The organism is Pedobacter sp. ISL-64, assembly GCF_018613605.1.
GTDB lineage: Bacteria > Bacteroidota > Bacteroidia > Sphingobacteriales > Sphingobacteriaceae > Pedobacter.
Genome location: NZ_JAGGPU010000006.1, coordinates 519,042 through 634,384 on the forward strand (window position 1 = coordinate 519,042; position 115,343 = coordinate 634,384).

Below are 115,343 nucleotides of genomic sequence, written 5' to 3' on the forward strand. Positions count from 1 at the left end.
GTGTTTTTACAGATATCGGTTCGGTGTGCGATCGTTTAATTGCCCATTTCAAAAATTGTCATGCCGCTTTCTTAGAAGCCAATTACGATACAGAGATGCTGGAAAATGGCCGATATCCTTATTTTTTGAAGCGGAGGATTACAAGTGGTCACGGTCACTTAAGCAATGCGCAGGCATTGGAGCTTTTCATCAACCATAAAGCCCCGTACATGAGTCATTTATTACTGAGCCACTTATCAAAAGATAATAACGACCCAGAGCTGGTTGAAAATCTTTTTAAAAATGCTGCCGGCAATACTTTTGTTAAAGTAGCTTCAAGATATGAGGAAACAGCGCTGTATTACGTAAGCAATACTCAAAACACACCCGAAGTTTACAATTTCGACCCTAACCTATATCAGCCAGAACAACTCAACCTATTTTAACACCCTAAAGTCAAAAACAGCTTACCGTTTTCTATCAATTTAGTTACAGTATGGTTTATTTTGAGCAAAAAATGTCAATTGAATATACAAAAGTATAATTACCCGCAAAAATTGTAAATAATTTTAATTTTCATCAAAACATTTTATTCTAATATGGGTTTTACATAAACTTCATAAATAGTTTGTTTGGTTTAAATGGGGCTTATGGATTTAAGCTCCTTTCTCTTGTCTAAAATTCCGTAATTCAATCAGGCTAAATCACCAGCATTTTATTCCATTTTATATTCTAATTTTTTAGTTATATTCGATTGACAATCATCCGGATATAATATTAAACCTTTAAATAATAAATTATATGGAGACAAGTAAACTTTCTAAATTCAGTGCCGAATTTCTAGGCACGCTCGTATTGGTTCTAATGGGTTGTGGTAGCGCGGTTATAGCTGGCGCAAATGGCACAACCGGCGTAGGCTTATTAGGCATATCTTTTGCCTTTGGCCTATCAGTCACCGCAATGGCTTATGCTATTGGGCACATTTCTGGCTGTCACATTAATCCGGCAATTTCAATCGGAATGGTAATCGCTGGCCGGATGAAAATTACTGAAGCCGTTTATTACATTGTGGCTCAGGTATTAGGTGGCGTTGCAGGCGCATTTATCTTACTGCAAATTGCATCGGGGAAAGCGGAATATTCTTTAACAGCAAATGGATTAGGGCAAAATGGTTTTGCTGCACTTTCTCCACAACATTACAGTTTAGCAGCTGGTTTTATTGCCGAAATTGTACTCACCTTTATTTTCTTATTGGTGATTTTCGGCTCAACCTCTACTAAAAATATCAATGGCGGCTTTGCAGGACTTGCAATTGGCTTAAGTTTAACACTCATTCATATTGTGGGCATTCCGGTAACGGGTGTATCAGTAAATCCTGCAAGAAGTATTGGCCCCGCACTTTTGGTTGGCGGAGAAGCCTTAAGCCAGGTTTGGCTGTTTATTGTAGCGCCGATTATTGGTGCGGCGCTCAGTGCCTTGGTTTGGAAAACAGTTTTGGAGAAAAACTGATTTAAATGAAATTGTTTAAGGGTTAGGGTTTAGAGGTTAGTATTTAAACGCTAACCCCTAAACGCTAAACTTTTATAGGTTTTTAACAATTGCTTCGTCAGTAGGTTTTGTTTTAGAACGGAAACGGTGTACCAATTCTCCTTTTTCATTAATTAAGAATTTCTCAAAGTTCCATTTAATATCGCCTTGCTCTTCTGTATTGGTTTGAGAAGTTAAATACTTAAACAATGGACTAATATCATCACCTTTAACACTGCTTTTCTCGGCAAGCAAAAACGACACATTGTATTTTCCAGTACAAAATTCTTTAATCTCTGCATTGGTAGAAAACTCCTGTCCGCCAAAGTTACCCGCAGGGAAACCAATTAAGACTACCTTTTTGCCATATTGCTTTTGAAGTTTTTCCAAATCTTCATACTGTGGGGTAAAACCACATTTAGAAGCGGTGTTAACAATTAAGATTTTTTTGCCTTTAAATTTCGATAGTTTAATTTCTTTACCATCAATGGTTTTAAAGCTGAAATCGTAAACATTTTTTGGTGGAGATACCAATAAGTTTAATAGGATTAAAATTGTGCTGATCATCGTTGTTTTATTTTTATATACGAATATAGGCACAAATAGCTTGTGCCAACGTAACGTTGTTGTAAATTAAATGTAGCAAAGTAGGTAAGAGAATTGGCTAATAGAACAAACTGTGAGTATGATTTGAAAAGGAAAGCATGTATCCATTACTCAAATAAGCGTCTTTTTTGATTAGAAAATCGAGGGCAGTGGTTCTTTGCGGTTTACGGCCCCGCTATCGCTTATAGTCCTCGCTACGCTGTGGGCTATTCCGCTCTATCTGGTTTAATTAACACAGCCCGATGCCATTTTGTATCTTCAGCTTGGCACAACGCCGTTAAAATCTAAATAGCAGTAAACACAAGCCACCTAAACCCGACCGAAGCGAAAAACCCGCAGACCGAGGAACGAGGTTGAGGATTTGTAGCAAAAGGCGGGACAAAGCCTCACCTACAGATTACTAATATTGCTTTCCAAAAAAAGATCAAAACCACATTAAAATCAACCTATAAACCAACATATTTCCGCTGCATTTAATAAAAAAATTGTATTTAATTCTATTCATGTTTTGATTTATGCTTTAATTATAGCTTTATTTGCACAAAAACGTATTTCATGGCCAAAAATTTATTAATCGTCGAGTCACCCGCAAAAGCTAAAACTATAGAAGGCTACCTAGGCAAAGATTTTCTTGTAAAATCTAGCTATGGCCACATCCGCGATTTAGTTAAAGGTGATATGGCTATTGATATCAAAAATAATTTTGCGCAGACATACGAGGTACCCGCCGATAAGAAAAACATTGTCGCCGAGTTAAAAAAACTAGCTAAGGAAGCCGAAATGGTATGGCTAGCATCCGATGAGGACCGTGAAGGGGAAGCTATTTCCTGGCACTTATTCGAAACTTTAGGCCTAAAAGTGGAGAAAACAAAACGGATCGTTTTTCATGAAATTACCAAGCCAGCAATTTTAAAAGCAATCGATAGTCCGCGCGGAATTGATTATAATCTGGTAAATGCCCAACAGGCACGTCGTGTATTAGATCGTCTGGTGGGTTTCGAACTTTCTCCTGTTTTATGGAAAAAGGTAAAACCATCATTATCTGCGGGCCGTGTACAATCAGTTGCTGTACGTTTAATTGTTGATAGAGAAAGAGAAGTTCTAAACTTTAATGCTGCTGCTGCCTATAAAATTACTGCCCAGTTTGCTACCGGCAAAGGAAAAGAAATTGTAAAAGCAGAATTGCCACAACGCTTCGAAAATGAGGCTGATGCTGAAAAATTTCTTCAGGACTGTGCAAATGCCAGGTTCGATATTACCAGTCTAGAAACAAGGCCGGCAAAACGTAATCCTGCAGCCCCATTTACCACTTCAACCTTACAACAAGAAGCCTCCAGAAAATTAGGATTTTCGGTAGCCAGAACCATGCAGGTTGCACAAAGACTGTACGAAGCAGGTAAGATTACCTACATGAGAACAGACTCTGTAAACTTATCAGAAACTGCATTAAATGCAGCTGCCGCCGAGATTAAATCTGCTTACGGCGATAAATACCACCAACACCGTGTTTATAAAACAAAATCTGCTGGTGCCCAGGAGGCTCACGAAGCCATTCGCCCTACTTATTTCGACAGACATAGTGTAGACGGCGATATTTCCGAAAAACGCTTGTACGATTTAATCTGGAAACGCTCTATTGCTTCACAAATGAGTGAGGCTTTGTTTGAAAAAACAACCGCTCAGATTACTGCCTCAACCAGAAAAGAACACTTGGTTGCCGAAGGTGAAGTGTTAAAATTCGATGGTTTCTTAAAAGTTTATCTGGAATCTACCGATGATGAAGAAAACGAAGAAAAAGAAGGTGGTGCAATTTTACCTCCATTAAGCAAGGGGCAGGAACTATTTTTAAAAGAAATGCAGGCAACCGAGCGTTATTCGCGTCCGCCAGCAAGATATACTGAGGCCAGTTTAGTTAAGAAATTAGAAGAACTGGGCATTGGCCGACCATCTACTTATGCACCAACCATTTCTACAGTACAAAATCGTGGTTATGTGGTTAAAGAAGATAGAGATGGTAAAGCACGTAAATTTACAGCCATTGTTTTGGTTGATGGCAAAGTAAGTAAAGACGTAAAATCTGAAATTACCGGCGCAGAGAAACAAAAACTTTTCCCTACAGATATTGGTGAGGTGGTAAACGATTTCTTGGTAGAACATTTCAAAGGCATTGTCGATTTTAACTTCACGGCGAAGGTGGAGAAAGAATTTGATGAAATTGCCCAGGGTTTACAAGAGTGGACTAAAATGTTGCACTCGTTCTATAATCCATTTCATAGCGAAGTAGAAACTACGCTTCAAACTGCAGAACGTGCCACTGGCGAGCGCTTATTGGGCTTAGATCCGGCAACAGGTAAAAATGTATACACCAAAGTAGGTAAATTTGGACCATTGGTTCAAATTGGAGAGCTTGATGAAGAGGAAAAACCTCGGTACGCCAGCTTAATGCGCACACAATCTGTTGCAACCATTACTTTAGATGATGCGCTGGAGCTGTTTAAACTTCCTTTCCAGCTTCCGGATTTTGAAGGTAAAGAAGTGATGATTGGTGTTGGCCGTTTTGGTCCTTATGTAAAATGGGGCGAAAGTTTTATTTCCCTTCCTAAAAACGAGGAGCCTTTATCGGTTACTTACGAAAGAGCAGTTGAAATTATCCGCCAGAAAATGGATGATGACGCACCTATTGCCTATTACGAAGGTTTAGGCGTAACAAAGGGCAAAGGCCGCTTTGGTCCGTTTATCAAATGGAACGATCTTTTCATCAATATTCCTGCAAAGGGATACGATTTCGACAATTTGACACAAGAAGATATTAATACCTTAATCGGTAAAAAAGTAGAAAAAGAGGCTAACAGATACATTAAAACCTGGGATGCTGAAAAAATATCTATCGAAAACGGCCGTTGGGGACCATTTATCCGTTTTGGCAAGTTGATGCTTAAATTGAGGAATAACGAGGCTACGAAGCAAAAATATACACCAGAAGAATTGGTTGATATTGATTTAGAAGTGGTTAAGAAAATGATTGTAGAGCAGGTGCCTAATGCTTTCGAAACGAAGAAAAAAGCACCGGCAAAGAAAAAAGCTCCTGCTAAAAAGGCTGTAGCTAAGAAAAAATAAAAATAAAGTCGTCATGCTGAACTTGTTTCAGCATCTTTTAATACAAGACTCTGAAATAAATTCAGAGTGACGTCAAATAGTGGTTATGAAAGCAGATTTACCAGAAAATACAGTTGAAGATATCGCAATGGCCGTTGTATTGATGGGCGAAACACCTGAAGTAAAAAGCTGGACGGTTTATCTCGTTAATTTAAAAAACGAACCGATAACCAATGTATTGATCAGCTCTAAAGGCTATGGAGAAAAAGACGGAAAGCAGGTAAAAACTTCTGTTTTAAGGCATTTTGTAGGCGACATGGAGGCCAATTCTTTTGCCGGTGTTGAAGCCATTGATCCTGAAGTTTTCGGCTTAACTAACGAATACTGGCTAAGCTATTACATTGGTAGCACTATTTATGATAAGAAATTCATTTTCTTGCCTGAAAGCATCATCGATTTCAATATGATCAAGATTCCGCTGGTAAACAGACCTGGGGTGATGATTAAATAAGTATGGAGTTTGGAGTGGTGAGTTTGGAGTTTTTACTATCGCCTCAAATACTTTGCGTTGTGATCTCCGAACTATTTCTTCTGCATCATGCACGCTCAACTCCAAACTGAACTAAGGTACCTTAACGGCCTGTCTTCCAATTAATTTCCAGCCCGATTTTTCTTTACTCCAGATTAAAAGAATATACAATTTCACATTTCCTGGAATATTTTTATCATTTGTTTTGGCATTTAGTGTATGACGAACCAAAGCTGTTTTATTCTGAACAACGACAGTTTGATCAGTTAAATTAATATCTACAAAATCAGATTCTCCAGAAAGTAACGAATGCATAAATTCCTGCTTGGTTTGAATCTTTCCGCTCGAATGCCCGTAACTTAGGTTATTCAAAATTATTTTATCAAGCGCCAAACTATCTGGTGTAACCATCAGTTTGGTTAATTTGCTTACGGCGTCTTCTACTTCAGTTTTTTGGGCAAAACAAAAACTGGTCGAAATTAACAGGCTCGAAAAAATCAAGAATTTCTTTATCATATCTGGTTGTATTGGGGTTAATGTTGTAAACTTATCCAAAACCATGCAAAGGAACAAACCCTAAGCGTTAATTTTCAACATAATTTATTTTAACGTGAATTTTAGTTTATTTTCGGATGGAATATAGGGTTTCGGATGCAAAGGATAAATTGCGACACATCTATTGCTTTTACCGTAACATTATATCCCCATTTATCTTAACGAATTTCAAACATGGAACAACCATCTACCTACCAATCTTCCTCTAAAAAGAAATTTATCTTCATCGGATTGCTTGCTGTTTCTATAGCGGCAATTGTATTTATCTATTTCAATAGAAAGAAAAAAAATCATGAAGAAAATCAGGCTTATGCAAAATATATCGAAGCCTATACTTCCGGAACCATTTCCAAAAAGAGTTTTATCAGAGTTCATTTAGCCAATGCGGCAACAGGCATGCAGGATCTGGGCAAAGCAGATTCACGCGAACTGTTCGACTTCTCCCCTTCTATCTCGGGCAAAACCTATTGGATAGATCCACAGACGGTTGAATTTAGACCTGATGAAAACCTCAAACCTGGCAAAAACTACGAAGCTACATTCAAACTTTCGGAAGTTTCTGCTACAGAAAAAGGCCTTGAAGATTTCGACTTTGAGTTTAAAGTAATTACCCCAGGGATTATGCTCTCTCAAAACGGATTGGTTTCGCAAAACAATACTGCAATGGATTATATGAAATTAACCGGCGAAGTGGCTACTGCTGACGTAGAAGAAACCAATAAAATAGAGAAAACGATTTCATTGGATTTTGACCAAAAGTTAAAAATCAAATGGCAGCACGATCCGGCAAAAAATACCTCAAAATTTACCATCGACAGCATAAAAAAAACCGGCAACGATCAAAACTTAAAGATAGATTGGGATGGCGATGCCATTGATGCAGAACAAAAAGGAGAAGTAGAAATCCGTGTTCCGGCGATAAATAAATTCGAAATCCTGGACATGAAAGCCATTCAGGGCGAAGAAGATTATGCATTGGTACAATTTTCTGAACCCATTGGCGTAGGACAGGATTTAACGGGTATGATCACGCTTGGCAATCTGAGCGATTTAAGGTACACCATCGATGCCAGTCAGGTTAAAGTTTATGCTGCCGAGGAACTTAAAGGCAATTATACTTTAAGTGTGAATGCAGGAGTAGAAAACATCAATGCGAAAACACTTCCAAACGGTAAAGTGGCTAATCTTGTTTTCGAGAATAAATTACCGGCGGTTACCATTGCTGGTGCAGGTACGATTTTACCTAACTCCGGAAAGCTGGTTTTACCTTTCGAAGCGATTAATTTAAAGGCCGTTGATGTTACGGTGATCAAAATTTACGAAAATAATATACCGCAGTTTTTTCAAACTAATAGCTATAAAGATGGTAACGAACTGCGTAGGGTGGCGAAACCCATTCTCCAAAAAACGGTGCGATTAGATGAAGATAAGGCACTTAACCTCCATAAAAAGAATCGTTTCACCCTCGATCTGGATAAGATGATCCGTACAGAACCAGGTGCCATGTACAGGGTTACCATTGCTTTCAGACAGGGATATAACGCCTACAATTGCAAAGCAGGGGAAGAAAAAGCAGAGGGCAGTAATAGTGATGAAGAAAGTGAATACGGAGATTACGAGGGTTATGGCGAAAAGATTGACGAAGACGATGATTTTTGGCAACGTTACAACAATTATTACCCGCCAAATTACAGGTGGAATGATAAAGACAACCCATGTACGCCATCATTTTACACCAATCAGCGCTGGGCCAGCAGAAACTTAATTGCTTCAAACATTGGTTTGGTAGCCAAACGCGGTAACGATAACAGTATGCTTATTGTTGCAACAGACTTATTGACAGCAAAGCCATTAAGTGGTGTAAACCTGGAGTTGATGGATTACCAAAAACAGATCATATTCACTACTAAAACTGATGGTGATGGTTTTGCAAGTTTTGACCTGAAACGTCAGCCTTTCCTATTGATCGCTAAAAATGGATCAGAACGAGGCTACCTTAAATTAGACGATGGAAGCTCACTTCCATTAAGTCGCTTCGATGTTGGCGGTGATGTAGTTCAAAGTGGCTTAAAAGGCTTTATTTATGGCGAGCGTGGCGTTTGGAGGCCAGGCGACAGTTTATTTGTTTCTTTCGTGCTGGAAGACAAACTAAAAAAACTGCCGGCCAATTATCCGGTAACCATGGAATTCTATAACCCAAAAGGTCAGCTTTACAAAAGATTAATCAATGGCAAACCTTTAAATGGATTCTACACCTTTAAAACCGCTACTGAAAGTACAGCGCCAACCGGCAACTGGATGGCGAAAGTTAAAGCAGGTGGAGCTACATTTACCAAAACCCTAAAAATCGAAACCGTAATGCCAAACCGTTTGAAAATTGATTTCAACGTTGGCAATAGAACATATTTAAGCTCAGGAACATCAGCTGCTACCCTATCGGCCAAATGGCTATTCGGTGCCGTTGCACAAAACTTAAAAGCTAAGGTTGATGTAAACTTGAACACTACGGAAACCAAATTTAAAGGTTTTGAGGGTTTTAGTTTCGATAACCCAACGGTTAACTTCGAATCGCAGGTTAAAACCATTTTTGAAGGCACTTTAAACCAGAACGGTACAGCTCAGATTAACACCAACCTCAATGAGAACAATACCGCTCCTGGCGTGTTAAGGGCAAACTTTACCACCAAAGTTTTCGAACCAGGAGGTAATTTCAGCATTGATAATTTTAGCATACCCTATCATGTATATAGCAGTTATTTGGGTATCCGACCAGAAAAAGGCGACCGTTTGAGTGGTATGCTGGTTACTGGCAAAGCGCATAAAATCGAAATTGTAAATGTAAATACCGATGGAAAACTGTTGAGCGGAACCAAAACCGTTCAGGTAGAATTATATAAAACACAATGGCGTTGGTGGTGGGAACAGGACGATCAGTATACCTACGCTAACTTTACCCAAAACCAGTATAACAAATTGGTAGAAAGCCATCAAGTGAATCTGACTAACGGAAAAGGGAGCTGGGATTTACGTGTTGATGAACCAGAATGGGGCCGTTATTTAATTTTGGTGCGTGATGCCAATGGTGGACATGTTACCGGAAAATCTGTTTATGTAGATTGGCCGGGCTGGGCACAGCGCGAACAGGGCAGCAACCCAACTGAGGCGTCTATGTTATCTTTCACTGCTAATAAAGAAAAATTTACTGTTGGAGAGGATATTACCTTAACCATCCCAACTGGTAAAAACGGAAGAGCGTTAATCTCCATTGAAAATGGAAGCCGGGTATTAAAAACCTTCTGGGTAGATACCAAAGCCGGACAAACGCAATTTAAGTTTAAAGCCGAGAAAGAGATGGCACCTAATGTTTTTGCCAACATTACTTTATTGCAACCTCATGCACAAACGCTTAACGATTTACCAATTAGAATGTATGGTGCTATTCCGCTTTCGGTTGAAGATCCGCAGACCATCCTGAAACCAACCATAAAAATGTTGGATAAAATCAAGCCTGAAACCGAAAACACCATCACTGTAGCTGAGCAGAACGGCAAAGCAATGACCTATACCATTGCCCTCGTAGATGAAGGTTTATTAGATTTAACACGTTTTAAAACACCTGATCCACATGGTGCATTTTATGCCCGCGAAGGTTTAGGCGTAAAAACCTGGGATTTATTCGACTATGTGTTAGGCGCATGGGGAGGGAATTTGGAACGCATTTTAAGCATTGGTGGTGATGGTAGCATCAACAAGAACTTAAATCCAGCAAAAGCCAACCGTTTTAAAGCAGTGGTTAAATTTATGGGGCCATTTACTATTGGCAAAGGCGAAAGTAAAACACACAAATTTAAATTGCCACAATATATTGGTGCGGTAAGAGCTATGGTAGTTGCCGGACAGGATGCTGCATATGGTTTTACCGAAAAATCAGTTCAGGTTAAGAAGCCGTTAATGGTTTTGGCTACTTTGCCAAGGGTTATCGGTCCGGGAGAAAGTTTCACCTTACCAGTAACCGTTTTTGCTACAGAGAACAATCTTAAAAATGTATCCGTACAACTCCAGGCAAATAATTTAATTATTCAAGGTAGTAACAAACAGCAGCTTTACTACAAACAAACAGGTGAGCAAATGACCTATTTCGAGGTGAAAGCACCCAACACAGTAGGCATTGCCAAAGTAAAAGTGATTGCACAAAGTGGAGCTGAAAAAACAGTTTACGATGTGGAAATGGATATCAGAAATCCAAACCCCTATGTAACCAATGTGGTGTCTGCAACGGTTCAGCCGCATACCAAATGGGCGGTAAACTATTTGCCAATCGGTATGACGGGTACAAATTCAGGTTCACTTGAGGTCTCTTCTATTCCGGCGATCAATCTTGGTAAAAGATTGAGTTACCTTATCCAATATCCGCATGGCTGTATTGAGCAGACTACTTCGGGTATATTTCCTCAACTCTTTTTAGATAGATTAAGTCCGTTGAATGAGCAGCAAAAAGCCACAACAGAGAAAAACATTAAAGCTGGAATAAACCGAATTAAAGGCTTCCAGGCTACAGATGGTGGTTTGTCTTACTGGCCCGGAGAAGGTACTTCTGATGAATGGGGAAGCAATTATGCCGGTCATTTCCTGGTTGAAGCACAAAATGCTGGTTATACCCTTCCCGTTGGTCTTTTGGATGAACTGTTGCGCTTTCAAAAATCAAAAGCCGCCAACTGGGCACCAAATAGCAATAATTTTTATGGAGGAGATTTATCTCAGGCCTATCGTTTATACATGCTTGCATTGGCTAAAAAACCTGAAATGGCAGCAATGAACCGTTTAAAAGCGTTTGAATATTTATCAATCGCTGCAAAATGGCGATTGGCAGCTGCTTATAAACTGGCCGGACAAAATGATGTTGCTCAAAATATGATCAGAGGTTTAGATACATCCATTCAGGCTTACAAACAATTGGGTGGAACTTATGGCTCCGATGTACGCGATGAAGCCATGATTTTAGAAACCCTAACCCTACTCGGTCAGAAAGCAAAAGCTGCGAGTTTACTACAACCTTTAGCTGCTAAACTTGGCGAAAACACCTGGTACAGCACCCAAACAACCGCTTATAGTTTATTGGCTATTGCAAAATTCTGTGGTTCAAACCAATCGGCAAATAAACTGCAATATCAGTATGTACTAGACGGAAAATCGGCACCTGTAAGTTCAAATCAATACATCAACAGTACACCTGTAACTTTTAAAGGAAATACGGCTTCTATTACCAATAATGGCAATAATGTATTGTTTGTCCGTTTGGTTTTAGAAGGACAGCCAATTGCTGGTCAGAACAATTTCTTGCCAAACCGACCAGAGGTATTGGATATGAACGTGACCTATAAACGTTTAAACGGTAAAGTACTGGATCCGACTACCTTAAAACAGGGAACAGATTTTTATGCGGAGGTAACCGTAAAAAATCCTGGCCGAATGGGTTATTACGAACAAATGGCGCTAACACAGATTTTCCCTTCAGGTTGGGAAATTATCAATACCCGCGTTAATGATAATCAGAGCATTTTAGCCTCATCTCCTTTTACTTATCAGGATATCAGAGATGACCGCGTTTTCACCTATTTTAATGTAAGAGAAGGCGAAAGTTTAGTTTACAAGGTATTACTTAATGCCTCTTATTTAGGTAAATATTACTTATCAGCTGTTCAATGCGAAGCAATGTACAATAATGATATTTCGGCTACTGAAGCAGGCAAGTGGGTGCAGGTGGTAAAGTAAGGGATTGATGTAAATCGCAGATACTGGTCGTAGCGAGACGCTACGACCTATAAATACATTAACGTTGAATTGATTAACACTGACCGAGAATCTTAGCGAGACGCTAAGACTAGATATCTATTGCAAAATAAAAATGGGAAGAAAGTACAAATTTCATGATAATACTAAACTCCATTTTGTGACTTTCACCGTTGTAGATTGGATTGACGTATTTACAAGGCAAGAATACGTTGACATTATTTATGATAGTTTAAGGTTTTGTCAAAAACAAAAAGGATTAGAATTATATGCCTATTGCATTATGACAAATCACATTCATTTAATTATTGGAACCGAAGATGGAATTTTATCTGACATTGTACGAGATTTTAAAAGTTTTACTTCGAGACATTTAAGAAAAGCGATTGAGAATAGCTATACTGAAAGCAGAAAATCATGGATGTTAGACATTATGAAAAAATTAGGAAATCAAAATGAAAGAAATAAAGATTTTCAATTTTGGCAACAGCACAGTCACCCCATAGAGCTCGATACTAATGAAATTTTAGACCAGCGTTTAAATTATATCCACCAAAATCCTGTGAAGGCAGGCTTTGTAGAAAAAGAAGAAGATTGGATTAACAGTAGTGCCGGCGATTATTATCAAATTAGAAAGGGGCAAATCGATCTTATTATTATTTAATAACTTTTTAATATTTTGAAATAATAAATGTCCAGTATCTAGTGGTAGCGTCGCGCTACGACTTTTGGAAAAAATATATAATAAATGTCTTAGCGAGACGCTAAGACTAGAGTTAATAATTAAATGAACAAAATCCCAAAAGTTTTCCTCATTTCGGATGTTATCTGCTTGGCCCTGCTTTTGGCTTTTCTTTTTTCGTTACCCTCAAAACTGTTTAAAACACCTACTTCGTTTGTAATTGAGGCAAGCAATGGCAATTTATTAAGTGCAGCAATTGCCAGCGATGGACAATGGCGGTTCCCTGTGGCAGACAGCGTTCCTGTAAAATTTAAAGATTGCATCATTGCTTTCGAGGATAAGCGGTTCTATAGCCACTTTGGCATTGATTTTCTGGCCATGAGCAGGGCCATGCGCCAGAATTGGAAAGCTAAAAGCGTAGTTAGTGGTGGTAGTACATTAAGTATGCAGGTAATCCGTTTATCGCGAAAACAGGACCGAACAGTTTGGCAGAAATTATTGGAGGTAATTTTAGCTTTACGCTTAGAAACAAAATATTCAAAAGAGGAAATTATAGGCCTATATGCGGCAAATGCGCCATTCGGCAGCAATGTTGTGGGCTTAGAAGCGGCAAGTTGGCGATATTATGGTCGCAATGCCAAAACCCTTTCATGGGGTGAAATGGCAACATTGGCTGTATTGCCCAACAGTCCTTCTTTGGTTCATCCGGGTAAAAACTCGACGAGATTAATTAAAAAAAGAAACGATTTATTAGATAAGCTGGCTAAACTAAAATACATCGATCAGGCAACGGCCGATTTAGCTAAGCTAGAACCCGTTCCAGGTAAGCCTATGCCTCTACCCCAAAATGCGCCGCATCTGTTGAACCGTTTTAAAATAGAACGAGCGAGTCTTAAAATCTCTTCTACCAGAATTACTTCTACGCTGGATGAAAATATCCAACTAAAAGTTAATGCCATATTAAAACGGTACAATAACCGTTACCGGGCAAACGACATTAATAATATTTCGGCGCTGGTACTCGATGCCAAAACCGGTCAAGTAGTAAGTTATATAGGTAATATTTATCAGCCAGAAAATGCTGACCTGCAAAGCCACGTGGATATGATTAAAGCGCCACGAAGTCCTGGCAGTACCTTAAAACCCTTGCTTTATGCCAGTATGATGAATGATGGCTTTATATTACCGCACACATTAGTCGCCGATATCCCAACTCAAATAGCGGGCTATTCACCACAAAATTATGACCTGGGCTACGATGGTGCCATTGCTGCTGATAAAGCGCTGAGCCGCTCCTTAAATATCCCTGCGGTGAAAATGCTGCAGCAATACAAATACGAACGTTTTTACGATAAACTAAAAAAACTTGGAATAGGAACACTTAACCAACCAGCAGATCATTATGGATTGTCGTTAATTTTAGGCGGTAGCGAAGTTACGATGTGGGATTTGGCCAATACCTACATGGGCATGGTGCGCACGTTAAACCATTTCAATACCTATAAAGGTTTGTATAACCCTGAAGATTATAAACCTGCAAGCTATTTCAATAGCGAAAATAAAGATGAAAAAGATTATCAGCGCACCTCTTTTTTAGACCATGGTTCAATTTGGGCTACTTTTAATGCAATGGAAGAGGTAATGCGCCCAGGCGATGAAGGTTTATGGGAGCAGTTTTCTTCATCGCAAAGAGTTGCCTGGAAAACTGGAACAAGTTTTGGCTTTCGCGATGCCTGGGCTGTTGGCCTAACGCCAAATTATGTGGTTTGTGTTTGGGTGGGCAATGCCGACGGAGAAGGAAGACCTGGCCTGGTAGGGATTGAAGCAGCCGCCCCGGTTCTATTTGATATTTTCAGGTTATTGCCCAATGGAAAATGGTTCGAAACACCAGCCACCAAACTTAAAAAGATAAAAATATGCAGGCAGAGCGGTTATAAAGCCGGAGAATACTGTACAAATGTGACAGAAGAATTAGTGCCTGTTGCAGGAGAGAAAACTGCCGTTTGTCCTTTCCATAAATTAGTTCATTTGGACAAAACAGGTACTTTTAGGGTTACCGACCAATGTGAAAGTATAACCCATATGCAGCACAAAAGCTGGTTTATTTTACCACCAGCAATGGAATATTATTACAAAATAAAAAATAGCGATTATAAATCCCTACCTCCTTTTAAAGATGGCTGTGACCTTTCAGGTGGAAATAGTGTAATGGAGGTAATTTACCCGAAAAACAATGCAATAGTTTACATTCCCTTAGAACTAGATGGAACAAGAGGTAAAATTGTGATTAATGCAGCGCACAGAAATTCCAGTTCGAAAATATATTGGCACATTGATCATGAATATGTAGCCACTACAACCAATTTTCATCAATTAGCAATCAGTCCTCCTCCTGGCAAACATACTTTAACCCTGGTTGACGAAAATGGCGAAAGGTTGATACAGGTTTTTACAGTTTTGGATAAAGAAAAAAACAACAGATAAAGGCAATTTATAAGAAAAAAATAAAACACAACAAACTGATAATAAAAAGATTATAAAAATTTAAACTACTTTCAGTATATTTAGTAGAACATTTAGAATTTCAAAAATTTTCCTCCTTGTGACAGTTAAGTTTTACCTTAAACCAATCTTGTTATGACTAGTAAATTCGGTTTTACCAAAATGGATATTAATGAATTTGAAACGTGGATTTCAAATTTAAGAGTTGCCCGAACCATCATACACATTCAGGAGCACCACACCTGGAGTCCGAGCTACATCAATTTTAAGGGTAATAATCACTTTGATTTACAGCAAGGAATGAAAAGTTACCATGTTAGCCATAATGGCTGGATGGATATTGGTCAACATTTTACTACTTTTCCCGATGGTACAATTTTGACGGGTAGAAGCCTTGAAAGTACCCCTGCTTGTATTTTGGGCTTCAATATGAATGCCATTTGTATTGAAAATCTCGGGGATTTCGACACAGGAAAGGATTTAATGACCGTTGAGCACAAAAATACGATTGTAAGAATAACGGCAGCACTATGTAAAAAATTCGGTGTCGCAGTTAACAGCGACAATGTAGTTTATCACCATTGGTTTAATTTAACCACCGGGGTAAGAAACAATGGAACAGGCAATAATAAAACCTGCCCGGGTACTAATTTTTTTGGCGGTAACAAGGTTGAAAATTGCAATCAAAATTTTTGCCACTGGTAAGTGCAGCTTTAAATGGTGCCGTTCCACAACCTGCACAAAATATTATAAAATATATTGCAGTTACCGCCGATAGCTTAAACATTAGGGAAGACGCGAATGCCCAAAGTAAAAAAGTTACAGGAGTTGAGCCAGCAACCTTAGGGGCTATTCTTCGTGTGTATGGAGAAAAAAACGGCTGGTATAAAATATCAGCATCACAACAGCATTGGGTAAATGGAAACTTCACCAAAAATGTAATCAGGGCAACTGTAAATGCCACTACCTTAAATGTAAGAAGTGGGCCAGGCACCAACTTCCCCAAAGTTTCTGCACTTACAAAAAATCAGGAGGTTTTTATTGTTGAAGAAAGTAATGGCTGGTGTAAAATAAGTAGCGATAATAAATGGGTAAAGAAGGAATTTTTGAATTGATTTATTTGATACAGCATTTTAAATTACAACGCTAATATTATTCCGTTTTGCTGCTTTAAATAATATTTCTGGTTTTTTTATGCTGTTTTTACTTAGAATCAGTTCTGTTAAATTAGGCATATTACCCGAATTCAATAACAGAATGGCCGCTTCGTCACTGATGTAATTCTCACTTAAATCTAAGTGCTTTAGTTGTGGGATTGTACCCGCTTCGACTATAAAATGAGCGCCCTCATCACTAATCGTATTCATCGATAGGTTAATATTTTCTACTTGTTTAAAAAGCTTAGATTCCGTAATAATTTGACTTCTTTTTCCACTTATCCCGCAGTTTCTTAACGTTAACGATTTAAGCGCCATCAATGTTTCCGGGTTAAATAAAATTTTCAATTTTTCGTCAGAAAGTGTAAGCCCGTTCATATTAAGTGTATTTAACGCATCCAAAAATTTTGAATGGGTTAGCTCAAGCATAGCCTCTACATTAACGTTGCTTCTATCAATATTGATTTCTGCCAAATTTATGGCATAAACAGATGAAGCAATAATTGCTAACTCATTACCTCCCATACCTTCATTTCTATTTATTGCCATGCTACGGGCGAGCAATGTTATATCGGTAAGTTTTTGGTTATTGATTACCCTACCCCATGCGCTATTTACCCGCCTTTGTGATATAGGCCAATCTACCATAAGATTATTGGCCAGTTTGATTGCATCAAGTCTGGCTTGACCGATTGGCCAGGCAAAAAAAAGCTCGATCAATGCATTCCATGCTTCATCAGATGGTCCGGAGGTTACAATAGCTTTGATTAAAGTTAATCTATCTTCATCAGAGAGATGATCAATTTTATCGGCCGCTATATAATGCAAAAGGTAATGGTACAAGATCTTTGTTTCAGTCATTTTATTTTTTATTCATACCGGGCCAATATCTGGTTAAAAGTGTTCATCTCTTCTTCTGAAAGCTCTGGTTTTAGCCGCCACCCCGCTTCTTCATCTACCAGTAATCCTGCTGCCCTCAACTCGTTTACCATTGCTGTGTAACGTTCGGGTTCGAGTTGTCTGCGCAAAGCATACACCCTATTGATGCCATCATTGGTTCTATCTTGGCCAGGGGTTGCCGATGCTGCAATTACAACATCAAACTGTTCGCTGGCATCGTAACCTGGTATTGGCGTCATTTCGCGATGTGCATCATTACAAAATGTAATTAAAGGTGTTATATCCGTGCGGTGTCCTATCGCAAAAATACGGTTATGTTTTGGTGTAATGTGTTTCACATCTACAGCATACCGCTCTAACGGTGGTGCCACAATGTTGGCATCTACATCAAAATTGCGGGGATTAAACCTGACAAATTGTTTAGGTACACCTTTGTAACCAGTCGCCAAACTACCAACATAATCTATATCGTTTATCGGGCCGCTAAAGTCTACATTGGGATTTGCTGCCCTCTGGCCTGCAACCCAGCTTATAATCTGGTTTTTTGCAGGAGGCCATAACCGTGATAATACGCGATTAACAGCCAGTATTGCCGCTCTCCAATCGTCTCGCCATAATTCGGTTCCCTCTGCATGAATTCTTTCAGTCAATTCTTCCAGACTTTCATCAGAGCCAGTTTTTTGTTTGTACCAAACTGCAATATCATGAATTCTTTGACTTATCCTACCCTCCATTTCATGCAGTACATCTCTTTCAAAATTATCCACCAGCTCCTGAGTATCTTGTCTTTGTAGATCTCTAAATTGTGCTTTAAACTCTTCAGTCCTTAATTTTAGCTCATCCATCCAGGCTTTTCTATCTCTTTTTACCTGGAAATTTGTATCAAATTCATTGTACCATTCGTTATGCTTGCGCTGTATAAAATAGTCCCAACTATCCAAACGATTAAAAAGTCGCCTAAATTCTGGCGATGTAGGCGTATCATCAACTCTTCTGCGGTCTTCGTCTATATCATTATCAGGATTAAAATCTAAATCTCTTTCTCTACCTCCAAAACGATCTATTACCCTATTGCGTAATTGTTCACAATAATCTGGTGGAAGTTCATGTCTATCACAACTGGCTAAATCCTGTTCTTCATTTCCAGTTGGCGTTCCATAGGTACCAGCCGATCTGCAGTTAGGTGTGAATATACTTAATGATGTTGTTGAATAATTGCCTGATGGTATTTCGGTATGATTAGTATAGTGATTATAAGGGTACCGAATGCCGTAAATTTTAGAAGTTGCATACCTTGTATTATACTGTTCACGATCGATGTACGAATCGGCAACTGAAGAAGATAAGGTAGAAATATAATTAAAATTATCAGGTACACCTGTTGCCGCCTGTGCTTCTGCACGGCAATTGGTTCTGTAATCTGTCCATCTTTCTACTCCCGCTGAAAAATTACCCGAAGGCGTTCTCGCGCTGTAATGATAAAAGTCGGGTCCTACCTCACCTATAGGGTCATCACTGGTTATTACAGGTGGTACAGGGCCAACTGGAGCTACAGGAGGTACTGGCTTCGCGGAAGCGGCAAAATACATTTTTCCATCATAAGGCGGTAAACCAAATGCCCAAGCCGGACAATTTCCGGCTAAATTATTACAGCCACATTCTATGTTCGCGGCCATATGCCAAGGTAAAATCATCGCCCAGGCACCTGTTTCTCCTTTAACATCAGCTGCCCAATCAAATCCGGCATCGTGCTGCCTACAACCATCATGTGTATTACAATCTTGAAAATCGTCGTATATCCAAGTAATTCCAGTAACTGGATCAAGAATTCTTTTCGTTCCTAAATGCTCACAGGTATCGCAGTTTACCCCACAGGCTCCCCTACATTCGGCCAAGCTTGTAATGCCAGGATTTTTCTGATATACTTCCATAGGGCCTGCAAGTCTAGGTCCAGGACCAAATTTACGCCCATGCCCCGTACCTGTTGGATCCCAACTACCACCATTTTGTGATGGCAGGTAATTCAGGGCTCTTAAAATACCACATAAGCCGGTCAAAAGTGGACAATCATCTGTAAAACCCTGGCTCCGATCGATGGCCAATCCAACATTATCAAAAGGAATACCGGTTAAAGTTGGCGTAGCTACGCTAACACCTGTAACCCCAACACCAGGTACACCGCTAATGCTACCCGATAAACCAAGTGAGGCTGCTGCATCACCATGCCATTCGTATGGTTGCCAATAAATCCGGCAAAGGTTAAAGCCAAGCACGCTCAGCTGCGCATAAGCACCAGCAAATAAATCAGCAGCGACGCCAAAATCCAGATCTACATCAGGGCTAGCCGTAATTGTACCTCCGCCATATGATAATGAGCCACCAATATGTGTGGTTTGCATACCAATAGCCCTAACAAATACAGCCGGGCCACCTTCGGCACTTAAGAGCGGAATACTTACCGGTACGGGCACTGGCCCAACTGGTATAATTCCGCTTAAACTAAGTTCACCTTTTATTCCTCCCCGCAATTCTGCACCTAATGATAAAGCACTGGTAATACTAATACCTCCGCTGATGCTGTAGTTGCTGGTTAAAGGATTGATTAAAATATGTGTCGGGTCGAAACAAATTGGTCCTATCTGTACCTGAACTTCTGGTGTAATACTACCTGTAATACCAACTTCGCCCGAAATGAATACGTCAGGAGCGATTGGCATAGCAAAAATCGGGATCATTAAATCCTCCTCTATAGCATCCAGGGTAAACTGCTGACTATGTCCATCCAACGGGCAACCACCAGGAATATCAATTTCCAAACCACTGGTGGTTATTCTTACATCTACACCAAATGCATCGGCCAATGCCTGTGCGGCCTGGCCCGCCTGGGTTGCAAGCCAATCTACCGCATCTACACCCGCATCGTAAACTGCACCTGCGGCATCAGATACGGCTCCACCAACAGCACTTGCGGCGTCTCCAACGGCACCAGCCGCATCGCTCAATCCTTCACCTACTGCATCAACACCACCCGCTACATCTCCTGTAAATTCATCCCAGCTATATCTCTGTATTTCTGGCGATGCCCCTTGCTGCATGGTATGCGTTAACTCATGTGCTAGCAAAAACTTTCCGTTTTGCGAATTTGGGTTATACTCGCCTTTATTAAAGTAAATATTATTGCCTACGGTAAATGCCCTGGCATTAATGCTATCGTTCATTTTAGCGGCGTGGGAAGTATCATGAATCCTTACTCCCGAAAAATCGCCGCCCATCTTACTGCCCAAATCGCGACTAACATGTCCAGGTAAAGTGGTTCCTCCGCCCCTTGTTGCGGCAATACCAGATTGTACACTCGATGGTGCATTGCCTCCAGCAGCAGAAGCTGATTCTGATTTGGCTTGCAATGCTTCTGGTTGATCTATTTCTTTAAGTTCTTCCGCTTTGCGTGATAATTTTTCTTTTTTCTCGCAGCTTGCACATTTACGCTGTAATTTAGGTTCATCTATCTCTTGTTCTTTGCGCGATGCTTGCTCCTCATGTTCACAACTGGCACATTTACGTTGCAACTTAGGTGGTTCATTTATTTTAGATTTTTCTTTTCTTGATGCTTTCTCCTCGTTTTCGCAACTGGTACACTTACGTTGTATCGAAGGCCTGACAGGGGTTCTCATTACTGCTCTTTCTTTACGCGATACTTTTTTCTCCGGTTTACAGCTAGAACATTTACGCTGCACACTCATTCCTGATGCGGGTGTACCAGAACCCGACATCGCAAAACCTGTATTAGACGGCATTCGCATTACCCGTTCGGCTACCTGATCGGCCTCTTTCTCTTGCGGATCGTTTATGGCACCTACTTTTAGTTTAGCCTGAACACAACCAGCCCCAGGCCTGCTATGTGTAACAGACTTAGCTTGAGAATTTCCATATGCCAATACAGTACTCATTGCTACAGTGTTCGTCCTGATTTCTTTAATTCACGCTTAATACCTTCTATAATATCTTTTTGTCTTATTTCTTTGCCCCCATCTTTAAGCATCTGCATGGTTGCATACTGCACCACATTGATGATTACGCCTCCTGTAAGTTCGAATTTTTGGGCAATCTCATTTAAATTTACCTTTTCCTCCAGCTTGGTAAACGGAGAAAACCCTTGCTCCCAAAGTATAACACGCTGATTTACCTGAGGCATTGGAAATTCGATAACCGATTGAAATCTGCGCAAAAATGCCTGATCGATATTCTGTTTAAAATTACTGGCCAGTATTACCAAACCATTATGATCTTCAATCCGCTGCAACAAATAACTTGTTTCTTGGTTGGCATACTTATCCCTGGCATCACTTACATTTGTACGTTTTCCAAAAAGGGCATCCGCTTCATCAAAAAAGAGTATCCATCCCTGGTTTTCTGCAGCATCAAAAACCTTTGCCAGGTTTTTGCCTGTCTCGCCAATGTATTTACTTACCACTCTACTTAAATCAATCCGATAAACGGGCAAATTATGTTTTTTACCCAAAACTGCTGCAGCTAATGATTTTCCTGTTCCGGCCTGTCCATAAAAAAGCGTTCTAAAACCCGGCTTTAATTTATGCCTTAAACCCAAATCATTCATCATGGTAACGTTGTGTGTTAACCAGGAATTTAATAATTCTAAATGTTCTATTGTGTGCTCAGGTAAAACCAAGTCACTATATTCCATATTGGTTTCGATTAAATGAGCCGGAAAATCGGCCGAAAACCGGGGCTTACTCCTTTCTCCTGTGGTAAACTCTTCGAACCAATTTTTATTAATATGTAATGGGATGCTCGAAATGGGTTCGCCTGGCGGAAGTGGTTCGTACTCTAAAACATTTAAGGCAAAAAGTGGATTTCTGGCATCAAAAAGCTTTAATAAATCAAAGCGTAACATCAAGTTATCAGATGCCAGTAAAAACAAAAATGTTTCTGCCGTAGGTAAAAAACCACTGAATACATTCCCCTTTTTTCCTCCAAACTCTGTAAAAATTTGTCCTGTTTGCGGATTAGTAACTAAAAATATATCTAAACATTGGGGTTTTATCTGACTCACCATTGCTAAAAAAAGCAAAAATCGATCAGCAAATTTAAGTTGGTGCTGGGTTAAAAATCTGGCGTAAGTAGAATCAAAACCACTTAAATCTGGTGGTTGTATATTAAAAATGCTAGCCCCTATAGCAACGCTACCTGCATTTATGGCACTACGCAATTGCAACACTTTTTCGAACCAGTTTAACTCGGCCAAAAGTGCATCTGCGTTTCCCCGCAAAAGCGTGGTGTTTACCAGTTCAGATTTATCAAATAATTGTTCCATGGTAAGCGTATTATGGATAATGACCAGGGTAAAGTGTCTAACAAAACATCCAATCCTTTTCTTTCTACATGTAAATTATAATTGCCATCCTTAAAAATTAAACTTCCATTCCGTATTAAAAATGTTTGTGTCAAACCTTCTATCGAAGTGGAACCTAATTTTGTCCAATGTTTAATCGCCGTTGCTTTTAATTCTGCACTCTGCTTTAATTCTTCTTCCGTAAATGTGATCTCGTTGAGTTTTATTACTACTTCCGGATCTGCCCCGCACAATATTTTGTTAAAAATCAAACTGCTTTCATCTTTAGGCATTTCGTTATAAACTAAATAATGCAAATACACTATTGCTTTATGCCTGTACAGTTCATCAATAAACTGATTGGCATTAAGCAATTGCAAAACATTAAATAAATTTTTAAAATATGGATACAAAATAATCAGACCTGCATTTTCGATCAGAATAGATGCATTATCCAGTACTTTATTTTGCTTTATCATACTCCTTTTACTTACTTCCTCTTCTATAATTAATTCAGGTTTGGGCAATGCTTTGCTCTTTGTAATTGCTGCTAGTAATTTATTAAAACGTTGAAGCACAAGTTTTTCTTTTTTGAGCTTAACGGCAACAATACTGAACTCAATGCAATCAACTAAAGCCGCTTTTAACGATGGTTTATACTGCACGAGCGAGAAAAGCCAAAGTCCAAAATCATCCATATTTTGTATCTGCTCATCCTGTTTTAAACCTTCAAGCCAATACTCAAGTATAACATTAAATAAATCATGTTTAATATTTGGTTCTAAATATTTTAAGAGGATAATATCTGTTTTAAAATGATGGTAATGGTAAAAAAACAGCTGCTTGTTAATGAGCTGGATTAACCGGTTATAACTAGTAGAGTTGTGCTTTAACGCTACAATAAACTGATAAAAAAGATTTCGATCAATATTGAAAAGCCTCAATAAAATTTCAGCAGGTTTAAAAGCAATTTCAGAAGGTATCCACCAGGGCTTTAAGCCTGTTTGGCAATAAAATGCCAGCGATTCATAATCATTAGCAACAGTTCCACTATTACCGGATAAACCTGAGTTGTGTTTTAAAAGTGCTTCAGGGTGAAACTTCAAATTTTCGAGGAACAAATCAAGCTCCTTATCTAAAACAGTAGCAGTATTTATTTTATTGAAATTGTGACTTTTAAAATAATCATATATCTGAATAACAATTTGTTCTTCAACACTTTGAATCAACTTATTTAAAGATAAATTACCCAAATCAATATCTAATTTATCGATGCGAATGGTATTATTTAAGGCAAATTCATCGAAAATGGTATTGAAGATTTCCGGTAACCTGGTTTTACAAAAATGACCGATTTCTGCCTGCACCTTTTCCCAATCCTGTTGATTATCAACAGTGAGCAACATTTTTTGCGATTGGATAAGGTGTTTGTTCATGATATTAGTTCTTTCCAAATTCGAAATTTTCCTCAACGTCTATATTTTTGATTTCAATTGACCGATCTTGTTTAATGCCTAAATGAAATGCGTCAATTACTGTCATATTATAATTACCGGGACTCAAATCAATACTATAGGTTTTTATGGAAACTTCATATTGTTTAATTACCTCGGCACCTGTTTTTGCATCATTTACTGAAATTAAATAACGTTGGGCACCATTTAAAGTTCCATATACCTTATAAGTTTGTGGGGTTATTCTACCCATGCCAATAAAGAAAGTTATTTTTGCTGCTCCTACCTCTTCGCCGGTTTCACTTTCAACAATTGCGTATTCAAGTTCATCTACGGCAATAATAGATTTCATTGCCCGGCTATTTTCTGCCACCTTTTTCGGATCAAGGCTGTAAACCAAAATCTGTTTTTTCAGATTTGATTTAGGCTCGTAAATTTCTTCTTCAAAGCTTACTGAACCTAAACCCGGGTCACTTTTAACAATAACCTTATATTCTCCTGGGTGATATAGATTATTGAGCACCTGTATCTTGGCTGTGTTTATCCTACTTTGATTATATACCACAAAACGCGAAATTGGAACCACCAATGGTGTGAGTTCTTTATTGACGTAATCTTTCACATCACACTCGCAGCAACTGTCGTCTTCGTAAAGGGTAAAATCGGCAATTACATTCGAAGCGATATTCTCTAAACCCTGTTTGCCTATTTCTTCAACCAGTTTATCATAATGTTCATTAAACTTTGCTTCAAATCCACTTAAGTATTTACCTCTGTTTTTCTTTGTGCCTATTACTACGATCTCTTCTAACTCCTTCTCTTTTGCTCCTTTTTCTACCGCCTTACGCTTTTCATTAAGTGCAGCTAAATGGGTTTCGTACTCTTTTTGTGCATCGGTTTCTTCTCTCCTGGCTTTTTCTATTTCTTCAGCACCTATTTTCTGCTTTTCTGCCCATTCAGATTTTATTTTTTTGGACAGTTCGCTGATCTCCTTTGTTTTGGATTCTGTATTTTTTCGCAGTAAAACTACTCTTTCTTTGTATTCCTTTTCAATCGCTTCGGTTTTAGTGGCATCACCTTCTGTCGATTTGAGTTCTTTTCTTTTCGTTTCCAGCTCAGTTTTTAAGAGAGATTCTTCGTTTTTGATTGCATCGCCTGTTAATACCTTACGTTTATTTATTTCGGCTGTCCTACTTTCTAAAGTCTTTTTTAATTGAAGTTCAGTTTGGGCCAGTTCATTTTCACGTTCTTGTATACGTGCTTTTATTTCTGAAGACTTTATTTCGTAATTGGCTTTAATGGCCTTTTCGGCAGTTACGAGCTCGGCCACCTCTGCTTCTTTATGGGTTACTGGCACAGCTTCAGGCGCTTTTCCAATGGTTTGGTATTCGATTTCTTTGCCTGTATGGTACAATAGCAATAGGGTATTGCCTTTATTTACACCCGCCAGGTGTTCTACAGCGCCTGCTTTGCGGATATAATCATAAAATGAAATATTGGTAGCCAGGCTTTTATTCCTTTGCGACCTAATATCGGTTAAGGTACCAATATTGATATAAGGCCTGATCATTAATACATTTAAGCCTCTATGTAATAAAGTGGCGGCCATGAGATAAGCCATTAGTTCTGCATTGCCTTCATTATTGATAATTTTGACCATGAGCTTCATCCCACTTACATAGGTTACAATTAAATCTGTATAAGCCGATTTAAAGCGGTTTTCATCAAAATCAGAAAACTCTAAAGTAAGTGTAGCAATTAATTCCTCTATGTTATCGTTAAACCGGGCCACCAAGTGCAATGCTTCACGCTGCAGGTCGTCGGGTGTTTGCTCCAGTCTGCCTTTGCTATTGTTTATTTTGCTATAATTGGCCTGGTTGATGCGTTCGTTAACCATGCCAGCCTTAATAAAAACAGTATTGATATTGCTGAATGTAGATTTTTTCTCTGCATTAACGTCTGAATCACTGAAAGTTTCCATTCCTGCTGCATTTGTATGCGTTGTAGCTTCCTTTTTAACATTTGCACCACTAACGGCATCTCTAGCTGCATCTTTTACGTCATCAAACCTTGCTACCATTTTTTCAGCCAGGGTGCTGTATTTGATTAAATTATTGAGATAATATAACATTACATTGCGCCATACCAGATATTGTGAATCGAGATCAGGATAACGGCAAACTGTTTTCACTGTTCCACCTTCACCCATAAAAATAGAACGGACCTTAAAAGGCAGATTAAAGCGGCGCTGTAGTTTTTTATACTGCAAAACGGCTGCATCTTCAGGCATGGCTAAATGGCCTTCCGTTCTAAAAAAACTGGTATCGGTTAAATTAAACAGTAGTGGTGCTTCTAATTTGCTCATACCGTACTGTTGCAGGTTTGCTGGCATTTGATAGTGATAACTGAGCGGTTTGCCATTATCGCAGCCATGACATAAAGATTCGTTCCAGTACTTTTCAAATTCATCGATATTGGGATCGAAATAAATCGGGAATGCCCGCTTGCCAATGTTTTGCCACTTTTCTTTACTTGGTGTAGCCAAAATGCCCCTTTCACCTTTTTCGGTTAAGGAATCGTAATAACCGTTTAACATGGTCAAGGTTCTTCCAAAAACCGAAACCAGTTTTTTGCTCCAGTCTTTATACTCATTAAATAAAGGTGAATACTCAAATTCCTGACGGTAAATAGAAGGAGGACAAGCCTTTGTACCCAACATCAAATGCATTGGAAAGGCATCTTCATTGGGTAAACAAACGCTGTGCAGATGCATGGCTATACAGCGTAATTCTTCGTAAGATTTTATGATATCCTCAAAAGCATCGTACACATATTGAAAACCGTAAGCCTTTCCGCTTAAATACTGAGCGGAGAGATCTGTCAATTTTCCTTCCCACATTGATCGGATGTTATCAAAATCGACTCCAGGAAAATGACGTACCAATGCAGGTAATTCTTTATAGATTATGCCTAACTGTTTGCTGAGTTTTTCTAATATAGCCGCAACCGGACTCAAATAGGCATTAATTAAAGCAGGGTAATTGGTCGCTACAATAGATGTAATTAATGCCCGTGGATATTCGATTGTTTCTAAATTATATAGCGCGGGGTACATCGCTCCACCTTTATTTTTATTAAAACTATTAATATCGATAAGGTCTGTTAGCTTGATCAATAATTTACGCACGGTGAAGGTATTTTCTTTACCTAAGTCATCGCAACTTTTGCCTAAACAACTTTTAAGATCCCTTGCTGCCGATTCCAGAAACAGCACAACCACATAATCGCTTAAAATCAACGAGGCATTAATTGGTGTGGCCGCCACCGCAGCGGCATTGTCTACAGTAACCAGTTCTAAAAGCGGAGCTTTATTAAAATATTTATAATCTAATGCATCAGGCGAAGTATATGGCTTAAAATGTGTTAAATCGCATTCGCCCAGCGAAATTAGAAAGCCCCATGAGGTAACCCCCACCCCTTTTGAGATATGAACGGTATTTACACCAAAAGTTGCATGCAAGCCACAAACAATCCCTATTCCAATCAATCTAGTCCTGGTTAATCTGCTTTCCTGAAACAAGAACTGTTGCATGGTATTAAGCTGACCTGCCGTAAGTACCTGGTTTTCTTCAAAAACCGTTGTTTTATTAATGAGTTCCATAGCTAGATTAATTAAAAAATGCCAATGTTAGTTTGATTTAGAATGAGCGGGTTTTTCTGCACTTCGTTTTCGTTGCAGCTATGCAGCTTTCCTGATGGATAAACACTCCTTAAATCCTGTATTATTTCTATAAAATTTTTAAGTGCCTTAACTCTTTCGGCATCGCCAGCACTTGTGGTATTGATTTGAATGAGCCAATTTTTATATGCTTTTTCGAACTGACCCATTTGCAAAGGATTTATCCAACACACATTGAGTACAACATGCGCAGGACATTCTTCCCTCAATGTTTTCTCAATAAAAGTTCTAAAATTTCGATCACGGAAACGATCGGGCCAATAAGGCAAAACGGCTGTCATTACAAAACTATAGGTATCGGCAATTTTGCATTGTACACAATCTACATCCGTATGAATGTTTAATAGTTTATCAAAATCACGTTTTTTTGGCCTTAACAGGATATGTTCAATCAAGTGGATGCCTTCTCTATCAATAAATGTCTTATTAAAAAAAGCAACCATATCCGAAATGGCCAGTTTTTCCATCCCAGCCCTGATTACGATTGTTTTTGGTGTAACGTTTTTAATTGCAAATAACGTGGTATAGGTAACTTTGGGTGCTACCATAAAATCGAGTTCAATATCAGAAATAATGGTTGTTTTATTATCAGAAAAACTGATGTTTAGTATCTGAAAATCGATTAAAATGGCTAAAGGCTTAATTAAGCTCATGGTATCGCCGATACGCAATCTATCAGTCAGATCGGTCCCGGTTATGGTTAGCTTACGGCCATTTTCGTATAGGTAAGCGTTAAATGTTTCTGTAAAACTTAATTTTCCATCAGGATAATTATCAGGGAGTGTTTCATTAATTTCCACCTTGATATTTGGTCCCAATGCTACCGTATTATTTACGGTATAGGTGCCATTATTGGCTAGCGAATCAACAATTTTAACTACTGGCGAAGCCGTGCTGTCTTCTATAATTTCGGCCAAGTGATAATTGTAATTTTTCCCTTTATCCTTACCAATAATGTTATCATAAATATCGAATACTTCGAAATGGTAATTAGGAGTGGAAACGGTTACATTTTGCGGTTCGCAACGGTAATAATCCTCATCGGCAGCAAATCTGATTAGTTTCCAAAGTAAGCTAATCTCGGTATCCGCCGTCGTTTCAGCCGCGTCGATTCCTTTAACTTCTGGCCCTTCAATTTCGCCGGTTAGTATTACTTTTCTACTTGCATCTTCTGTAGGTTTATCAAATAATTGGTATGTTATTTTATGGAGATGTGGTGTTGTTGTATTGTTAACCGTATGCGAAAGCACTTCGAAGTAATTTAAAACCGGTGGTGTTAAATTTTTACGGCTCGACAAAACCTGATCACATAACTCTTTGGTACATAAATTAATATGACTTTTAATTAATGTATTGGCTGTAGTTAAGGTTAGGGTAGTATTTTTACTTTTGGCAATAATTTTTTCGTTGATTAAATCGGCCAAAAGCAAAACCTGGAATTTACCAGCAACACTACCCGATACAATTTTATAGTTATTGATATGTACTGCAGCACTGATCAATTCCTCCATAGCAGATTGAGCAGCCAATACATCTGTAAAACTGTCAACACCCTCAAAAAGAACTTTGGTTAATACCTTGGTTTCGATATTCCAGCTTGTGGATACGGGCAGGATTCGAAACGCTTTCGAAAAATGTAAATCTTCTACCCCTTTAGCATCTATGCCCAACAGTAGGCTTACTCTTTTTTCGTAACCCGAAACATTTTTATAAAACCAGGTAAGTTCATTGCGGTAATTAAATGCCTTTCCTCTATTGCTGCTAATTTCTGGGTAGGCATTTAAAAACGATAATTTATCTTTTATCAGTTCTGCCCCGGCCTTTTGACCGTCAATGGTGTAGGCAATTAAAGCATAATCGCTAAACTGCTCGCAAAAGCGGGCCAACAGATGATCGAGAAAGCGGTTTTTGCGTTTTTCAAAATCGGTTTTACTTTCGGTAATTCCCTGCAAATGTTCCGTATAACCATCAATAAATATTTTTTGTTCAGTGGCATTGGGCACAATATCTACATTACCTGCGGTTGCCTTTAAGGGTTCGCTGAAGTACGTTTTATTTAATAAGGGCTGACCAAATTCATCCAAATCCTGATTTAAGCTAAAAAGTGCTTTTAAACCATTTACCTGTTGCAGATAACCATATAACAACTGATCAAAAAATGACAAGAAACCCTTAAATTGTTTGGACTGGGTTATCCGAAGATTTCTTTCATCATCGGTTGTAGGTAAATTCGGGATCCCTTCGGAACCTACGCCATAAACCATTGGAAAATCTTGTTGTATTGAGGTATAATCTGTAATTTCTCTCCAGTCGCCCACTGGCAACGCGTGATCTAAAATTGGGTTTACAGGGTAACGTTTCCTCGATTGGGCAAAAAGTCCTTTATATTTTGCTTCCATTTCATCTTTATCAAACGAAAAAGGAAGGTTGTGTTTGTAGAATGATAAATTAGAAAGATTAGTGGATAACCGGGGCACATAAAATTGATCTATCGCTAGCGAAAGACACCACTTAACACTTTTCTTTGATATATTCAGTACATTATCCTCTGGAAAATTAGCCAATTGTAACCCGCTAACCGATTGAACAACCTGTTTGCCATCAATTTTAACATCCATGATAATCCTGATCAGATCGCTGACATGGATGGTACATTTTTGTTCGGATGCATTAAGTTCATCGTCGTCTATAAAACCATGTTCCAAAGCTGGGCCATCAAAAATATCTTCGGTCGCTTTTCCCTTGTTTTTCATATCGGGCAAGCTATAGAAATATACATCAGGTGATAGAAACTGTGCAATCTGAAAATAAATTTCGGCGGCAACGGTTGCAGCATCAGCAAAAGGATCTATTTCTATATCGCCGCAAATGGCAATTTCTTCTACTTTGAGTGCCCTGGTATTTAAATAATCTTCGCAAAGTGGCCGGTTGTCATTCAACCTATCTTCAGCCTTTTTTATAATGCTCTTTATTACACCTATTTTGCGTTTGTAGGTTTGTAATAATCCATTAGGAGCATTAAAAATGAAGTGGTTTAAATCGACATCAATTGCATCAAGACCTACAAGGGTAACAGGAACTTCGGCAACCGTCTTAGTACCAGCAAGGGTAACCGTGTGGTCAGTGTCGTTGCTATCAATTAATTTATAATCATCAGGCAATTCATCGACAGCTATTTTCAGCGTTTTAATTTTAGCAATTATTGAAGCATCGTCATTAAAATCGATACTTAAATCGTCCCAGCGGGGGAAATGAATTTCTACCTTTATTTCAACCCCTTCCAACAATGGATCGGGCGCAAAATTATTAATGATGTATATGGCAGAAATAGAATTGGAATTTAAATCGCCGTAGGTTACCGATTGATCAAATTCGATCAGAAAATTATAAAGCCCTTTTACAAAAAATCCTGTCCCATCCGTAGCAGTCGGGAAATAGTCTAATTTTTGTTGTAACTGATTTACATAAAGTTTCATTTCAGCCTCATCAGCAGGAATTACCCAGGCATTTTTAATACCTAAAGTTTCTGCTCCTGCCTGTACCGCCACATCCATTAAGAGTTTTCTAAAATCTTTAATGGTAACGGGAGCGTTGTGTAATATCTGCCTTGCGGTGAAAAAATTACGGAAGTCGATATCAGCATCGGCAGAATTCGGATTACTGGCAAGCAAATCCTGCATATTGAAGGTCAAGCGGTAACCTAAATCTGTTATGGCATAACAAAGTGTTTCGAGCGTTGTTACCCCCGGATCGTGAAGGTTATAATCGCTCCAATTGCTTTTACTTAAAGCCTGAATGCGGTTTATGCCAATTTCACGTAGTTTATCAAACTGCATGCTATCCTGTTGCGGATTATTTTTCGATATGGTTTTTAAATCGCTCATTTAATTACAACCGCATTCGTTAATTGGAATAAATTTACTGTCTGTTATTGCGTTGTCATTGCAATCGGCACACTCGCAATCCGGATTATTGATTCCCGGGATATCATTAATATTGATGATGCTATGCTCGGGATAGGCCGTTAAAATACTTGCCGCTGTAGCAGTTTCTGCTGTTTCTAAATCTTTTGTCGATATGTCTTCTAAACCCGCTGACCTAAACAGATACATTTTAACGCAGGTAATGTAATCTACATAGTCTAACTTTTCGAGCTGATAGATAATGGTCGATTTTTCTATTTTACCCCCAAATTCCATCTGTGTAGCAGCGTTGCTTGTCCAAGGGGCCAAAAGTGATTTAAGCTGCGTTTTAAGTTTAGGCAGATAAATATTTTCTTCGTATCCATCACGGAGTTTGAGATGAAAATGAAGTTTGATTTCTTCAAATATTGGATTTTGAACATTCAATTTTGCAAATACCGAATTGGTTTTGGCCAGATAGGTTTTAATCTGCTCTAATGTATTCTTAGAAACTTTCGGCTTTAATGGATTTGGTGCATTGCTGATCGAAATATCGGGTACGGCAATAATAGTTACCTGGCCAGGCGATAAAGAATTATAACTGCTCACATTTCCATTATAAAAAGTATGGTTAATGCATTTTGCAGTGTAAACATTCGGGAATTGGGCTAAAATAAGGCGTTCGTAATCCCACAGGGTAATGGATCTCCTTTTGTGCCGTAAAATTTCACTAACCCTTAAATAGTATTCATTACCGCTCTCTATTGCCTTCCCATCAAATGAGCCATAAGGTTGAATTACCTTTTTAACCGCGCTATCGGGTTCTTTTAGCTTGGTAATCACCCCTGCTTCGATAGCTATTTTTTCGGGCACAACCTCATCATAAACAGCAAATTGAGCTTCACTGGCTTGTGCAGTAATGGAAATAATATCGCACACTGCAGCTGTATTGCTTATTACTGAAGCCCTTAGCCACAACAAGCCGGTTGGCAATACAGTATTATCGGTATTTACGGTTTTAGGAATATTTAAGGTAACAATGCCTGTGGTTAACAATCCGTTTGTCTGTTCTCTTAAAATCTCTATGTTTTTAAATTCTTTCCAGATGTTATGTTGAAGATAGGCCCATGTTACTATTGCTTTATCAAAATCGGGATCGGCACTGCCCTCACTCACCTGTAACAACAAACTTAAATTTTGCGGGACAATTGCATCGCTTAAGCCAATGTATAACTCGCCTTCGTTGGATTTATCAGGAAGTAACGACACAGAACCGTGTGTAAAAGGATGTGCTTCGGCAAGGCCGAAAGCCTCCATAAAATAGAACCTGTGTATGCGGTTATCATAAGTTGACTTAACATCGCCAGCTACCGAAAGATTTAAGGTGGCTGTGCAGCTATAATCGATCGTTAAATTCTGGATGATCGGTAAATATGGTGGATTGGGCAATTTAGGCACCGTGGTTTTACCAATTACCGCTGTACTAAATACCAGTTGATAATCGGCCTGGCCAAATGTACCTTTGGTAAATTTAAGTTTTAGGTAGCCCCGTTCGGTCTCAAGGTTATAAGCATCATTTACTTCAGTGTCATAATCTGCATCGAAAGTATCGGGTATATTTAAATCTGCAGAGAACTTTGCATTGGGTGCGACTGTATCTGCTGCAGTAAAGAGTGCAACCTCTGCTGAGGTAGCATTTATCCAATTGCGGTGTAAGAGAAAGGAAACTTCGGCTTTAAAATCACTATTGTTAACATATTTGGTTGCATCACGGCCATTGCTAGTATTAGCCAAATTGGTGTAAAGTTCGTAATAAGTAACAAAAGGAACGGTAGGTAGGCCTAAATATTCAAAATTTAGCTTTAAACTGCTAAGATCATGCTGAAAAACCTCGTTGCTGCCTATATAAAAATTAGCACCAATACTGGGAATCGGACCAAAAATCTCCATAGGCTTAGCAGCATCGAGTTTACCTAAACTGTTCTGTACAAATAGATTTTTTACCCCCTGTACATCCGTTTTAATGGCCACACTATCTATTGCGGCAAAGGTTAAGCTATTATAAATGTTTGGGCTTGATAGTATTTCTATCTTCAATACCGGAAAAGCTGTTCTGAAATCTTCTAAGTGAAGTTTTTGGCTATAATCGACCAATTTAGGTTTGCTTTCATCGACCAGGATCACCATTTCGAGCACACTGGTACTAATGAAAGATACTGAAGTAATGTCTACTGTTGTCCACCCTTTTTCTGCGGTAATACTGGCCTTAAAATTTTCGGGCTTAATTACCGGCGCTGCCAGGTAAGGCGCACGATAGGAAAAGGTAAGTGTTATTTTACGTTTGCCTTCGGCCATTCTAAACAAAGGAGAACTTATGGCAAAACCAATATTGGCTTTAATTCTGTCAGTATTGCCAAAAGTATCCCAGCTTCCATCCTGGTTGGCCAGCTCTCCCCCATTGCCATCACCAGAATTAGCGATTGGTGAAGTATAAATTTTAGTTTTTTCAGCTTTATCTACCAAAATGGATTTAATGCTCGCTACCTGTGTATGACTAAAGCTGAATGAAGATAACAGCTTATAAAACTGTTCTTGTTTTTTACTGTTTTTGCCTGCTTTAAATTCAGTTTTATCGTTTAATATGTATTGCGAAATGTGTTTCGCCAATTCTACAATCAAATATACTTTATCGGGCTTAGCAGCTTTTTTTTCGAAGCCTAAAACCGTTTCAAAAAAATAATCTAAATGTTTACCTGTAAACTGGTTGAGGTCTTTTTGGGCAATGGCATATAAATCCAAAAAAGAATCGAAAAGCGCTAAATGCGGTTCTGATGTACCATCTTCTTTAATTTCATCGATATTAAAAACACTTTGCCAATCTGTTTTTTTCTCTGTTCCATCAAAATAGTAATGGTTAATGTAAGCAGCCAAACTATCGCAAAATTGATAAAGGCTTGCTTTACTTCTTTCATCAATGGCAACAAAAGATGCATCCAAAGCTTTTGGCAAGCGGTTTAAACGGTTTGTTCCGTTTCTTGGTGCAGTATTTTTATTGCAATTGGTACTCATTTTATTAAATATTTGTTCCTTCGGTTAAATAATATGGGTAAACAATATTGTTCCGGGTATTGGTGCTTCTAATGGTGTACTCTACCACCAGGTTGATTATCCCAAACTCTACATTTTTAAAAACATCGAGTTTATCGAGTTTAATGCGTGGCTCGTAATAAATAATTGCCCTTCTGATCCTTTCCGTTATCCGCGTTACCAGTGTAACATTAATGGGTTCAAAAATCATATCTTCTACATTGCAACCATATTCAGCCTGCATCACCCTTTCGCCAACCGCTGTTCCAAACAGGATCTCGAGGCTTTGGTTAATATCAACCACATCGCTTACCATGCTGGTAGCAAAGCGTTTTATACCTTCGTATTTGACTATCTCTGGTGGAAAGGCCCATCCCTTACCTAAAAAATTGCTTTCTGTATCCATATTTAACCTATTGAAACTGTCGGACATCCAACTACAGCACTTGCCCCGCATATACAGGTATCGCCTGTTCTAACTGCCGGCAAACCACCTATCAACACGGTTGCACTTCCTGCCGAAAAAGGGCTTACCGTTGGCTGGTGGCTATTAGGCGGCAATACACATACATGATTGTCGCCAACTACACAGGCAGGCATACCTCCAATTAATACCGTAGGTACACCAGGGCCTATAATTGTTCCACCATGGTTTGTGGTATCGGTAACTCTTGCTGCGTTTGCCATATTTTTAATTTATCTGCACCATGCTTCCTTTAACTTTTGTAATGGCCGATGAACTTACTTCGGTACCCGCGCTTCCGCTTAACTTTAACTGTGCGTTGGCATTGGTCGTAATATTTGTTCCATCTATTTTAAAATCGCCTGATGCTTTTAGTATGATATCTTTAATACTTTCTATCTTAATCCCATCTTCGCTCATCTCTATTTTATTCCCATTAATATCCTGAATAGCAATCTGTTTCTGATCTTCATCCAGTGTAATAAAATTACCTCCGGGTGTTTCTATCTTTATGATCTTCTTTTCATCATCAAACAATACCTGAAGTTTTGATTTGGTAGATAATCCCTTTAAATAGTTATCGTCTTTTGCTTCTAGATGAGGTGGAAATGAACTGCTATACAATCGACCTAAAATTACCGCATCACGGGGATCATCATTTATAAAACCAATAATCACCTCATCGTTTATTTCAGGATTCCAAACCCATCCATGCTCTTTTCCTGCATCTACACTGGCCAATCTTGCCCAAATACCATCGCCTTCATTTTCGACAGTAGGCAAACGTACCCTTATTCTATTTTCACCGTCGGGATCGCTTTCCAATTGGGTAACAATACCGATCTGCAGACCATTTACCGGTGGGATGATTCCAGTGGCTGGCTTTTCTACAATATCATCGAAATTGTAGCTGTGCAATTTTTTATCAAGGCCAAACTGCACATGGCTGTACCAGGCAGCTTCGCCCGAATAGCTGTGGATTACACCTGTAACCCAGCATTTCCCACTAAACCTTTCGCCTATACCCAATAATTCAACTATAATTCCGGGTTTTAATTTGTTATCGCCCTGCACCCTGAAATTCCCGATAACCCTGTTTAACCTGCTTCTAAACAATTGTGCCGTTGCCCATTCGGTCGATTCCTGTTCGGCTACATTACCCGAATGATATAAGCTATTATCTTCCCAGCCCAACACTTCAGCCAAATCATCGCCAGAAATATTACCTTGCTGGGGCAAAGTTTTTGCGGCCGATGCACCTTCTTTTACTTCCTGATTGGTATAATTCCAGTTTTTGGTAAGCACCTGTGGATATTGAGTTCTAGCATCCATCTGGGCTTCAAAATCATAAATCTCCGATCCGTAGGTATAAGTTGCCGTACTTTCCTGACTGGCATTAGGCATACCAATAATTAATTTTCCTGCTTCGGTTACAACCAAAGCACTGTTTAGTTCGGCCCGGGTAACAATAAAATCCCAGTTGCTGCAATTAAATTGCACCAGTTGTTTATGCTGTAAATCCAATCCGTCAATATCAGCGGTAATCCCATTCTGGCCTACCAGATCGGTTATTGCATCGCTATCACTTGTGTCTTCCCATATCTTGTTTTTTCGCCCTGCGGTAAGTTTAACGGCTTTATCCCTACATTCTATTTCCATCTGGCTCCCATCTTCGTTAGCCCTAATGGTCTGGCTGATAATTAAACCAGAGAATATCACCTCATTTTCGCCATTGTAACCAGCGGCAATGCTTATTTCGGCCCCTGGAATAAAATTGGTTCCATTGCTTAAATCGAAATTTTGCGCAGCAGCGCTACCATCCATTACCACCACTTTAGCTTTGGGTATGGCATTAACCAAATTGGTTACCACAATTTCTAAAATACCAACAGCATCGGGCAAAACTTGTCCGTTTACGGTAATGCTAAAGCTTTGTACTCCTGAGTTGGCTGGCATGGTATATTATTTTTCAATCGGTGGAAACGAAATGTTTTGTCCTTGTTTTAATTTCCTAAAATTGTTCAGTTTATTGGCTTTGGCCACTTCTAAATAATATCTATCGGTTTTATAAATATTGTAAGTCATTAATGGAAGCGAATTATCGCCTTCAACCTTTCTGTAATGTGTTAAATCGGGCGAACTCCGCCGTTGTTCGTTAGATTGCTCGGTAAGGGAGGTATAACTGGTAAAAGTGCAATCTGTTTTAGCCCTTAACGGTTTTCCGGTATTATCGAACAAGGTGTAGGTAACTTTAACAGCGGTTAACATTCCCTGAAAAGTGAGCTCGCCCCAGTGTATTTTTAAAAAATTTGGCTGATGGGTATCTTCTTTAATTTTAAAACAGGTATCGATAAATTTTTCGATTACTTTATGTACTGTTTTATCATGCTGAACATCGGTTTGAAAAGTAGAATTGCCCGAGTAAGAAGCTGATGTTGCATCCCACAAAAGGTCGAGGTTTAACTCCTTGCCCCTTGTTGATTTAAATTCGCCAACACCGTCAGCTGCATTTACAGGGGCATCCTGATCGAGTTCATTTTTATAATCAATAAAATAAGTATTGGGATTGTACAATACCTTAAAGGTTTCGATTGGCGAACCCGAAAAATTATTGTCAGAATAAACATCTATTACGAGTTTTTCTAAATTACCCAATTCATCATGAAGCTGACTTAAAGCCATAGTTACCTCTCATTCTTATTTTTGATTTGTAATCTCAATTCCTCCAATGCCTTTTTCATTTTCTTATCTGTAGCCGTTTGGCCGGTTCTACCTGGCAGTGTCGATCCGGCTACGTTATTGGTTACTGTTGCGGTAATATTTAATTCTCTAATTTCTACTGGCATATTTAATCCTTTAAATTTCTACCCGCCTGAAATATTGATGGGCAAACTCGATACTTTCGATCACCAATCCATTTTGTTGTGCGTTAAAGCCTTCTATCGACCACCGAATTGGATATGCATTTACAAAATTCCAGGCCTGTAAGGGTTGATGTTCATCGTTAAGCAAAATCAAAGTGATATCTTTCGGGCTAAACGTAAAACTTTCTACACATTCCTTAAACCACTGCATGGCCTTAGAGTTAAATAGCAAACCACGCTTTAGTGTAAGGTTACTGTAGGTTATTGCCGTTGGGAGTTTATGCGCAAAGCGATTTTCTCCTCCTTCCTTATATTCTTCGGTAGCGATGCTCGATTCTAAACCAGTGGCATCGGTAAACCCTATATCGTCTACGCCATCATAAGACAAGCCCTCTATCTGCAATAGAAAATGAAATCCAACAGGAGGATTTGGCGATGGTGAATTGGATATAGAGAACATATGGCCTATGTAAATTCGATGCTTAAACCTTCATGTGCTAACTCAACGGTTTCTATGGCCACCTCGTTACCGGTAGAATTTAGCGTTGGTCCATCTACTTTTGATGGCCAGGCCTGCCTAACTTTCCAAACCACCACAGGCTCGTGACTTTCGTTCAGCAAACTGATGGTAAGATCTCTCCGCTCTATTTTATTTAAACTCACGGTATTAAACCATTGAAAAAGTTCATTATCACCCTTGGTTATGCCCCTTTTCATCGAAATTGCAGTATACTGCTGCATTCCCGGCATTTTGGTAACATGATATTCTGGTGAGTTTCCCTCGCGATAATCTATCGATTGTGTTTCTACCGTTAAACCACTAACTTCTGTAAAACCAATTCGCGAGCCGCCCCATTCCACCTGAAAGTGAAATACCGGTAATGGATAAGTATTAGCCATAATTTTATAATTTATGATGAATTATTCTTGTAGTTTGTGTGAGAATTTCAGGATGATAAATTCTGCAGGCCTTACAGCTGCCATACCTATCTCCACATTCATTCTACCCTCTAAAATATCGAGGGAAGTCATGGTGATTCCTAAGCCAATCCGAACGAAATAGGCATCATCGGGTTTTGCACCCTGCAATGCACCCTGGCGCCATAGCTGGTTTAAAAAATTCTCACACATGGCTTTTACGCGCAGCCAGGTATTGGCATCATTTGGTTCGAAAACAACAAATTCGGTGGCTTTTTTAACGCTTTCTTCTACAAAATTGTAAAAACGCCTTACTGAAATGTACCTCCATTCGTTATCGTTTCCGGCCAATGTTCGGGCACCCCAAACCAATGTACCTTTACCAGTAAAAAAGCGGATTACATTGATGGATTTACCTGTAGTTGGATCTATATTTAGTGTTTCCTGCTGTTGTGCGGTCACTTTTAAAGATGGGCCGGTAACCATTTTTATACTCTCGTTAGCTGGCGCCTTCCATACGCCACGATTGTTATCAACCCGGGCCATTATCCCTGCAACAGCACTCGATGGTGGTAAATCAATTACATTTTTATCCATCTCGTTTGTTAAAGCACGATAAGTATTTAAATCCATTGCTTTTATATCTGATAAGGTTGCGTCGTTGTACGGTCCGTTAACGCCATTTACCAAATGTTTTACCACAATAGAATCATTGTAACCGTAGCTTAAAGTACTTTGTAGCCAAGGGTAATACACTGCACCATATTTTAAATATTCGGCACTGATATCATCTCTAATCACTCCGGCATCGGTAAAGGGAGAATCAGATAATACCCAGGCATCAAAAATTGCAATCCGATCCTGCAGTTTAGCACATTGTGCCAGAGCATAATCATAAACATCTTTATAGCCCGAAGTTGCACCAAATGAAGTATGTTTATCGGTAAGCACAAGCATGGTGGGTTCATCTACTTTCGCAACAGCATCTAAGCAGGCTTTAGCCGCCACATTGGTTATGGTTGAGGCGTAATTACCGCTAGAAACAATGTAACAGGGGCCTCCGCCATTTGCGTAAAACATCTGTATAGCATAATACATATATCTACCGCTTGCTGCACTTTTTTTGGCATCGCAGGTAATGATGCGTTTAACAACTTTACCAGCAACTTCTGTGTCGGTTATCGTTGGGATTCCGCTGGTTTCAAAAACCGAAGTTTCTGAATTGGCGCCACCAAAATATTTTTGATAATCGAGAAATGAGGTAATGCGGATAGGCGTTGGTAATTTCGTTACTGTTGGCAGAATATCGTTTCCATTTTCATCTTTAGCAAATTCGGTTCTACCCATAAAAGCTGGAATGGCCGTTTCTACGGCCGCTATTGATGCAGGCAGTTTACTTATTTCCTCTATATAAACGCCAGGGGTTTTATAATTGGTTGCCATAATTTTAAGATTTTGCTAATAAGTGAGAAAATTTAAGAACTATAAATTCTGCTGGTCTAACAGCTGCCATTCCAATCTCGATAATCAATCGCCCTTCCAAAATGTCAAGGGCTGTCATGGTGATGCCCAGACCTACATTTACAAAAAATGCATCCTCAGGTTTTGCACCAGCTAAAGCCCCTTGTCGCCACAGTTGATTTAAAAAATTCTGGCACATGGTTTTTACCCGCATCCATGTTTTGGCATCATTAGGTTCAAACACCACGAATTCTGTGGCTTTTTTTATCGATTCTTCAACCATAATAAAAAGTCGCCTTACGGGCACGTAGCGCCACTCATTATCATTTCCCGCCAATGTTCTGGCTCCCCAAACCAAAGTTCCCCTACCTGCAAATTTTCTGATTACATTGATGCTTTTTCCTGATGTTGCATCTACATTGAGGTAATCCTGTTCTTCATCACTTATTGTGATCAATGGTTTATCAACGGTTAAAAGACTTACATTGGCCGGTGCCTTCCATACGCCGCGGTCGTTATCTACCCGGGCCATAATGCCTGCAATGATACCCGATGGATAAAGTGGAACAGTATATGCATCCAGCGCTGCTTTTATTTGATTGAACAGGGCAAAATCATTACTATCGAAACCACCTTTTAAAAATGAAGAACTTAAAGCAATCTTGGGGATATTTCCCTTAGGATCGTAAGCAATTGGAATAGTATTTCCGGCATTGCCTGCTGTTTTAGCAGTAATGGTTACTACAGCTAAATTTGCAGCAACACCTACCAAAGTCATTAAATCGGCATTACCAGCAATTGCGGCTGTTAAAGCGGCGGCTGTAGCGGTTTCGTCGGCACCGATTACAATGCCACCGGTACCGCCAAAAGTAAAGCTAAACCCAGCTATGGCAATTGAGTGTCCGGTTAAAGTTATTCCATTTATGGTTATTGTGGCTGTGGCTTTTACAGGGGCTACGACAGCCGCAGTATCAATAATTTTAGTGATTGCTTTTTTGGTGTTTACAACTTTCTTATAAATACCGAGGTTACTCCCGCCACGGTTATCAGCCGCAATTTTTATATTTTCGTCAGCTACCCGGTTATAAGTGGCTCCAGTTTGTATTTGTGGATAATAGGTGGCACCGTATTTAAGGTTATCTGCACTAACAAAATCATTTCTAAATTTATCGGCCGCTAAATAAGCTGTTGTTAAGCCCGCTTGCGGTGTATCCATTATGGTAAAGCGGTCTTGCAGTTTGGCACATTGTGCCAGCATGGCATCATTTAATTCTTTGATATCCGTACCGGAAGTTAAAGCTGTAATTTCGGGGATAAGCAGGAGTGTGATTTCATCTTCTCGCTCGCAAGCCTGTAAACCAAGTTTTAGTTCAGACTTCGTTATTTCCGGGGTATCATCAAAGGTACCAACAGAAACAACCCAGCAGGGACCGCCCCCATTTTCATAAAACATTTTTACATGATAGTATAAGATATAGCCGGAAACTGTTGTGGCAGGACTAATATCAATCTTTGGTATTAATTTACCTGGCTCGGGTTCATTAATGGTTACTTCCAGTACTTCGGGAAAGGCACCACCAAAGAAAACTTCAAACTCCAGCAGTGAGGTAATACGCACCGGGTTATTGATAGCGAAAGCTACGCCATTTTTCTCCCGCTTTGCGGTATATCCAACAAAACCTGGTATTGCGGTTTCTACTTGTGCAATTGATGGGGGTATTGTCGAAATCTCTTCAATATATACTCCTGGATGTTTATATGTTAGCGCCATATCATCATGAATTATTTTTAAACATATACATATATTTTACTCTCCTCTCCCGCTTGTTTTTCGGGCATCGGGTTTGGCAAATTCTTGGCTAAAATAACTTCCGTTCCACCATCCTTTTTACTCAGCTCTAAGCCTACTTTTACCTTTTGATAAAAAGGGATCTTAACATTGCTTTTAAATAGTAATATATCCGCATCGGCTATTTTATTAATCGGATCGGGATCATTGGCAGGCACAGGGTTCCCTGCAAAAGTATATTTGGCATAAGCCGGAATGCCGCTGGGCGTACCATCCAAACTTTTATCCTTTACCAACAAATCAAAATCATCTAAATCAATCCCACTCTGGTTAATTACATAATATTTCCAGATGGTAGATTTCCTTAAAAAATTGATTAAAAACTTTGTTTCTGTAACTACGGCATTGCTTGCTGGCAACTTTAACTCGAGTACACCAAAAATTGATTGGGCACTTAATCCGTTGCTCTTAAAAATCTTATAACTCAGTAAATCGTTTCCTGTATCAGCTGCATTTTTGATCGATATGTGATATAGCCCATCGGGTAATTTGCTCATATCGAGCATTTTTTCGAAAACTTTACTGCTATTAATTTTAATTTTATAAGGACCATTAATTGGCAAGCCATCTATATCAAAAGCAATAACCAGATTATTTTCTGTTGATGAATTTAGCCTCAAGGTAACTTCGGTATTTGCCGGAGGAAGTGTAAAATCTAAATTCATTAAATCGCCTACTATTCCATCAATAATCTGGTATTCGAGATTGCTGCTTAAACCGTTGTTCGAAAAATAAATCTTTTTATTGCTTAAAAAATCCTTGTTCGGGGCTGTTTCATTTAGCTGTGTAATGGCCAAAAATTTTGCTGCATTATTGAGGTTGATACCAAATAGCAATGTGGTATCTAGAAATTCTATTTTGGGTTTCAAATCTGCTCCGATTTCAGTGATAATATTAAAACCGGTATCAAATATTTTAAATAGCCAACGTTGGTTAATGATTGTTTTTCTCGAGGCCGTTGTAGCTACAAAACTCAAATCATTGCACAAATTATCTTCATAGAAATTGTGATGCACATTAACTGAAAATAATTTGCGGTAGGCTGTCATAATTTAGTTCTTGTGTTTAATAAAATATTTTCTACTAATCCATCTGGCACCAATTGAACATTTTCCTGTACGGTAATCATCCTGATTTTATATAAAACAGAGGGCAGATAGCTATGACCGATAATACTCCAGAAATGGTTCATCTGTTCAAAATTGAAGCTAAAAAGTTCCGCACTTAAGCGTTCAATATTACTGTCAATAGCGCTTAACAAAGGAGAATTGGCCTGCGTAAACACGTTTTTGCCCTGAAAGAATGAAATTACCTGCGATAGTTTTTTTAAGCCCTCCAGGTAATCTAAAGTTGGCGATTCGGTACCGACATGGTTAAAATTTGCAGAAATAAGCACGTACAGATTCAGGTAAATATCAGGATTGCGCGTTTCTATTTCGCCAAGCATATTCCTTACCGTAACCCTTTGATCTTTTATTGCTCTATCCTCTTCGATGTTCATTAAAGTAATGCCCATCGTTTTTTCAGGTATGGCCAGTTTCCCTTCAGAAACGACACTGCTTACCACAATAAAATCATCGTTTGATGTATTGGCAATATTGTTTAGATATCCATTAATTTCTTTCGAAATAAAATCAAGTGCCGTGTTAATCATAGATAAATATTTGGAGCAGGAGTTGTTTGATAATCAAACGGTTAACATAAACTTAAATATGAAAAGTGCTATAGTTATTAACAATTTTAAAAAAAGTTATTAACAAATCAATTGTGACTAAAATTGATTTAGATTGAAATGGAACAAGTTTCTTGACATAAATCAATTTTCAAAAACACAAGTTATTAACATCTTAAAAATCAATGCATTAAAATAGCTAATAGGAATAAATCCTATTTCTATTACAAATAGATTTTTATTTTTGAAAAAAAAGAAGCAAAATTGGTGTAAATTCGACAAAAAAGCGTCGAAATAGATTAAAAACACGTATTATAAATACTACTCAAATGAATATTTTGATTTTTACTAAATATAATTCAGGAGAAAGTGATCCATTATAATCAAAAAGGTCTTCACTTTTTAACGAGAAGAAACCACGCTGAGAAGTTCAGTTTGACAGACCTTTTTTAGCTTAACCTTGCTTTTGCCAGGATCCTTTTTCGTCCAGAATTTTTAAATAGCTGTTATATGGTTCCTTAACGTGATAAAGTTGATACAGTTGATCAGTTAGCGGAAGCGATAGCTATTCATAAATGACAACTTTGTAAGCATTGAGCTTGTTTTAGATGGCTACATTCTAATATTAGTAAAATTTAAATCTCTGTCCGGGTGACTACCAGTTTACGTTCGATCGTACCATAAACCATTAGATATTGCGCTATCATATAAGTAGCCATAATTAAAGCACCAGCCTGCGGAATGGGTTGAGCAAATTTATTTACAGCGAGCGCACTATCAGACAATAAGAAAAATAAAGCACCATACAGAATAAGTTTGAAGCTAAAAATATTTACTCTCCCATATCGGTTAACGGCCATAATAGCCATAATTGTGAGAATAATGGCATACATTAAAACGGGAAACTGCATTGCCCCTAGTTTTGGCTGCAGGTAGAAAAACAGGCCCGAGCAAAAAATGGCGAAACCACCAACTGCCCATAAAAAATATGGATTTTTATAATTTGGATTTGATTTATGATCGAGTGTAAAAGCGCGGATATAAAAGATGTGACAAAGGAGAAAAGCAATTAGTCCATAAATAAAAAAACTTGGCCGGTTAGTTTGTAACATCAGAAAAACATCTCCAGCCAATGCAAAAATCAATCCTGTAAAAACCCTTTTATGGAAACGGCCTTTTAAATTGGTACTGAGGTAAAGCCAGGCTAAAAGCACCACCACAATTAGTGGTTTAGAAAAATTACGCAATTGAATATTATTTGCATATTCTGCATACAGTTGAATTACAAATACAAGAAAAAATATAAGTGAAAATAGTTTAGTCTTCATCAGGATTAGGATTTGCTTTTTGTAAATTGAAGAACCAAATTACAGATATTAACTGCATAGCCACAAAAATTACTTGATATCCGATAGGGAACTTTAAAAACAAAACAATTAAAACGCCTAAAGTTAAACGGAAATATTCGAACCTTAACTGCCATTGTTTCTGTTCTAACAAGGCACCACAGGTGATTAAAGTAAGAATAGTGAATGTTGCACCCGATATTAGCAATATTACATCCATTTTAGTGTAGGAAAACAATATTGCAGAACCTGCCACCAATGCAATTAAAAACTGAACCAAAACATAAGCTGTTAATTTGGGCTGATATGCCGGATTATACTTTTTATAAGTTGCTGCATTTATTTCTGACGCAGATTGAAATCCACCCAGGTGTGATGGAAACCAACCTGGTGGTTTAAAAAAAACTTTAATTTTATCACTGAATTTAGGTGATTGCTTTGCCGTTTTAACCAGATCATCCCAGTAATGAAGGTTTGCCCAAACAGGGTTCCAGCTGGCTAAAGGTTTGGTGATACCATAATAAACCTCTTCTTCTTCTTGCTGAAAAGTTCCAAAAAAGCGGTCCCAGATAATCAATGTACCTGCGTGGTTTTTATCGATATATTTTGGATTAGAGCCATGGTGTACCCGATGATGTGAAGGTGTATTTAAAATATACTCTAAAAAGCCCATGCTTTTAATCGCCCTGGTATGAATCCAGAACTGATACAAAGTATTGAAAGAACTTAATGTTAAAAACATAATCGGATCAAAACCAACAAATGCCAATGGAAGATAAAATACCCAGCTAAACCAGCCCTGAAACCAGCTTTGGCGTAATGCTACTGTTAAATTATATTCTTCTGATTGATGATGTACAATATGTGCGGCCCATAAAGCATTTACTTCATGACTCATCCGATGAAACCAATAATAGAAAAAATCGACACCAATAAATAGCAGCATCCAAACCCATATTGTTTTAGGTAATTCAAATAAACGCCAGTGCTCAAAAATATACTTGTAACCAAAAAATAATGCGGTTTTCATAAATATCCCGGTGAGCTGCTGCCCTATACCCTGACTTAAATTGGCAATACTATCATTAAGCCGATAATAATTTAGTTTTTTATAAAAATTATAAGCCAATTCTATTCCGATCAGAATAAAAAATACAGGTACAGATAACGCAATGTAATCTACTTTCATATAAACACGAAGAAATATTTGGCCAGCAATATTTACTTTACAATTTAGAAAATTTTTAGCTCAACATAAAATCTAATTCATGTAATATTTGTGCTTGTTTGATCTTACTTATTGATTTTTATGAAATTCAGCTTACCTTTGAAAGGCTAAACTAATGCTTTTGGCGTTATTAACTTTTCATTTAAATCATCCCATCTATGAAAAAATTATCTCTCCTGTTGTTGCTAATTGCTTCGGCATTTTATACAAAGAGCCAAACGCTAGTATTAGCCAAAGATGCCGCTCAACATATCGGTAAAAATGTAACCATTTGCGATTCGGTGTATAGTGCAAAAGCTTTAGACAAATTAATTTTAATTAATTTAGGTGGTGCCTATCCAAGAGAGCTGATCACCGTAGTCATCAATAAAGAAGATGAGCGTAAATTCCCTTCAGAACCTTCGAGCATGTTTATGGGAAATAAAATCTGTGTTACTGGAATTATATCTGATTATAAGGGCAAAAAACAGATTTTAGTTACAGATCCGAAGCAGATTACTGTAAAATAAACAGTCTAATCATCAAACTGTGGTATTATTGCCGCTTTAGCCGCTTCGATATAAAGTAAAACCTGATTAACACAAGCTGTTAAACTTTCTTGTACTTCGTGTTCCCAAAACCGCATTACGGTATAACCCTGAGCATGCAGCTGTTGGTTAATATGTTTATCGCGTTGCATATTTCGTTCAATCTTCGGAATCCAAAAACCAGAATTTGTTTTTAAAGCTGATTTCTTTTCATCCCATTTGTAACCATGCCAAAAATCGCCATCTACAAATATGGCGAGCCTGTACTTATTGATAACCAGATCGGGTTTGCCAGGAAAATTTTTAGGATGGATTCTGAACCTAACATGTTTGCCCCAAAGCGCCTTGCGCAGTTTCAACTCAGCCAGGCTATTTTTCGCACTAATTTTAGACATGTTTTTACTCCGCTGTGCGGTGGTGTAAAAACCGGCATTTTCTTCAAAGCGGGGGACTTTAATATCCTCATCTTTATATGGCTTAGGCTCCATACCAAAGAAAACCATTAATAGGTATAAATTGTTTAAAAATGGCGACAGAAAGGAGCGACATTGATCAACCTAAGCACCTCCTGATTTAAAGGAGGGGGCTTCGGCTGGAGCGTTAATACAAAACGTATAATTTATGAGTAAATTGTCGAACGGTGTGCTCCTTCAGTCGGCAGGAAATTAATCCTGCCAACCTCGTAAGCATAGATATCCTTATTATCTGATTCGAAGATTGAAAATCATTTCAACATATCATAGCGGATTATACAGATAGGCATATTTCCTTGATGAATCGTTTTATTTCCTTGATGAATATTTTTGATCTTGTAGCTTTTCTTATACTTAAATTTAGAGTTTCACCGATTTCGATCCTCAAACCGTATCCATTTCTAAAAAGCTGAAAATTTTGCATCTATTGGTATAAAATCCATAGTTTTGATTTTTGATCAACCTATACCTATGCTTTTAAAACGAAATACGCTAATTTTTATACTCATTTTACTGATTGCTGCATTTACTTGTTTAAGTTTTTTCATTGCGCAGCATCCCATACTTGATTTTGACATTAAAACTTCGTTGTTTATTCAGCAATATCATGCAGATTAGTTAGATAAATTGATGTTGGCCATCAGTTTTTTCGGAGAACTCCCTTATTCATTACTTTCGGTAGTAGTGGTAGCAATCATATTTTACCAGCAAAAGTATAAACGCGAAAGCTTATTCGTTTCAACGGTACTCTTGTCTGGATTAATTATTCTGGGTATAAAAAATGTGATTAACCGCCCACGCCCTACCGCATTTTATGTACGACTGGTGGAAATAAACCGCTTTCAGAGCTATCCCAGTGGACATGTACTTTCATATACCCTCTTTTTTGGCTTCTTGATTATTCTGATGAATACTTTGAAAGATGTGCCAAAGTTAACTAGGAATATAGTGACTTATTTATCAGCATTTTTGATGATCACCATTGCCCCATCCAGAATTTACCTGGGTGCACATTGGTTTACCGATACAGTTGGTGGTTTTCTGTTAGGCTTAATCTGCCTTTTTCCGCTTTGCTATTTTTACTTCAAAAAGAAAGCAAATTAACCCTTTTCTTCTTTCTTTTCTTTCTTTCTGATCCTGCTTAAAGTTTCGATTCGCATCCCCAGGTAGCTGGCCAAAAATTTTAGAGGAACCCTAGACTTTATAGTAGGATACCCGATTTTAAACTGTTTGTACCTTATTTCTGCTGAGGGGATTCGCGATAAAATAGATCGCTCTTGCGACATATGATAATGTATGGCCAATAATTTTCTAGCCAAAATATTGGTTTCAGGAAACTGTGCGTATATGTCGTCAATTAAACGATATGGGAGTATAAGCAGTTCTGAATCTTCCAGTGCCTGATATTGTTCCTGATATGTTGGAATAAGCGTTCCCGGATTTCGAATACTACCAATAAAGTGATTTTCGTCTGTTAACCAGGCGGTAATATCTTTTCCTTCATCCATTACAAAAGCCCGCACTAATCCTTTAACAATAAAAAACAAACAATCGCCACTGATCTCACCAAGATTAGGCAAAACCTCATTCTTACGCACAAAGATTTTGAATGTTTCGGTTTTTATCCGCTCAATTATTTCTTTTCTTAATGGCTGCAGCTCATTTAAATATTTAATAAGAGAATCACTTTCATGATGGGCAGCAGTCATAATATTTCTTCGGGGTTTTAAAACGATGCAAGCTATTGCTTGAATACCGGATTTCCAAATATGGAAACGAGTTCAACAGCCAAAAAATTACAGTTGTGGAAAATTTATTTTTCAGGCTATCCGTTTTCAATACCACTTTTAGAAATAAATTATTTGTTAAATTTTCGCTTTGGTAACTATATTTTACTTAATCATAAAAAAATCTGATAATTTTGCCGCCATGACGAATAATAAACCAAAAGCTTTTCTTTTCGATCTTAATGGAACCATGATTAACGATATGGCTTTCCACAATCATGCCTGGCATAACATACTTACAAAAGATTTAGGCGCAAGTATTAGCTTCGATGCGGTTAAAAAACAGATGTATGGTAAAAACCAAGATCTGTTAGAACGTGTTTTTGGTATTGGTCATTTTTCTCAGGAACAGATTGATCAGATTTCAATCGAAAAAGAGCATAGATATCAAGCTGCTTATAAAAAACATTTAACGTTAATAGCAGGTTTAGGCGATTTTTTAGAAAAAGCAAAACAATCAGCCATTCAAATGGCGATTGGCTCTGCTGCTATTCCCTTCAATATTAATTTTGTACTCGATAATTTAAATATCCGTTCCTATTTCGAAGCCATAGTAAGTGCCGAAGATGTGGTGAATAGTAAACCTGATCCGGAAACTTTTACCAAAGGGGCAGAAATTTTAGGCGTTGCAGCCAGCCAATGCATAGTTTTTGAAGATGCACCAAAAGGTGTTGAAGCAGCACAGAATGCCGGGATGAGATGTGTTGTACTTACAACCATGCATACTAAAGAAGAATTTGCAGCTTACAACAACATTATAGCTTTTATAGAAGATTATACAGATCCAGTTTTACAAGAACTTTTCTAAATTAAAACGACCTGCATTCCTACAGGCCGTTTTAATTTTATCATTGTTGGAAAATCACCAAAACAATTATTTGGTAAATTTATATACCGAGCTTGTTTTATACACCTGCCCAGGCTTTAAAACCGTTGATGGAAAAGCGGGTTGATTTGGTGAATCTGGAAAATGCTGTGTTTCTAATGCAATTGCTGTTCTAAAATCATCTTTAGCACCAGTTTTAAAAGTATTTTTACTTTGCATAAAGTTGCCGCTATAAAATTGTAAGCCTGGCTCCTGCGTATAAATATCCATCACTATACCCGACTTATCTCCTTTAACCGTAGCCGCATGGAACATGCCCATAGCTTTTGTTTTATTTAGTACATAGTTATGATCATAACCCTTCCCAAAGGTTAACTGTTCGTTTTTATCGTTTATACGCGCACCAATGGTAGTTGCTTTGGTAAAATCGAACGGTGTTCCCTTAACCTTTTCAATCTTTCCTGTCGGGATCAGGCTAGAATCAACAGGCGTGTACTCATCTGCATAAATCTGTACCTCGTGGTTCAAAATCTCACCACTTCCATCACCATTTAAATTAAAAAATGCGTGGTTTGTTAAATTTACAATTGTAGTTTTATCGGTTTTAGCCTCGTAGTCCATTTTCAGTTCATTATCATCCGTTAAGGTATAAGTTACTTTAACATCTAAATTGCCTGGAAAATTTTCATCGCCATCTTTTGATAAGTAATGAAGCACTAAGGTATTGGCATTTGGCTGAGAAGCATCCCAAACAACATATTGGTAGCCTTTTTTTCCGCCATGAAGGGTATTCTGTCCATTATTGGTAAACAGCGAATAGGTTTTACCTTCAAGCGTAAATTTACCCTTTGCTATGCGGTTGCCATATCGGCCGATAGTTGCACCAAAATAGGGCTCGGTTGATTTTTCGTAATCATTAATACTTTTAAAACCCACTACCACATCAACTAACTTACCATCTTTATTTGGCACCAGTAAGCTAACCAGGCGACCACCGTAATTGGTAAAAATAGCCTCCGCATCATTCTTATTCTTTAGGGTGTATAACATTGTTTGTTTACCATCGATTTCCTTTTTAAAAGAATCGGCGACAAGTTTTACAACGGCTATTGAATCGTTTTTTAAACGATCAGCTGATGAAGATTTTTTGGTTCCGGACTGGCAAGATGCAAAGCCGATTACAGCTAGGATACCGAGGCTCGTTAATGATTGTAATTTCATAAAGTAGAATACTTGGTTTAGATTTTTAATTAAGTTTTTAAATATAAGTATATGACTTAACTTTACAAATAAAACGATTTAGAATAATCAAAAATGCATATATTAAATAATAATTGAATTAAACATCAGCAATGATACGATTTGTAGAAATGGTGATAACAAAATATTGAACGATTGAAAATTTTTGATTTATTTTTATCGTCTTCCTGATCCGATAACCATCAGATTTATTTCAGGTTTTTTTTTGAAAGATGAGCTAATCACAAGATTCAATGAATTCAGCATGACGATTATTATACAGTTAAATTGAACTTTTAGCGTTTTTACTGATTTGAAGATAATATTCACCTAATATCAATTAAAATCCAGTAAAACTGATTATTATTGCGGCAATCAAATCCCAAATATGAATCAAATCATTTCAACAGACCGTTACGACAAAATGCTATATCGCCGTTGTGGAAACAGTGGCATAAAACTGCCTGCAATATCGTTGGGTTTATGGCATAATTTCGGGCATGTAAACGTTTTTGAAAACAGCAAAAACCTAATCTACACTGCTTTTAACAATGGAATTACCCATTTCGATTTAGCAAATAATTATGGTCCGCCTCCAGGCTCCGCTGAAGAAGTTTTCGGAAAAATCCTTCATGAGGATTTTAGGGGCTATCGTGATGAAATGATTATTTCAAGCAAAGCCGGATATACCATGTGGGATGGTCCTTATGGCGACTGGGGTTCGAAAAAATACCTGGTTTCTAGTTTAGACCAGAGCTTAAAACGCATGAAACTGGATTATGTTGATATTTTTTACCATCACCGTCCAGATCCTGAAACTCCGCTTGAAGAAACCATGGGAGCCTTAAGTCTCTTGGTTCAACAGGGAAAAGCTTTGTATGTTGGTATTTCGAATTATAAGGCAGAAGAAGCCGCAAAAGCCATCAAAATTTTAAAAGACAACGGTACGCCATGTTTAATCCATCAGCCTAAATATTCGATGTTCGAACGTTGGGTAGAAGATGGCTTACTCGATGTTTTGGGACAAAATGGTGTGGGTTGTATTCCATTTTCGCCATTGGCACAAGGTTTACTTACCGATAAATATTTACACGGTATTCCTTCCGATTCGAGAGTAGCCACCAGTGGTATTTTCCTGAAAGAAAGCAATATTACGCCCGAGAAATTAGCCGTGATTGCCAAACTAAATGATGTTGCCAAATCGCGTGGACAAAAACTAGCACATATGGCTTTATCGTGGATACTGAAAGACGAGAGAATTACCACGGTATTAATAGGTGCCAGTAAACCAGAGCAGATTACGGATTCAATTAAAGCTTTAGATAATATAAAATTTAGTGATACTGAAGTAAAACTGATTGATGAAATTTTAAGTTAAAAAAAATCGATCGTCATTTCGACCGCAGTGTTCCAAAGAAACTCCTTCGGAGAAGAAATCTTTGAACAATCCAATAAAGATAATCCAAAGATTTCTCTCCCGAATTAACTTCTGGACTTTGCTCCAGTCGAAATGAAGACTTATTTTAACCTGTAATACAGCCTTTTACTTTTTCTTAACTAATCCGAAACTTTAACTTCGGTTTAGTCATGTAAGATTAGGGTTTTGATTTGAATTAGCGCTTTACAGGGAGCGAAAAGTGAAATGTAGAACCGGCGCCATAATTACTTTCTGCCCAAATTTTACCCTGATGTAAGTTTATAATCTCTGCACTTAGGTATAAACCAATCCCAAAACCTGAAATGGTTTTAGTTTGCTGGTTTTCTACGCGATAAAACCGATCAAAAAGTTTCTCCAGATCATGAGCCTCGATACCAATGCCGTTATCTGTTACAGAAACATGTACTTCATTTGCCAGGGCTTCGGATTGAACATAAACAGTACTGCCCTGATCTGAATATTTTACAGCGTTGCTAATCAAATTTGAAATTACAGAGCCAATTTTATCTTTGTCTGCGTATATTAATTTAGGTTCCCCCTCTGCAAAATTAATCTGATTAGTGGGATGGATTAACCTTAGATCTTCTACAAGATCACAAATCAGTTTATCAAGATCAAAATGAGATAGGCTCAAGTGAATTTCTCCTGATTCTAAACGTGATACATTTAAAAAAGAAGTGATCATAGAGCTCATTTTCCGGATCTGTTTTTGAACTTTATCTAAAGTATTTACGACAAAAAGATCTGTTGAACTTCTACTCTGCATCAATTGAACATAAGCACTAATAGAGGTTAAAGGTGTTTTTAGCTCATGGCTTACCATACTGATGAAATCATTCTTTTGCCGCTCTTCCTTTATACTGATTAGAATCTGTTCCTGATCTAGTGCTTCACGCTGCAGTTCAGTCTCTTTAATGGCTTTTTTCGCATTAACCATATCAGTCACATCGCTTGCGGTATGAAGAATACAATAAGGCATCCCAGCTTCATCCTTAATGGCGCGGTATTCGTAAGCATAATAAGCTGTTTGTAACCTGCCATCCCTTAGGGTTTCGGCCGGAATAGCATCTCCTTTATCTGTAATGCCTGTTAGCAATACATTTTTCAGCATATTGATAAAAGGCTGGCCCTTTAACTCTGGCACAGCATCTTCTAAAGGTTTACCAATAATAGAGCGGTCTTTTCCCCAAAAAGCAATCATGGCATCATTGGCCATTTCGATTACTATATGCTCGGATGTGTATATGGCTGTTGCATCTTTTGATAAGGAAAGAACCTCTAAAAGTTGATTATTATTTAAAACCCTTGAATAATTTTCCATTTATAATTAAAAATTAAAACCCGACGATGCTGATATGTATGGTAAAATCAAATCATACTAAGTATGATACAAGTTGGCCTTTATAAATGTTTGGTTATTATTAACCTTTTATCATCTGGCATTTAATTTATCGCTTATTTTTTGTTTAAGTATTCCCGCGGCCTGAGTATATCCCCCATCTGCTCCATCAACAAAATGAATGTGATCATCCTCCAGATCCCTAACATAACAAGACATGATCGATTCGTCGCTAACATAGAGGCCGTATAAAATTTCATTATTTTTTTCGAGCTGATCAAGCGCTTTCTCCAATATTAATCGCTGCTGTGCAGTTCCGGTAATTACCGTATTTATTCTACCATCTATCACCAGCGTATCCGACATTTCTACAAGCTGTTTCAGGTATTTTCTACCACGCTCCGTTCGGAAATAGATATAGCCATAAATATTGATGAGCCATGATTTGATCAGTTCAAAAAGTTTAATTTTTCCAATTCGGTGTTTCATTTCTTTCCCCAGACTGTTGAAGCTTGTTTTGAAAATCAACTTAGAAACTGAAATCGGCTGACGCTTTTCGGGTGTTCCGTAAATTTGATCAAGATGATGGATCACTTTGCTAAATACGGCTGCCTGCTGCGTTATTTCTGGAGCTATAACGATTAATGTAACCACCTCATCATTACTTTCGGGTGGTTCTATCTTATCCCAGCGGCATTGCATACCACTTAAATCGATTTCATTACTAGCAGTATCATGGCCCGTTAACAGGTAATTCTCTCCCTTGATAATTTGTTCGGCATAAGCCAGACCATCGCCCAAAACAATGGGGATAGAAAATGTTTCAGCACTGCTAAATCTGCAAATGTTAAGCGTATGGCCTTGTTTGTAAATTTCTTCAACAGGCACAATCCCAGTCCTTAAATCGAGGTTAAAATTCCGTAAGGTGTTATCTTTGTATTTCAACAGCGATTTCATCACGTCATCTACAATGCTGGGCGGAACAATAAAAGAAGCCCCATCGCCACCGAAGAAAAATGGAACCGAAATGTTTGCTTTAAATGCAATATTGAGTACGGCAACAATACTTCCGGTAGCAATAAGGTTAACATTTTCATGCAGGCCCGAATTTACAGCAGCGGTTGAACGCTTAATATCAGTGATGATTACACACCAGCTAGCAACCACTTTTTCAAATAATTGATTTTGAATCAACAATTGATATAATGGTATTTTATGAATGGGCAAATTGGAATAGAAATGGTCTTCGCTATTTTGCATGATTGGATTTAGTATATCCTAATATACGCATTCAAAAAAGCTATGTATTTCAAAAAACAAACCAAAAACTAATCTTATTTAGAACAAATAAAAATAATTTTGTAATTCCGCTTCAAAAATGCTTCCTTTGCGCCAACTAAGAATTAATCTAAATAAAGATGAATAAAAAATTTACTTTTCTTTTAAATTTTATAGCTTTTTTTCTGTTTTTGGCAGGTAATACCATAGCACAAAGCAAAAACGGATCTGTTTCGGGTTCGATTAAAACGAGCGATGGCAATCCTGCCAGTTATGTAAGTGTTGGTTTAAAAAATACTGGTAAAACTACACAAACTGATGAGAAAGGTAATTTCACGATTAAAAATGTAACACCCGGCATCTATACGATCAAAACATCAGCTATTGGTGTTTCTGCTCAGGAAAAATCAATTACTGTAGCGGCTGGTCAAACTGTAAATGCTGATTTCACCATTGCAGAATCTTCATCTCAATTGGATGAAGTAGCCATTAACGGTTACAAAACGCCAAACAGAAAGTCAGCTAACTTAGGTAAAATTGCTATTGCCCCTATGGATCTTCCACAGGCTGTGCAGGTTATTGGAAGACAAATAATCGCTGACCAACAGGTAAATAGCTTGGGTGATGTAATGAAAAACATTAATGGTGTAGCCTTAGGTGCTAATCGTGGCGCTGTTGGTGAAAATTTCTTTGCAAGGGGTTATAGCCTGGGCAGTAATAACATTTTCAAAAATGGCGCAAGAACAACTATTGGTGGCAGTCCTGAGGCGAGTACATTAGAATCGGTAGAGGTTTTAAAAGGAAGTGCTGCTTTACTTTATGGTGGTGTAACCGGAGGAGCTGTTGTGAATATGGTTACGAAAAAACCTAAATTTGAAAATGGTGGTGAGGTAAGCATGAGAACTGGTAGTTATGATCAATACAAACCAATGGTTGATCTTTATGGTCCCATTTCAAAAAAACTTGCATTTAGAGCAATTAGTACTTACGAAAATGCCGGAAGTTTTAGAGATTATGTAAAATCAAAACGTTTTTACATTAACCCATCATTATTATATAAAATAAGTCAACAAACTGAGGTTTTGGTTCAAGGAGATTATTTGAAAAGTGATTTCACTCCAGATTTTGGTGTAGGATCGGTGAATAATCAAATTGTAGATTTTGGTCGCGATAAATTCATCAATACACCTTGGGCTTACAATAAAACGAATACCACTACCGCTCAAGCCAATTTAACGCATAAATTTAACGAGAACTGGAAATTAAATGCAATAGGATCTTTCCAGGCTTATAATCGTAACTATTATGGATCAGACCGTATCCAAGCTAATACATCAGGTATTGCTGCAAGAAATCTTTCGAGAGCACTAAGTAAAGAATATACTTACAACCAACAAATAAACATCAACGGAAGTTTTAGTACAGGAAGCATTAAACATACCGTTTTGTTTGGGGTAGATGCAGATCAATCTAGGGTAACCAGCAATGCATTCGCTTATGGAAAGGATGCTAAGGGCTACATTACTACTTTAAATTACGGAAATGTTAACGTTTTCGATGAATCTACTTATTACGGTTCTGGATTAATGCCTGAAGCATTTGCGATAACAAGAACACTTGCCCCAATTTATAGGTATGGTGCTTTCGTTCAGGATTTAATCGAAGTAACTGGCCAATTTAAAGTATTGGCTGGCTTACGTTATACAGATCAGAAAAACGCCAGTTCAAGAGCCTTAACCATAGAAAGTGGCATAACAGCGCCGGGTGCAACAAAGTTTGATGATGCTTTTTCTCCTAAATTGGGCTTAATATATCAACCCCTTAAAACCATGTCTATGTATGTAAGTTATGCAAATAACTTTATTCCTAATACTGGTGTCGATATTAACAGTAATGCGCTTCGGCCATCAACCGTAAACCAATATGAAGCGGGGGTTAAAAACGATTTCTTCAGAGGTAAGTTATCAGCGAATTTAACTTATTATAAAATCATCAACGACAATATTTCGCAGGCAGCTATACTTCCAGACGGAACCACTAGCACTGTGTTTAAACAATTAAACGGTCAAACCACTAGTGATGGGTTAGAACTTGATATTAATGGAAATCTTGCTAAAGGGCTTAACTTTTTAATGGGATATAGCTATAATTTTATGCGCTATACCAATACAGCTGATGTTACTGGAATGATTGAGGATGTTCGTTTAGTAGGTACTACCAAAAATACGGCGAACGCCACTTTATTTTACACTTTCCAGGATGGAGCCGTAAAAGGTTTAAAATTGGGCGCCTCTGCATTTTATACAGGCAAACGTAATGGAGGCTGGAACGATGCTAAAAATGCACCAGCTTTGAGGCTGATTCCGCTAAGCGCATTCACTACCGTAGATTTTTCTGCAGGATACAACTGGAAAAAATTCTCGCTTCTTGCTAAAGTTTCTAACCTTACCAATGAGCTTAATTATTTCGTTCATGAAAACTATAGTGTAAACCCTATTGCTCCACGCCAATTTGTAACTACTTTGTCTTACAAATTCTAATCACATGAATAGGTTAACCAAAAAACTCCTGGTCTACCGACCTGGAGTTTTTTGGTTTATAAAGTCGGCGATCCGTATATCACCAACGCTGGTGTTCGTCTTAATTGTCTTTCTGAAATTTATGACGAAGTATACGCTAAAACCGCTTAACCCGGAGCAAAATAAAGCTCGAGGTTTCAAGGCATCTCCTTACACCAATAATATTACCTACCGGTTTATTTAACCATGAAAGGAATTAAAGAATAATTAGGATGGTACCCGATTTAAATAATTTAAAGTAATAATGAAATTCACCATGGCGGTTTACTTTTTCGATTTCATACACTTTACCCGATTTACCATATTCATCAGATAATAAATCACCAATTTTAATGCTATCTAACTGATTTACGTTGAGGGATGCTCTTTTAATTAATGTAGCTGTTTTTTCCATAAGATTGCAGTTTGAAGTATTTACGTAACCAAAAACGCTTTGGTTTTGTAGTATCGCGAATTACTTATAAACAAGAAACAAACATACAAAATTGTAGTGTTAATTAGTAATACACAATCTCATAAACCCGTTTCATGTACAACGCTTCATCTATTTTAGTGAAAAATTCGTACCATTCTTCTCTTGTAAAAACTAAACTGATATCAGGAAATGGGGTTGATAAAATAACAACCTGCCTCCCATCGGGTCTATTCTCTAAATAATCGTCGAAATCTAGTTTTTTGGTAGCCGCATAAAAAGTATCAAACTGATCAAAAGAAAAGTTCATTAAAACCCCCGAGCGCCATATATTTAAAACTTTGCAATTATTGCATTGGGCGATGGTGATGTTTTCGTTTTGAGCAAGAATAGTTGTTTTACACATGGGCTTACATTTAAAATTGGTTGATAGATTTAACAAATATCATATTATTTAGAATAATTCCAAATAACAAAGCCGATTTATTAAAAAAAAGCCCTAAAAAAATACCCCCGATTTTTGTCGGAGGTATTGCTTTTATTCTGCGTCGTAGATTACAACCTTTTCGAAGTAAACCCTGAATTCATCCAGAAAAGCTTTATGCATTGGGTGAACCTGATAAACATCATGCGCAGCTAAATCTTCAAATAACAGCAGGAGGCTAAATGTATAAGTGGTATCTACCACAGCACGCTCAATTGGTGCTGGTAAACCAATGTGAAAAGTTTTAACAACTTCAATATTTTCTAATGTTTGTAAGCCATTGCGGAAAGCAACTTTCTGCTCATCGGTGGTATCGGCTTTTAGCCAGAATAAAACGTGGTGTGCGATCATTTTTTAATTTTTTCCAAATATAATGAAAGCAGGAAAAGATCGTGAGCTTTATCCAAAAACACTTTTAGCTTTCTCAATAGCCTTAACTAAATCGATTCCTTTTCCCAATACCCCTTTAAACAGATCTCCTTCAACTTTCAAACGATCGATGGTATTAAAAATATTAAAATCTTTCATTTTTAAACCCGGTTTAACTTCATCCCAATGCAATGGCATTGATACCGTGGCTCCAATTTTTGGTCGTAAAGAATAAGGCCCGGCTATGGTTGCCCCTGGTCTATTCTGTAAAAAATCGAGGTACATTTTTCCCTTTCGGGCTGCTACCATACGCTCAAGCGAAGTATATTCTGGTATTTGATTATGCACCAGGTTAACCACTATTTTGGCAAACATCTGGCTTTGCTCATAACTATATTTGGCATTTAAAGGAATGTAAATATGCATGCCGGTTGAACCTGATGTTTTACAATAACTGGGTACATTTATGGCATCCAATACTTTTTTTGTTTCCAGTGCAGCCTCAACCACCTGATCAAAAGTATGTTTATCGGGATCTAAATCAATTACACAGTAATCAGGATTATCGGGACTTTGTACCCGGCTAAACCACGGATTCATTTCTATACAGCCTAAACTCGCCATCCAGAGTAATGAAGCTTCATCTGTTCCAACAAGGTATTCTTTTTTTTCGCCTTCACCATTTTCATAGGGAAAAGTTTCAGCCCAATCTGGAGCTTTCCCTTTAACATCTTTCTGGTAAAAACTACTGCCATGAATTCCGCCCGGAAAGCGGTTGAGCGACTGTGGGCGGTCTTTCAGGTAAGGCAAAATGTAATCAGCAACCTGATAATAGTAGTTAAACATATCTCTTTTGGTTACTTTATATTCGGGCCAATAAATTTTACTCAGATTGGTAAATTTAAGCTCGTGGCCTTTAATTTTCCTTACCTGTGTTTCATCTTTCGGGTTCAACAAAGTTTTAGGCATTTTACCTTTTGGCGCCTTTATTGCCTGTGCATGTGGGTTTTCTTCATTGGTGTCGTCAACAATTTTCTCTGTTGGCACTTCTATTTCTCTTACCACCTCTTTAGCTTTTTTATCATCACGCATGCCCTGAAAAGACGGGTGACGAAAAACACCATCATCAGTTACTTCTGTAAAAGCGACCTCACATACCAGCTCTGGCTTTAACCAGGTTGCTTTTGCTTTTGGCGGGTTTGGCCTGAAGCGTGAGGGCTTATTTACATCAGGTATACTTTCGAAAGGGCTTTTATCGACAATAATTGGCTTAAACTGCTCCATCATTGTTCTCTGCAATTTATCCGAAAACCCTGTTCCAACCTTACCTACATATTGCAATTTTCCTTTTTCATAAACGCCCAACAGTAAAGAACTAAAAGATTTAGAAGTATCGGCATTTTTGGTAAAACCCGCAATAACGACTTCTTGCCGTTTCTGCACCTTAATCTTCAGCCACTCTTTTGATCTTCGCTCTGTTGCATAAGTGCTATCTGTTTTTTTTGCAATAATGCCTTCTAAGCCCATTCTCCTTGCTGCATCGAAAAAATCGACACCACTGGCTTTAAAAACCTTACCAAGGCGCACGCGGTCGTCATCTGTTGGTAGTATATCGTTCAATATGGCTTGTCGCTGGTAAAGCGGCAGTTCCATCAGGTTCTTACCCTCATACCAGAGGATATCGAACACATAAAAAACAAGTTCTCCATCTGCTTCACTTCTCCAATTCTGCAGGGAGCCGAAATCGGATACACCTTTATTATTTAGCACCAAAATCTCACCATCAAATACCGCATTCAATTTCCAGGTTAAAAGCAGATCGTAAATGGGGTAAAATTTTTCGTTAAAGGATTTATTATTTCGGGAAAACAAATCAACCTTTCCTTTATTAATAAAAGCCAGGGCACGGTAACCATCCCATTTCACCTCATATTGCCAGTTAGGATCGTCGAAAGGTTCGTCAACCAGGGTAGCCAACATAGGTTTCACCCCTTTTGGGATAGCTGTTTTGGGTACTTTCTTTAATATGCTTTTTACATCTGCCGCCAGGTCATTACCCACTGGTGCGGTTTCTTTCTTTGCTTTTTGCTTTGAGCTTTTTTTTTCAGTGGTTAAATCCTGCTCCTTTCCTTCTTTCCAGACCTTATCGGATGTTTTTTCCATCTTTTCGATTGTTTTTCCGGAAAGTACAGATTTATCTTCCTTGGTAATGTCTTTTGTAGAAGCATAATCGTCTTTGTGTTTGATTAACAGCCAACCGTTTTCGCCCATGCCATGCGTTTTAACAAGTGCAAACTCTCCATGAAGCTTTTCTCCGTTTAGTTTAATTTTTAAAGAACCATCTTTTAACTGGCCTAACAGATGTTTTTCCTGCGCTTTTTTGCCTTTAATCGTTTCTATCGGCTCATAAGTTCCTTCATCCCATACAATAACGGTTCCGCCACCATATTCGCCCTGTGGAATAATGCCTTCAAAATCTTTGTAATCGTATGGATGATCTTCTACCATCATGGCCAAGCGTTTGGTTTTAGGATCGGTTGAAGGCCCTTTCGGTACCGCCCAGCTTTTTAGAACGCCTTCCATTTCGAGCCTGAAATCGTAGTGCAAACGCGAAGCATCATGTTTTTGGATTACAAAATGTAATTTGTTCCGATCGCTGCTTTTACCCGACTTTGGTTCGGTGGTTTTTGAGAAATCGCGCTTGGCAACATACTTTTTCAGACTCATAATAAATATTTTACTTTTTTAAATAATCTTCAACTGCGCGGGCAGAGGTACCAACTGTTTGTACTACGGCTTTCAGCTTATCTTTGCTTACTCCGAATTTGTTAGACCAATAATCTAGTTCATAACCTTCGTTAATGTTGATCCTAGCCCGATCAGCACTACCGTTTTTTTGTTTATCATCCATAACTATTTTTTGATTAGACAGTTATAAAACAGCCGAATAATAAAAAAGGTTTTAATAGCCATTTTTACAAACGGACATTAAAACCTTAAAAAAAATAAAATTTAAAAGTTAATCTACTAGTACTGTAACCATCTCTGGTTCTGTTTCTTCTTCATAGACAGGTTTATCGTTTATAGCGATATTGATAACCCTCAACCATACCAAAAAATAAGGAAAACTAATGATGGATAATGATAAATGATGCGCTTTTGCAAAAGTTGGGAAAAGCAGCAAAGGAAAATTGCAGGTGATGAAAAGTAAAATTGGCAACAATACATTTTTTAGCACTTTATTATTTTCGTTTACATACCAAATGCCAACACCAGTTATCGAAATGATAAACGTACAATCTTCTGCTCCAGTACTAAACAGCACAGGAAACAACAATACGGAAGATAGGATCATGAGCTGGAATTTACTTTTCGAAAAATAAGTAATGTACAGAAAAGGCAACATAAACAATAGGGTGCCAAGTGTAAGAAAAAAAAGATTTGATACTTTAGGAATATCAAATAGTCGCCTAAAGAAACCCATAATCGAAATATCTCCTCCACCTGAAACATTAATCATATTTTTCCCGATCAGTGAGTTTTTCCAATCGATATAACTATGCACAACAAAATCAGGAGAGGCGAACAGCATTGGCAATAAGAATACCACGATAGACCACATGATTAACCACAACACAAAAACTGGTTTTTTCTTAGCAAAAAAGAAAAATACCAATCCCACAATACCATAAAGCTTAATAAATGTACCCAGCACAATACACAGCGCAGACCATATCCCTCTACCTTTATTTATTTGCGTATAACTCAATATCATTAAGGCGCCGGCACCGGCATTAAACTGCTGGTTAAGCATCGACTCGATTAAACAGGGAATGGCAATATAACCGATAATCACCTTTTTATCCTCACTTAAAGGTAAAGTTTGAATAGCTTTAAAAAGCAGGAAACAGTTAAACAGATTCCAAAACAATAAGCCAATCCAATTATGCATTAAGGCAAACGGAGCAATTAAAACACTAAAAATAGGACCATAATGATTGGCATCTTCGTGATAAGCCGGATACCACGCATAAAGAGATTTTTGTTGAAGAAGATTCCTGAAAGTATTCTCAAAAATGAGGTAGTTATTATACCTGTGTGTTGCCCAAGAATCGATTACAAAAATGAGTGTAATCAATACCCAAAGAAATAATACAAAACGATTGTTCTGATAATATTTTGGGCAATGGGAGAAACCTGTAGCGTTGGTTAGAAAATGATTTGGCATTGTAAAAATTACATTACAATACAATAATAAAAATACTAACTGAGAATTCCTAATGTTTTGTAATGAAAATGTTACTCTTTTTTGAGCTAAGATAACATTCATAAAAGAATAGACCTAAATCGATTTTTAAGACCAGTTTTGTAATCGGTTTAAGGCAATTAAAGGCTTTCACCTCGTGATCATTAACGAAAAAGGCTTTGCGCAGCTATATTTGATTATCTATTGGGAAAACTCCAAAACCAAATCAGAATTATCGGTGTTTATATCACATATTAACTAACCAAAAACCAGTAAAAAGATGGAATATCAAATTAATTCGATGAATGCCCGGAAAGAGTTTATTGAGATTGCAGATGAGCAAGATCGCAATTATTGGGCAGCCAGATTAGGTGTTACAGGTGAAAAACTAAAATCGGTGGTTAAAACCATCCAGAGCATGGAATTTTCTATTGTGAAAGAATATTTGACCATGGAAAAAATTAAATCAGGTAATGCTTATAAACGCTTTCTTAATCCTTCATAGGTTTAAAGATTAATTTAGGTTTGGTTTAATAAATGCCTGGTACAAGCTGTTGATAGCTGCCCTACTGAAATCAGGGAAGCCATCGGTATGGGTAGCGTTTATACCATTCGTAATGATAACGAAGCCAAATTTGTCTTTCGGATTAAAAAACATGGTACTGAATAAACCATAAGCTGAACCAGTATGTCCTTTCAGTTTTACACCCGGGATAAGCTGATCTGCAGTCCTGATGGCCAAGCCATACCCTTCATCATCGGTCAAGGCAGTCTGCATCCTTTTCGCACTCTTTTTAGTGATTATCTTAACACCGTTTGATGTGCCATAATTCATGTGCATAATCATATATTTAGCTAAATCACTAGCCGAAATTTTCATCCCACCTGTTGGCGAAAAAACAGGCGTATTATAACCCATTATGTAATTTGCAATTTCTGTTCTTCGTGGCGCGTATGCTGTTGGCGACGGTGTATAGGTTTTAGTATCGGCATGATATTCGTATAAATTAACAAAACGCGTGCTATCTAAAGAGTCGACGCAATAACCTGCATAAAGCCCTAAGGGTTTCAGCACATGATTTTTTACATAATTATCGAAACGCTCACCCGATTTTTTCTCGATGATGGTACCGATCAGATTAAAATTAAGATTGCAATAATCGAATTTGCTTCCTGGGGCGTATTCATTATAACATTTGGCCCAGTTTGGATTTTTATCCGGATTGATTACATCCAGATTAAGATATCCCTGAGAATCGTTTAAACTTGAAGTATGTGATAAAGCCATTTTTAAGGTAATTCTCTGATCAGGAAATTTCGGATTCCTGATTTTAAAACCCACTAGATCGCCAAAATCATCATCTAAGGAAATTTTACCGGCCTCTACCAGTTGCATAATGGACGTTGCCGAAAAAGACTTCGAAATAGATGCAATTCTGAAAATATCCTGATCAGTTAAAGGCTTTTTATTTTCTAAATCTTTTAGTCCAAAAGAGTGGGTATAAATAATCTTACCTTCTTTTACCACGGCCACAGCAGCACCAACCGCATTATATTTATCCATTACAGTTTTAAATTCTGCTTCAGCGTTAGCATTTTGAGCTTTTAATCGCTCAATTACACCGATTATTAAAAAGGTAATACAAAGATATTTCAGGAATTTTAGTTTCATAAGCTTAGCGGATAAAACCTAAATATAAGGGATGGTGCAAAACAAAATCTACGCGTAGTGAAAAATTTACTTAGCATCGTTTACCTCTAACCAATGCCCGTCGGGATCTTTGAAATAAATTTGTTTTACACCATCTACACGCACGGTAATTCCGCCTTTCTTTCCTGGCCAATCCTCGAAACTGATATTTTTAGCATTCAGCTTCTTTACAAATTCATCAACTGACGGAACACTGAAACACAAATGCCCGTTTTTATCAAAAACCTCATTTCCTTTTGCCCCCTGGATTAAATGCAACTGTCCGGCTGGCCCTAACGTAAACCAGGTATGGCGGTTATCTTTAAAAGGTTCGGGAATGATTTTAAGGTTAAACACACTTTCGTAAAAAGTTGTTGCTATGCTTAGATCAGCTACATAAACAGCGATATGATTTAAAACAGCAGGTACATTTTCGGGTTTATTTTGCGCCATGGCTTTTTGAAAAATGATAGAAAATAAAATAGTGGTAAACAGGAAGATTTTTTTCATGTTTAAATATCAAACTTATAAAGGAATAATTTTAATAAAAATTAAACATTCTTTAGCATTGGGAACCACAGATAAAAAGGATTTTTACGGATGTATGTGTTTCTGTATTAAACCGAAGTTAGAAAGATCCTGAAACAAGTTCAGGAAGACGATGCGAGAAGAAAAGCCCAAAGCGTTCTAGTTTACACTCCTTTCCAAATGAGGGTTAGCAGGCAAAAATTTTCCGTGTTTCTGTGCTTCCGTGGCTGAAAGACTGGGCAAGCGCGGTAAAAACATGCAATGCATTTAAAACAAAAGGCTGCTCCGATAACCCGAAGCAGCCTGAGTAGAAAATATAGGGATAAATGACTATTCTATTATACTATGCCTAATTCCATCCACCACCTAAAGCGTGATAGATATCTACCACCGCATTCAACTGTTGTTTTTTGGTTTCGATCAATTCTAATTTTGATTGCAAAGCATCACGTTGGGTCATCAATACCTCAAAATAATCAGCCCTTGCCGATTTAAACAAATCGTTAGAAATATCGATTGACTGGGTAAGTGCTGCTACCTGTTTCGATTTCAAATCGTAGCTTTTTTGCAGGTTGCTGATTTTCGACATCTGGTTGGCTACTTCAATATAACCATTCAGAATGGCTTTTTCGTACTCAAACACGGCCTGCAACTGTTTAGCATTTGCGGTTAAATATTCGGCCTTAATGGCATTGCGATTAATGAGCGGTCCGGCTAGATCTCCTGCTAACGAGTAGATCAATGATTCTGGCGTTCTCAACAAATAAGAAGGATTAAAAGCCTGGTAACCGATGGCCGCAGAAATACCCAAAGACGGATAAAACTGTGCCTTAGCCACTTTAACATCCAACTTAGCAGCAGCGAGTTCTAACTCAGCCTGTTTAATATCAGGGCGGTTGGCCAGCAATTGTGAAGGTAAACCTGTCTGTACCGTTGGTGGTACCAGATCGGTAAAACTCGATTTATCCCTTATAATTGGCTGAGGAAAACGGCCTAGCAAGAAATTGATTTTATTCTCCGTTTCGGTAATATTTTGCTGAATATCAAATTCCAGACTCTTAGAGCTTAACACCTCAGCTTCAAATTTACGCACTGCAAGTTCGTTAACCCTACTGGCCTGTTTCTGGATTTTCATCAGTTCTAAGGCATTTTTCTGCAGCTCAATGTTTTTTTTCACTGTCTCTAACTGATTATCGGCAGCTAGCAATTCGTAATATGAATTTGCAACCTCAGCTATCAAATTGGTTACTACGAAATTTTTGCCTTCAACCGTTGCTAAATAATGACTTATGGCTCCTTTCTTCGCATTGCGCAATTTGTGCCAGATATCGGCTTCCCAATTGGCCTGTAAACCGAAACGATAATCGGGCAATACCTCGGGCACTTCTTTACCTGGAGTAATTTCTGTAGAAGCATCGCCAGCACCCGAACTGGTGTAGCGGCCCACTTTATCGAAGCCAGCACCAACGCCATAGGTTACACTTGGTAAAAGCTCTCCTTTTTTAGCTTTGATTTCGTTTTTCGCAATCTCGATATCCTGCAGGGTAATATTCAGCTCCTGGTTATTTTTTAATGCAGTATCGATCAGGTTTACCAGATTTGGATCGGTAAAAAACTTACGCCATTGTATACTGGCTGTACTTATGGTATCCTGTGCACCACTAAAGGCTGCAGGAACACTTTTATTTTCGGCGCGTTGGGCCACTTCTGGCAATTTACATGCGGTATATGCAGCGCATATCAGCACTAAACCCAGGCCTTTATAAATATTATTCTTAAACATTATCTTCTACTTCTTCAGTTAATGGATGTTCTTCTTCAATTTTAATCAGCTTGTGTCTGGCAGCTATTGTTCCGAATATATAATACAATCCCGGGATAATAACCACTCCGAAAATGGTACCGAAAAGCATGCCTCCGGCAGCAGCCGATCCAATAGTTCTATTGCCGATTTTTCCAGGTCCTGATGCAATCATCAATGGAATTAAACCTGCAATAAAGGCAAAAGAGGTCATTAAAATCGGACGAAAACGTACACTTGCTCCTTCCATTGCCGCTTTTAATACCGTTGCACCCTGAGCATGCCGCTGTGCAGCGAATTCAACAATCAATACTGCGTTCTTACCAAGTAAACCAATCAGCATCACCATCGCAACCTGTGCATAAATGTTGTTTTCCAATCCTAATAATTTTAAGAACAGGAAAGCACCAAAAATACCCGCTGGCAAAGAAAGGATAACTGAAAGTGGCAAAATAAAACTTTCATATTGTGCTGCCAGGACCAGATAAACGAAGCCCAAACAGATCAGGAAGATATAAATGGCTTCATTACCCCTCGATACTTCATCTTTAGATATACCAGCCCAATCGATACCAAATCCCCTTGGAAGTGATTTCTTGGCCACTTCGGTAATGGCCTTGATGGCTTCACCAGAACTATAACCCGGAGCAGATTGTCCGCTGATCTCCGAAGCATTATACATATTGTGTCTGGTAATTTCGGATAAGCCATACACTTTACGCATTTTGATAAAAGCCGAGAAAGGCACCATTTCATCGCGATCGTTTTTAACCGACAGTTTTAAAATATCTTCTGGCAAAGCCCTGTATTGCGGCAATGCCTGTACAATTACTTTATATTGGTGATCGTATTTAATAAAACTGGTTTCGTAATTACTACCTACAAAAGTGGATAGCGTGTTCATGGCGTTATCGATACTCACTCCTTTTTGTTGCGCAATATCATTGTCAACATCTAACATGTACTGAGGGAAACTCGCGCTGTAAAAAGTAAATACTGAGGATAGCTCTTTACGTTTGTTCAACTCTTTTACAAAATCGTTGGCCACGGTTTCCATTTTTTTGTAATCGCCACTACCTGCTTTATCCAGTAAACGAAGCTCGAAACCTCCCGCAGCACCATAACCCGGAACGGCTGGTGGCTGGAAAAATTCGATAGTTGCACCTGGAATAGATTTCGATTTCTCTTCAAGCTCTTCAATAATCTCTACTGCCGAATGTTTACGTTCGCTCCAGTCTTTGAGGTTGATTAAACATGTACCGGAGTTCGATCCCGTACCTTCGGTAAGAATCTCATATCCTGCTAAAGATGAAACCGACTTTACGCCATCAATATCTTCGCACATTTTCTGCAGTTTCTCTGAAATCTGGTCGGTACGTTCTAAAGTGGATCCTGGAGGCGTTTGGATAATGGCATAAACCATTCCCTGATCTTCATTCGGAATAAAACCTGATGGTACACTTCCGCTTAATCCCCAAACACCTAAACAAAAGGCTGCCAGAATACCAAAAGTTAATATCCTGCGGCTTACTACCTTGGTTAGCACGAGTTCATATTTACCCGAAAGTTTGGCAAAACCATTATTGAAACCATCTAAAAAGCGATCAATAATGGTCTTCTTTTTCTTCGATCCATGGTTATTCTTCAACATAATGGCACACAAAGCTGGCGTAAGTGTTAAGGCTACAATACCTGAAAGGATAATTGCCGTTGCCATGGTGATGGAGAACTGACGGTAGAAAATACCTACTGGCCCCGACATAAAAGCTACCGGAATAAATACCGATGCCATTAAAAAGGTAATGGCGATAATTGCGCCGCCAATTTCTTTCATGGCCTGCTGGGTAGCCTTCAGTACCGAAAGTTTCCGATCGTGTTCCATCTTGGCGTGTACCGCTTCAATTACCACAATGGCATCATCTACCACCACACCAATCGCTAATACTAAGGCGAACAAAGTGATCAGATTGAGCGTAATACCGAAGAACTGCATAAAAACAAAGGTCCCGATTAAGGATACAGGAACAGCAATGGCTGGAATGAGGGTTGAGCGCCAATCGCCAAGGAACAGAAATACCACTAAACCTACCAGGATAAAGGCTTCGACAAGGGTGTGGATTACTTTTTCAATTGAGGCATCCAGGAATTTAGAAACATCGTAACTTACTTCATAATCTAAACCTTTAGGAAATGAGCTCGATTTGATCTCGGCCATTTTCGCTTTTACATCTTTAATTACCTGACTGGCATTACTACCGTAAGATTGTTTCAATACGATAGCTGCAGAAGCCTTTCCGTTTAACGTAGAGTATAAATTGTAAGCTGAAGCACTAAAATCTACATCGGCAACATCTTTTAAACGAAGTAATTCGCCGTTAGCACTTGCTCTTAGCACTACATTTTCGTATCCTTCTTTCGTACTAAAGCGTCCGGAATATTTTAACACATACTCAAAAGCCTGAGAGCGTTTACCAGAACTCTCACCGGTTTTACCTGGAGAGGCTTCTAAACTTTGCTCATCAAGTGCTTTCATCACCTCATCTACTGAGATTTTATAAGCCTGCATACGGTCGGGTTTAAGCCAGATCCGCATGGCATAATCCCTATCGCCCAAAATATCGGCAAAACCTACACCATCAACCCTTTTCAACTCTGAAAGCAAGTTGATATCGGCATAATTGTACAGAAAATTCTGGTTCATTTTAGGGTCTTTACTGTACAAGTTAATGTACATCAGCATATTAGACTCTTCACGGGTGATTTTAACCCCCTCACGAACCACCAAAGGAGGAAGTTTATTGGTAACAGCGGCTACACGGTTCTGTACGTTAAGCGAAGCCTGGTTGGGATCGGTACCTAAATTAAATACGACCTGAATGGAAGCTTCACCATCATTACCGGCATCAGAGGCAATATATTTCATGCCCGGTACACCGTTAAGGGCACGTTCGAGCGGAATAACTACCGATTTGATCAATAACTCATTATTTGCCCCTGGATACTCGGCCGTAATATTAACTTTAGGCGGTGAAATAGAGGGGAATTGTGTAACGGGCAGGTAGCTGATGGCCAATACCCCAAGAAACACAATGATAAGCGATATTACTATAGAAAGGACTGGCCTTTGTATGAATTTACTAAACATAAAATAAGTATGGAGGGTGGTAGATTATTCAGTTTTCAATCTTAATTGCTTCATCACTTCCTGAGGCTGTTGGAATTTGAAGGTAATTTTATCATCGTCTTTTACTTTCTGCACTCCTTCAAGCAATATTTTATCACCCGTAGTGATGCCATCGCCAATGATGTACAAATCTGGCACCTCACCTGCAATGGTGATGGCTCTGGAATGTACTTTATTATTTTTATCAATTACAAAAACATAGGTTTTGTCCTGAATATCGTAAGTAGCTTTTTGTGGAATTACTAAGGCATTTTTTAAAGGCACCACCATCAGGATTTTACCCGTTTCGCCGTTTCTTAGCAGGTTATCAGAATTGTTAAACCTGGCCCTGAAAGCGATGTTTCCTGTTTCATTATTAAATTCACTTTCGATCAGTTCAACTTTACCTTTCGATTTCAGCAGTTCGTTGTTGGCTAATAACAAGCTCACTTCTTGCTGTCCTTTTGCTTTTGCAGCACTTTGGTAGTTCAGGTATTCTGGCTCCGAAACGTTAAAGTAAGCAAAAACCTGACTGTTATCCGAAAGACTGGTTAATAAAGCGCCTTCATCAACCAAACTACCCAGTTTTAATGGAATACGATCGATGGTACCATCAAATGGTGCCCTGATTTCGGTATTTGATAAATGGAATTTGGCTAAAGAGGTTTCGGCATTTGCTGATTGCAGTTTGGCTTTAGCCATGGCCAGCTCATTTTTAGAAACGATGTTTTTATCAGAAAGTAATTTGGTGTTTTCAAGTTCAATTTCGGCTGATTTTGTTTCAGCCTGTGCTTTTGCCAGTTCAGATTGGGCTGCTTTAGGCATAATCTTAAACAACAGCTGGCCTGCTTTTACATGCTGGCCTTCATCTACATAAATATTTTGGAGATAGCCTTTTTCCTGGGCCCTAACTTCGATGTTCCGAACAGATTTAATCTGCGAAACATATTCTTTGGTAAACGAAGTATCCATTCTTAACGGCGTGGTTACCGCATAAGTAGTTACTTCTTCTTTTTCTTCTTTTTTCGAGGTACAACCCGTTACGTAAAGCAAAGTACACAAGCCTAAGCACATGACAACTCTTTTCATTTTTTTTTGTTAAATGGTTTTAATCTGATTTATTTTTTTCTCTAATTAGTCTCCCTTGGCAACCAATTTATGATAAGAAGCAGTCTACAACTGATGTGCAGATACTTAATTGACTTCAATAAATTATGGTTACGCAATGATTTAATTCGAAAGCGAAATAAATACAGATTTATGAAGTTATAATGAAGTTGAACTTCAGGTTTGGATTGAGAAATTGTGTTTTAGTGAAGCAAAAGATCATTTTTCACAACAAACAGATCATTTAGCTCCGCTTTTTGAATGAATTATCAGTTAACAGCTAGAATTAGATGAAGAAATGACGCTTTCTGACACAAAAACTCCATTTTAGGCATTTGCCAGTTATTTTCAGAATGATGTATAAATAGGATTTATTGACGACAAATTAACATAAAGTTAACTATTGGGTTGTCATTCGTATTTAGCCAAAACAAAGGTGTTGGAAGACAGTTTATAACGAATCGTCATCTCCTTTGGTTAATCAAAGGAGATGACGCCGATTTTCAGGATCTGTCAATTGTAGTAGAGAGGAAGGATTTTTTAAGCCTGTAAACACTTAGGCTATTTAAAATAGTCTTTGCCCTGACATCTTAATGACCTTAATTTCTTAATGATCTGCAAGATGCTAACGAAAATCACTTATTAAAATAGCCCTTAATTACCGAGAAAATATAAATCAAAATTACCCAGCCTACCATCACAAATTTTGGCCATGCAATAAAATCTGTTCGCCAAAATTCAGCCATATTTCCTGGGTGATGGAAACTGTGTAATAGCCTGATGTTTTCAATTACATCAAGTGAGCCGATTAAAAATGCCAGAAATAAATTAAGCCGTAGCAATTCGTTTAGCCAACTTGTTTTTTCTCTTTGCATTTGCGAATTAGATAGCGTCATGATGAGTACTACATATACCAAAATAAACAGAAAATCGAGGTGTGTATTCTTTTGGGCAATGTTTAAAAGTGTCTGATCGCCATACAGGGTATCGCTCCAAAGTGCAATAATTTCTACTCCTGAATCTTTATTGGCGAGTTCTAAATTGACGATTCCTTTTCCGCTAAAGTGCTGAAGTACTTTTCCCTGAAAGGACATTACACCACAAACGATGATAAATACTAGAATCAATATCTTTTTCATTTCTGCCCCCCATCCTGTTGTTTTACAACTTCTATAACTGCACTTCCATTTTTATTTGGGTTGTTAATACAGTGAATAAAGGCTGCCGCTGTTTTTTTGAAATGTTGAGGCAAAGGATGTAATTCATCCGTCCAACCATTTTTACCAACTGATCCTCTTGAATCGATATGGAATACCCTATTCTCACCTAACATTTCACTAAAAATGCGACCGATATCAATCATCATTTCGTTAAAGAGGTAAATCATGGCATAAACAATTTTGCGCTGATCTTCGGGATCATATATACCCCTAAGTTGCAAGGGTGTTTTTAACCATCCTCCGTGGCCGAGAAAAGTTCGCGCAAACAGCCGGTACCATTTGAGTGGATTATATCCTGCTATCTTCTTATCGCTTGGTATGGCATAATCGTAACCTTGCGTAATAATCTGTATCCCCGGAAACTTACCATTTTGTCCCTCACCACCAGTGAGAATCCCATTTATAATAAAATAATATTGGAGCTGAAAAAAGGCCAGTAAAGCATAAAAATCTTTGGATATGAACTGGGTACCCCGTTTAAAATCTTCTGGTTTATCGGGTGGATTAGCAGCGCTTTGATAAAGGTATTTCGCAAATGCACTATTTTCAAATTCGTTAGAGTCTCCTTTATGTGTAACCATGGCTGCTATTCTCCGGTTTCCAACCAGGTCGTTTCCTCCCCCGCTAATGATGAAAACATCCGGTTGAAGTGTAGAAAGCTGTTCGACATATTTTTTGGCACTAAGCATGTTCATCAGCCAATCGCCTCCAGAGGCCAGGCTGTAAACGGCCATATTCTCTTCCATTGCAACCCAGTCGATCACATCGCTTAAAAGTATAGGATAATTGAACCACGAATCGCCCTCTACTACCACTACCCTGTTTTTAAGACCGTTGTGTTTAGCCGTATGTTTCCGAAAATTATTTTTTACCTTTTTTATAAAACGGGTATTGCGCTGGCTGTTTTTTAATGCATCTACTTTAGCCATAACAGGCGCTAATGCTGCTATTTTTCGTACCTGCTCCAGGTTAAGGTCGTAGATATGCTGAATAATTTCAGAAAGATCGAATTCATTAATTTCAGGCCTCAGTTCAATAAGTTCGCTAACCGAGATATTGTTATTGAGCAGTTTGTCGATAAGACATTTCTTTATAGCAGGATCCATGGCTTTTCGATCGTTGTATATCATTTTCTTTTTATTAAAATATATGTTTAGCAAGGGGCATATTGATATAATAGTAAATCAATCAGAAAACACTGCATTCTATTGAAAATTAAATAGATAACTGTTGTTAAATATGTAAATATAACACAACGCGATAGAGATTCCAATACTGATTATTGGGTATACTTATTATGTACCTCAAATAAATATTGCACCGAATCGGTTAAGGTTTAAAACATCTTCCTTAACATTTAGGCAACAGTAAACTTACATTAAAGAATTACCTTCGCTAACACAAAACCAGCCTTTCTATGTTTCAATAAATAGATTAAAGCGGTACAATATGGAGAACGAAATACAATCTGACAGGGATATCCAATGCGAGTTCCTAAATATTTTTAAATTTATATGGGCAGCTTGCGGAATAACGCCCTTAGGCGAAACGCCGAGCACTCCTGAGTCAGACAATGTAAATCCTTAATCAATCATAGCGTATCGGCATTGAGCTATAATTGCCCCTAGCTTTAGTGCGTGCCATTATTCTGTTACATCATTTTTGCCAGATTACCTAACTGTTTCAGTTTAAATTTAAGTTCATCAGACCATGGAAGGCCGATACAGAGGCGGATACAGTTCTGATATTGGTCTTGCAAGGTAAACATCGGCCCTGGGGCAATGCTGATTTTTTGTTTCATGGCCAGTTCATAGAGTTTTATGGCATCAACTTCTTTGTTAAATTCTATCCATATGGCCAGTCCACCTTGTGGCCGGGTTGTTTTTGTACCCTCTGGAAAATATTCGGTAACCGCATCGATAAAATGCTGATAATTCTGCTGTAAGGTACGACGGAGTTGATGCAAATGGCGATCATACCGACCCGTTTTTAGAAAATTGCCAACGGCCTCATGAATAACAGAAGTTGAAGCAAGGGCATGTACCAATTTTAGTTTAAGTAATTTTTCTTTATACTTTCCGGGAGCTACCCAACCTACACGGTATCCTGGCGCCAAGGTTTTCGAAACTGCGCTACACCACAGCACATTGCCTTCTGTATCAAATGATTTGCAGCATCTTGGTCGTTGGGTACCGAAATAAAGATCACCGTAAATATCATCTTCAATAAGCGGAATATCATTTGCAGCCAAAAGCTGAACAACTTCTTTTTTATGTGCATCGGGCATGCAACTACCCAAGGGTGTATTAAAATTGGGAATCAACAGGCAAATATCAATTTTCGACACCACTTTCCTAAGTGCATCTATCTCAATGCCCGTAACCGGATGCGTGGGCAATTCGAGTACTTTTAAACCTAAACTGATTACCAGCTGGAGAATTCCGGGATAACATGGACTTTCTATGGCCACCGTATCGCCTGGTCTACCTAAGGCCATCAGGCAAAAAGATAATGCATTCACTCCACCGGCAGTAGTAATCAGGTCATCTTCATGAAGGTTTCCTCCCCAGCCTAATGATCGTACCGCAACCATTCTGCGCAGTTTAACATTGCCCTGAAGTGGCTCATATTCTGTTCCCCCTTCTTTAAGCGTCCGTGTAGCATAAAGTATCTCCTTTTTGAGTTTTGCCAATGGTAACAGGCTGCCTGATGGGACACCAATTGAAAAAAGGGTTAAATCATCACGACCAATGCTAGAATACACCTGGGTACTCAGTTCGCTCGGTTCATGGTGATTTGCAATTAGTGAAGGTTTACTAACTGCGGGTAGCGGAAGTCGTTCTACCCTACGGTTGCTTACAAAGAAACCTGATTGTGGTTTGGCTTCGACCAACGATTGTGCTTCAAGTTCCAAAAACACACGTTTTGCCGTATTCATGCCTACTGCATATTCCTTACAGAGCATCCGAACAGAAGGAAGTTTATCTCCCGATCGCAGAATACCTTCTCTAATCTGTGCGGCAATTCCGCTTGCTATTTCATTGTACCTGTAAACCTTTTCCATAATTAACAAACTGTATCCATACAAATATACAAAACTGATACTGTATTTATCGCTTTTAGCTTTGCACCTTTGATTTAAGAAATGAAAAGACATGAAAGAAACAGGAACTGAGCTAAATAAAGCGCATATTTCGAATGGTTGGTTTAACGGATTTATCGCCGTGCTTATCTTTAGCGGCTCTATGCCGGCTACAAGGTTAGCGGTAATGGATATGAGCCCTATTTTTGTAACCGTTGCCCGTGCCACAATAGCTGCATTGCTTGCGCTTGGGGTATTAATTACATTTAGAGAGAAACGACCATCAAGCAAACATTTAATCTCGCTGGTAATTGTAGCGCTGGGTGTAGTGATCGGCTTTCCTTTGCTAAGTGCGCTTGCTTTGCAACACATTACCTCGGCACATTCATTAGTATTTTTAGGTCTTTTACCCATGGTTACGGCCGCTTTCGCAGTTTTACGGGGAGGTGAACGCCCTAAACCCATATTCTGGTTTTTCTCAACTGTAGGTAGCTTTCTGGTAATTGGCTACGCCATTTATCAGGGAATTAACGCCGCACCAACCGGCGACATTTTAATGTTACTGGCAATTGTTCTATGCGGGCTTGGCTACGCAGAAGGGGCAAAACTATCTAAAACATTGGGTGGTTGGCAGGTAATCTCCTGGGCACTTGTGCTCTCGCTCCCACTCATGTTACCCTTAATGTTCATTTACCAACCAGCTTCATTTGCTGAAGTGAGTACCGCTGCCTGGCTGAGTTTGGCCTATATCTCGCTCTTTAGCATGTTCATCGGGTTTATCTTCTGGTACAGAGGGCTTGCACAAGGTGGAACCGCAACGGTTGGACAGCTCCAGCTTCTACAGCCCTTTTTTGGATTGGCCCTTGCTACTACCCTGCTACATGAAAAAGTAAGTATGGGTATGCTAGCCATTACGATGGGCGTAATCCTTTGTGTTGCAGGCTCAAAAAAATTTGCTAAATAACCATAATCTACCCTTCAAAACCCAATAAAAATGTTGATATCCAATAGCTTTAAGTTTGATGACCAAAGCGAGCAAATTGCCTTTATGAAGAGATATAGCTTTGCTACGATTATTACCAGCCATAATAATTTACCCATAGCCACTCAGTTACCATTTGTTGTAAACGAGGTAAATGGAAAGGTCTTAATTAGCGGCCATTTTGCGCAAGCCAATGAACAGGTGAAATATATTGAGCAGTATACATCGCTTATTATATTCACTGAGCCACACGCTTATATTTCTCCCAGCCATTACGAAAAACACGAAAGTGTACCCACATGGGATTATATTAGCGTGTATGCTTATGGGAAAGCCAATATTATTAGTAATGAAGAAGCTAAAGAACAAGCACTAAAAGAAATGATTCTCTATTATGAAAAAGAATATCTCTTACAATGGGATAGTCTTTCAGAAAAGTTTAAACAAGGTATGATGCGGGGAATTGTAGCTTTCGAAATAGAAGTAAGCGATCTTCAGGGAAAGAAAAAATTAAGCCAGAACAAATCGGAACAGGAACGAAAAAACATTGTATCACACCTCGAAAACAGCAACAGCGCTGTAGAAAGAGAACTCGCTCCATTCATTAAAAACCTAAAGCCATAGCCATGCAGATAGAAAATAGTACGATACATGATATAGCTGAAATCTTCCGCTTATATGATATCGCAACCGACTTCCAGAAAACTAAATATAGCGTTCATTGGCCCAAGTTTGAACTTTCGTTGATTGAAACAGAGGTCAAGGAAAACAGGCAATGGAAAATAATTATTAATAGGCAGATAGCCTGTATTTGGGCAACTACTTTTAGCGATCCGCAGATATGGGAAGAAAAGAACCTCGACCCGGCTATTTACATTCACCGCATTGCTACAAATCCTGATTTCAGGGGGCAAAACCTGGTGGGTACAATTATAAACTGGGCAAAAGAATATGCAAAAGCAAATGGTAAACGTTTTGTTAGATTAGATACCGTTGGTGAAAACAGGGGACTGATTCAACATTATCAAAAATTTGGATTTGATTTTTTGGGACTATACGAGCTAAACAACACCGATCAGCTTCCGGCACATTATCATCATAAGCCAGTTAGTTTATTCGAGATGCAAATTTAATACTGAGTATAGCGTTAAGAGGTTGTATCACAAATATAGATTTGTCATCCTGAGGGGTAATTTATCTTATAAAAATCAATATGAGTAACGTATAATTGTTTCTTTTCCATACACCAGGGGCTTGCCTCGGCTCGCCGCCGCCGAAGGGCTCTTTCTTTTTGGCATCAAAAAGAAACAAAAAATGCCGGCTGAAAATTTATTCATTCGTATTATAGTTTTCAGCTGCATTCATGAGGGCTTCGCCGTTTTCTTTTGAAGCCAGCTGTGCGGCAAGAACAGTGCAGCCCGAAAAATTTGTTAGGCCGGATTTAAGTAGAAAGAGGATATAGTGCTATGGCCCAGCTGGATGGAAATTCGAAAGTCGTTAAAATATGTTGATTAATAATGATTTGCAAGATAACGTCAATGATAGCTGGTCGAAGGGCCTGTTAAATATTCTTTAAGGTGTTTCGACAAACTCAACATGACATCATCTGAGGTGAAATTTGCCTTTATGATACAACCTCTTGTATGTGGCAATCTTTTAAAGGATATTTCAGCAATTGTCTTAACTCAATTTGGCTTTAACTATAACGGAAATTATGTGTCCAATGATGTTATCCATGATTAAGCGTCTTTTTTAATTTTTATTGCAAATAGCGACCATGTTGCCAATAACATTATCACCGCCGAAACCTGGTAAACAATAGATAAATCTACTTTGGCATCTTTTAATGCGCCGCCAACATAAACCATTAAACCACCTATAATTGTACTCAGGAAATTAAGGAAACCATATCCGGTTGCAATGTACCTGCTATCGGCTATCTGCCTGAGTACGGGCATTAAATTGGCATCGTTTATCCCTCTGGCTATACCAAAAAAGAACATAGCGATAATGGCTATTGCGAATACCGTGGTTGACGACATGAGGAATAAAAATGGTGCGCCAACAGTAAAGCCGATAATGATCATAAAAACCCTGCTTCTCTTGTTCTTAAGAAACCATTTATCGGCAAAATACCCCCCCAAAATTACCCCAACAAAAGATCCGATCTGGATATAGCCTGTTGCCGAAATTCCGGCTTCGCCCAGCTTGAGGTGAAAATGTTCTTTTAAAAAGGTAGGCAGCCAACCATAAACCAGCCAGTTTGCCGTACCCAGAACACTAAAATAAAACAATAACACCAGAAAAGACCGCTCTTTAAATAGGATCTTAACTGAACCTAATAAACTTATGGTTTCTTTTTCTACCTCTTTAACCTCATTTTCGGTTGTTTCGTGTTTAACATCTTTTAAATAATATAACAGTACGATCGAATAAAGAATTCCAAAGATTCCGAATACATGGAAACCATATCTCCAGCCCCATATTTCGGCAATATAACCACCTAAGCCACCCAATGCTAAACCTGCATAAAGTCCGCTCATGTGCAAACCCGTAGCAAGCGATCTTGTTTTTCCTTTATGATAATCCGTAATCAGCGCCAATGCCGCGGGGATATAACAAGCTTCGCTTAGGCCCATAAACAAACGCGAAACAAGCATTTCTTCAAATGAGGAGGTAAAGCCTGTCCACAAGGTTACTGCAGACCATACTGAAACACTGAATATAATTACTTTTTTCCTGCTGTATTTATCGGCCAAAAAACCTCCAAAGGGACTTAGTATCCCATAAGACCAAAGAAAAACTGAAGTTAAAAGCCCGAACTGGGCGTCAGAAAGGGTAAACTCCTTCACAATAGGATCGCGCATAGAGGTAATCATGATCCTATCGAAATAATTTAAAAAGGCCACTATCCAAAGGAGTGCAACCAGGCCCCAGGCATAATATGATTGATTTGATTTTGTACCGGTCATTTCTAGATTTTCCTCTTGTTAAAATAATTTTACTATTTTGGTCTCGCTATGATCACTTTTGGTGTTCTTACTGCTGGCCTTACTTCTCCACCTGGAAAAACAAGGTTTCCCTGCCATAGCACCATTGTGTTTGTTACCGCGGGCCAAGTACTGTTATTGGGATTTGATTGCGCATCTGCTTTGATATTCTTTAGCACCTTCCCTTCTACCGACCATTTGTTTTTTTCTACATCGTAAGCTAATATTTCATCTGAGAAACCAGGATGTTTTTCTTTTAGCACAGCTGCTTTTGGAGCAAGCACACCGTCATCACCGCCGAATATGAGCAACGATTTATGATGAGCGTTATAGGCTGGATATGGGGCAGCTACAACGGCTTTTGGTAGAGAAGCTATTTTTTTCCACCCATCAGCAGCGCTGTAACAAAAGGCGTCCGTTAGATATTGTCTGTCTACGCCTCCTTTATTATTTTTGATCAGATCGGCTCCACTGAATAGATAAAAGGTTTGATCTGCAACGCCAGCCACAGCCAACATTCGCGGAGGGCCAGGCCAGGTTTCTAATTTATGCCAAATCCTGTTTTTTCCTTTTGAAGATAGATCGAACGACCAAAAAACATTGGCAGTATGATCGGATTCTGGTGCAACAAGTCCGCCTGCGAGGTAAATAATATTGTCTAAAATGGCTCCCGTAGTATTCGCTATGGGGTGCGGCAGATCAGGCAACGTAGTGATGCTGATATTTTTGTCTTTGTAAAGAATGGAATAAACCTTTGCCGAATGGCCTTTCTCGTTACTTCCTCCAATGCAAATGAATTGTTTGCCCCAGGAAATGGAGAGCCCATAACCTAAAGCTTCAGGAAGTTTGCCTGCTACTTTCCATTTTCCACTGGGTTTATCCAGGACAAATATTTTATCGCTCCACACTTTTTTTGAGCCTGACCATGGCGCACCACCATCTGGAAAATTTGCTCCTCCGGCAACAATCAATGCATCGCCCGATACGCCGCTAAAAGAACCGGCAAAACCAAAATGATCTGGTATGGCTGGCAATTCTCCCCATGTAAATTGATTTGTTTTTTTGGTAATCTGTGCAGAAACTGCTGTTGATATCAACATAAAACTTAGAAAAAGTAAGGTATTAAAGTGTTTCATATGATGTGCCTATAGAAAATCTGCATGCTTTTAAGCATTACTTATATTTTTCGAGGAGCTCAAAAAAGCCAGCTTTGGTTAAATCGGCTTTAAGTTCGATAAATTTATCAGAAGAAAGTGGGACCAATGGTAACCGGGCATCTCCTAAATCATAACCCATCATTTTCATAATCGCTCTTTGCGCCGCAATTGACGGATGTTTGATAATGCAGCGAATAAAATCGACCACTTTTAATTGTAATGCCCTGGCAGCAGTTAAATCATTATTCCTGAAAAGTTTAATTATTTCGAGATATACCGGTGCCGCAAAGGTATAAGTACTACCAATGGCACCCACAGCGCCTACTGCCAAAGCACTTAACAACATCTCATCATAGCCAGATAATACTTCGAATTTTCCGTCTTTGTAGTTTAAACAGGCTTGAAACTCGTGAAGTGTTGATGCAGTATATTTTATGCCGGCAAGATTTGGGATTTTTTGTTCTCCGAGCGCTAAAAACTCAACCATATCCATTCCAACGCCAGTTAAAGTTGGCATATGATAATAATAGAATGGAAGTTCGGGCGCGGCAGAGGCGATTTCGGCCATACAATCGACCAGGTTTTCTACTGAGGTGGGTTTGAAATAAAATGCGGCAACTGAAGAAAATGCATCGGCACCAATCTGCGCAGCATGGGTTGCAAGCTTTTTACATTCCTGTATAGAAGTATGCCCTACATGCACCAATACTAAAATCCTTTTATTTACAGCTTTTACGTACGCTTCGGCAATGGCCATCCGCTCTTCAACAGTCATGTTCGGTCCTTCTCCGTTGGTTCCGCAAATGTAAACCCCTGCCACACCATCAGCCACCAATTTATCTACTAGTTGTGGTATTATGGCGAGGTTTAAGGAGCCATCTGCCTGGTAGGCTGCAAATGTTGCAGCAACTATGCCGTTAATTTTCATATGTATTTTGTATTTGTCTAATTAAAAAATTCTGGTATTAATAATTTGGCCTGTTTGCGCACCGATGTTACATCTGATTCCGAAATCCATTTATAGGGCCATCTTAATCGTGTTGAAATCTGAATACAGCCACCAACTGCTGCTAAAAATTTATCTAATGCCGGGTTGCTGTACTGCTGCTTTTGATAAGGAGCAATGCACATTTTAAAGAATTTGAGAATATTTTTTTCTATCCTCAAAGCCTCATCCAGATCTGTTTGCATTAGTTCCCATAAGTACTGAGCTACCGATGGATTGATACAGGCAACATTTGAATAGGCTCCGGTTGCAATGCCCGTCTTTACCCCACTCGCTAAAAAATGGCCTGGAACGAATATTGATAAATGACTTGCATATATCTTCATTTCTTCTGTCCAAGCTGCATCTTTACTTAAAACTTTAATACCAATAAGTGATGGTACGGTTGTTTTAAATCTGAGGTAATCTTTTGGTTTTAACTCCAGCTTTGCATGCGGTGGATTATACAGCACCAAAGGGATTCCTTTTGCTTCATTTGCGATTCCCTGTAAAAAATCTACCTGTTCAGCATCACAAGGAACTACCCAATCTGGCAAAATCACCTGAAAAGCACTTGGTTTTAAATCTACTGTTCTCTTAATCCTTTCTAATGAAATAATCGGCGAAGGGTGACTGCAGCCTACCTGAAAAGACATTGATGCTTTCTGACATTTTTCTGCAAACAACCAATTAATCTGATCAAACTCTGCTTCGGTCTGATTGTGAAATTCACCTGCTGTTCCGTTCGAATAAATCCCATCTACTTTCGCATCAATCAAATAATCTATTTCATCAGCCAATAATCCGAAATCGATAGCCTGATCAGCTTGAATGGGCAACAACAACGTTGCCCAATTCCCTCTTAAAGTTTTTGCTGTTAATGTATTCATCAGTTTTTTTTTAAAGATTGGCTTCAAACTCTTCAACCTCCCTAAACTTCGTTTTACCTTTTACCAATCTACCTAAGCGGGGTTTGCCACCGTTGTACACTTCTATCGCATCTGCATCGGCATATCTCAAAAACAGGATTCTTCGGTCCCTATGCCCAGATATATTACCGTCTGATTTATGGAGCATCCAACAGTTAAAAATCAAAACATCTCCTGCTTTCATTTCCATCGGCACTGCTAAACTATCGTCGGCTTCTACAATAATTTCAGCGCCACTTTTCTTTTGTGCTTCGTTCTGCTCTACCCTGATCTGGCCTTTTTTATGACTGCCTGGAATTAACCACAAACAGCCATTGCCCCGATCGGTATCATCAAGCGCAGTTAAAGTGGTTAAAGCGTTATAAGGCTCCAACTCGCCATAACCATTATCCTGATGCCAGCCAAAGGGTTTTGTATTGCCTTTCATTTTAAATGTAAGCTGTGAAGTAGCCCCTTTTATATTCGGGCCGATAATTTCTGAGGCCATCTCAACCAGCGGACCGCTAAAATAGTATTCCTTTACTGTTGTGGCCTGATGGTGGATATTAATCAACAAGGCGTTTTGCAGCCAGCTTTTATTCGGATCGAAGGTCTCTTTTTCTTTACCCCAGGCATCCATACACTCTTGTTGCATCTGAGCCAAACCTTCGGGTTTTAAAATAGATTTGATGATGAGATAACCGTTTTCGTTAAAAAACGTCAATTCTTCTCGACTGAGTGTTTCATAATTAAATAACGATTCGTTTTTCATGAACAGTTGCATTAATATCCTTGTGTTTGCACCAGATTTGGATTTGCTGCCAAAACAGTTGTAGATAAAGGCCAGAATAAAGGCACCGTTTTATTTTTCAGGTTAGGTACGTACGTATAAGCGTTTATGGTACCGCCGAAATGAAAGCGTACAATATCGTACCAGCGTTTGTTTTCGAAGAAAAACTCACGGCCGCGTTCGTCAAAGATGGCGCGCTCTACGGTAGCTTTATCAGTTGCACCGGTATAAACTCCGTTTCCGGCTCTATTTCTAACTTTATTTAAATACACAATTGCCTGCGCGGTATTATCAAGTGCGGCATAAGCCTCGGCCGCTATCATATAGATATCGGCCAGTCTGAACATGATGACATCGTTATCAGAAACCCGGTCGTCAGCGTATTTGGTGCCTGGCATTTTGGTAATCCATGCGCTCTTTTGTACAGTTCCCTGTCTTTCGATGATAAAGGTATTTGGCACACGTTTATCATTGGTTAGGCCACTAAAAAGTGTCCTGCTTTCTTTACTGATCTGGTAGCCGCCCTGCCCGTTAACAGAAGTAAGCGCATAGGCAATGCTATCCAGGTTGGATGCATTTGAAATAGCCGTTAAAAATGGCAAAGCATTTAAACCATAGTTTGCGCCATTTTCATCGCGGTTATAATAAGCCGACATGATTACTTCAGCGTTTGCCCTCGTTGTGGTTACATCTTTAAAGTTGGTCAATAATGAAACACCTGTGGCTTCTACTGCAGCAGCAGCGGTGATCGCATCGTTAAAATCTGCCGTACCACCAGCCAATACTTTGGCGCTCCATAATTTAGCTTCAGCTTTTAACGCCAATGCAGCGCCATACGAAAATCTGTACTTGGATACGTAAGTTTTTTCAGGAAAAAGTGCTATAGCCTGATCTAAATCGGCAAAAACCTGTTTCATCACCTCAGTAGCTTTCGCTCTTGGCAAAAGTGGAACATTATCATCGGTAATGGTTTCGAGCATCAATGGCGTATCGCCAATAATCCTAACCAGATAAAAATAAGTATAGGCACGCTGACAAAGTGTTTCGGCCTTTAACCTGTTCTTCGTAGCCGCATTAGAAAAAGGAAAAGGCTCTATTTTGCTGAGCAGGAGATTACAGTTACCAATGGCTTTGTATTGTCCATTGTAATTTAAAGCACCTACTGTTGGACTTAATATCTGTGACCATACCGTTGTTAAACGGCTGTTGGTTCCATTAATGAGCTCCTCGCTCCGTTCGGTACCATAGGTAATAGAATTGGCAAAGGCCCTGATGGAAGTATATGTTCCGGTAACATAGGGAAGAAAATCGCCCTCACTTTTAAAGTAAACCTGATCGGTAATCTGGGATTGTGGTTTAACTTCGAGTAATTTTTTGCAAGATGAAAAAGCTGCTGCTATTACAACGATAACAGAAAGCAGGATATATTTCTTGGTCATTTTCATGTTTTTAAATGTTAAAATCTTAATGATGCGCCTAAGGTGAACTGTCTTGGACGAGGATAACCTCCTGGGTCGAATCCGGTATAAGTTTCAGGATTTAACCCTTTGTATTTAGTGAGGTAACCAACATTGGTAACGCTCGCAAAAACACTCATTCCGGTTGAACCTATTTTTGACATGATGTTTTTAGGCAGATCGTAACTCAGGTAAATTTCGCGTAAGGCTAAAAAGTCTCCTTTCGAAATCATGGTAGAAACATCCGATGCATAACCACTTCCGGTACCTACCGTACTGGCTCCCTGTCTGATAAAGTTTTTCTGTCCGAAATCAGCGTCCCCAAAAGAGAAACGGGCATATAATTTATCCACATCACCAGATTTTTGCCAGATATCATTCCCTAAAGCTTGTGCCGGAGCACCTTCATTATAGGCCCTGCCCTGTCCTAAAGATCTGGCTAAAGCGCCATCAGAGATCACAAAGCCTAAAGCATAATCCATATTAACCCTAAGCGTAAAACTTTTATAGGTAAATGTATTTTGAAAACCTCCGATTTTATTTGGCGTTTTATAGCCCATAAATACCATATCGCGGTTATCGATAATGTTATCGTTGTTTAAATCTGCAAACTTGTAATCTCCCGCATGTTTACCTACCGTTATACCAGCCGCCGTAGCAATCTGATCTACTTTACCCCATGCGGCAGCTTCAGCCTCTGTAGAAAAAACCTTCTCTACCTGCCAGGCGTAGTAACCAAACGGACGTTCGCCTTCTGCATATCCGCCCACTTCAATTTCTTTACCGGTATTCGGATCGATGACAACGCCTCCGTTCTGTCTATTTTTTAACCTGCCATTATTAGGTAAACTGATTACTTTTTGCGCGTTGTAGGCAAAAGAGAAATTGGCGCTCCAGGCGAAATCTTTCATTTTCAGCACGGTTGCCTGAAGCTCGATTTCTATCCCTTTGTTCTGGATTGTTCCGTTATTGAATGTAATGGTAGAAAATGGCGCCTCTGCGGGCAATGGTTTAGAATCGATGCGATTTTTGGTTAGTTTATCATATAAATCGACGGTAAGATTCACCCTGTTCTTGAAAAAACCTGCCTCTACCGCAACATCAGTTGTTTGTGTGGTTTCCCAAACCAGGTTCGGGTTGGATAAGTTTGCACGTTGTATACCTGAATTCTGTGCATAAACCGCCGAGGTATAACTTCCATAAGTATCGGTTAAATCTAAATCGCTCGAACCTGCCTGTCCCCAGCTTCCCCTAAGTTTTAAGGTGCTCACTACATGCGATTTCCAGAAATCTTCTTTGTGGATATTCCATCCCGCAGAAACCGATGGAAATAATGCCCATTTATTTTCAGGGGCGAAATTTGAAAAACCATCGTTCCGCAATACGCCGCTTAAAAGGTATTTACTTTTATAATCGTAACTCAGCTGTCCGAAAAAACTCGCAGATTTAGTTTGGTTAATGCGCGTTCCGAAATTGGTAACATTGGTTACTGTTACACCGTTAATAGTGGTTACAGTCGGTTCGTTTATCGTGGTAATGTAATCGTTGGTTCCACGTTGTGAACCTATATCGATACTATTCCCGTCATTTTTGGTATAATTAAACCCAGCCAATGCGGTAAAATGATGATTTTCTTTTAAGGTGTAATCGTACTGTAGGATCTGATCGATCATCAACTGACGGGTGTTGTTGGTATTCTCCGTTTTTAACCGGGTGGTTGCAAACTGGATCGGATCGGGAAATGCTTTTCTTGAAAAAATAGTTTTGTCATCGCTAATTAAGTAAGACAAAGCTGGCCTGTAATGCAAGCCTTTAACAATAGCCCAATCTGCATCTACCCTCGAAACCAATCTTTCAGTTGATGCTTTGGTATTATCGTAGGCCAGCGTATGAAAGCGGTTTCTTGTTGTTAGGTTTTCACCAGTAGTTGGTGTACCATCATCTTTAAAAATTCTGATCAGAGGTGTAATGCGTGTAGCGCGTACCAGGTCGTTGGTATAAGCATCTACATAATTTGGCAGTACATTCTGGTAGTTAAGCATGGCATTGATCTGTAGTTTTTCGCTTGCTTTAAACCCAAAATTTCCAAGCGCACTATATCTTTTATAGCTTGTGCCCACAAAAGTACCTGCCTGATCAACATAGTTCATTGATATATTGTAAGTAGCAATCTGGCTGCCACCATCAATCCCAAAATTGTAATTATTGCTTATGCCGGTATTCCAAAGCAGATCCTGGTAATTATTGTCGGCAAATAACAGTTTAGTACCCGGATTAATCGGATCATCCATAGTCTGCCAGCCGTTGGCCAATAAATTATCTACATATCCCTGGCCTTCAACCGCTACAATGTTATCGTATAACGCTGTTAAATTTGTTCCAACACCGTACTGGCCTTTGGTAGTGTACACCTTTGTTCCTGCAGAAAAACCACCATTATTTAACAGTGTATTCTTATCAATTAAATCGTAAGTGCTTTTTGCTGTTGTTCTGGCAAGTGTGAGGTAATCTTTGGCACTTAAATAATCATACATCCGTGATGGAGTTTCCCAGTTTGTACGGTAATTGAAGGTAATATTGGGTTTCCCTGAGCCAAATTTTCCGCTTTTGGTTTTGATCACAATTACACCATTTGCACCACGGGCACCATAAATTGCTGTTGAAGCCGCATCCTTCATTACCTGCAATGATTCGATATCATCCGGATTTAGATCTTTCATCGTCCTGAAAACGCCGTCTACAATAACCAGCGGACTTGATGCATCAGAAGATAATACAGGATCTCCACCACTATTACCGGTGCCTGTTCCATAAACATTAAGTTTTGACCCCCCACGGATAATGATATTGGTACCAGCCGAACCTGGTTGCCCGTTTGATAACGGTACCGAAACTCCGGCAATTTTACCCTGTATGGCTGCTATTGGTCCTGCATTGGCGGTATTAACCAATTGTTTGGTATCCAGTTTAGATACGGCGGCTGTATTTTTCTCTCTTGATTGCTTAACATATCCCACTACTACCACATCGGTTAAAGACTGTGCATTTGGATTTAATTGTACATTTTTTGTACCGCCTATTCCAACCGTTACTTCTTGCTCGTTATAACCTACTGAACTAAAAACAAGGATTGAATTTTGAGGTACCCGTAAAGTGTACTTTCCATTTGCATCTGTAACAGTCGCGGTCTGCGCGCCCTTTACTTTTACACTTACTCCTGGCAGCGTTTCATTTTTTGTCGCATCAGAAACAGTACCCGATACCTGCACATCGGTTGTTTGTGCAGCTCCTGTTAAACCACAGAGGTTAATTGCGGCCAACAAGAAAATAAATAAAATTTTTCTCATAATTATTATTTGTATTTATGTACTACATATTTGGTTAGTATAGAAATTCGCTGATTAATCACTGCCCGACTAATCGGCCTTAATTATTTTGTTAAATCTGAATAGTTTACAGTTTTAAATACAATGCCCTCATATGGCTTTGCATATCCTGCTTCGAAAAAGCAGCCGATTATTTGTTTGTCTATTACTGCAATATCTGAGTAGGCCGATGGACCAGGGTGTAAAACCATCTTATATTTCCAGGTTTTGCCGTCGTTTTCGCTTAAACGTAAAGTTAAATTTGCCCGTAATTTTGTATTTGCCGGATTGCTGAAAAGCAGTGTTGGTTTATTTTTGCGATAAAAATGACTCAGCAAACTTCCCTGGCAGATGGGCTCTATTAAAGTTGTATCTACCTGTACATTTGCCCAGTTTTGACCGCCATCTTCGCTTACAGTGGTATGCCTTGTTTTAATTGTCCGGTCACTATTCCGCATGTTCAACATCAATCGGCCTTTCGAAATTTCGGCCAATGTAGTTTCGTTCATTTTATCCTGAGGGGTATTATTGCCTAAATTCCAGCTCTTGCCATGATCATCTGAATAAATGGTGTGTGCAAAATTCTGATTAGTACCCGTTTCTACATGGTTTATCGGCACTACCAATCGGCCAGCATATTTTCTTTTAAGCACCTGTAAGCCATGGCATGGTCCGGTTGCGTACCAGGTCCAACCTGCTTTTTTCACTTGAGCAGTAATCTCTGTTGCAGCCGACCAGGTTTTTCCATCATCACCGGAGGATAACATATATACATGCCTTCCGTCTTTCGATGAGCCATCCATAATCTGTTTTTCATGATCGGTACCCAAATTCCATGTAGAAATTAAAATGATATTGCCAGTAGCTTGATCCTGGACGGGAACAGGGTTACCACAGGTATTGGTCGAATCGCTCCACACCAATTGTAAGCCGGTCCAGGTTTTACCCTTGTCCAATGAACGTTTAACCACCAGGTCAATATCTCCAGAATCACCACAATTGTTTTTTCGTGCTTCGGCAAAAGCAAGCAAGCTTCCGTTTTGAGTATGGATTAGGGCCGGAATACGAAAACAGGCATAACCGTTTTCGCCAGCTTTAAAAATGAAATTCAGACTGTCTACCCTATTCGCTGTAATATTGGCTGCCGCATAAGTGGTATTTATGCAGTACAAAATCAGTGCAGAAAAGCAGCATAACCCGCCAATCCTTTTCAGATTTTTGATGGTGTAAAACATAACTTAAAAAAATTAATTTGGTTAGCGCAAGCCTAATCAGACTTGCATAAAACAAATGTAATTAATAAATTAATATGTAGTACATAAAAACTTAATTTATTTTCTTGAGTGCCTCCAATCGATCGAAATGAGGCTTTAGATGTTCGTACATTCCATTTCTGAAATCATCTTTATTTCCAGATTTAAGAATTTCCACCAGATCCTGATGGCTAACACTTCCAGAAAGAAACTCATTTTCTACCTGAAGTACAAAACCAAAAACCGGCAAAAGCATATGCTGGAAACGTTTTAAGGTATCGTTACCGGCCATTTCGTATAATTTACCGTGAAAGGCAATTTCGTTGGCAATGCGGAACGCTTCTTTGTTCTTTTTCTTTTCGCTATTGGCAATTATTTCAAGTTCACGGATACTTTTATCATTTAAATTCAAAAAAAGCACATCCGCGAGGCCCATTTCTAAAATCAACCTCAGTTCAAAAAGATCCTGTAGTGCATCCGGACTGATTATTAGCGGATCGAGTACACGCTGAAAACCGCCCAATACATCAGGGCTTGATAAAATCATACCCCTCTTTTTCTTAGTCTCGATCATGCCAAGCATCCTCAAGCGACTTAAAGCTTCCCTTAAAACGTTTCGGCTCACCCCCAGCGCTTCAGCCAGTTCCTGTTCTTTCGGTAGTGCATCACCAGGTTTAAATGATTTCTTTTTGAAATAATCTCTTAACCTCATTTCAACCACATCAGCCATTGTATCAGATGAGATTTTATCGATATCCAAACTTAAATCACTTTTTAATGCCATAGAAATACATATTTAGAAGCTTCAAATATACTCGTTTTTATGTAGTACAAAAACATTTGAAAAATAGTTCGCGCTTTTAGATTTAAAAACAAATGTTCACAAAATATGTAGTACATATTTACAAAATAATTTTATAGTTTTGTTTAAACCAAGTATATGAAAAAAATAATTTTAGCATTTACATTAATGCTTAACATGAACCAGGCGGGGTTATTTGCACAAAATATTGTACTGCTTTACAAAAATGTACCGAACGCCATTAAGGCCGATTTAACAGAAAAAACAGATACCGCCAAAAATGGCAGAATACTAACCAGATACGTTACCCAGCCAACTTTAACCGTTTTTCTCCCCGAAAAAAACAATGGTAAGAGTGCCGCAGTAATTATATGTCCTGGTGGGGGTTATTCTTATCTGGTGATGAACAACGAGGGCACCGAGGTTGCAAAAGAGTTAAATAAACAAGGTATAGCGGCCTTTGTGTTAAAATACAGGTTACCCAATGATCTGATTATGGAAAATCGTTCAATCGGGCCATTACAGGATGCCGAACAAGCCATAAAAACAGTGCGCGAACGGGCTAAAGAATGGAACATTGATACGGCAAAAGTTGGGATAATGGGTTTCTCGGCCGGAGGTCATGTTGCCTCCACTGTATCTACCCATTATAAAAATGTAGTGATACCAAATCAGGAAAAAACAAATCTTCGACCAGATTTTTCAATACTTATTTACCCTGTTATTACCTTTCAGGATAGCATTCTGCACAAAGGATCTAAAAAAGCTTTAATCGGAGATAGTGCATCGACAGAAAAAACAGCTGAATATTCGAATGAGCTACAGGTAAATAAAGATACTCCTCCTGCTTTTTTGATTCATTGCAGTGATGATAAAGTAGTACCTGTTGCTAATACGATAAACTATTATCAGTCACTTAAAAACAGCGGGGTAAAGGCCGAAATGCATATTTACGCTACAGGTGGACATGGTTTTGGTTTAAAAAACGCCACGAGAACCGATAAATGGCTTGAACAATGTATGGCATGGATGACTGAAATGAAAATCAAAACACCATAAGGTCCCTTCCATTGACCAGGGTTAATTTTAAAATGGGGATCGATAGGCTTATAGCTTTTAAGTCACAAATAAGGTAAATATCTATGCCAATCGTATTATTTTATATAAAAAAATCATTTTTTCTCGTCCAAATGCTTTTCATTATATTCTAGACTCAAAAAAACACCATAATTAATTGACTACAAATAAGTTGTTTATTAAAAAAACTCAAATAGACAGAAAGAAAATAATCGATTTTTAATCAAAGACGTATCAGTAGAAATACAGCTGATTTAATTTATGCAAAAAACGCCTTTAAATAGCTTTAGAGTGCATTAAAAATTAATATTAGGGGCATTTTTTAGTGCATTTTTTTAATTACTTTCGACCAAAAGAACCAAACAAACTGACACATTCGAGCTACATAATAGATCAAACCTAATCTAGATAGGTAAGTGATTTGTTATGCTAAAATTTATTAAAAAGTCCTCAGCTTTTAATAAATTATTAGATCCATGTTAAGCCATATATGGGTTCCAACAAGTTATTTATGATTAAGGCTTTTCTGCTGTTTTTATTTAACGGATTACTGGGATTAATATTGCTCTGCTCAGCAAATATTGCATTTGCACGCGATGAAATTGGAACCATAACTAATACTAGCTTTAACAATTTATCCCTTCATTCTTTAAAAGCCGGCACAAACAGCCTAAAACGTTTACCTGCAACCAGCTATTCTAAACATTATATTGCGCCGGCCCCATGGCAATACTGGAGTAAAGCCAACGAAATTGTTATTACATCAGATATTGGAACAGTTACGGGAACAATTAAGAAAAGTGATGGTACAGTATTATTTAATTTCACCTGCACACAAGGTGTACCTTACGTACAGCGCTTTACCGGATTACCAAAAGATGTACCTGCGCACCAACTAAATACCGTACTGACGGGAGCCGGGTTAATTATAGAGGCCACTGGATCTATTTCAGTGAATTTAAGAAATGTAGCTTCGGATAATTTGGGAACTGACGGTGCGGATACCGATATTAAGGGTAACGCCTCTCTTTTTAGCTTTGGTGATGCGGCAATTGGAACGTCTTTTCGTGTAGGTTATTATCGGGACGGTGATCTTGCCAGTAATGCTCATCCACCGATCTATAGCATTATGGCCATCGAAAATAATACGATTGTTAAAATAGCTGGTGTAGCAAAGGCAACATTAAATGCCGGACAAAGTTATTTATTCACTGCCCCAATGGGAACCTTGGTAGAATCGTCAGGATCGGCGGTAATGAATACCGCAGCCGATCTGGATGCTCCCGGAGGCTGTGGAGATGGTGCCTACAATCCAATTCCGCCTATTGCCTCCTTAGGTAGAGAATATGTGGTGGTTAGAGGTGAGGGTAATATGACTGCAGAGCAAACTACTGTAATTGCAACTGAGGCAAACACCAGCTTTACAGTGATACATTTTGATCAAAATGGTGTTCAAAAAGGTACCACAACCTACAATTTGGCACAAGCGGGAGATAAGCAAACCTTTAATCATGGCTATCTGAGTAGCCCATATGACCCCGCAAGTAATACAGGAAGATATTCTTCGACCTGGATTTCAGCAACAAAAAATATTGAAGTTTTTTCAGGCACAGCGGGCGCCTCTGGCGGTGCAGGTTGTGAAGTAGATGTGGCTACCTTAGTCCCAATATCCAGTTGCTCGGGATCAAAGCGAGTTGAAACCTCAAAGTTTACTGCTTACGTTCAAACCACCAACCTCGATTACTTTGGCTATATCATTACCAGTAGTGCAGATAGAATTTATCTTAATGCAAATGGCACTCCGCTTTACAACAATACAGATATAGAAACTATAGCAGGTATTGGTACCCGTAAATCCTTAGGTAGTACGGGCTTATCTCTAGTTAGTTTTACACGTGCTGATATTGGATCGCCAAGTACAATTATAATAACAAGTTCCAGCAGGCTTACTGTTTCTATGGTACAGCAAAGTAGTGCTTTTTCGATGTCTAATTTCATTTCACGTTTTCCCGAAAAGGGCGCTCAGCCAGTGGTATCACAAACAAACTGTGCATCAGCAACACTTACAGCAACTCCAAATGCTTCCAATTATCAATGGTATCTTAACGAAGTTCCGATTAGTGGTGCAAATACCAATACTTATGTGGCTAGTACATCTGGCAATTATTCGGTGAGTTATAGTTTAGATTGCGGGCTGAGTGCACCTTCTCTCCCAATAAAGGTTTCACTTTGTAATATCGACCGCGCCATTACCAAAACAGTTGATATCGCTTATCCGGAGTTAAACAGCAATGTGGTATTTACGCTTAAGGCCGAAAATTTGGGCGATGGCAATGCAGTTGGGGTATCGGTTACAGATCTGCTTCCTAGCGGTTTTACTTATGTATCGAGCATAGCGCCATCAAGCACGAGTTATGATCCTATTTCGGGTATATGGACTATTGGCGATTTGGCCAGTAATGCCAGTATCTCCTTAAGCATCACAGCAAAAGTTGTAGCAACAGGAACTAATATTAACACCGCAACGATTACTGGCTCGCAGCCTGATCAGGTAACCACTAACGATCAGAGCTCGGTTAGCACCATAACTGGCTCTAAAGATAGAGAAGTATGTGTGGGTACAGCCATGAACGATATTATTATCAGTATCCCATCAGGTTCAAATGGCATTCAAGTTACAGGTTTACCAGCTGGGATAACTTATACCAATAGCTCATCTCCTAAAAAAGTCACCATTTCAGGTACGCCAACTACAGCAGGTCCACCAAAAACTTATACCGTTTCTAATACTACAGGAACTCCATTCACTACAACAGGTTCAATAACGGTAAATGGAAATGTAAGTACTCCTGTTTTTAATACCGGATTAACCGATAAACGTTGTGCTGGTACCGGAACCGATAGCTATGTTGCGACGGCAACCAACGCCACGAGCATAGCCTACTCCATTTTACCACTATCGGCAGGTATTATTGATGCAAACAGTGGTAAAGTAACCTGGGATAATACATTTGCAGGAACAGCAACTATAACAGCCACAGCAAAGGGCTGCGCGGAGAAAACAACCGATTTTATTGTAATTGTAAACGGGCTTCCAAATTTAACATTGGGTACCGAACCTGAAATCTGTCAGGGTTTCACCACATCATCACTCCCTTATACCAACGCTTTAAACAGTCCAACAACATATAGCATTACCTGGAATACGTCAGGTTTTGATCCAGTTAGCAATCAACCTTTGCCAGCAGGAAATATTCCGCTTAACATTCCAGTCAATGCTGCATTGGGCATCCATTCTGGTGTGTTGACCATTAAAAATGCAGCGGGTTGCAGTACTCAAATTAATTTCACTATTAAAATAAATCCAAAACCATCAGCACCACATGTGTTGGTACAAACTAGTTCACAATATTAATCAAACAAAAAAAAAGTCCCCATGAACAATTTAATTACAAAATCAATTTTAGCCTTTACATTTCTGTTAGTCTGCACATTTTCAACAGTATCGGCTCAGGTATTACCAACCACAAGCGGAGTTAATTTATTCTGCAAAGGCTCGGACCTTACATTGCCTGCGGCACCAGCAGGAGAAGACTGGATTGTTAAATACAGTGCAACGCAAACTGCTACACCAAGTACAGGTGTCGCTTTAGTTTCGGGAAATAAAATCGCAGCGGCTGATTTAAACACAGGCTATTATTATTTAAGTTCTAAATCAACCACTCCAGGCTCCTGCGAATCTGAATTACAAGAAATTCCGGTATATGTGCTTCAACCTTTGACTGTTAATTTTACGCCTGCTGATTTCTGTCTCGAAAGCCCATTGGCCCAAGTTAGTGCTGTTACCAATCCTGATGCTACCAACATTCCAACTTTGGCCTATCAGTGGTATACGGTAACAGGAGGAGTAGAAACTGCTATATCAGGTGCTACAACAAAAGACTATACGCCATCGGCACCTGCAACTGTTGGAACAAAAACGCATAGGCTAAAAGTAGGTTATGTAATTAACGGTAATAAATATTGTCCGCAATGGGCAGATCATGATGTTACGGTAACCGCTAAGCCTGTAAAACCAACCATTACTCCAGGAACCATCACCGGCACGGCAACAGCAGTTACTTTCTAGGCCGGTTTTCGTTTTTCTGATGATTGTTGTATAAATGAAGCTAAGGATATACTCCTTTCTGGCTTTGGCTATATTGTTGTTTTTTATTCAAACAGCAAAGGGCCATATTGCTCCCAATGGGCGGCAAACCATTACGATCAGACAAGGGTCGTCGGTGGTTTTGCGTGCAAATTCGGCTGGAGCGGCTTTATATATATGGTACAAGGATGATGTGTTAGTGAAGAACCAAAACAAAGCAACACTTATCACCGCCACCGCAGGCATTTATAAAGTAGCTACTGTAAATAAATTTGGTTGCACATCCGATATTTCAGATGAAATAGAGGTTATTGTATTGCCACAGCTTATTGCGGATGTAGCCATAACAAAGCGATCAGAATCAAAAATTGTAGTGGGCGATCAGGTTTTCGAATATTACCTGAATGTTAGAAATAATGGTAAAGATGATGCCACCCAACTGATGATTAAAGATGCGCTTCCTGATAACCTTTCTTTAGAAAACCTGGCCCAGCCAACAGATGGAATAGCGAGCTACGATCAGCTAAACCGAACCATTAACTGGAACATTCCCTTACTGGCCAATGGCAAGTTTGCTGAGCTGGTAATCAGGGTAAGATCCAAGCAATCGGGTATGGTGACTAATACAGCGACTGTTACTGCAACAGAATTTGACCCTAACCTGGCCAATAATACATCAACTGATAAAAAAGAGATTTCAGGTTTAAGAATACCAAATGTCTTCACGCCCAATGGGGACGGCAAGAACGACACTTTTTATATTGAACACCTGGAATCTTTTGAATCGAACGAAATAACAATTATTAACCGTTGGGGAAGTACGGTTTATCAATCCAATCACTATAAGAACGACTGGACTGCTCCAGGATTAACGGATGGAACTTACTTCTACGTGATTAAAGTTAGAAATGGAACAGCAACCTGGCAAGATTACAAAGGTTATGTAACGGTAATCAGGTAAATAAAACAAAATACAGACATGAACATTTTGAAAAGGATATTTCTTGTTTTGACCATTACGATATTATCTGTTAAGGTTTTTGCGCAACAAGATGCCCAATTTGGGCAATATGTTTTTAATAACATGTACATCAATCCTGCATATGCGGGTTATAAAGAAGAGCTTTACTTACAGGCTTTCGCCAGAGCACAATGGACTGGTGTTCGGGGCGCACCACAAACCCTTTCTATATCTGCAGATGAGGCTATAAATGACGAAAGTATTGGTCTGGGGATGATTGTAACCAAGGACAAAATAGGTGCACAAAACACTTTAAATGCATCGGCAAATTTCGCTTACAGGATAAAACTTGATCGTACTGAAACTAATATCCTCGCTTTCGGTTTAGGTGTAGGTGTAATACAGACCTCCTTAAACGGCAATTTGTTAGATCCTATCGAAATCGGCGATAACCGTATTCCGACAGGATCAATAAGTCAGACCATGCCCGATATACGCGCCGGCATTCATTATTCAAATGAGCAATTTTTTATCGGTTTTTCGGCAAATAACCTCTTGTCAAAAACCTTATCGGTATTTGACGATTACAATTCGCTAAACGTTAAAATTCAGCCTCATTTTTACTTGAGTGCAGGGGTAGCATTACCTGTAAATGACGATTTTGTTTTTAAACCAACCTTTTTAATTAAAGATGATTTACATGGACCAACGTCATTAGATTTAAATGCCTTTTTACTGGTAAAAGAGCGCTTCTGGCTTGGTGCAGTTTATCGCACTTCGGTAAAAATTTATCCTAAAGAAAACCTGCAGCCTGGATTAACCAGTAGAGCGGCAGTTGGTTTCATCAGCGAATTGTTTATAAAATCTAACCTGCGTATTGGTTATGGTTACGATTACAGCCTCAATAAACTGAGCAATTATGATTATGGCTCGCACGAAATCTCAGTTGGCTATTATATAGAAACCAAAAAGAGCCGAAGACCAAAGTGTTATTTTTAGGCGCTAATCAAAATGTAGTGCATATCATTCATCGAACCAATGTATTACCATGCAATACCATAATCTTCGCCATGGTTACTCGAGCCACCTTGCAAACTATTGTGCTTCCAATCAAAATAAATGGCATTGATTGGCCCACTGGTCCGTTCAGAAAAACTGAGGATATAACCCATTTTTTTCAATTCATTGCGCACCTCCTCTTTCGTGTTGGTATTTAACAAAATCTGACCAGGTTTTGGTGCTCTGTCGCTCGTTTTAGTACCACCCAATGAAAGCCAAAGCTGATTCGTGTTAAAGTTAGCCGCTTCGGTTGCCTTTTGCACATTCATACCAAACTCAGCCATATTTAAAAAGAACTGCAGCAAGTTCTGATCCTGGGTATCTCCGCCCTGAACTGCAGCCGATACAAATGGTTTACCATCTTTGATAAACAATGAAGGCGACAGGGTTACCCTTGGCCTTTTGCCCGGTGCAACAACATTGAAGGGATTTAAGGTAGAATCGAGCACAAAACTTTGCATCCTTTGACTCATCCCAATGCCTGTATTACCGGCAATACAGGCCGGAAGCCAGCCACCACTTGGGGTAACAGATACTACCCAACCGGCCTTGTCTGCAGCCTCTATCGATGTTGTTCCCCTCCACAAACGGCCTTCATAAATTTCTTTTGGCGTATTGTTCCCAAGGTCGTGCTTTGGCGCAAAGTTACGCTTGGTTGTATCAGGATTAAAGCCTCTACTTTTTAATAGATTTAAATAAGGGTTTTTCTTGCCTTCGTATAGATAAGGATCGCCAGGACCAGTGTTTACATCATTTTTATCAAGCTGAATAAGCGAGGCCCTTTGTTTTGCATAATCTTTACTTAACAGACCTTTCATTGGTTCAGCAGGACTTTGGTTTGGATCACCATAATAAAAATCGCGATCTGCAAAAGAAAGGTTCATGGCCTGATAAACAGTATGGATATATTTTGAGCTATTGTAGCCCATTGCTTTTAGGTCGAAATTCTCTAATATATTCAAAGCTTGCAGTAAAACAGGACCTTGTGTCCACTGTTGTAATTTGTATACTTTAATCCCTTTATAATCGGTGCTTAATGCTTCTTCTTCAACTGGTTTCCATTTAGCAAGATCATCCATGGTAATCAGACCTCCTTGTTCTTTACTCCCACGCACGAATTCCTTGGCGATGTCTCCTTTATAAAAACGATCGTAAGCAGCCATTAATGCCTCTTGTCGAGAGCTACCTTTCTTCAACGCAGCTTGCTCTGCTTCAACCATTTTGGTTAGGGTGGCCAAAAGATCTTTTTGAATAAAAACCTCACCTGCTTCTGGCGCCTCACGCTTTTCGCCCAAATGTGGCAATAGCACTTTTTTACTGTAAGGCCAGGTTTTGATCAATTCTTTATCGCGCTCCATACTGTTTGCAGCCTGTGCTTCTATGGCATAACCCGCAGCCATGTGCATGGCAGGTGCCAGAACCTGCCCCAGGCTCATGCTACCATATTTACTCAGCATATAAATCAGTCCGCCGGGTGTACCTGGCGTGGTTGCAGCCAAGGGGCCGTATTCTGGTGGAAAACTATAACCTTTAGCTTTAAAAAAGGCTACGGTTGCTCCAGTTGGGGCAACGCCCATTGCATTAATCGCGATCACCTTTTTTGTATTCGGATTGTAAATTAGTGCCTGTGTTTCTCCTCCCCAGCTTAAAGTATCCCACATGGTGCAGGTAGCAGCCAACATGGCACATGCTGCATCAACTGCATTTCCACCTTGCTGAAAGATCATCGACCCTGCTGTTGCTGCCATCGGCTTTCCGGTTATGGCCATCCAGCTGTTCCCATAAAGCATTGGCTTTTGCGTTTGCTGTGCAAATAAAGGGCGAAGAGAGAGTGATAGTAACAGAAACAGGGCTAAATTTTTCATAGTTCCAATATAGCTAAAATATGTACCACAGTAGTCCTTCATCCGCACAGCCCCCCTAATTATGGGTAATAAAACAAGCTTGTTACAAATTTAAGCACCACCAGAACAGCCTACCCTAGTGCGTACAGTTAGCTTTTGGTCAATTCATCCACCTCGAAGAATGTAAGGCCCTGTTCTCATTTCTTTTTCTTGGGTTTGGGTTCAGGCAGTTCTGCTACAGTGATGCTAACCAGTTTTTTTAACCAATCGCGATCTTCCAACTGCTCTTCGATTAGAAACTGATTTTTTGTGCCTGGGTAAGGAGGTGCCTCCACAACATCTTTTATATATGCCCTTCCAGATAAAGTTGGCTTAACAAACAGCTTGTTATCGCACACTAGTGCAAACAACTTATCATCAAAATACAAGCCGTATTCGCCAAACATTTTTTTATAAGTAACATGTCCGGAATAATCCATCTGATCTATTATAAAGTCTACGAATTTCTGTTCTGAGGCCATTGTAAATTGATCTAATTTGAAAGGTGTAATATGAGTAAAGCTAAAACGAATAATTGAAAAGAAAATCTTTAACTGTTTTCACTATTAAATTCTACCTGCTTCAAGCACTAAGATAGGAACAATCGTCGATTATATTAAGTACGCCCATTCACTAATCATTGATTATTGCTTTTCTTTTGATTCTGGTTTGCAATAATGGGCTTAATCGCTAAATTTGTCGCCCAAATGAACAATTGACACAAAATATATGATTGTTCTAAAAGGTAAAAAGAATAAAATGGAAGAAAACGATTTTGTTTCTATCTGGCTGGAAGAAACCGGAAATCCTGCGATTGAGAAACTAGCGCAGCTAAATCTTGAAGTTGCCAATAAAGCTACAGAAGTACTTGCAGAAAGAGGTGCAACAGAAAACCATCTTGCTTCCATACTGGATATTAATCCTGATGAAATTAAAAGATGGTTAGCTGGCAGACATGTCTTCAGCATCAAAACCATTAACGAAATTGTAATTGCAATGGCCGAGATTACTCAAAAAGAACAACAGCCTGAATTCCAATAAATATCAATTATACCTCTAGTCTTCATTAAGCGCCAATGTAAATCAATACGATCTTCCTGTAGGTTATAAAAGGGGCTACAGCCGAAGCATTTACTGGCGCAAGCCTTAATTATTTATCTACAGTAGTTTCGTTAAAGTTCATCGTTTTGAGCTTACTTACATTCTTTTGTTCGATGGCTTTTCCGGCATAACCAGGTTTATTTACTCCCCATGCCACATTGCTGTTAAGTACACTGATGTATCCCGTATTTTCAAAATAAAACCCTGCAATTGCACTTTTAACAAGTCCTTCTACATTGCTCGGCCTACGGTCGTATACGCCTCCTTCTTCCTTTGTGGTTTTATCAAGATAAACACTAACCTGATCAAAGTAGATCTCTGAAATTTTGTCGGGACTTTCGCCACTGATATACACACCACTTTCTCCCGTACATCTGATATTACTGAAATAAATATTTTTAACCGCTCCTACCTTTCCCTTGGTTTGTCCTTTTGGTAAACGCCAACCAGCATCTTTATTGTTGCTGGTTGCTCTTGGGTAAGCAGTAATATAAATCGGCTCTGCCTTGCCCCACCATACATCCGAAAAAAGTTTGGATTCGATAAACAGATTGGAGAAAATTACGTTGTTTACTGTGCCCTCATCACGATTTTGAATACCAATACCGCGGTTGCTTTTCCTGATATTACAGTTATTGATGAGCACATTACTGATCCGGTCCATATTTTCAGAACCTATTTTAATGGCGCATGAGCTAGAGGTCATGGTGCAGTTACTAATCACAATATTTTCGCAGGCACCATATTCTTCAAATTCACGTCTGTTTTTTAAGCAGATACAATCATCACCTGATTCGATAAAACAATTGGTAATCCTCACATTTTTACTATGATCAAGATCAATCCCATCGCTGTTACGGATTTTAATACTGTTCAACAGCGTAATATTTGATATCGATACATCATTACAACCCACTAAATGGACCGTCCAGTAGGCTGAATTCTGAAAAGTTACCCCATCTATGTTCAGTTTATTACAACCGATCAAAGTAAGCAAATGCGGCCTGGGGTCTACAACATTAAAGGGTTTTAACACATACGAGTCGCTAAGCTCCTCCCCCATAAACGAAATCCCATTTCCATCAATTACGCCTGTTCCACTGATGCTTACCTGTTCTAGTTTTTCTCCGCCTATCCAAATGGTTCCCTCGCCTTTGTTTTCACGAAAGGCACTTTGAGTATATAATTTTTCATCCGGACTAGCCAAGAGCTTAGCACCACCCTCCACTCTTAAATCGATGAACGATTTTAAGTTAAAAGGACCAGTTAAAAACACATAACCAGCTGGTACAATTACCTGCCCGCCGCCTGCTGCTGCACAGGCATCGATGGTTTTCTGAATAGCAGCTGCATCATTGGTTTTGCCATCGCCAACTGCGCCGTAGTTTTTAATATTGTATAATTTATTTTGGGCCAGTGTACCGAAAGAAATCAGCATTGCAAAAAAGAGTAATATTTTGATCTTCATTTTCAATTCATTAGGAATAAATATATAGGGCTATTTTAGGCAAAGACCCGTTTACCAAAAAACGGTATAAAGTGCTGCAAGAATACCACATATTATAACCGAGGCAATGGTAAATGCCGGAGTAACCTTAAACATGCTACGGTCTATTTCAAGACCCTGTGGATTATCTTTACTTTTCGGATCGGTTAGTGTAACCAAAACCATCAAAACGATGATGATCACAAATACCCACGACATCCTGTTTAAGAAAGGGATTGGTTCAATGGCCCCATCGGTTAATGTGGGCAAAAATTTAAATAAGATAGATAATGGTATGGTTAATAATGCAGCAGTAAGGGCTGCGCGAGAAGTGGTTTTCTTCCAAAAAAAGCCCAGTAAAAAGATGGCAAAAACACCCGGTGAAATAAAACCGACATATTCTTGAATGAACTGATAAACCTGATCAAAACTGCGCAATGCAGGCGCAATAACGATAGCAATTAAGGATGCAATAACCACAGACCACCGACCAACTGAAACCAAACGTGTTTCTGAAGCTTCGGGTTTGATAAACTTTTTGTAAATATCCAGTGTAAAAATGGTGGCTATACTGTTACATTTACCGGCCAGAGAGGCCACAATGGCAGCAGTGAGCGCGGCGAAAGCCAAACCTTTTATCCCTGCGGGCAATAAATTCATGAGCACCGGATAAGCATGATCGGGTTTAACTGTTCCTGCTGCATCTAGCATTTCGGAATGAAAATAACCACGTTGATAAAGCACATAGGCCGCAATACCTGGAATAACAACAATTACCGGAATTAGTAATTTTAAAAATGCAGCAAATATTAGTCCGTTGCGCCCGGTCTTTAAATCAGCTCCCAATGCCCTTTGAACGATATACTGGTTACAGCCCCAATAATTTAAATTATTGATCCACAAACCACCTACCAGTACCGCAATACCTGGCAGTTCGTTGTAGAATTTATCTCCTTTCGAAAATATCATATGAAAATGATCAGACGCTTCACTGCGTAATAATGGAAGCGAGGCTAAAACACTTGGCGCATCTAATTTTTCGGCTACGAGTTTAAGTGCCATATAACAGGTAATCAACCCACCTGCAACTAAAACAAAAACCTGTATTACATCGGTATAACCAATTACCTTCATCCCACCCAGCGTAATGATAGCAGAAAAAATGGCCAGGAAAATGATGCATATATTAAAAGGAACGCCTGTAATGGTTTCAATAGCAATGGCACCAAGAAAGAAAATAGACGTTAAGTTTACAAACACATAAACGAGTAACCAAAAAACAGCCATCAGTGTACTCACCGTATTATTATAGCGGTTAGACAGGAACTGTGGCATGGTGTAAATTTTGTTCTTAATATAAATGGGTAGAAAGAATATGGCTACAATAATTAGCGTGGCGGCTGCCATCCATTCGTAACTTGCAATGGCAAGCCCCATAGCAAAACCCGAACCCGACATGCCAATAAAATGCTCGGCAGAAATATTAGAAGCAATGATAGATGCACCAATTGCCCACCAGGTAAGCGAGCCTTCTGCCAGAAAATAATCTTTGGTATCGGTACGTTTTTTTTTCTTGCTCCGATAAACCCAATAGCCATATGCCGAAACAATAATAAAATACATCAAAAAAACAGCATAATCGAATGCAGACAGGTGGTTCATATAGATTTTTTATATTTGGGTTTTTTAAAAATCAGAAAAAATCCCAATGTTGGGGGCTAAATTCGATTATTTAATTACGTAAACGTTTTCGCCTAGCTTGTAGCAACAACATAGACTTATCCCCGTTAACAGCCTGTTGATTCGCGCTTAGTGAGCACTGATTTCAATATAATATTCTGTTCATCATCCAGTTGTTTATTATTGAGAATTTTGAACAGGCATTTTGCCGCTTCGCGCCCGATTTCGAAGGCTGGCTGTGAGATTGTGGTAAGCGAGGGGCTCAACAGTTTTGCGGTACTCAGGTTCGAAAAACTCAGTATTTTCACATCATCCGGAATCTTTAGGTCCATTTCTCTACAGGCGCAATAAGCAGGAATAATAAATTCTTCAATGGATGAAAAAAGTGCATCGGGCTTATACTCCTTGAGCAACTCCTTTATGTGTTGCAGATTAAGTTCTTCGTCATCCTGATATTTAACAACAGGCTGCTCATCAGCAGCTATTCCATGCGTTTTCAGTGCATCAAGATAACCCGCAAACCTGGCTTTACCAGCAGGAAGATTTTCCAACCCATATAAGTACGCAATTTTGGTACAACCGCATTCAATTAAATGCTCAGTCGCCTGAAAAGCAATTTCGTAATCATCTGTAGTTACTTTAACTGCGTCCAGGTTTTCATAAACCCGGTCAAAAAACACCAATGGAATTTTCTTAACCAGGTTGGTATAATATTCACTGTTATACTCACTGCTCGATACTGATGTAAGAATACCATCTACCCGGCCATTTAATAAACTATTGGTGAAGGCAACTTCTGCTTCTATATTCTCGTGGGTTTGATAAATAAGTACATGATAACCGTATTGCCTGGCAATCTCCTCAATTCCTTTTATGGATAGTGAGAAAAAGTTATTGGCTACACAGGGAATAATCACCGCTACAGTTTTAGTTTTATGGCTCCGTAGGTTGCTGGCGGCTGGATTGGGTGTATAATTTAACTCTTTGGCTAAAGTCCACACCCTGTTTTTAGTTTTTAAACTGATCTCGTAACTGTCATTGAGGGCCTTAGAAACGGTTGCGATGGAAATATTTAATTCCTGAGCCAACCGCTTAATGTTCACTGCTTCCGCCATGTCTTAAAAATTTGTTTAGTTAGTTTTTTCAGAGGAAAATGCCCCATATAGCACTTTAGTTAGCGATATTATAGGTCAAAAGCTTCTTTTTCACCAGCATCTTCATCAAAAACAATCCAGCATGCCCCAATTGTTAGCGCGGGTTTGCCGAATTTATGTTCATAACATTTGTTGGTTACAGCAATAAGATACTTCTTTTGACTAAGAAAAAGTATCTGCTACAAACGAAAATATGAAATAATCGTAATAACAACGTTTATTTCTTTTCTTTTATACATTTCACTAATGGGCATTCAGGCAGAAAAGGACGACCATTAGTACAACTCAAGCTGTAACCTATTAAATATAAACAAATTAAAGTTGATTATACTGTAAAGAATTAAAATTTACTTAATCGTTTACGTAAATAAAATCGGCAAAATATAAAAGTTTAAGCTTCTAAAAACTCAACTTTAACTTATAAAACCAAAGAAAATCTTTAACCAATCCATTTCTAGCCTTATGAGAAACCAAAGCGAAGCTTCAAAGGATAATCAAAATCCTTTGCAAAATCTTGATCAATGGGAAGAGGATATATTAATCCGCTACCCTGATCCAAAAAACATCAACGCTGAAAAAAAAGAAGAGCAGTTCAGAAATTATGATGAAACGGAAAAAGACAGCGTAAAAGAATTTTACAGGCTTAACCATACTTATCAAACCTATGATTTCGTAAAACAGAAAAAAGCAGATTATTTAAAGTTCGACAAACAGGAAATGCCGATTTGGAGTGCTTTTGATTTTCTGAATAAGTTAGTAGACGATTCTGATCCTGATACCGATCTGGACCAGATGCAGCACCTGTTACAAACATCAGAAGCCATTAGAAACGACGGTCACCCCGATTGGATGGTGTTGGTTGGTTTAATACACGATATGGGTAAGGTACTGTGCCTGTTCGGAGAACCACAGTGGGCCGTAGTGGGCGATACTTTTCCGGTAGGTTGCGCTTATTCAGATAAAATTGTTTATCCAGAATTTTTCAGTCAGAATCCGGATTTTAAAAACGAAACCTATCAGACCAAATTGGGTGTTTATACCCAAAATTGCGGGCTAGACAATGTAGACATGTCGTGGGGCCACGATGAATATGTCTACCACATGATGAAGCCCTACATTCCGGAGCCGGGATTATACATGCTCCGTTACCATTCCTTTTACTCGCAGCACAGGGAAAATGCATACGATCACCTGATGAATGAAAAAGATCATGAAATGTTCAAATGGGTTAACCTGTTTAATCCCTACGACCTGTACTCTAAAAACCCCAATCAGAAAAGCTGGGCTGAGCTTGAGCCTTATTACAAAGCACTTGTGGCCAAATATCTACCGGCTACTATTAAATTTTAACATTCTATCTCCAAACAATAACTAAACAAAACAACCAATTTATGAACCTAAATCTACAAAAATCATGAGATTTAAATGTACGAGCTTAAAGTATGCCAGCATCTTTCTGCTACTTTTACTGATCAGCCAATCGTTCAATACTGCTTTTGCACAAACGGAACGAAAAATTACCGGAAATTTAATAGACGATGCTAAACTGCCTATTGTTGGGGCTTCGGTTTCGGTAAAGGGCTCTAACAAAGTAACGGTTACCGGGGATAATGGTGCTTTTAGTATCACCGCTAAAAACGGCGACAAACTGGTGTTTACCTTTATGGGTTATGAACCCAAAGAAATTACCATTGGCACGGCTTCGAGTTATAAAGTAACCATAAAAGAAGCTACAGCATCATTAACCGATGTAGTTGTGGTGGGTTACGGTAAGGGTTCTCGCAAGGGCTTATCAAGTGCGATTACCTCGGTAAAACCCGAAGAATTAAATAAAGGCGCTATTGCAGATGTTGGGCAATTGCTACAGGGTAAAGTTCCGGGGCTGAATATTAGCGCCAGTGGCGACCCAAACAAACCTGCGGCAGTAATCTTACGCGGTGCATCTACCATTAATAGTCCGGGAGCACCTTTTTATGTGATTGATGGTATCCCAGGAGCAGACATTGCAGCCATAGCTCCGGCTGATATTGCATCGATCGACGTATTAAAAGATGCTGCAGCGACTGCCATTTATGGTAACCGTGCAGCTAGTGGCGTAATTATAGTAACTACTAAACGTGGTAAATCGGGTAAGCCGCAGTTAAGCTACAGCGGCTATTTAGCTGCCGAAAAAGTAAGTAATCAACTCGATTTAATGGATGCCGATCAACTAAGAGCTTACCTTACTGCTAACAAGGTTGCCTTTTCACCAAATGATGATAAAGGCGAAAATGTAAATTGGATGAAAGCCATTGAGCGTTCTACCGCATATTCACAAAACCATAACCTTTCATTTAGCGGAGGTACCGATCACAGCAACTATAGCGCCAGCCTAAACTACTTTAACAAGGAGGGTATTTTAAGTAAAAGTTCATTAAACCGGATTATTGGTAGGTTAAATATAGACCAATATGCTTTTGATGATAAGGTTAAATTTAGTTTGAACCTATCCAATTCGAGTAGCAAGTCTATTAATGAGCCATTACAGAACATTGTATTGTTACAGGCTGCAAAGCGCTTACCTGTTTCGCCAATTTATAATACAGATGGAACTTATTTCGAAAACCTGAATAATACAGGTTATTTTAATCCATTAGCCATCGCCAATAATGCACAGGACGAAACAAAATATAATGTTTTAATTGGTGGTTTTAATACAGAAGTAAAATTGCCGTTTGGCTTTACCTATAACATTAATTTATCTTACCAGAAAACTACCGCCAACCATGGTGAGTTCTACAGCAGTTACTTTGGAAAATACCCTACATCGAATTTTTATAACAATCCAGATCCAGGTATTGGCATAGCGCATACCCTAATTGGAGGTGTATTTGGCACCAATGGTTCAGCCTTAAGAAGCAACTTTGAAAACACCAATAAAATATTAGAAACATTCTTAACCTGGGATAAAAAAATCGGCGACCATACCTTAAATGCTGTACTGGGTTACAGTTACCAGGATAATATTGTTGGTGATGGTTTTCAAACTTCAAGCACAAATTTTCCAACAGATTACGTTGGTTTTCAAAACCTTACTTTGGGCAATCCCTATGCCATTCCGTCTTACCGTATTAATTTGGGAAACGACCTTACCTATGCAAGAATTTTGATGATCTCTGACTTTTTCAGGTTAAATTATAATTACAAGAGTAAATACTTTTTGCAAGGTTCAATCAGACGTGATGGAAGCTCCGCATTTGGAAAAAATAACCAATGGGGTTATTTCCCATCTGTTGGTTTAGCCTGGAGGGTAATCGAAGAAGATTTTATGAAGGGACAATCGTTTATAAGCGATTTAAAAATCCGTGCCAGTTACGGTGTTACCGGAAACTCCGCAGGTATAGGTGCCTATAATGCTCAGTTAGTTTATGGAATTAGTGGTACCTATTATAACAATGGCGTTCAGGCAGCAGCATATGCGCCAATACAAGGCGCAAATCCTGATTTGAAGTGGGAAAGAACGTCAACCAAAAACCTCGGGGTTGATTTCGGGATTTTAAACAACAAAATTACAGGTAGCGTAGATGTCTATGATAAGACCACCAATGGCATGCTTTTCCAATATAATGTACCCTCAGCACTTGTTCCAGGTGGTAGATTATGGGCAAACGGTGGTAGCATCAACAATAAAGGTATCGAAGTAAGTTTAAATGTATCACCAATCGCTACCAAAAGTTTTTCATGGTTGAGCACCATTAACATGGCTTACAATAAAAACAAAATTACGAGCTTACAAGGGCCTATCTCTAATGCAGATTCTGTTCGTTACTCAGATCCTGAAGGACCGGGGCAAACCAACGCAACTTTACAAATTCTGAAAGTCGGTTACCCGCTTGGCCAGTTTTTTACGCTAAAATACGCAGGTAAAGACGCTAGTGGCAACTCGCTATTTTACAAACGCGATGGTTCTACAACGACTACACCGAGCATTGGAACCGACTATTTCTACCTGGGTAATGCGCAACCAAAAGTAATAATGGGCTGGAGCAATACCTTCAAATATAAAGAATTGGAGCTGAATATCTTTTTAAGGGGAACCTTTGGCAATAAAATATTTAACGCCACCAAAGCAGATTTATCTTACACCGCAGGAGCAGCAGTTAATAATATACTAAACAGCGCTGCCGATGATAAAGTAACGGATACAAGAAACTCATTCTACTCAGACCGGTATATTGAAAGTGGTTCTTACGTACGTTTGGATAATGCAACTTTGGGCTATAATTTTAAAAACCTAATTAAGTATGTGAGTAATGTTAGGGTTTATTTATCAACCAATAATTTATTTACCATTACAGGATACAAGGGAATTGATCCCGAGATTAATCAAGGAGGCGCAGCCCCGGGTATAGATTATAATAACTTCTACCCTAAAACCCGTACTTTTTTATTAGGTCTTAACGCATCATTTTAAAACACAAATTTTAAAGACATGAAAAAGATATTATTTGGAATATTATTTGCACTAACCGGAGCATTAATATTCACCTCCTGTCAAAAACTCGAGGTACCCGTTACATCAGAACTTACACCAGAAACCTATCCTCAAACAGCAGCGCAATTAACATCGGCATCTGGGGCGGTATATATTAATTTAAGAAGTGATTATGCCACCACTTATTTCTTTTTACAAAGCAGTTCAACAGACGAATCGGTACTGCCAATCTTTGCTTCCGACTGGATTGACGGAAATAAATACCTTGAATTACATCGCCACACCTGGACAAAAGACAATGCATGGGTTGCAGCAGGCTGGTCATACCTGACCAATATTATTGGCACGGCCAATCAAACCATTTCGATTATTGGCCAATCAGCACCTGCAGGAGCTGCAAAAAATACCAACCTTGCAGAATTAAAAACCATGCGTGCCCTATCGTATTTTATGATGATGGATTTATATGGCAACGTTCCGTTGGATACGCTTTATGGTGCTACAGCATTAAAAACAAATTCAACAAGAGCACAGGTTTTCACCTATGTTGAAAGTGAACTTAAAGCAGCTATTCCTTATTTAAAATCGACTTCCGGTATCACAACTTATGGTTTACCTACCAAATACCTGGCTTATTCTATTTTGGCAAAGATGTACCTGAACGCTGCAGTATATACCGGAACGGCACGTTATGATGACTGCATTGCCGCCTGCGATCAGATCATTAGTTCGGGTTTATATAATATCGAGCCATCATCCAGTTATCTTCAGATGTTTTACCCAACAAATGGCCCTTTGCAAAAAGAATTTATCTTTGCCATACCATTTGATGCCTCTACATCAAATGGAAATATGTTTATGGCCCGCTACGATCTAAACCGTAATCTCGGTATACGTTATCAATACTCTGGCTCCACAACAGGCACATTTACCAACCCGGTTATGAACCAAAGCAGTGGCGGAGGCTTAGCAAATAATAAACCTAGCGGACCAAGAATGACCACCACTGAGTTTTATGCAAATTTTACCGATGCAAACGATATCAGAAACAAACAATGGCTTACCGGCCCGCAGTACTGGCCAGATGGAAGCCCGATAATGGTGAGCACTACAAATTTAGGTTATGATCAGTTTTATACTGGTGGTACGCCAGCTGGAGCACTAACTTATGCCCTAAATTTAACTCCTTTGAGCAGTTCACGTTTAGGTGCAAATGCTTACGATTTAGGGAAGGATGAAATTGCCTGGAATACGGGCTACCGCAACATTAAATTTATCGCGGATTACACCAATCCAATTAGCCGTAACCAAAATAACGATATGCCATTATTCCGCTATTCAGACATTATCCTGATGAAAGCGGAGGCTATATTCAGAGGTGGAACCCCAACATTAGGTGCTACTGCTTTGGGTCTGGTAAACAATATAAGAAGTAACCGCACCACTTCTGCAGCTTTAGGCGCATTGACATTGGATGTGCTTTACAATGAGCGTTCGAAAGAATTTGCCTGGGAATGCTGGCACCGTAATGATATGATCAGGTTCGGTAAATTTGAGAACACTTATGGTTTATCTAAAACCAATACCGACACGTATCGCCGTATATTCCCAATTCCAAGTACTGCAATAGCAACAAACAATACGTTGGTTCAAAACCCTGGTTACAATTAATCGGCGGTAAACAATACAAAAATTTCTCTGGGGTAAAAGCCAGAGAAATTTCTTTTTTCCCATCCTGTTTAAGGCCGGTGGCCCATCAAAATTTCTCAGGCACCTTAAATTTATCTCCATGAGGAAACACTTACTTTTACTGATTTTTCTATTCACTTACTGCTCATTACAAGCTCAGGTTTTACTAAAAACACAATCTGAAGCTACTCCCCCAACCAAAACTTTAACTAAAGATGCTTTATCGCTTAATTTTATTGCCATGGGCGATTGGGGCCGTAACGGTGCCGACCATCAGAAACAGGTAGCGCAACAAATGGGGATAACCGCAGCAGATGTTAAAGCACAGTTTATCATTTCCACAGGCGATAACTTCTACCCTAGCGGTGTAATCAGTGAGCATGATCCACTTTTTAAATATTCTTTTGAAGATATTTATACTGCATTTTCTTTGCAATGGGATTGGTATCCGGTACTGGGTAACCACGATTATAAATCCAATCCAGATGCCCAGGTTGCTTATTCTAAAATCAGCAGAAGATGGAAAATGCCTGCCCGTTATTATGCAAAGAAATTTCCTATTAACGGAGACCTGAACAATCAGGTATTGATTGCTTTTATCGATACCAACCCTTTGATTCCAGAATTTTACAAAAATTCAGAATATGGTCCAAACGTAAAAGGCCAGGATACTACCCAACAAAAACGATGGCTGGCCAAAGTATTAAGTGATGAAGATCCAAGCATCAGATGGAAAATTGTTGTGGGTCATCATCCCATGTATACTGGAGGAAGCCGCACAGATGGATATGATACCAAAGCAATCCGCAGGTCTCTTAAACCGGTTTTTGATCGTTATGGCGTAGATGTATACCTCACCGGGCACGAGCACAGCTTACAGTACATTAAACCTGAAGGTAAAACGCATCATTTCATTTCAGGAGCAGCATCAGAAAAAACACCTGTAAAACTCATTGATGATGCCCAGATGGTGGCTTCTGTTTATGGTTTCATGCTTTTTTCGGTCGGCAAAGATTTAATCCGCGTACAAACCATTAACGATGAAGGAGAAATTATTTATAATACCATTATCAAAAAATAAATGCTGCTTTTCTCCGAACAGCGCTTATTTTTAGAAAACAAAAATCGCCCATCATTAGCTTAAAAATATTATGGCCATTACCGAATCTGCACCACAGGATTTACTTTTACCGAAAAAGAAAAGATTACTTTCTTTAGATGCCTTACGCGGTTTTGACATGTTCTGGATTATTAGTGGAGAAGGTATTTTCCACGGACTGGCCAACGGTGTAATGAAAGAACACCATTTGATCAGAAATCCCAATGATTGGACCATCGCCAGTAATGGCCATTTATCGTTTCTTGAAAGGTTTTTGGTTGGCATCAGCAACCAGCTTCATCACTCCCTTTGGAACGGTTTTACTTTTTACGACCTGATTTTTCCACTTTTCATCTTTATCTCAGGTGTTTCGATGCCATTTTCTTACGAAAAACATTTAAATGCCGGAAATGATAAAAAAAAATCAGCAAAAGGTATTTATTATGCCCTGATCAGAAGAACACTGATTTTAATCTTTCTTGGAATAGTGGTAAACGGCCTGCTCAAATGGGAAGGCTACGAAAATACACGTTTCGCGAGTGTGCTTGGCCGTATTGCCTTATCCACTTTTTTTGCGGCTTTAATTTACCTCAATTTTTCGTTACGCAAACAGCTTATCTGGCTGCTCGGCATTTTATTTGGCTACTACATCATCATGATGGCCATACCTGTTCCTGGTTTTGGAAATGAGGTTTTAACACCCGAAGGTAATCTGGCAGCATATGTAGACCGCTTATTGTTACCTGGCAAACTCCATCGTGCAGTTTACGATCCAGAAGGTTTATTGAGTACTATTCCTGCCATTGCAACAGCACTTTTAGGGGTATTTACAGGAACATTTCTAAACACTAAAAACAACCGTTTCAGTCTGGTTCTAAAAGCTTTCTACCTCTTTATAGCAGGCATAATATTGGTTTCGCTTGGATTATTATGGAACCTGTTTTTTCCGGTTAATAAAAATATGTGGACAAGCTCTTTTGTGCTGGTTGCTGGTGGATGCAGTCTGGTGCTGTTTTCATTGTTTTATTACATTATTGATGTTAAAACTTATCAAAAATGGAGCTTGCCCTTCATCTGGATTGGTACAAATTCCATTTTAATTTATGTTTGTGCACATGGGCTTTTCAATTTCGAATCTACTTCACAATTCCTCTTTGGCGGAGTTATCGCTAAAATTCCTTTAGGCTGGCAACAGGCAGGTTTATGGCTAGGTGTTCTACTAATACAGCTTGGGATATTGAAATTTCTCTATGATAGAAAATGGTTTTTAAAAATTTAAGGCAAAGCCAGTAGGCTCATACGCTAAGTAATACTAGAAAGATCCTGAAACGAGTTCAGGATGACGAAACGAGCGATATAAAAACACCAAATTACCCTTGAAGAACAAAGAAGCAATAAAAGAACTTCCTTTAATATCAAGTCCTGGCCCCACTATACTATACATAACATATGTTGTTAACTGATTTAAAAAATAGAGCATCAAAATTCAAAAAAGGAATACAGTTTCTGTTCCTTTCGGCTATAGCGATCACTTATACAAACGTTGTTTATGCACAAAAACAGCCTTTAATTCCCTACGTTCAACCATTTTCGGGTACTTCGGCCAGTACAACACTGGCCAGCCAGCATATTGAAGATAAAACCGAACGCCTGGCCAATACCATTCCGGCTGTAGCACCGCCCTTTAGTATGACACAATGGACGCCGCAGACCCAGCTCACCGAAAAAAAATGTTTAGCTCCTTATTATTACAACAACAAAAAGTTTTACGGATTTAGGGCAAGCCATTGGATTAGTGGCTCTTGCACCCAAGATTACGGAAGTTTCACCATTATGCCAATTTCAGGCGAACTTAAAACCAATGCAGCTCAATACGCAGAAAATTATGCCCACGAAAACGAAGTTTCTACCCCATCCTATTACAAATTAAAATTACCTCAACATGAGCTGTTAACAGAAATTACAGCCAGCCTTAGAAACGGTGTAATGCGGATCACCGCACTAAAAACAGATAGCGTTTATATTTTAGTCACGCCCAATAGCGATCAGAACAAAGGTTTTATTCAGGTTGATGCAGAAAAAGGTGAAATTTCCGGATATAATCCTGTTCACCGGATTTATCAGGGATGGGGAGAACCTGCAGGCTTTAGTGGTTATTTTTACATCCGGTTCAAAAAAAACTTTACTTCAGCAGGGGTGTATAGCGAAGACCATATTTTCAATCAGCAAAACATCAGCAATAAAAAGGATATTGGTGCTTATGCAGGCTTTAAACTGCAAAAAGGAGAACAGTTAGTGATTTATTCCGGCACCTCTTTTACAAGTATCGCAGCTGCCAAGGCCAACCTGGAAAGTGAGATCAAAAATGATAATTTTGATACTGTTTTAGCACGTACCAATCAGGCTTGGGAAAAATCCCTATCACAGGTACATATTTCAGACACAAATGAAAAAGGTAAAAAAATCTTTTACACAGCCCTCTATCATGCCATGCAACATCCCAGGCTATACAATGATGTAGATGGGAAATATCCGCAATTTGAAGGAAATTATCAGAACAAAACAATAAATAAAGGCAATTATTACGATGATTTTTCGAT

General features: G+C 38.8%; 85 protein-coding genes (2 of these 85 cut by a window edge). 30 read left to right on the forward strand and 55 right to left on the reverse strand.

The window, feature by feature from the left end:
* Both J7E57_RS10260 and aqpZ read left to right on the forward strand, forming a co-directional pair.
* On the forward strand, nucleotides 1-425 hold the 3' portion of the coding sequence (locus J7E57_RS10260; RefSeq protein ID WP_215127672.1) for an MBL fold metallo-hydrolase. Its footprint begins 412 nt before the window's first position; only the last 425 of its 837 coding nucleotides appear in the window; its start codon lies beyond the left edge, outside the window; its stop codon occupies nucleotides 423-425.
* A 355-nt stretch (nucleotides 426-780) separates the two neighbouring features.
* Nucleotides 781-1,488 carry an aquaporin Z gene (gene aqpZ / locus J7E57_RS10265; protein WP_215127674.1) on the forward strand — a complete coding sequence of 236 codons (708 nt, stop codon included), beginning with the start codon at nucleotides 781-783 and terminating at the stop codon, nucleotides 1,486-1,488.
* A 72-nt stretch (nucleotides 1,489-1,560) separates the two neighbouring features.
* Here aqpZ and J7E57_RS10270 read toward each other — a convergent pair whose 3' ends face one another.
* Nucleotides 1,561-2,073, reverse strand: coding sequence for a glutathione peroxidase (locus tag J7E57_RS10270; RefSeq protein ID WP_057934336.1), 513 nt, complete (start codon nucleotides 2,071-2,073; stop codon nucleotides 1,561-1,563).
* A gap of 594 nt (nucleotides 2,074-2,667) precedes the next feature.
* On the opposite strand from J7E57_RS10270, the gene topA reads away from it, so the two are divergent.
* Together topA and J7E57_RS10280 are read left to right on the forward strand one after the other, a co-directional pair.
* Nucleotides 2,668-5,229, forward strand: coding sequence for a type I DNA topoisomerase (gene topA / locus J7E57_RS10275; RefSeq protein WP_215127676.1), 2,562 nt, complete (start codon nucleotides 2,668-2,670; stop codon nucleotides 5,227-5,229).
* A gap of 85 nt (nucleotides 5,230-5,314) precedes the next feature.
* Nucleotides 5,315-5,719, forward strand: coding sequence for a hypothetical protein (locus J7E57_RS10280; protein WP_215127678.1), 405 nt, complete (start codon nucleotides 5,315-5,317; stop codon nucleotides 5,717-5,719).
* A gap of 111 nt (nucleotides 5,720-5,830) precedes the next feature.
* On the opposite strand, the gene J7E57_RS10285 is transcribed toward J7E57_RS10280, so the two are convergent.
* The gene (locus tag J7E57_RS10285; RefSeq protein ID WP_215127680.1) at nucleotides 5,831-6,253 is read right to left on the reverse strand and encodes a nuclear transport factor 2 family protein; all 423 of its coding nucleotides are present in this window, start codon (nucleotides 6,251-6,253) and stop codon (nucleotides 5,831-5,833) included.
* A gap of 213 nt (nucleotides 6,254-6,466) precedes the next feature.
* On the opposite strand from J7E57_RS10285, the gene J7E57_RS10290 reads away from it, so the two are divergent.
* From J7E57_RS10290 to J7E57_RS10310, 5 genes are all read left to right on the forward strand, one after another.
* Nucleotides 6,467-12,064, forward strand: a complete 5,598-nt coding sequence (locus J7E57_RS10290) for an alpha-2-macroglobulin family protein (RefSeq protein ID WP_215127682.1) — start codon at nucleotides 6,467-6,469, stop codon at nucleotides 12,062-12,064.
* A 133-nt stretch (nucleotides 12,065-12,197) separates the two neighbouring features.
* Nucleotides 12,198-12,746, forward strand: coding sequence for an REP-associated tyrosine transposase (locus J7E57_RS10295; RefSeq protein WP_215127684.1), 549 nt, complete (start codon nucleotides 12,198-12,200; stop codon nucleotides 12,744-12,746).
* A 123-nt stretch (nucleotides 12,747-12,869) separates the two neighbouring features.
* Entirely contained in the window at nucleotides 12,870-15,248 is a 2,379-nt protein-coding gene (gene pbpC, locus J7E57_RS10300; RefSeq protein ID WP_215127686.1) for a penicillin-binding protein 1C, read from the forward strand.
* A gap of 153 nt (nucleotides 15,249-15,401) precedes the next feature.
* Nucleotides 15,402-15,971, forward strand: coding sequence for an N-acetylmuramoyl-L-alanine amidase (locus J7E57_RS10305; protein WP_215127688.1), 570 nt, complete (start codon nucleotides 15,402-15,404; stop codon nucleotides 15,969-15,971).
* Nucleotides 15,944-16,381 (forward strand): SH3 domain-containing protein, encoded by a 438-nt coding sequence (locus J7E57_RS10310; protein ID WP_215127690.1) that lies wholly within the window; start codon nucleotides 15,944-15,946, stop codon nucleotides 16,379-16,381. The genes J7E57_RS10305 and J7E57_RS10310 overlap by 28 nt, the downstream gene beginning before the upstream one ends.
* A gap of 18 nt (nucleotides 16,382-16,399) precedes the next feature.
* Here the strand turns inward: J7E57_RS10310 and J7E57_RS10315 are convergent, their stop codons facing one another.
* From J7E57_RS10315 to J7E57_RS10410, 20 genes are all read right to left on the reverse strand, one after another.
* On the reverse strand, nucleotides 16,400-17,284 hold the full coding sequence (locus tag J7E57_RS10315; RefSeq protein ID WP_215127692.1) for a hypothetical protein: 885 nt from the start codon (nucleotides 17,282-17,284) through the stop codon (nucleotides 16,400-16,402).
* Between the two features lie 8 nt (nucleotides 17,285-17,292).
* Complete coding sequence (locus J7E57_RS10320) at nucleotides 17,293-21,117, reverse strand: DUF4157 domain-containing protein (protein ID WP_410522684.1); 3,825 nt, start codon at nucleotides 21,115-21,117, stop codon at nucleotides 17,293-17,295.
* Nucleotides 21,118-21,272: 155 nt separating this feature from the next.
* Nucleotides 21,273-22,655, reverse strand: coding sequence for an ATP-binding protein (locus J7E57_RS10325; protein ID WP_215127696.1), 1,383 nt, complete (start codon nucleotides 22,653-22,655; stop codon nucleotides 21,273-21,275).
* Nucleotides 22,622-24,109 carry a contractile injection system tape measure protein gene (locus tag J7E57_RS10330; protein WP_215127698.1) on the reverse strand — a complete coding sequence of 496 codons (1,488 nt, stop codon included), beginning with the start codon at nucleotides 24,107-24,109 and terminating at the stop codon, nucleotides 22,622-22,624. Before J7E57_RS10330 ends, J7E57_RS10325 begins: the two co-directional genes overlap by 34 nt.
* A 4-nt stretch (nucleotides 24,110-24,113) precedes the next feature.
* Nucleotides 24,114-27,788, reverse strand: a complete 3,675-nt coding sequence (locus J7E57_RS10335) for a hypothetical protein (protein ID WP_215127700.1) — start codon at nucleotides 27,786-27,788, stop codon at nucleotides 24,114-24,116.
* An 11-nt stretch (nucleotides 27,789-27,799) separates the two neighbouring features.
* Complete coding sequence (locus tag J7E57_RS10340; RefSeq protein ID WP_215127702.1) at nucleotides 27,800-31,750, reverse strand: hypothetical protein; 3,951 nt, start codon at nucleotides 31,748-31,750, stop codon at nucleotides 27,800-27,802.
* Entirely contained in the window at nucleotides 31,751-34,837 is a 3,087-nt protein-coding gene (locus tag J7E57_RS10345) for a baseplate J/gp47 family protein (protein WP_215127704.1), read from the reverse strand.
* Nucleotides 34,838-34,841: 4 nt separating this feature from the next.
* Nucleotides 34,842-35,261 (reverse strand): GPW/gp25 family protein, encoded by a 420-nt coding sequence (locus tag J7E57_RS10350; protein ID WP_215127706.1) that lies wholly within the window; start codon nucleotides 35,259-35,261, stop codon nucleotides 34,842-34,844.
* A 2-nt stretch (nucleotides 35,262-35,263) separates the two neighbouring features.
* Nucleotides 35,264-35,542 (reverse strand): PAAR domain-containing protein, encoded by a 279-nt coding sequence (locus J7E57_RS10355; protein ID WP_215127708.1) that lies wholly within the window; start codon nucleotides 35,540-35,542, stop codon nucleotides 35,264-35,266.
* Nucleotides 35,543-35,546: 4 nt separating this feature from the next.
* Nucleotides 35,547-37,274, reverse strand: coding sequence for a type VI secretion system tip protein VgrG (gene vgrG / locus J7E57_RS10360; RefSeq protein WP_215127710.1), 1,728 nt, complete (start codon nucleotides 37,272-37,274; stop codon nucleotides 35,547-35,549).
* A gap of 6 nt (nucleotides 37,275-37,280) precedes the next feature.
* Nucleotides 37,281-38,000 (reverse strand): hypothetical protein, encoded by a 720-nt coding sequence (locus J7E57_RS10365; protein WP_215127712.1) that lies wholly within the window; start codon nucleotides 37,998-38,000, stop codon nucleotides 37,281-37,283.
* Between the two features lie 2 nt (nucleotides 38,001-38,002).
* Nucleotides 38,003-38,164: a DUF5908 family protein gene (locus J7E57_RS10370; protein ID WP_215127714.1), complete on the reverse strand. Its 162-nt coding sequence runs from the start codon at nucleotides 38,162-38,164 to the stop codon at nucleotides 38,003-38,005.
* Between the two features lie 10 nt (nucleotides 38,165-38,174).
* The gene (locus J7E57_RS10375; protein ID WP_215127716.1) at nucleotides 38,175-38,642 is read right to left on the reverse strand and encodes a phage tail protein; all 468 of its coding nucleotides are present in this window, start codon (nucleotides 38,640-38,642) and stop codon (nucleotides 38,175-38,177) included.
* 5 nt (nucleotides 38,643-38,647) lie between these two features.
* Complete coding sequence (locus tag J7E57_RS10380) at nucleotides 38,648-39,082, reverse strand: phage tail protein (protein WP_131031004.1); 435 nt, start codon at nucleotides 39,080-39,082, stop codon at nucleotides 38,648-38,650.
* A 21-nt stretch (nucleotides 39,083-39,103) separates the two neighbouring features.
* Entirely contained in the window at nucleotides 39,104-40,543 is a 1,440-nt protein-coding gene (locus J7E57_RS10385; protein ID WP_215127718.1) for a phage tail sheath family protein, read from the reverse strand.
* Between the two features lie 4 nt (nucleotides 40,544-40,547).
* On the reverse strand, nucleotides 40,548-42,332 hold the full coding sequence (locus tag J7E57_RS10390) for a phage tail sheath family protein (RefSeq protein WP_251029874.1): 1,785 nt from the start codon (nucleotides 42,330-42,332) through the stop codon (nucleotides 40,548-40,550).
* A 17-nt stretch (nucleotides 42,333-42,349) separates the two neighbouring features.
* Nucleotides 42,350-43,459 carry a hypothetical protein gene (locus J7E57_RS10395; protein WP_215127720.1) on the reverse strand — a complete coding sequence of 370 codons (1,110 nt, stop codon included), beginning with the start codon at nucleotides 43,457-43,459 and terminating at the stop codon, nucleotides 42,350-42,352.
* Complete coding sequence (locus tag J7E57_RS10400; protein WP_215127722.1) at nucleotides 43,456-44,064, reverse strand: DUF4255 domain-containing protein; 609 nt, start codon at nucleotides 44,062-44,064, stop codon at nucleotides 43,456-43,458. The genes J7E57_RS10395 and J7E57_RS10400 overlap by 4 nt, the downstream gene beginning before the upstream one ends.
* Nucleotides 44,065-44,717: 653 nt before the next feature.
* The gene (locus J7E57_RS10405) at nucleotides 44,718-45,410 is read right to left on the reverse strand and encodes a lysoplasmalogenase (RefSeq protein ID WP_215127724.1); all 693 of its coding nucleotides are present in this window, start codon (nucleotides 45,408-45,410) and stop codon (nucleotides 44,718-44,720) included.
* Complete coding sequence (locus tag J7E57_RS10410; RefSeq protein WP_215127726.1) at nucleotides 45,400-46,617, reverse strand: sterol desaturase family protein; 1,218 nt, start codon at nucleotides 46,615-46,617, stop codon at nucleotides 45,400-45,402. The genes J7E57_RS10405 and J7E57_RS10410 overlap by 11 nt, the downstream gene beginning before the upstream one ends.
* Nucleotides 46,618-46,814: 197 nt before the next feature.
* On the opposite strand from J7E57_RS10410, the gene J7E57_RS10415 reads away from it, so the two are divergent.
* Nucleotides 46,815-47,165, forward strand: coding sequence for a hypothetical protein (locus tag J7E57_RS10415; protein ID WP_215127728.1), 351 nt, complete (start codon nucleotides 46,815-46,817; stop codon nucleotides 47,163-47,165).
* 5 nt (nucleotides 47,166-47,170) lie between these two features.
* Here the strand turns inward: J7E57_RS10415 and J7E57_RS10420 are convergent, their stop codons facing one another.
* On the reverse strand, nucleotides 47,171-47,686 hold the full coding sequence (locus J7E57_RS10420) for a very short patch repair endonuclease (RefSeq protein WP_251029875.1): 516 nt from the start codon (nucleotides 47,684-47,686) through the stop codon (nucleotides 47,171-47,173).
* 600 nt (nucleotides 47,687-48,286) lie between these two features.
* Between J7E57_RS10420 and J7E57_RS10425 the strand changes: the two genes are divergently transcribed.
* A complete protein-coding gene (locus J7E57_RS10425) occupies nucleotides 48,287-48,760 on the forward strand; it encodes a phosphatase PAP2 family protein (protein ID WP_215127732.1) in 474 nt (157 codons plus the stop codon).
* Here the strand turns inward: J7E57_RS10425 and J7E57_RS10430 are convergent.
* Entirely contained in the window at nucleotides 48,757-49,365 is a 609-nt protein-coding gene (locus tag J7E57_RS10430) for a Crp/Fnr family transcriptional regulator (RefSeq protein WP_215127734.1), read from the reverse strand. The genes J7E57_RS10425 and J7E57_RS10430 overlap by 4 nt on opposite strands.
* A gap of 220 nt (nucleotides 49,366-49,585) precedes the next feature.
* Between J7E57_RS10430 and J7E57_RS10435 the strand changes: the two genes are divergently transcribed.
* Nucleotides 49,586-50,251 carry an HAD family hydrolase gene (locus J7E57_RS10435; RefSeq protein ID WP_215127736.1) on the forward strand — a complete coding sequence of 222 codons (666 nt, stop codon included), beginning with the start codon at nucleotides 49,586-49,588 and terminating at the stop codon, nucleotides 50,249-50,251.
* Between the two features lie 66 nt (nucleotides 50,252-50,317).
* Here J7E57_RS10435 and J7E57_RS10440 read toward each other — a convergent pair whose 3' ends face one another.
* The gene (locus tag J7E57_RS10440; RefSeq protein WP_215127738.1) at nucleotides 50,318-51,490 is read right to left on the reverse strand and encodes an aldose epimerase family protein; all 1,173 of its coding nucleotides are present in this window, start codon (nucleotides 51,488-51,490) and stop codon (nucleotides 50,318-50,320) included.
* Between the two features lie 406 nt (nucleotides 51,491-51,896).
* Between J7E57_RS10440 and mgrA the strand changes: the two genes are divergently transcribed.
* Nucleotides 51,897-52,886: an L-glyceraldehyde 3-phosphate reductase gene (gene mgrA, locus J7E57_RS10445; protein ID WP_215127740.1), complete on the forward strand. Its 990-nt coding sequence runs from the start codon at nucleotides 51,897-51,899 to the stop codon at nucleotides 52,884-52,886.
* 235 nt (nucleotides 52,887-53,121) lie between these two features.
* Here mgrA and J7E57_RS10450 read toward each other — a convergent pair whose 3' ends face one another.
* Nucleotides 53,122-54,267, reverse strand: a complete 1,146-nt coding sequence (locus tag J7E57_RS10450; RefSeq protein WP_215127742.1) for a PAS domain-containing sensor histidine kinase — start codon at nucleotides 54,265-54,267, stop codon at nucleotides 53,122-53,124.
* Between the two features lie 111 nt (nucleotides 54,268-54,378).
* A complete protein-coding gene (locus J7E57_RS10455; protein WP_215127744.1) occupies nucleotides 54,379-55,545 on the reverse strand; it encodes a DUF3095 domain-containing protein in 1,167 nt (388 codons plus the stop codon).
* Between the two features lie 158 nt (nucleotides 55,546-55,703).
* On the opposite strand from J7E57_RS10455, the gene J7E57_RS10460 reads away from it, so the two are divergent.
* Entirely contained in the window at nucleotides 55,704-58,103 is a 2,400-nt protein-coding gene (locus tag J7E57_RS10460; protein WP_215127746.1) for a TonB-dependent receptor, read from the forward strand.
* A 235-nt stretch (nucleotides 58,104-58,338) separates the two neighbouring features.
* On the opposite strand, the gene J7E57_RS10465 is transcribed toward J7E57_RS10460, so the two are convergent.
* The 6 genes from J7E57_RS10465 to J7E57_RS10490 form a co-directional block, all read right to left on the reverse strand.
* A complete protein-coding gene (locus J7E57_RS10465) occupies nucleotides 58,339-58,536 on the reverse strand; it encodes a hypothetical protein (RefSeq protein WP_215127748.1) in 198 nt (65 codons plus the stop codon).
* Nucleotides 58,537-58,639: 103 nt separating this feature from the next.
* Nucleotides 58,640-58,960, reverse strand: coding sequence for a DUF6686 family protein (locus tag J7E57_RS10470; protein ID WP_215127750.1), 321 nt, complete (start codon nucleotides 58,958-58,960; stop codon nucleotides 58,640-58,642).
* A gap of 132 nt (nucleotides 58,961-59,092) precedes the next feature.
* Nucleotides 59,093-59,389 carry a Dabb family protein gene (locus tag J7E57_RS10475; RefSeq protein WP_215127752.1) on the reverse strand — a complete coding sequence of 99 codons (297 nt, stop codon included), beginning with the start codon at nucleotides 59,387-59,389 and terminating at the stop codon, nucleotides 59,093-59,095.
* 48 nt (nucleotides 59,390-59,437) lie between these two features.
* Nucleotides 59,438-62,134, reverse strand: a complete 2,697-nt coding sequence (gene ligD / locus J7E57_RS10480) for a DNA ligase D (protein WP_215127753.1) — start codon at nucleotides 62,132-62,134, stop codon at nucleotides 59,438-59,440.
* Nucleotides 62,135-62,144: 10 nt separating this feature from the next.
* Entirely contained in the window at nucleotides 62,145-62,318 is a 174-nt protein-coding gene (locus tag J7E57_RS10485; protein ID WP_215127755.1) for a DUF3606 domain-containing protein, read from the reverse strand.
* Between the two features lie 108 nt (nucleotides 62,319-62,426).
* Complete coding sequence (locus J7E57_RS10490) at nucleotides 62,427-63,635, reverse strand: glycosyltransferase family 87 protein (protein WP_215127757.1); 1,209 nt, start codon at nucleotides 63,633-63,635, stop codon at nucleotides 62,427-62,429.
* A gap of 298 nt (nucleotides 63,636-63,933) precedes the next feature.
* Here J7E57_RS10490 and J7E57_RS10495 point away from each other — a divergent pair, with 298 nt between their 5' ends.
* The gene (locus tag J7E57_RS10495) at nucleotides 63,934-64,158 is read left to right on the forward strand and encodes a DUF3606 domain-containing protein (protein ID WP_215127759.1); all 225 of its coding nucleotides are present in this window, start codon (nucleotides 63,934-63,936) and stop codon (nucleotides 64,156-64,158) included.
* A gap of 9 nt (nucleotides 64,159-64,167) precedes the next feature.
* Here the strand turns inward: J7E57_RS10495 and J7E57_RS10500 are convergent, their stop codons facing one another.
* The 8 genes from J7E57_RS10500 to J7E57_RS10535 form a co-directional block, all read right to left on the reverse strand.
* Entirely contained in the window at nucleotides 64,168-65,325 is a 1,158-nt protein-coding gene (locus J7E57_RS10500; protein WP_215127761.1) for a serine hydrolase domain-containing protein, read from the reverse strand.
* 66 nt (nucleotides 65,326-65,391) lie between these two features.
* Nucleotides 65,392-65,853, reverse strand: a complete 462-nt coding sequence (locus J7E57_RS10505; RefSeq protein ID WP_251029876.1) for a VOC family protein — start codon at nucleotides 65,851-65,853, stop codon at nucleotides 65,392-65,394.
* 367 nt (nucleotides 65,854-66,220) lie between these two features.
* Entirely contained in the window at nucleotides 66,221-67,654 is a 1,434-nt protein-coding gene (locus J7E57_RS10510; RefSeq protein ID WP_215127763.1) for a TolC family protein, read from the reverse strand.
* Nucleotides 67,647-70,817, reverse strand: coding sequence for an efflux RND transporter permease subunit (locus J7E57_RS10515; RefSeq protein WP_215127765.1), 3,171 nt, complete (start codon nucleotides 70,815-70,817; stop codon nucleotides 67,647-67,649). Before J7E57_RS10515 ends, J7E57_RS10510 begins: the two co-directional genes overlap by 8 nt.
* 24 nt (nucleotides 70,818-70,841) lie before the next feature.
* Complete coding sequence (locus J7E57_RS10520; RefSeq protein ID WP_215127767.1) at nucleotides 70,842-71,924, reverse strand: efflux RND transporter periplasmic adaptor subunit; 1,083 nt, start codon at nucleotides 71,922-71,924, stop codon at nucleotides 70,842-70,844.
* Nucleotides 71,925-72,577: 653 nt separating this feature from the next.
* On the reverse strand, nucleotides 72,578-73,081 hold the full coding sequence (locus J7E57_RS10525; protein ID WP_215127769.1) for a hypothetical protein: 504 nt from the start codon (nucleotides 73,079-73,081) through the stop codon (nucleotides 72,578-72,580).
* Nucleotides 73,078-74,292: a hypothetical protein gene (locus J7E57_RS10530; protein ID WP_215127771.1), complete on the reverse strand. Its 1,215-nt coding sequence runs from the start codon at nucleotides 74,290-74,292 to the stop codon at nucleotides 73,078-73,080. Before J7E57_RS10530 ends, J7E57_RS10525 begins: the two co-directional genes overlap by 4 nt.
* Before the next feature lie 521 nt (nucleotides 74,293-74,813).
* Nucleotides 74,814-76,226, reverse strand: a complete 1,413-nt coding sequence (locus J7E57_RS10535) for a PLP-dependent aminotransferase family protein (protein ID WP_215127773.1) — start codon at nucleotides 76,224-76,226, stop codon at nucleotides 74,814-74,816.
* 91 nt (nucleotides 76,227-76,317) lie between these two features.
* Between J7E57_RS10535 and J7E57_RS10540 the strand changes: the two genes are divergently transcribed.
* From J7E57_RS10540 to J7E57_RS10550, 3 genes are read left to right on the forward strand one after another with little or no spacing between them, the layout of a single operon-like run.
* Nucleotides 76,318-77,208 (forward strand): DMT family transporter, encoded by an 891-nt coding sequence (locus J7E57_RS10540; RefSeq protein ID WP_215127775.1) that lies wholly within the window; start codon nucleotides 76,318-76,320, stop codon nucleotides 77,206-77,208.
* Nucleotides 77,209-77,238: 30 nt separating this feature from the next.
* On the forward strand, nucleotides 77,239-77,850 hold the full coding sequence (locus J7E57_RS10545; protein ID WP_215127777.1) for an FMN-binding negative transcriptional regulator: 612 nt from the start codon (nucleotides 77,239-77,241) through the stop codon (nucleotides 77,848-77,850).
* Between the two features lie 2 nt (nucleotides 77,851-77,852).
* Entirely contained in the window at nucleotides 77,853-78,359 is a 507-nt protein-coding gene (locus J7E57_RS10550; protein WP_215127779.1) for a GNAT family N-acetyltransferase, read from the forward strand.
* A gap of 606 nt (nucleotides 78,360-78,965) precedes the next feature.
* Here J7E57_RS10550 and J7E57_RS10555 read toward each other — a convergent pair.
* The 9 genes from J7E57_RS10555 to J7E57_RS10595 form a co-directional block, all read right to left on the reverse strand.
* Nucleotides 78,966-80,198: an MFS transporter gene (locus J7E57_RS10555; protein ID WP_215127781.1), complete on the reverse strand. Its 1,233-nt coding sequence runs from the start codon at nucleotides 80,196-80,198 to the stop codon at nucleotides 78,966-78,968.
* 32 nt (nucleotides 80,199-80,230) lie between these two features.
* Nucleotides 80,231-81,352, reverse strand: coding sequence for a galactose oxidase (locus tag J7E57_RS10560; RefSeq protein WP_215127783.1), 1,122 nt, complete (start codon nucleotides 81,350-81,352; stop codon nucleotides 80,231-80,233).
* 37 nt (nucleotides 81,353-81,389) lie between these two features.
* Nucleotides 81,390-82,301 (reverse strand): dihydrodipicolinate synthase family protein, encoded by a 912-nt coding sequence (locus J7E57_RS10565; protein WP_215127785.1) that lies wholly within the window; start codon nucleotides 82,299-82,301, stop codon nucleotides 81,390-81,392.
* A 17-nt stretch (nucleotides 82,302-82,318) separates the two neighbouring features.
* A complete protein-coding gene (locus tag J7E57_RS10570; protein WP_215127787.1) occupies nucleotides 82,319-83,248 on the reverse strand; it encodes a dihydrodipicolinate synthase family protein in 930 nt (309 codons plus the stop codon).
* A gap of 10 nt (nucleotides 83,249-83,258) precedes the next feature.
* On the reverse strand, nucleotides 83,259-84,038 hold the full coding sequence (locus J7E57_RS10575; protein ID WP_215127789.1) for a phytanoyl-CoA dioxygenase family protein: 780 nt from the start codon (nucleotides 84,036-84,038) through the stop codon (nucleotides 83,259-83,261).
* Nucleotides 84,039-84,049: 11 nt separating this feature from the next.
* A complete protein-coding gene (locus tag J7E57_RS10580; RefSeq protein ID WP_215127791.1) occupies nucleotides 84,050-85,495 on the reverse strand; it encodes a RagB/SusD family nutrient uptake outer membrane protein in 1,446 nt (481 codons plus the stop codon).
* A 17-nt stretch (nucleotides 85,496-85,512) separates the two neighbouring features.
* Nucleotides 85,513-88,860 (reverse strand): SusC/RagA family TonB-linked outer membrane protein, encoded by a 3,348-nt coding sequence (locus J7E57_RS10585; protein WP_215127793.1) that lies wholly within the window; start codon nucleotides 88,858-88,860, stop codon nucleotides 85,513-85,515.
* An 83-nt stretch (nucleotides 88,861-88,943) separates the two neighbouring features.
* A complete protein-coding gene (locus J7E57_RS10590; RefSeq protein WP_215127795.1) occupies nucleotides 88,944-90,113 on the reverse strand; it encodes a sialidase family protein in 1,170 nt (389 codons plus the stop codon).
* Between the two features lie 91 nt (nucleotides 90,114-90,204).
* The gene (locus tag J7E57_RS10595; RefSeq protein WP_215127797.1) at nucleotides 90,205-90,915 is read right to left on the reverse strand and encodes a FadR/GntR family transcriptional regulator; all 711 of its coding nucleotides are present in this window, start codon (nucleotides 90,913-90,915) and stop codon (nucleotides 90,205-90,207) included.
* 156 nt (nucleotides 90,916-91,071) lie between these two features.
* Between J7E57_RS10595 and J7E57_RS10600 the strand changes: the two genes are divergently transcribed.
* From J7E57_RS10600 to J7E57_RS10620, 5 genes are all read left to right on the forward strand, one after another.
* Nucleotides 91,072-91,992 carry an alpha/beta hydrolase gene (locus J7E57_RS10600; RefSeq protein WP_215127799.1) on the forward strand — a complete coding sequence of 307 codons (921 nt, stop codon included), beginning with the start codon at nucleotides 91,072-91,074 and terminating at the stop codon, nucleotides 91,990-91,992.
* Between the two features lie 529 nt (nucleotides 91,993-92,521).
* Complete coding sequence (locus J7E57_RS10605) at nucleotides 92,522-95,425, forward strand: DUF11 domain-containing protein (RefSeq protein ID WP_215127801.1); 2,904 nt, start codon at nucleotides 92,522-92,524, stop codon at nucleotides 95,423-95,425.
* A gap of 21 nt (nucleotides 95,426-95,446) precedes the next feature.
* Nucleotides 95,447-96,139: a hypothetical protein gene (locus tag J7E57_RS10610; RefSeq protein ID WP_215127803.1), complete on the forward strand. Its 693-nt coding sequence runs from the start codon at nucleotides 95,447-95,449 to the stop codon at nucleotides 96,137-96,139.
* 34 nt (nucleotides 96,140-96,173) lie between these two features.
* Nucleotides 96,174-97,118, forward strand: coding sequence for a gliding motility-associated C-terminal domain-containing protein (locus tag J7E57_RS10615; protein WP_215127805.1), 945 nt, complete (start codon nucleotides 96,174-96,176; stop codon nucleotides 97,116-97,118).
* Nucleotides 97,119-97,136: 18 nt separating this feature from the next.
* The gene (locus tag J7E57_RS10620; protein WP_251029877.1) at nucleotides 97,137-98,117 is read left to right on the forward strand and encodes a type IX secretion system membrane protein PorP/SprF; all 981 of its coding nucleotides are present in this window, start codon (nucleotides 97,137-97,139) and stop codon (nucleotides 98,115-98,117) included.
* Between the two features lie 44 nt (nucleotides 98,118-98,161).
* Here J7E57_RS10620 and J7E57_RS10625 read toward each other — a convergent pair whose 3' ends face one another.
* Nucleotides 98,162-100,042, reverse strand: coding sequence for a gamma-glutamyltransferase family protein (locus J7E57_RS10625; RefSeq protein ID WP_215127807.1), 1,881 nt, complete (start codon nucleotides 100,040-100,042; stop codon nucleotides 98,162-98,164).
* Nucleotides 100,043-100,218: 176 nt separating this feature from the next.
* On the reverse strand, nucleotides 100,219-100,542 hold the full coding sequence (locus tag J7E57_RS10630) for a TfoX/Sxy family protein (RefSeq protein ID WP_215127809.1): 324 nt from the start codon (nucleotides 100,540-100,542) through the stop codon (nucleotides 100,219-100,221).
* A gap of 247 nt (nucleotides 100,543-100,789) precedes the next feature.
* Between J7E57_RS10630 and J7E57_RS10635 the strand changes: the two genes are divergently transcribed.
* Nucleotides 100,790-101,101, forward strand: a complete 312-nt coding sequence (locus J7E57_RS10635; protein WP_215127811.1) for a hypothetical protein — start codon at nucleotides 100,790-100,792, stop codon at nucleotides 101,099-101,101.
* Nucleotides 101,102-101,210: 109 nt separating this feature from the next.
* Here the strand turns inward: J7E57_RS10635 and J7E57_RS10640 are convergent, their stop codons facing one another.
* The 3 genes from J7E57_RS10640 to J7E57_RS10650 all read right to left on the reverse strand — a co-directional run bounded on the left by J7E57_RS10640 (nucleotide 101,211) and on the right by J7E57_RS10650 (nucleotide 105,442).
* Nucleotides 101,211-102,629 (reverse strand): glycoside hydrolase family 28 protein, encoded by a 1,419-nt coding sequence (locus tag J7E57_RS10640; protein ID WP_251029878.1) that lies wholly within the window; start codon nucleotides 102,627-102,629, stop codon nucleotides 101,211-101,213.
* A gap of 51 nt (nucleotides 102,630-102,680) precedes the next feature.
* On the reverse strand, nucleotides 102,681-104,309 hold the full coding sequence (locus tag J7E57_RS10645; protein ID WP_215127813.1) for a sodium/sugar symporter: 1,629 nt from the start codon (nucleotides 104,307-104,309) through the stop codon (nucleotides 102,681-102,683).
* A 125-nt stretch (nucleotides 104,310-104,434) separates the two neighbouring features.
* Nucleotides 104,435-105,442, reverse strand: coding sequence for a LacI family DNA-binding transcriptional regulator (locus J7E57_RS10650; protein ID WP_215127815.1), 1,008 nt, complete (start codon nucleotides 105,440-105,442; stop codon nucleotides 104,435-104,437).
* A gap of 501 nt (nucleotides 105,443-105,943) precedes the next feature.
* Here J7E57_RS10650 and J7E57_RS10655 point away from each other — a divergent pair.
* The 6 genes from J7E57_RS10655 to J7E57_RS10680 form a co-directional block, all read left to right on the forward strand.
* Complete coding sequence (locus tag J7E57_RS10655; protein WP_057934786.1) at nucleotides 105,944-106,831, forward strand: inositol oxygenase family protein; 888 nt, start codon at nucleotides 105,944-105,946, stop codon at nucleotides 106,829-106,831.
* Nucleotides 106,832-106,895: 64 nt separating this feature from the next.
* The gene (locus tag J7E57_RS10660) at nucleotides 106,896-109,934 is read left to right on the forward strand and encodes a SusC/RagA family TonB-linked outer membrane protein (protein WP_215127817.1); all 3,039 of its coding nucleotides are present in this window, start codon (nucleotides 106,896-106,898) and stop codon (nucleotides 109,932-109,934) included.
* Nucleotides 109,935-109,952: 18 nt separating this feature from the next.
* On the forward strand, nucleotides 109,953-111,626 hold the full coding sequence (locus J7E57_RS10665) for a RagB/SusD family nutrient uptake outer membrane protein (protein ID WP_215127819.1): 1,674 nt from the start codon (nucleotides 109,953-109,955) through the stop codon (nucleotides 111,624-111,626).
* Nucleotides 111,627-111,744: 118 nt separating this feature from the next.
* A complete protein-coding gene (locus tag J7E57_RS10670; RefSeq protein WP_215127821.1) occupies nucleotides 111,745-112,725 on the forward strand; it encodes a purple acid phosphatase family protein in 981 nt (326 codons plus the stop codon).
* A 70-nt stretch (nucleotides 112,726-112,795) separates the two neighbouring features.
* The gene (locus J7E57_RS10675; RefSeq protein WP_215127823.1) at nucleotides 112,796-114,022 is read left to right on the forward strand and encodes an acyltransferase family protein; all 1,227 of its coding nucleotides are present in this window, start codon (nucleotides 112,796-112,798) and stop codon (nucleotides 114,020-114,022) included.
* A gap of 170 nt (nucleotides 114,023-114,192) precedes the next feature.
* Nucleotides 114,193-115,343 carry the 5' portion of a GH92 family glycosyl hydrolase gene (locus J7E57_RS10680; protein ID WP_215127825.1) on the forward strand. Its footprint extends 1,141 nt past the window's final position, so 1,151 of the gene's 2,292 nt are visible here — the first part of the coding sequence; the start codon lies at nucleotides 114,193-114,195; its stop codon lies beyond the right edge, outside the window.

What these genes read in the sequence shown, in the direction of transcription:
- J7E57_RS10655 (WP_057934786.1), top strand. Translation starts at nt 105,944, where the DNA reads ATGAGAAACCAAAGCGAAGCTTCAAAGGATAATCAAAATCCTTTGCAA.
- J7E57_RS10405 (WP_215127724.1), bottom strand. Translation starts at nt 45,410, where the DNA reads ATGAAGACTAAACTATTTTCACTTATATTTTTTCTTGTATTTGTAATT.
- J7E57_RS10575 (WP_215127789.1), bottom strand. Translation starts at nt 84,038, where the DNA reads ATGAAAAACGAATCGTTATTTAATTATGAAACACTCAGTCGAGAAGAA.
- J7E57_RS10390 (WP_251029874.1), bottom strand. Translation starts at nt 42,332, where the DNA reads ATGGCGCTAACATATAAACATCCAGGAGTATATATTGAAGAGATTTCG.
- J7E57_RS10455 (WP_215127744.1), bottom strand. Translation starts at nt 55,545, where the DNA reads ATGCAAAATAGCGAAGACCATTTCTATTCCAATTTGCCCATTCATAAA.
- J7E57_RS10400 (WP_215127722.1), bottom strand. Translation starts at nt 44,064, where the DNA reads ATGATTAACACGGCACTTGATTTTATTTCGAAAGAAATTAATGGATAT.
- J7E57_RS10485 (WP_215127755.1), bottom strand. Translation starts at nt 62,318, where the DNA reads ATGGATGATAAACAAAAAAACGGTAGTGCTGATCGGGCTAGGATCAAC.
- J7E57_RS10350 (WP_215127706.1), bottom strand. Translation starts at nt 35,261, where the DNA reads ATGGATACAGAAAGCAATTTTTTAGGTAAGGGATGGGCCTTTCCACCA.
- J7E57_RS10560 (WP_215127783.1), bottom strand. Translation starts at nt 81,352, where the DNA reads ATGAAACACTTTAATACCTTACTTTTTCTAAGTTTTATGTTGATATCA.
- aqpZ (WP_215127674.1), top strand. Translation starts at nt 781, where the DNA reads ATGGAGACAAGTAAACTTTCTAAATTCAGTGCCGAATTTCTAGGCACG.
- J7E57_RS10500 (WP_215127761.1), bottom strand. Translation starts at nt 65,325, where the DNA reads ATGAAACTAAAATTCCTGAAATATCTTTGTATTACCTTTTTAATAATC.
- J7E57_RS10295 (WP_215127684.1), top strand. Translation starts at nt 12,198, where the DNA reads ATGGGAAGAAAGTACAAATTTCATGATAATACTAAACTCCATTTTGTG.
- J7E57_RS10355 (WP_215127708.1), bottom strand. Translation starts at nt 35,542, where the DNA reads ATGGCAAACGCAGCAAGAGTTACCGATACCACAAACCATGGTGGAACA.
- J7E57_RS10375 (WP_215127716.1), bottom strand. Translation starts at nt 38,642, where the DNA reads ATGTTCTCTATATCCAATTCACCATCGCCAAATCCTCCTGTTGGATTT.
- J7E57_RS10640 (WP_251029878.1), bottom strand. Translation starts at nt 102,629, where the DNA reads ATGAAGATCAAAATATTACTCTTTTTTGCAATGCTGATTTCTTTCGGT.
- J7E57_RS10550 (WP_215127779.1), top strand. Translation starts at nt 77,853, where the DNA reads ATGCAGATAGAAAATAGTACGATACATGATATAGCTGAAATCTTCCGC.
- J7E57_RS10510 (WP_215127763.1), bottom strand. Translation starts at nt 67,654, where the DNA reads ATGTTTAAGAATAATATTTATAAAGGCCTGGGTTTAGTGCTGATATGC.
- J7E57_RS10420 (WP_251029875.1), bottom strand. Translation starts at nt 47,686, where the DNA reads ATGGTTTTCTTTGGTATGGAGCCTAAGCCATATAAAGATGAGGATATT.
- J7E57_RS10290 (WP_215127682.1), top strand. Translation starts at nt 6,467, where the DNA reads ATGGAACAACCATCTACCTACCAATCTTCCTCTAAAAAGAAATTTATC.
- J7E57_RS10540 (WP_215127775.1), top strand. Translation starts at nt 76,318, where the DNA reads ATGAAAGAAACAGGAACTGAGCTAAATAAAGCGCATATTTCGAATGGT.
- J7E57_RS10490 (WP_215127757.1), bottom strand. Translation starts at nt 63,635, where the DNA reads ATGCCAAATCATTTTCTAACCAACGCTACAGGTTTCTCCCATTGCCCA.
- J7E57_RS10380 (WP_131031004.1), bottom strand. Translation starts at nt 39,082, where the DNA reads ATGGCTAATACTTATCCATTACCGGTATTTCACTTTCAGGTGGAATGG.
- J7E57_RS10305 (WP_215127688.1), top strand. Translation starts at nt 15,402, where the DNA reads ATGACTAGTAAATTCGGTTTTACCAAAATGGATATTAATGAATTTGAA.
- J7E57_RS10440 (WP_215127738.1), bottom strand. Translation starts at nt 51,490, where the DNA reads ATGAAATTACAATCATTAACGAGCCTCGGTATCCTAGCTGTAATCGGC.
- J7E57_RS10425 (WP_215127732.1), top strand. Translation starts at nt 48,287, where the DNA reads ATGTTGGCCATCAGTTTTTTCGGAGAACTCCCTTATTCATTACTTTCG.
- mgrA (WP_215127740.1), top strand. Translation starts at nt 51,897, where the DNA reads ATGAATCAAATCATTTCAACAGACCGTTACGACAAAATGCTATATCGC.
- J7E57_RS10465 (WP_215127748.1), bottom strand. Translation starts at nt 58,536, where the DNA reads ATGGAAAAAACAGCTACATTAATTAAAAGAGCATCCCTCAACGTAAAT.
- J7E57_RS10435 (WP_215127736.1), top strand. Translation starts at nt 49,586, where the DNA reads ATGACGAATAATAAACCAAAAGCTTTTCTTTTCGATCTTAATGGAACC.
- J7E57_RS10370 (WP_215127714.1), bottom strand. Translation starts at nt 38,164, where the DNA reads ATGCCAGTAGAAATTAGAGAATTAAATATTACCGCAACAGTAACCAAT.
- J7E57_RS10365 (WP_215127712.1), bottom strand. Translation starts at nt 38,000, where the DNA reads ATGGCTTTAAGTCAGCTTCATGATGAATTGGGTAATTTAGAAAAACTC.
- J7E57_RS10595 (WP_215127797.1), bottom strand. Translation starts at nt 90,915, where the DNA reads ATGGCATTAAAAAGTGATTTAAGTTTGGATATCGATAAAATCTCATCT.
- J7E57_RS10340 (WP_215127702.1), bottom strand. Translation starts at nt 31,750, where the DNA reads ATGAGCGATTTAAAAACCATATCGAAAAATAATCCGCAACAGGATAGC.
- J7E57_RS10345 (WP_215127704.1), bottom strand. Translation starts at nt 34,837, where the DNA reads ATGAGTACCAATTGCAATAAAAATACTGCACCAAGAAACGGAACAAAC.
- J7E57_RS10605 (WP_215127801.1), top strand. Translation starts at nt 92,522, where the DNA reads ATGATTAAGGCTTTTCTGCTGTTTTTATTTAACGGATTACTGGGATTA.
- J7E57_RS10395 (WP_215127720.1), bottom strand. Translation starts at nt 43,459, where the DNA reads ATGACAGCCTACCGCAAATTATTTTCAGTTAATGTGCATCACAATTTC.
- J7E57_RS10470 (WP_215127750.1), bottom strand. Translation starts at nt 58,960, where the DNA reads ATGTGTAAAACAACTATTCTTGCTCAAAACGAAAACATCACCATCGCC.
- J7E57_RS10335 (WP_215127700.1), bottom strand. Translation starts at nt 27,788, where the DNA reads ATGGAACTCATTAATAAAACAACGGTTTTTGAAGAAAACCAGGTACTT.
- J7E57_RS10495 (WP_215127759.1), top strand. Translation starts at nt 63,934, where the DNA reads ATGGAATATCAAATTAATTCGATGAATGCCCGGAAAGAGTTTATTGAG.
- J7E57_RS10475 (WP_215127752.1), bottom strand. Translation starts at nt 59,389, where the DNA reads ATGATCGCACACCACGTTTTATTCTGGCTAAAAGCCGATACCACCGAT.
- J7E57_RS10430 (WP_215127734.1), bottom strand. Translation starts at nt 49,365, where the DNA reads ATGACTGCTGCCCATCATGAAAGTGATTCTCTTATTAAATATTTAAAT.
- J7E57_RS10660 (WP_215127817.1), top strand. Translation starts at nt 106,896, where the DNA reads ATGAGATTTAAATGTACGAGCTTAAAGTATGCCAGCATCTTTCTGCTA.
- J7E57_RS10415 (WP_215127728.1), top strand. Translation starts at nt 46,815, where the DNA reads ATGAAAAAATTATCTCTCCTGTTGTTGCTAATTGCTTCGGCATTTTAT.
- J7E57_RS10615 (WP_215127805.1), top strand. Translation starts at nt 96,174, where the DNA reads ATGAAGCTAAGGATATACTCCTTTCTGGCTTTGGCTATATTGTTGTTT.
- J7E57_RS10535 (WP_215127773.1), bottom strand. Translation starts at nt 76,226, where the DNA reads ATGGAAAAGGTTTACAGGTACAATGAAATAGCAAGCGGAATTGCCGCA.
- J7E57_RS10520 (WP_215127767.1), bottom strand. Translation starts at nt 71,924, where the DNA reads ATGAAAAGAGTTGTCATGTGCTTAGGCTTGTGTACTTTGCTTTACGTA.
- J7E57_RS10675 (WP_215127823.1), top strand. Translation starts at nt 112,796, where the DNA reads ATGGCCATTACCGAATCTGCACCACAGGATTTACTTTTACCGAAAAAG.
- J7E57_RS10665 (WP_215127819.1), top strand. Translation starts at nt 109,953, where the DNA reads ATGAAAAAGATATTATTTGGAATATTATTTGCACTAACCGGAGCATTA.
- J7E57_RS10645 (WP_215127813.1), bottom strand. Translation starts at nt 104,309, where the DNA reads ATGAACCACCTGTCTGCATTCGATTATGCTGTTTTTTTGATGTATTTT.
- J7E57_RS10545 (WP_215127777.1), top strand. Translation starts at nt 77,239, where the DNA reads ATGTTGATATCCAATAGCTTTAAGTTTGATGACCAAAGCGAGCAAATT.
- J7E57_RS10580 (WP_215127791.1), bottom strand. Translation starts at nt 85,495, where the DNA reads ATGACCAAGAAATATATCCTGCTTTCTGTTATCGTTGTAATAGCAGCA.
- J7E57_RS10590 (WP_215127795.1), bottom strand. Translation starts at nt 90,113, where the DNA reads ATGTTTTACACCATCAAAAATCTGAAAAGGATTGGCGGGTTATGCTGC.
- J7E57_RS10635 (WP_215127811.1), top strand. Translation starts at nt 100,790, where the DNA reads ATGATTGTTCTAAAAGGTAAAAAGAATAAAATGGAAGAAAACGATTTT.
- J7E57_RS10610 (WP_215127803.1), top strand. Translation starts at nt 95,447, where the DNA reads ATGAACAATTTAATTACAAAATCAATTTTAGCCTTTACATTTCTGTTA.
- topA (WP_215127676.1), top strand. Translation starts at nt 2,668, where the DNA reads ATGGCCAAAAATTTATTAATCGTCGAGTCACCCGCAAAAGCTAAAACT.
- J7E57_RS10270 (WP_057934336.1), bottom strand. Translation starts at nt 2,073, where the DNA reads ATGATCAGCACAATTTTAATCCTATTAAACTTATTGGTATCTCCACCA.
- J7E57_RS10410 (WP_215127726.1), bottom strand. Translation starts at nt 46,617, where the DNA reads ATGAAAGTAGATTACATTGCGTTATCTGTACCTGTATTTTTTATTCTG.
- ligD (WP_215127753.1), bottom strand. Translation starts at nt 62,134, where the DNA reads ATGAGTCTGAAAAAGTATGTTGCCAAGCGCGATTTCTCAAAAACCACC.
- J7E57_RS10585 (WP_215127793.1), bottom strand. Translation starts at nt 88,860, where the DNA reads ATGAGAAAAATTTTATTTATTTTCTTGTTGGCCGCAATTAACCTCTGT.
- J7E57_RS10285 (WP_215127680.1), bottom strand. Translation starts at nt 6,253, where the DNA reads ATGATAAAGAAATTCTTGATTTTTTCGAGCCTGTTAATTTCGACCAGT.
- J7E57_RS10670 (WP_215127821.1), top strand. Translation starts at nt 111,745, where the DNA reads ATGAGGAAACACTTACTTTTACTGATTTTTCTATTCACTTACTGCTCA.
- vgrG (WP_215127710.1), bottom strand. Translation starts at nt 37,274, where the DNA reads ATGCCAGCCAACTCAGGAGTACAAAGCTTTAGCATTACCGTAAACGGA.
- J7E57_RS10385 (WP_215127718.1), bottom strand. Translation starts at nt 40,543, where the DNA reads ATGGCAACCAATTATAAAACCCCTGGCGTTTATATAGAGGAAATAAGT.
- J7E57_RS10315 (WP_215127692.1), bottom strand. Translation starts at nt 17,284, where the DNA reads ATGACTGAAACAAAGATCTTGTACCATTACCTTTTGCATTATATAGCG.
- J7E57_RS10565 (WP_215127785.1), bottom strand. Translation starts at nt 82,301, where the DNA reads ATGAAAATTAACGGCATAGTTGCTGCAACATTTGCAGCCTACCAGGCA.
- J7E57_RS10630 (WP_215127809.1), bottom strand. Translation starts at nt 100,542, where the DNA reads ATGGCCTCAGAACAGAAATTCGTAGACTTTATAATAGATCAGATGGAT.
- J7E57_RS10320 (WP_410522684.1), bottom strand. Translation starts at nt 21,117, where the DNA reads ATGCCGTCTAATACAGGTTTTGCGATGTCGGGTTCTGGTACACCCGCA.
- J7E57_RS10515 (WP_215127765.1), bottom strand. Translation starts at nt 70,817, where the DNA reads ATGTTTAGTAAATTCATACAAAGGCCAGTCCTTTCTATAGTAATATCG.
- J7E57_RS10525 (WP_215127769.1), bottom strand. Translation starts at nt 73,081, where the DNA reads ATGAAAAAGATATTGATTCTAGTATTTATCATCGTTTGTGGTGTAATG.
- J7E57_RS10460 (WP_215127746.1), top strand. Translation starts at nt 55,704, where the DNA reads ATGAATAAAAAATTTACTTTTCTTTTAAATTTTATAGCTTTTTTTCTG.
- J7E57_RS10450 (WP_215127742.1), bottom strand. Translation starts at nt 54,267, where the DNA reads ATGGAAAATTATTCAAGGGTTTTAAATAATAATCAACTTTTAGAGGTT.
- J7E57_RS10330 (WP_215127698.1), bottom strand. Translation starts at nt 24,109, where the DNA reads ATGAACAAACACCTTATCCAATCGCAAAAAATGTTGCTCACTGTTGAT.
- J7E57_RS10620 (WP_251029877.1), top strand. Translation starts at nt 97,137, where the DNA reads ATGAACATTTTGAAAAGGATATTTCTTGTTTTGACCATTACGATATTA.
- J7E57_RS10530 (WP_215127771.1), bottom strand. Translation starts at nt 74,292, where the DNA reads ATGATATACAACGATCGAAAAGCCATGGATCCTGCTATAAAGAAATGT.
- pbpC (WP_215127686.1), top strand. Translation starts at nt 12,870, where the DNA reads ATGAACAAAATCCCAAAAGTTTTCCTCATTTCGGATGTTATCTGCTTG.
- J7E57_RS10555 (WP_215127781.1), bottom strand. Translation starts at nt 80,198, where the DNA reads ATGACCGGTACAAAATCAAATCAATCATATTATGCCTGGGGCCTGGTT.
- J7E57_RS10280 (WP_215127678.1), top strand. Translation starts at nt 5,315, where the DNA reads ATGAAAGCAGATTTACCAGAAAATACAGTTGAAGATATCGCAATGGCC.
- J7E57_RS10600 (WP_215127799.1), top strand. Translation starts at nt 91,072, where the DNA reads ATGAAAAAAATAATTTTAGCATTTACATTAATGCTTAACATGAACCAG.
- J7E57_RS10325 (WP_215127696.1), bottom strand. Translation starts at nt 22,655, where the DNA reads ATGGAACAATTATTTGATAAATCTGAACTGGTAAACACCACGCTTTTG.
- J7E57_RS10570 (WP_215127787.1), bottom strand. Translation starts at nt 83,248, where the DNA reads ATGAATACATTAACAGCAAAAACTTTAAGAGGGAATTGGGCAACGTTG.
- J7E57_RS10505 (WP_251029876.1), bottom strand. Translation starts at nt 65,853, where the DNA reads ATGAAAAAAATCTTCCTGTTTACCACTATTTTATTTTCTATCATTTTT.
- J7E57_RS10650 (WP_215127815.1), bottom strand. Translation starts at nt 105,442, where the DNA reads ATGGCGGAAGCAGTGAACATTAAGCGGTTGGCTCAGGAATTAAATATT.
- J7E57_RS10625 (WP_215127807.1), bottom strand. Translation starts at nt 100,042, where the DNA reads ATGAAAAATTTAGCCCTGTTTCTGTTACTATCACTCTCTCTTCGCCCT.